General features: G+C 61.0%; 106 protein-coding genes, 2 tRNA genes and 1 pseudogene (2 of these 109 cut by a window edge). 70 read left to right on the forward strand and 39 right to left on the reverse strand.

Features of this window, described 5'->3' with window-relative positions:
• The 8 genes from Q7F16_RS20395 to Q7F16_RS20430 form a co-directional block, all read left to right on the forward strand.
• On the forward strand, positions 1-996 hold the 3' portion of the coding sequence (locus tag Q7F16_RS20395) for an AsmA family protein (RefSeq protein ID WP_409556882.1). The gene continues 1236 nt to the left of window position 1, outside the view; only the last 996 of its 2232 coding nucleotides appear in the window; its start codon lies off the left edge, out of view; the stop codon is at positions 994-996.
• On the forward strand, positions 993-2060 hold the full coding sequence (gene mutY / locus Q7F16_RS20400; protein ID WP_046064083.1) for an A/G-specific adenine glycosylase: 1068 nt from the start codon (positions 993-995) through the stop codon (positions 2058-2060). Before Q7F16_RS20395 ends, mutY begins: the two co-directional genes overlap by 4 nt.
• A complete protein-coding gene (locus Q7F16_RS20405) occupies positions 2057-2329 on the forward strand; it encodes an oxidative damage protection protein (RefSeq protein ID WP_003196814.1) in 273 nt (90 codons plus the stop codon). Before mutY ends, Q7F16_RS20405 begins: the two co-directional genes overlap by 4 nt.
• A 102-nt stretch (positions 2330-2431) precedes the next feature.
• Positions 2432-2507: transfer RNA gene (locus Q7F16_RS20410), tRNA-Phe, on the forward strand.
• Between the two features lie 116 nt (positions 2508-2623).
• Positions 2624-2953 carry a DHCW motif cupin fold protein gene (locus tag Q7F16_RS20415; protein WP_014336091.1) on the forward strand — a complete coding sequence of 110 codons (330 nt, stop codon included), beginning with the start codon at positions 2624-2626 and terminating at the stop codon, positions 2951-2953.
• Positions 2954-3014: 61 nt separating this feature from the next.
• Entirely contained in the window at positions 3015-3422 is a 408-nt protein-coding gene (locus Q7F16_RS20420) for a hypothetical protein (protein ID WP_014336090.1), read from the forward strand.
• Between the two features lie 201 nt (positions 3423-3623).
• Positions 3624-4670 carry a PDDEXK nuclease domain-containing protein gene (locus tag Q7F16_RS20425; protein WP_046064081.1) on the forward strand — a complete coding sequence of 349 codons (1047 nt, stop codon included), beginning with the start codon at positions 3624-3626 and terminating at the stop codon, positions 4668-4670.
• A 129-nt stretch (positions 4671-4799) separates the two neighbouring features.
• Positions 4800-5246, forward strand: coding sequence for a hypothetical protein (locus Q7F16_RS20430; protein WP_014336088.1), 447 nt, complete (start codon positions 4800-4802; stop codon positions 5244-5246).
• A 9-nt stretch (positions 5247-5255) separates the two neighbouring features.
• Here the strand turns inward: Q7F16_RS20430 and Q7F16_RS20435 are convergent, their stop codons facing one another.
• Positions 5256-5705: a carboxypeptidase regulatory-like domain-containing protein gene (locus Q7F16_RS20435; protein WP_409556881.1), complete on the reverse strand. Its 450-nt coding sequence runs from the start codon at positions 5703-5705 to the stop codon at positions 5256-5258.
• Between the two features lie 436 nt (positions 5706-6141).
• Between Q7F16_RS20435 and Q7F16_RS20440 the strand changes: the two genes are divergently transcribed.
• The 7 genes from Q7F16_RS20440 (at position 6142) to Q7F16_RS20470 (ending at position 11661) form a co-directional block, all read left to right on the forward strand.
• Positions 6142-6915: an ABC transporter ATP-binding protein gene (locus Q7F16_RS20440; RefSeq protein ID WP_079301527.1), complete on the forward strand. Its 774-nt coding sequence runs from the start codon at positions 6142-6144 to the stop codon at positions 6913-6915.
• A gap of 13 nt (positions 6916-6928) precedes the next feature.
• A complete protein-coding gene (locus tag Q7F16_RS20445) occupies positions 6929-7681 on the forward strand; it encodes an ABC transporter substrate-binding protein (RefSeq protein ID WP_014336085.1) in 753 nt (250 codons plus the stop codon).
• 78 nt (positions 7682-7759) lie between these two features.
• Entirely contained in the window at positions 7760-8455 is a 696-nt protein-coding gene (locus Q7F16_RS20450) for an ABC transporter permease (RefSeq protein ID WP_046064079.1), read from the forward strand.
• Positions 8452-9141, forward strand: coding sequence for an ABC transporter permease (locus tag Q7F16_RS20455; protein ID WP_046064078.1), 690 nt, complete (start codon positions 8452-8454; stop codon positions 9139-9141). Before Q7F16_RS20450 ends, Q7F16_RS20455 begins: the two co-directional genes overlap by 4 nt.
• Positions 9122-10354, forward strand: coding sequence for a methyltransferase (locus Q7F16_RS20460; RefSeq protein WP_409556880.1), 1233 nt, complete (start codon positions 9122-9124; stop codon positions 10352-10354). The genes Q7F16_RS20455 and Q7F16_RS20460 overlap by 20 nt, the downstream gene beginning before the upstream one ends.
• Before the next feature lie 331 nt (positions 10355-10685).
• The gene (locus Q7F16_RS20465; protein WP_079301524.1) at positions 10686-11510 is read left to right on the forward strand and encodes an FkbM family methyltransferase; all 825 of its coding nucleotides are present in this window, start codon (positions 10686-10688) and stop codon (positions 11508-11510) included.
• Positions 11511-11585: 75 nt separating this feature from the next.
• Positions 11586-11661: transfer RNA gene (locus tag Q7F16_RS20470), tRNA-Thr, on the forward strand.
• Between the two features lie 168 nt (positions 11662-11829).
• Here Q7F16_RS20470 and Q7F16_RS20475 read toward each other — a convergent pair.
• Positions 11830-12374: pseudogene (locus Q7F16_RS20475) on the reverse strand (BRCT domain-containing protein); the annotation flags it as partial.
• 131 nt (positions 12375-12505) lie between these two features.
• Here Q7F16_RS20475 and Q7F16_RS20480 point away from each other — a divergent pair.
• Both Q7F16_RS20480 and Q7F16_RS20485 read left to right on the forward strand, forming a co-directional pair.
• The gene (locus tag Q7F16_RS20480; RefSeq protein WP_063323384.1) at positions 12506-12856 is read left to right on the forward strand and encodes a hypothetical protein; all 351 of its coding nucleotides are present in this window, start codon (positions 12506-12508) and stop codon (positions 12854-12856) included.
• Positions 12853-13911, forward strand: a complete 1059-nt coding sequence (locus Q7F16_RS20485) for a hypothetical protein (protein WP_409556879.1) — start codon at positions 12853-12855, stop codon at positions 13909-13911. Before Q7F16_RS20480 ends, Q7F16_RS20485 begins: the two co-directional genes overlap by 4 nt.
• Positions 13912-14087: 176 nt before the next feature.
• Here the strand turns inward: Q7F16_RS20485 and Q7F16_RS20490 are convergent, their stop codons facing one another.
• Positions 14088-14297 carry a hypothetical protein gene (locus Q7F16_RS20490; protein ID WP_409556878.1) on the reverse strand — a complete coding sequence of 70 codons (210 nt, stop codon included), beginning with the start codon at positions 14295-14297 and terminating at the stop codon, positions 14088-14090.
• Positions 14298-14771: 474 nt separating this feature from the next.
• On the opposite strand from Q7F16_RS20490, the gene Q7F16_RS20495 reads away from it, so the two are divergent.
• From Q7F16_RS20495 to Q7F16_RS20505, 3 genes are all read left to right on the forward strand, one after another.
• A complete protein-coding gene (locus Q7F16_RS20495; protein ID WP_409556877.1) occupies positions 14772-15050 on the forward strand; it encodes a DUF3077 domain-containing protein in 279 nt (92 codons plus the stop codon).
• A gap of 265 nt (positions 15051-15315) precedes the next feature.
• Positions 15316-16923: a methyl-accepting chemotaxis protein gene (locus Q7F16_RS20500; RefSeq protein WP_409556876.1), complete on the forward strand. Its 1608-nt coding sequence runs from the start codon at positions 15316-15318 to the stop codon at positions 16921-16923.
• 167 nt (positions 16924-17090) lie between these two features.
• Entirely contained in the window at positions 17091-18248 is a 1158-nt protein-coding gene (locus Q7F16_RS20505) for an AAA family ATPase (RefSeq protein WP_095974099.1), read from the forward strand.
• A gap of 114 nt (positions 18249-18362) precedes the next feature.
• Here the strand turns inward: Q7F16_RS20505 and Q7F16_RS20510 are convergent, their stop codons facing one another.
• The 4 genes from Q7F16_RS20510 to Q7F16_RS20525 all read right to left on the reverse strand — a co-directional run bounded on the left by Q7F16_RS20510 (position 18363) and on the right by Q7F16_RS20525 (position 20117).
• Positions 18363-19040, reverse strand: a complete 678-nt coding sequence (locus tag Q7F16_RS20510; RefSeq protein WP_018606363.1) for an RES family NAD+ phosphorylase — start codon at positions 19038-19040, stop codon at positions 18363-18365.
• The gene (locus Q7F16_RS20515) at positions 19040-19450 is read right to left on the reverse strand and encodes an MbcA/ParS/Xre antitoxin family protein (protein WP_003196771.1); all 411 of its coding nucleotides are present in this window, start codon (positions 19448-19450) and stop codon (positions 19040-19042) included. The genes Q7F16_RS20510 and Q7F16_RS20515 overlap by 1 nt, the downstream gene beginning before the upstream one ends.
• Before the next feature lie 96 nt (positions 19451-19546).
• Positions 19547-19861, reverse strand: coding sequence for a type II toxin-antitoxin system YafQ family toxin (locus Q7F16_RS20520; RefSeq protein WP_041475662.1), 315 nt, complete (start codon positions 19859-19861; stop codon positions 19547-19549).
• Positions 19827-20117 carry a type II toxin-antitoxin system RelB/DinJ family antitoxin gene (locus Q7F16_RS20525; RefSeq protein ID WP_041475661.1) on the reverse strand — a complete coding sequence of 97 codons (291 nt, stop codon included), beginning with the start codon at positions 20115-20117 and terminating at the stop codon, positions 19827-19829. Before Q7F16_RS20525 ends, Q7F16_RS20520 begins: the two co-directional genes overlap by 35 nt.
• Positions 20118-20568: 451 nt before the next feature.
• On the opposite strand from Q7F16_RS20525, the gene Q7F16_RS20530 reads away from it, so the two are divergent.
• A complete protein-coding gene (locus tag Q7F16_RS20530; RefSeq protein WP_046064064.1) occupies positions 20569-21495 on the forward strand; it encodes a LysR family transcriptional regulator in 927 nt (308 codons plus the stop codon).
• On the opposite strand, the gene Q7F16_RS20535 is transcribed toward Q7F16_RS20530, so the two are convergent.
• The 9 genes from Q7F16_RS20535 to Q7F16_RS20575 all read right to left on the reverse strand — a co-directional run bounded on the left by Q7F16_RS20535 (position 21412) and on the right by Q7F16_RS20575 (position 31139).
• On the reverse strand, positions 21412-21729 hold the full coding sequence (locus tag Q7F16_RS20535; protein ID WP_018606370.1) for an AzlD domain-containing protein: 318 nt from the start codon (positions 21727-21729) through the stop codon (positions 21412-21414). The genes Q7F16_RS20530 and Q7F16_RS20535 overlap by 84 nt on opposite strands.
• Positions 21708-22421, reverse strand: coding sequence for an AzlC family ABC transporter permease (locus Q7F16_RS20540; RefSeq protein WP_003196767.1), 714 nt, complete (start codon positions 22419-22421; stop codon positions 21708-21710). Before Q7F16_RS20540 ends, Q7F16_RS20535 begins: the two co-directional genes overlap by 22 nt.
• Positions 22418-22855: a GNAT family N-acetyltransferase gene (locus Q7F16_RS20545; RefSeq protein WP_200899358.1), complete on the reverse strand. Its 438-nt coding sequence runs from the start codon at positions 22853-22855 to the stop codon at positions 22418-22420. The genes Q7F16_RS20540 and Q7F16_RS20545 overlap by 4 nt, the downstream gene beginning before the upstream one ends.
• Before the next feature lie 13 nt (positions 22856-22868).
• Positions 22869-23615, reverse strand: coding sequence for a 2OG-Fe dioxygenase family protein (locus tag Q7F16_RS20550; RefSeq protein WP_014336066.1), 747 nt, complete (start codon positions 23613-23615; stop codon positions 22869-22871).
• A 293-nt stretch (positions 23616-23908) separates the two neighbouring features.
• Positions 23909-25195, reverse strand: a complete 1287-nt coding sequence (locus Q7F16_RS20555) for an OprD family porin (RefSeq protein ID WP_046064063.1) — start codon at positions 25193-25195, stop codon at positions 23909-23911.
• A 250-nt stretch (positions 25196-25445) separates the two neighbouring features.
• Positions 25446-26117 (reverse strand): DsbA family protein, encoded by a 672-nt coding sequence (locus Q7F16_RS20560; protein ID WP_409556875.1) that lies wholly within the window; start codon positions 26115-26117, stop codon positions 25446-25448.
• A 303-nt stretch (positions 26118-26420) separates the two neighbouring features.
• The gene (locus Q7F16_RS20565; protein ID WP_041475659.1) at positions 26421-26621 is read right to left on the reverse strand and encodes a hypothetical protein; all 201 of its coding nucleotides are present in this window, start codon (positions 26619-26621) and stop codon (positions 26421-26423) included.
• A 242-nt stretch (positions 26622-26863) separates the two neighbouring features.
• On the reverse strand, positions 26864-27970 hold the full coding sequence (aguA, locus tag Q7F16_RS20570) for an agmatine deiminase (RefSeq protein ID WP_095962992.1): 1107 nt from the start codon (positions 27968-27970) through the stop codon (positions 26864-26866).
• 256 nt (positions 27971-28226) lie between these two features.
• Entirely contained in the window at positions 28227-31139 is a 2913-nt protein-coding gene (locus tag Q7F16_RS20575) for an aminotransferase (RefSeq protein ID WP_409556874.1), read from the reverse strand.
• 210 nt (positions 31140-31349) lie between these two features.
• Here Q7F16_RS20575 and rfbB point away from each other — a divergent pair, with 210 nt between their 5' ends.
• The 7 genes from rfbB to Q7F16_RS20610 all read left to right on the forward strand — a co-directional run bounded on the left by rfbB (position 31350) and on the right by Q7F16_RS20610 (position 38485).
• Positions 31350-32432, forward strand: coding sequence for a dTDP-glucose 4,6-dehydratase (gene rfbB / locus Q7F16_RS20580; protein ID WP_046064059.1), 1083 nt, complete (start codon positions 31350-31352; stop codon positions 32430-32432).
• Positions 32429-33304, forward strand: coding sequence for a glucose-1-phosphate thymidylyltransferase RfbA (rfbA, locus tag Q7F16_RS20585; RefSeq protein ID WP_046064058.1), 876 nt, complete (start codon positions 32429-32431; stop codon positions 33302-33304). Before rfbB ends, rfbA begins: the two co-directional genes overlap by 4 nt.
• Positions 33301-33846: a dTDP-4-dehydrorhamnose 3,5-epimerase gene (gene rfbC, locus Q7F16_RS20590; protein ID WP_014336058.1), complete on the forward strand. Its 546-nt coding sequence runs from the start codon at positions 33301-33303 to the stop codon at positions 33844-33846. The genes rfbA and rfbC overlap by 4 nt, the downstream gene beginning before the upstream one ends.
• Positions 33843-34727, forward strand: a complete 885-nt coding sequence (gene rfbD / locus Q7F16_RS20595; RefSeq protein ID WP_409556873.1) for a dTDP-4-dehydrorhamnose reductase — start codon at positions 33843-33845, stop codon at positions 34725-34727. Before rfbC ends, rfbD begins: the two co-directional genes overlap by 4 nt.
• 68 nt (positions 34728-34795) lie before the next feature.
• Positions 34796-36604, forward strand: a complete 1809-nt coding sequence (locus Q7F16_RS20600; RefSeq protein WP_014336056.1) for a sensor histidine kinase — start codon at positions 34796-34798, stop codon at positions 36602-36604.
• Positions 36601-37992 (forward strand): sigma-54-dependent transcriptional regulator, encoded by a 1392-nt coding sequence (locus Q7F16_RS20605; RefSeq protein ID WP_014336055.1) that lies wholly within the window; start codon positions 36601-36603, stop codon positions 37990-37992. Before Q7F16_RS20600 ends, Q7F16_RS20605 begins: the two co-directional genes overlap by 4 nt.
• A 37-nt stretch (positions 37993-38029) precedes the next feature.
• A complete protein-coding gene (locus Q7F16_RS20610) occupies positions 38030-38485 on the forward strand; it encodes a YiiD C-terminal domain-containing protein (protein ID WP_046064056.1) in 456 nt (151 codons plus the stop codon).
• 153 nt (positions 38486-38638) lie between these two features.
• Here the strand turns inward: Q7F16_RS20610 and cysQ are convergent, their stop codons facing one another.
• Both cysQ and nudE read right to left on the reverse strand, forming a co-directional pair.
• Positions 38639-39466: a 3'(2'),5'-bisphosphate nucleotidase CysQ gene (cysQ, locus tag Q7F16_RS20615; RefSeq protein WP_409556872.1), complete on the reverse strand. Its 828-nt coding sequence runs from the start codon at positions 39464-39466 to the stop codon at positions 38639-38641.
• Positions 39463-40029 (reverse strand): ADP compounds hydrolase NudE, encoded by a 567-nt coding sequence (gene nudE / locus Q7F16_RS20620; RefSeq protein ID WP_003196729.1) that lies wholly within the window; start codon positions 40027-40029, stop codon positions 39463-39465. The genes cysQ and nudE overlap by 4 nt, the downstream gene beginning before the upstream one ends.
• An 88-nt stretch (positions 40030-40117) precedes the next feature.
• Here nudE and yrfG point away from each other — a divergent pair, with 88 nt between their 5' ends.
• Positions 40118-40780 carry a GMP/IMP nucleotidase gene (yrfG, locus tag Q7F16_RS20625; protein ID WP_046064054.1) on the forward strand — a complete coding sequence of 221 codons (663 nt, stop codon included), beginning with the start codon at positions 40118-40120 and terminating at the stop codon, positions 40778-40780.
• A gap of 576 nt (positions 40781-41356) precedes the next feature.
• Here yrfG and lysM read toward each other — a convergent pair.
• Positions 41357-41797, reverse strand: coding sequence for a peptidoglycan-binding protein LysM (gene lysM / locus Q7F16_RS20630; RefSeq protein ID WP_046064053.1), 441 nt, complete (start codon positions 41795-41797; stop codon positions 41357-41359).
• A 133-nt stretch (positions 41798-41930) separates the two neighbouring features.
• On the opposite strand from lysM, the gene Q7F16_RS20635 reads away from it, so the two are divergent.
• The 4 genes from Q7F16_RS20635 (at position 41931) to Q7F16_RS20650 (ending at position 46837) form a co-directional block, all read left to right on the forward strand.
• A complete protein-coding gene (locus tag Q7F16_RS20635) occupies positions 41931-42818 on the forward strand; it encodes a LysR family transcriptional regulator (RefSeq protein WP_014336050.1) in 888 nt (295 codons plus the stop codon).
• Between the two features lie 93 nt (positions 42819-42911).
• Positions 42912-43751: a formate dehydrogenase accessory sulfurtransferase FdhD gene (fdhD, locus tag Q7F16_RS20640; protein ID WP_079301464.1), complete on the forward strand. Its 840-nt coding sequence runs from the start codon at positions 42912-42914 to the stop codon at positions 43749-43751.
• Positions 43748-46096, forward strand: coding sequence for an FdhF/YdeP family oxidoreductase (locus Q7F16_RS20645; RefSeq protein WP_409556871.1), 2349 nt, complete (start codon positions 43748-43750; stop codon positions 46094-46096). Before fdhD ends, Q7F16_RS20645 begins: the two co-directional genes overlap by 4 nt.
• Before the next feature lie 261 nt (positions 46097-46357).
• On the forward strand, positions 46358-46837 hold the full coding sequence (locus Q7F16_RS20650) for a glycine zipper domain-containing protein (protein ID WP_046064050.1): 480 nt from the start codon (positions 46358-46360) through the stop codon (positions 46835-46837).
• Between the two features lie 78 nt (positions 46838-46915).
• On the opposite strand, the gene Q7F16_RS20655 is transcribed toward Q7F16_RS20650, so the two are convergent.
• From Q7F16_RS20655 to Q7F16_RS20665, 3 genes are all read right to left on the reverse strand, one after another.
• A complete protein-coding gene (locus Q7F16_RS20655) occupies positions 46916-47335 on the reverse strand; it encodes an acyl-CoA thioesterase (protein ID WP_046064049.1) in 420 nt (139 codons plus the stop codon).
• A gap of 45 nt (positions 47336-47380) precedes the next feature.
• A complete protein-coding gene (locus Q7F16_RS20660) occupies positions 47381-48607 on the reverse strand; it encodes a 3-hydroxyacyl-CoA dehydrogenase (protein WP_409556870.1) in 1227 nt (408 codons plus the stop codon).
• Between the two features lie 107 nt (positions 48608-48714).
• The gene (locus Q7F16_RS20665; protein ID WP_409556869.1) at positions 48715-50643 is read right to left on the reverse strand and encodes a RecQ family ATP-dependent DNA helicase; all 1929 of its coding nucleotides are present in this window, start codon (positions 50641-50643) and stop codon (positions 48715-48717) included.
• 252 nt (positions 50644-50895) lie between these two features.
• Between Q7F16_RS20665 and Q7F16_RS20670 the strand changes: the two genes are divergently transcribed.
• Complete coding sequence (locus Q7F16_RS20670) at positions 50896-51249, forward strand: DUF1493 family protein (protein ID WP_046064046.1); 354 nt, start codon at positions 50896-50898, stop codon at positions 51247-51249.
• 231 nt (positions 51250-51480) lie between these two features.
• Here Q7F16_RS20670 and Q7F16_RS20675 read toward each other — a convergent pair whose 3' ends face one another.
• The 3 genes from Q7F16_RS20675 to Q7F16_RS20685 all read right to left on the reverse strand — a co-directional run bounded on the left by Q7F16_RS20675 (position 51481) and on the right by Q7F16_RS20685 (position 54756).
• Positions 51481-53025, reverse strand: coding sequence for a phosphoenolpyruvate carboxykinase (locus tag Q7F16_RS20675; protein ID WP_014336039.1), 1545 nt, complete (start codon positions 53023-53025; stop codon positions 51481-51483).
• A 178-nt stretch (positions 53026-53203) separates the two neighbouring features.
• Positions 53204-54106: an Hsp33 family molecular chaperone HslO gene (gene hslO / locus Q7F16_RS20680; protein WP_014336038.1), complete on the reverse strand. Its 903-nt coding sequence runs from the start codon at positions 54104-54106 to the stop codon at positions 53204-53206.
• Positions 54107-54351: 245 nt separating this feature from the next.
• On the reverse strand, positions 54352-54756 hold the full coding sequence (locus Q7F16_RS20685; protein ID WP_014336037.1) for an RNA-binding S4 domain-containing protein: 405 nt from the start codon (positions 54754-54756) through the stop codon (positions 54352-54354).
• A 236-nt stretch (positions 54757-54992) separates the two neighbouring features.
• Between Q7F16_RS20685 and rimB the strand changes: the two genes are divergently transcribed.
• Positions 54993-55475, forward strand: coding sequence for a retropepsin-like aspartic endopeptidase RimB (gene rimB / locus Q7F16_RS20690; RefSeq protein ID WP_018608792.1), 483 nt, complete (start codon positions 54993-54995; stop codon positions 55473-55475).
• The gene (rimK, locus tag Q7F16_RS20695) at positions 55472-56377 is read left to right on the forward strand and encodes a 30S ribosomal protein S6--L-glutamate ligase (protein ID WP_003196697.1); all 906 of its coding nucleotides are present in this window, start codon (positions 55472-55474) and stop codon (positions 56375-56377) included. The genes rimB and rimK overlap by 4 nt, the downstream gene beginning before the upstream one ends.
• Before the next feature lie 89 nt (positions 56378-56466).
• Here the strand turns inward: rimK and Q7F16_RS20700 are convergent, their stop codons facing one another.
• Together Q7F16_RS20700 and ompR are read right to left on the reverse strand one after the other, a co-directional pair.
• A complete protein-coding gene (locus Q7F16_RS20700; protein ID WP_003196694.1) occupies positions 56467-57780 on the reverse strand; it encodes an ATP-binding protein in 1314 nt (437 codons plus the stop codon).
• Between the two features lie 114 nt (positions 57781-57894).
• On the reverse strand, positions 57895-58635 hold the full coding sequence (gene ompR, locus Q7F16_RS20705; protein ID WP_003196691.1) for an osmolarity response regulator transcription factor OmpR: 741 nt from the start codon (positions 58633-58635) through the stop codon (positions 57895-57897).
• A gap of 357 nt (positions 58636-58992) precedes the next feature.
• Here ompR and Q7F16_RS20710 point away from each other — a divergent pair, with 357 nt between their 5' ends.
• From Q7F16_RS20710 to tauD, 7 genes are all read left to right on the forward strand, one after another.
• Positions 58993-61317 carry a Tex family protein gene (locus Q7F16_RS20710; RefSeq protein ID WP_409556868.1) on the forward strand — a complete coding sequence of 775 codons (2325 nt, stop codon included), beginning with the start codon at positions 58993-58995 and terminating at the stop codon, positions 61315-61317.
• Positions 61317-61700, forward strand: coding sequence for a PaaI family thioesterase (locus Q7F16_RS20715; protein WP_014336033.1), 384 nt, complete (start codon positions 61317-61319; stop codon positions 61698-61700). Before Q7F16_RS20710 ends, Q7F16_RS20715 begins: the two co-directional genes overlap by 1 nt.
• Positions 61701-61972: 272 nt before the next feature.
• On the forward strand, positions 61973-63556 hold the full coding sequence (gshA, locus tag Q7F16_RS20720; RefSeq protein ID WP_409556867.1) for a glutamate--cysteine ligase: 1584 nt from the start codon (positions 61973-61975) through the stop codon (positions 63554-63556).
• A 248-nt stretch (positions 63557-63804) separates the two neighbouring features.
• A complete protein-coding gene (gene tauA, locus Q7F16_RS20725) occupies positions 63805-64782 on the forward strand; it encodes a taurine ABC transporter substrate-binding protein (protein ID WP_214510989.1) in 978 nt (325 codons plus the stop codon).
• Positions 64783-64803: 21 nt separating this feature from the next.
• The gene (gene tauB, locus Q7F16_RS20730) at positions 64804-65598 is read left to right on the forward strand and encodes a taurine ABC transporter ATP-binding subunit (RefSeq protein ID WP_095963000.1); all 795 of its coding nucleotides are present in this window, start codon (positions 64804-64806) and stop codon (positions 65596-65598) included.
• A complete protein-coding gene (gene tauC / locus Q7F16_RS20735; RefSeq protein ID WP_046065265.1) occupies positions 65595-66434 on the forward strand; it encodes a taurine ABC transporter permease TauC in 840 nt (279 codons plus the stop codon). The genes tauB and tauC overlap by 4 nt, the downstream gene beginning before the upstream one ends.
• A gap of 50 nt (positions 66435-66484) precedes the next feature.
• A complete protein-coding gene (gene tauD, locus Q7F16_RS20740) occupies positions 66485-67327 on the forward strand; it encodes a taurine dioxygenase (protein ID WP_046065264.1) in 843 nt (280 codons plus the stop codon).
• A 93-nt stretch (positions 67328-67420) separates the two neighbouring features.
• Here tauD and mgrA read toward each other — a convergent pair whose 3' ends face one another.
• On the reverse strand, positions 67421-68458 hold the full coding sequence (mgrA, locus tag Q7F16_RS20745) for an L-glyceraldehyde 3-phosphate reductase (protein WP_014336027.1): 1038 nt from the start codon (positions 68456-68458) through the stop codon (positions 67421-67423).
• Between the two features lie 196 nt (positions 68459-68654).
• The gene (locus Q7F16_RS20750) at positions 68655-69545 is read right to left on the reverse strand and encodes a LysR family transcriptional regulator (RefSeq protein ID WP_046065262.1); all 891 of its coding nucleotides are present in this window, start codon (positions 69543-69545) and stop codon (positions 68655-68657) included.
• Positions 69546-69661: 116 nt separating this feature from the next.
• Here Q7F16_RS20750 and Q7F16_RS20755 point away from each other — a divergent pair, with 116 nt between their 5' ends.
• Positions 69662-70402, forward strand: a complete 741-nt coding sequence (locus Q7F16_RS20755) for an SDR family oxidoreductase (protein WP_046065261.1) — start codon at positions 69662-69664, stop codon at positions 70400-70402.
• A 166-nt stretch (positions 70403-70568) separates the two neighbouring features.
• Here the strand turns inward: Q7F16_RS20755 and betT are convergent, their stop codons facing one another.
• Complete coding sequence (betT, locus tag Q7F16_RS20760; protein ID WP_162843731.1) at positions 70569-72530, reverse strand: choline transporter BetT; 1962 nt, start codon at positions 72528-72530, stop codon at positions 70569-70571.
• A 427-nt stretch (positions 72531-72957) separates the two neighbouring features.
• Here betT and Q7F16_RS20765 point away from each other — a divergent pair, with 427 nt between their 5' ends.
• From Q7F16_RS20765 to Q7F16_RS20820, 12 genes are all read left to right on the forward strand, one after another.
• Positions 72958-73956: a D-cysteine desulfhydrase gene (locus tag Q7F16_RS20765; RefSeq protein WP_046065269.1), complete on the forward strand. Its 999-nt coding sequence runs from the start codon at positions 72958-72960 to the stop codon at positions 73954-73956.
• Between the two features lie 314 nt (positions 73957-74270).
• Positions 74271-75071: a cystine ABC transporter substrate-binding protein gene (tcyJ, locus tag Q7F16_RS20770; protein WP_046065260.1), complete on the forward strand. Its 801-nt coding sequence runs from the start codon at positions 74271-74273 to the stop codon at positions 75069-75071.
• The gene (gene tcyL / locus Q7F16_RS20775) at positions 75071-75736 is read left to right on the forward strand and encodes a cystine ABC transporter permease (RefSeq protein ID WP_014336021.1); all 666 of its coding nucleotides are present in this window, start codon (positions 75071-75073) and stop codon (positions 75734-75736) included. The genes tcyJ and tcyL overlap by 1 nt, the downstream gene beginning before the upstream one ends.
• Before the next feature lie 3 nt (positions 75737-75739).
• The gene (gene tcyN / locus Q7F16_RS20780; RefSeq protein WP_046065259.1) at positions 75740-76501 is read left to right on the forward strand and encodes an L-cystine ABC transporter ATP-binding protein TcyN; all 762 of its coding nucleotides are present in this window, start codon (positions 75740-75742) and stop codon (positions 76499-76501) included.
• Between the two features lie 535 nt (positions 76502-77036).
• Positions 77037-77807, forward strand: coding sequence for a hypothetical protein (locus tag Q7F16_RS20785; protein WP_409556866.1), 771 nt, complete (start codon positions 77037-77039; stop codon positions 77805-77807).
• A gap of 377 nt (positions 77808-78184) precedes the next feature.
• Positions 78185-79426: an SfnB family sulfur acquisition oxidoreductase gene (locus Q7F16_RS20790; protein ID WP_046065257.1), complete on the forward strand. Its 1242-nt coding sequence runs from the start codon at positions 78185-78187 to the stop codon at positions 79424-79426.
• A gap of 23 nt (positions 79427-79449) precedes the next feature.
• On the forward strand, positions 79450-80643 hold the full coding sequence (locus Q7F16_RS20795; protein ID WP_079301480.1) for an SfnB family sulfur acquisition oxidoreductase: 1194 nt from the start codon (positions 79450-79452) through the stop codon (positions 80641-80643).
• Positions 80643-82001 (forward strand): LLM class flavin-dependent oxidoreductase, encoded by a 1359-nt coding sequence (locus tag Q7F16_RS20800; protein WP_409556865.1) that lies wholly within the window; start codon positions 80643-80645, stop codon positions 81999-82001. Before Q7F16_RS20795 ends, Q7F16_RS20800 begins: the two co-directional genes overlap by 1 nt.
• Before the next feature lie 37 nt (positions 82002-82038).
• Complete coding sequence (locus Q7F16_RS20805) at positions 82039-82848, forward strand: MetQ/NlpA family ABC transporter substrate-binding protein (protein WP_046065254.1); 810 nt, start codon at positions 82039-82041, stop codon at positions 82846-82848.
• A gap of 1 nt (position 82849) precedes the next feature.
• Positions 82850-83974: a methionine ABC transporter ATP-binding protein gene (locus Q7F16_RS20810; RefSeq protein WP_409556864.1), complete on the forward strand. Its 1125-nt coding sequence runs from the start codon at positions 82850-82852 to the stop codon at positions 83972-83974.
• A complete protein-coding gene (locus Q7F16_RS20815; protein WP_046065252.1) occupies positions 83964-84608 on the forward strand; it encodes a methionine ABC transporter permease in 645 nt (214 codons plus the stop codon). The genes Q7F16_RS20810 and Q7F16_RS20815 overlap by 11 nt, the downstream gene beginning before the upstream one ends.
• A gap of 102 nt (positions 84609-84710) precedes the next feature.
• Positions 84711-85340 carry a class I SAM-dependent methyltransferase gene (locus tag Q7F16_RS20820; RefSeq protein ID WP_409556863.1) on the forward strand — a complete coding sequence of 210 codons (630 nt, stop codon included), beginning with the start codon at positions 84711-84713 and terminating at the stop codon, positions 85338-85340.
• 161 nt (positions 85341-85501) lie between these two features.
• Here the strand turns inward: Q7F16_RS20820 and Q7F16_RS20825 are convergent, their stop codons facing one another.
• The gene (locus Q7F16_RS20825; RefSeq protein WP_046065250.1) at positions 85502-86068 is read right to left on the reverse strand and encodes a transporter substrate-binding domain-containing protein; all 567 of its coding nucleotides are present in this window, start codon (positions 86066-86068) and stop codon (positions 85502-85504) included.
• Positions 86069-86201: 133 nt separating this feature from the next.
• Between Q7F16_RS20825 and Q7F16_RS20830 the strand changes: the two genes are divergently transcribed.
• Positions 86202-86627, forward strand: a complete 426-nt coding sequence (locus Q7F16_RS20830) for a DUF4399 domain-containing protein (protein WP_409556862.1) — start codon at positions 86202-86204, stop codon at positions 86625-86627.
• A 138-nt stretch (positions 86628-86765) separates the two neighbouring features.
• Here Q7F16_RS20830 and serA read toward each other — a convergent pair whose 3' ends face one another.
• Positions 86766-87995, reverse strand: a complete 1230-nt coding sequence (gene serA, locus Q7F16_RS20835) for a phosphoglycerate dehydrogenase (RefSeq protein WP_003186856.1) — start codon at positions 87993-87995, stop codon at positions 86766-86768.
• Positions 87996-88200: 205 nt separating this feature from the next.
• On the opposite strand from serA, the gene Q7F16_RS20840 reads away from it, so the two are divergent.
• The 4 genes from Q7F16_RS20840 (at position 88201) to Q7F16_RS20855 (ending at position 92506) form a co-directional block, all read left to right on the forward strand.
• Entirely contained in the window at positions 88201-89595 is a 1395-nt protein-coding gene (locus Q7F16_RS20840) for an FAD-binding oxidoreductase (protein WP_041475654.1), read from the forward strand.
• Positions 89596-89637: 42 nt separating this feature from the next.
• Positions 89638-90303: a fumarylacetoacetate hydrolase family protein gene (locus tag Q7F16_RS20845; RefSeq protein ID WP_014336008.1), complete on the forward strand. Its 666-nt coding sequence runs from the start codon at positions 89638-89640 to the stop codon at positions 90301-90303.
• Between the two features lie 234 nt (positions 90304-90537).
• Positions 90538-91470 carry an SdiA-regulated domain-containing protein gene (locus Q7F16_RS20850; RefSeq protein ID WP_046065249.1) on the forward strand — a complete coding sequence of 311 codons (933 nt, stop codon included), beginning with the start codon at positions 90538-90540 and terminating at the stop codon, positions 91468-91470.
• A gap of 121 nt (positions 91471-91591) precedes the next feature.
• Positions 91592-92506, forward strand: a complete 915-nt coding sequence (locus tag Q7F16_RS20855) for an SdiA-regulated domain-containing protein (protein WP_046065248.1) — start codon at positions 91592-91594, stop codon at positions 92504-92506.
• A 141-nt stretch (positions 92507-92647) separates the two neighbouring features.
• Here the strand turns inward: Q7F16_RS20855 and rpiA are convergent, their stop codons facing one another.
• Entirely contained in the window at positions 92648-93322 is a 675-nt protein-coding gene (gene rpiA, locus Q7F16_RS20860; protein WP_014336005.1) for a ribose-5-phosphate isomerase RpiA, read from the reverse strand.
• A gap of 137 nt (positions 93323-93459) precedes the next feature.
• Here rpiA and ilvA point away from each other — a divergent pair, with 137 nt between their 5' ends.
• Positions 93460-94974 (forward strand): threonine ammonia-lyase, biosynthetic, encoded by a 1515-nt coding sequence (gene ilvA, locus Q7F16_RS20865; RefSeq protein WP_003196635.1) that lies wholly within the window; start codon positions 93460-93462, stop codon positions 94972-94974.
• 45 nt (positions 94975-95019) lie between these two features.
• Positions 95020-95445, forward strand: coding sequence for a DUF2269 family protein (locus Q7F16_RS20870; protein ID WP_046065247.1), 426 nt, complete (start codon positions 95020-95022; stop codon positions 95443-95445).
• Positions 95446-95564: 119 nt separating this feature from the next.
• Here Q7F16_RS20870 and Q7F16_RS20875 read toward each other — a convergent pair whose 3' ends face one another.
• Entirely contained in the window at positions 95565-96221 is a 657-nt protein-coding gene (locus Q7F16_RS20875) for an HAD family hydrolase (RefSeq protein ID WP_046065246.1), read from the reverse strand.
• Between the two features lie 143 nt (positions 96222-96364).
• Here Q7F16_RS20875 and Q7F16_RS20880 point away from each other — a divergent pair, with 143 nt between their 5' ends.
• Positions 96365-96844 (forward strand): RNA pyrophosphohydrolase, encoded by a 480-nt coding sequence (locus Q7F16_RS20880; RefSeq protein WP_003186867.1) that lies wholly within the window; start codon positions 96365-96367, stop codon positions 96842-96844.
• A gap of 22 nt (positions 96845-96866) precedes the next feature.
• Entirely contained in the window at positions 96867-99146 is a 2280-nt protein-coding gene (gene ptsP, locus Q7F16_RS20885; RefSeq protein WP_014336001.1) for a phosphoenolpyruvate--protein phosphotransferase, read from the forward strand.
• 125 nt (positions 99147-99271) lie between these two features.
• On the opposite strand, the gene Q7F16_RS20890 is transcribed toward ptsP, so the two are convergent.
• Positions 99272-100018 (reverse strand): NRDE family protein, encoded by a 747-nt coding sequence (locus Q7F16_RS20890; protein WP_409556861.1) that lies wholly within the window; start codon positions 100016-100018, stop codon positions 99272-99274.
• Positions 100019-100315: 297 nt separating this feature from the next.
• Between Q7F16_RS20890 and Q7F16_RS20895 the strand changes: the two genes are divergently transcribed.
• The 3 genes from Q7F16_RS20895 to Q7F16_RS20905 all read left to right on the forward strand — a co-directional run bounded on the left by Q7F16_RS20895 (position 100316) and on the right by Q7F16_RS20905 (position 102997).
• Complete coding sequence (locus tag Q7F16_RS20895; RefSeq protein WP_095974119.1) at positions 100316-101098, forward strand: sulfite exporter TauE/SafE family protein; 783 nt, start codon at positions 100316-100318, stop codon at positions 101096-101098.
• A gap of 68 nt (positions 101099-101166) precedes the next feature.
• Positions 101167-101976 (forward strand): prolipoprotein diacylglyceryl transferase, encoded by an 810-nt coding sequence (gene lgt / locus Q7F16_RS20900; RefSeq protein WP_014335998.1) that lies wholly within the window; start codon positions 101167-101169, stop codon positions 101974-101976.
• Between the two features lie 49 nt (positions 101977-102025).
• The gene (locus Q7F16_RS20905; RefSeq protein WP_409556860.1) at positions 102026-102997 is read left to right on the forward strand and encodes a thymidylate synthase; all 972 of its coding nucleotides are present in this window, start codon (positions 102026-102028) and stop codon (positions 102995-102997) included.
• Positions 102998-103190: 193 nt separating this feature from the next.
• On the opposite strand, the gene cadR is transcribed toward Q7F16_RS20905, so the two are convergent.
• Positions 103191-103637, reverse strand: a complete 447-nt coding sequence (gene cadR / locus Q7F16_RS20910) for a Cd(II)/Pb(II)-responsive transcriptional regulator (protein WP_003196623.1) — start codon at positions 103635-103637, stop codon at positions 103191-103193.
• 86 nt (positions 103638-103723) lie between these two features.
• Between cadR and Q7F16_RS20915 the strand changes: the two genes are divergently transcribed.
• On the forward strand, positions 103724-105943 hold the full coding sequence (locus Q7F16_RS20915; protein ID WP_409556859.1) for a heavy metal translocating P-type ATPase: 2220 nt from the start codon (positions 103724-103726) through the stop codon (positions 105941-105943).
• A 221-nt stretch (positions 105944-106164) separates the two neighbouring features.
• Here Q7F16_RS20915 and Q7F16_RS20920 read toward each other — a convergent pair whose 3' ends face one another.
• The 3 genes from Q7F16_RS20920 to Q7F16_RS20930 are packed head-to-tail and all read right to left on the reverse strand — an operon-like array spanning position 106165 to position 111373.
• Positions 106165-109212, reverse strand: coding sequence for an efflux RND transporter permease subunit (locus Q7F16_RS20920; RefSeq protein ID WP_409556858.1), 3048 nt, complete (start codon positions 109210-109212; stop codon positions 106165-106167).
• Positions 109209-110273, reverse strand: a complete 1065-nt coding sequence (locus Q7F16_RS20925; RefSeq protein ID WP_046065241.1) for an efflux RND transporter periplasmic adaptor subunit — start codon at positions 110271-110273, stop codon at positions 109209-109211. The genes Q7F16_RS20920 and Q7F16_RS20925 overlap by 4 nt, the downstream gene beginning before the upstream one ends.
• Positions 110270-111373: an efflux RND transporter periplasmic adaptor subunit gene (locus Q7F16_RS20930; protein WP_046065240.1), complete on the reverse strand. Its 1104-nt coding sequence runs from the start codon at positions 111371-111373 to the stop codon at positions 110270-110272. Before Q7F16_RS20930 ends, Q7F16_RS20925 begins: the two co-directional genes overlap by 4 nt.
• A 139-nt stretch (positions 111374-111512) precedes the next feature.
• On the opposite strand from Q7F16_RS20930, the gene Q7F16_RS20935 reads away from it, so the two are divergent.
• Positions 111513-112549, forward strand: partial view of an AAA family ATPase gene (locus Q7F16_RS20935; protein WP_046065239.1) — the 5' portion only. The gene runs 124 nt beyond the window's last position; only the first 1037 of its 1161 coding nucleotides appear in the window; it begins with the start codon at positions 111513-111515; the stop codon falls past the right edge of the window.

Raw genomic sequence — 112549 nt, forward strand, 5'->3', positions numbered from 1 at the left:
GCCCGCGAAGCCGAAGTCAGCAACACCGAAGCCAGCGCCATGGCCGGTGCCGGCAGTACACCGCTGCCAAGCGCTCCGACCCTGGGTGCCTGGAGTAACGATCGACTGTTTCCAGTGGAACGCCTGAGCAAGCTGGACCTCGATGCCGACCTGACCTTCGGGCAACTGACCCTCGATAAACTGCCGATCCAGAACGCTGCGCTCAAGGCCACCGGCCGGGGCGGCCTGCTGACCCTGGAGAACCTGCGAGGCGACCTGTACAGCGGCAACTTCGAAACCAAGGGCACCCTGGACGTGCGCCAGCCTACGCCACAGTTGAGCCTGCAAACGCGCATCAACCGGGTCCCTGCCGAGAAGATCATCGAAAGCCAAGGCAAGAATCCACCGGTCAAAGGCCTGGTCACCGTCAACAGCGCGATCACCGCCAGCGGTAATAGCCAGAAAGCCCTGATCGAGAGCCTCAACGGCACCGCCGGGTTCGTCATCAACGATGGCGTGCTGCTCAATGCCAACCTCGAACAGCAATTGTGCAAAGGCATCGCCACCCTCAATCGCCAGACCCTCAGCGGCGAACCCCGGGGCAAGGACACGCCGTTCCAGCAACTCAACGGCAATCTCACCTTCAACAATGGCGTTGCTCACAACCCGGACCTGAAAGTCCGCATCCCCGGCATGACCGTCAACGGCAACGGCGACATCGACCTGCGAGTATTGGGCATGGATTATCGCGTCGGCGTCATCGTCGAAGGCGACAAGAGCGACATGCCCGACCCGGCCTGCCAGGTCAACGAACGCTACGTCGACGTCGAATGGCCGTTGCGCTGCCGCGGTCCGCTGGAACTGGGCGCCAAGGCCTGCCGCCTGGACAACGAAGGGCTGGGCAAGGTCGCGGCGAAACTGGCCGGCGACCGTCTCGGCGACAAGATCGATGAGAAGCTCGGCGACAAGGTCAGCCCCGAACTCAAAGATGCGCTCAAGGGGCTGTTCAAGCGATGAGAGCCGAGCAGTTTTCCACCGCCGTACTGGACTGGTTCGACCGCCACGGGCGCCACGATTTGCCCTGGCAACAAGCCATCTCGCCCTATCGGGTGTGGGTCTCGGAAATCATGTTGCAGCAGACCCAGGTCAGTACCGTGCTCAACTACTTCGACCGGTTCATGGCCTCGCTGCCCACCGTCCAAGCCCTGGCCGCCGCACCGGAGGACGAAGTGCTGCACCTGTGGACCGGGTTGGGCTATTACACCCGTGCGCGCAACTTGCAGAAAACCGCGAAAATCGTCGTCGAACAGTACGACGGGGAGTTTCCCCGGGACGTGGAAAAACTCACTGAGTTGCCGGGGATCGGTCTCTCCACCGCTGGCGCCATTGCCAGCATCAGCATGGGCCTGCGGGCGCCGATCCTCGATGGCAACGTCAAACGCGTGCTGGCGCGTTTCACCGCCCAGGAAGGCTACCCAGGCGAACCCAAGGTTGCGAAACAGCTGTGGGCTACCGCCGAGCGCTTCACGCCACAAGACCGCGTCAACGCCTACACCCAGGCGATGATGGACCTGGGCGCCACGCTCTGCACCCGCAGCAAGCCCAGTTGCCTGCTCTGCCCGCTGAAGCAAGGCTGCGAGGCCCACATGCTGGGCCTGGAAACCCGCTACCCGATTCCCAAGCCTCGCAAGGAAGTGCCCAAGAAGCGCACCTTGATGCCGATGCTGGCGAACCACGAAGGCGCAATCCTGCTTTACCGTCGCCCTTCCACGGGGCTGTGGGGCGGGCTGTGGAGCCTGCCGGAACTCGACGACCTCGACGACCTGCAGCACCTGGCCCTGCAACACTCGCTGGAACTGGGCAGCCAACAGGAGATGCCAAGCCTGGTGCATACCTTCAGCCACTTCCAGTTGGCGATCGAACCCTGGCTGGTCCGGGTCCGGGAAACCGGCCATCACGTGGCCGAGGCCGACTGGCTCTGGTATAACCTCGCCACCCCGCCGCGCCTGGGCCTTGCCGCCCCGGTCAAAACCTTGCTCGAACGCGCGGCCGCCGTAATGAACGCAGGAGAGTTGCAATGACCCGCACCATCATGTGCCGCAAGTACAAAGAAGAACTCGAAGGCCTGGAACGTGCGCCGTTCCCGGGTGCCAAGGGCCAGGACATCTACGACCACGTCTCGGCCAAGGCCTGGGCCGACTGGCAGAAGCACCAGACCCTGCTGATCAACGAAAAACGCCTGAACATGATGAACGCCGAAGATCGCAAATACCTTCAGGGCGAGATGGACAAGTACTTTTCCGGCGAAGATTACGCCAAGGCCGAAGGCTACGTACCGCCATCCGAATAAGCTGTTCAACACGGGGGCGGATCGTAAGCGACGGTAATAGTTAAATATTTTTTGAAAACTTGCTTGACGCCCCCCTGAAAAACCCGTTTAATGCGCCCCGTTGCCCAGATAGCTCAGTCGGTAGAGCAGGGGATTGAAAATCCCCGTGTCGGCGGTTCGATTCCGTCTCTGGGCACCAAATACCGAAAACCCCGATCAAGCAATTGATCGGGGTTTTTTATTGCCCGGGATTTTCTTCCTCCGCCTTACCGACTCGGCTACATTCGTCCGCTCCCCCCCAGCAAGCGAGTCGACATGGACATCACCGGCATCCCCTTTGGCACCACCGACTGGTCAACCATCGAGCCCACCGAACACAAAGGTGTCACTGGAACCGCGTATTGGCGCACCCAGCAGTTCGGGAACATTCGCGTGCGGATGGTGGAATATACGCCGGGGTACCTGGCCGACCATTGGTGCACCAAGGGCCACATCCTGTTTTGCCTCAAGGGCGAGCTCAATACTGAACTCGAAGACGGTCGGCAATTTTTGCTCAAGCCCGGCATGAGCTACCAGGTCGCCGACCAGGCCGAACCCCATCGCTCCTCCACTTCATCGGGGGCTACGCTCTTCATCGTGGATTGAGATTCGAAGCGTGCGCGTTGAAGCTGTAGGATAGATGGCCTTATCCATCAGGAATCCGACCATGTCATCGGCGAACAAACAGCAGAAGCGCAGCCAGCGCGCCAAGGCGAAAGCCAAGCAGAACCGTACTAAGCGTGCTGCTGCGCCGAACGATTTCCTCGACCCGAACGACGAACGCATCGACCTGGAAACCGTGGACCTATCGGACATGTTCCGACTCATGGGCGCTGCCGAAAAGATCAGCCAGCAGGCCATGTGCATCGCCTTCCTGGGGCATCCACTGCTGGAGCTGGTGCTGGAGCAAGAAGGTGAGGAAGAAGCGACCGACTTCATCTTTACCGCATTGATCGAATACCGCCGCTTGACCACCGGTGTGGATGAGCAGACCGCGCTGGATTGGGTGGAAAGCAAACAATTCCAGGCCGATTATGTGGCTGCATCCCAGGCACTGGCGCAAGGCAAGGTCTGACTGTCACCCAAGGGGCCAGAGGGGATGACAGACTGCAGGGATAGTTCCTACAAACCAAGGTCAACCAACATGGGGCGGCGTCATACCCGTCCTGCGTAAACCAGTTATTTTTCCTCCCAAGCATTCAGCCCCGTCCGGCATCATCGAAACGTCGCCCGGAGCATCCTTGCGGTCCGCCCCTCTCAATGGCTGGACACTGCGATGACGCCAATGCTGCCTCAAGATGACCCACAGCTCGCCCCCTTGATCAACGAACTCGGCGAGCTGATTCGCCAGGCACGGCAGAAGGTTCTGCGTGCCGTCGATACGCTCCAGGTACAAACCTGCTGGCAGATCGGCCGGCACATCATTGAATTCGAACAAGGCGGCGCCGAACGGGCGGCCTATGGGACACGGCTGCTGCCGTCACTGGCGAAAGTGCTGACGGCGCGGTTCGGGAAGGGATTTGATGCCTCGAATCTGCGCTACATGCGACTTTTCTATCAGGCCTTTCCAATGTGTGACGCACTGCGTCACGAATTGAGTTGGCCCCACTACCGCTTGCTCCTGCGCATCGAAAATGACAATGCTCGTCATTGGTACATGAACGAAGCCGCAGTCCAAAACTGGTCCACCCGCGCCCTGGAACGCCAGATCGGCAGTTTCTATTACGAACGCTTGCTGGCCAGCCGCGACAGGCCTGCGGTGGAGCAGGAAGCCGGCACCCATATCAAGGAAATGAACCTCGGCCCCCGGGACATCGTCAGGGATCCGGTGGTTCTGGAATTCCTCGGCCTGCCCAACGCCGGCACGCTACTGGAAACGGACCTGGAGCAGGCCTTGATCGACCAGCTACAGGGTTTCCTGCTTGAGCTGGGGAAGGGCTTCGCCTTCATTGCCCGTCAGCAACGCATCAGCACCGAAAGCAAAGACTTCTACATCGACCTGGTCTTCTACAACTACCTGCTCAAGTGCTTTGTGATCGTCGATCTCAAACGTGGCGAGCTCAGCCACCAGGACATCGGCCAGATGGATATGTATGTACGTCTCTACGATGATCTCAAGCGCGGCCCTGACGACAAACCTACCGTGGGCATCATTCTCTGTGCGCGCAAAGACGACTCGGTGGTGCGTTATTCCGTGTTGCAAGGCCATGAACAATTGTTCGCCAGCCAATACCAATTGGTGCTGCCCACGGAAGAAGAGCTGCGCAACGAGCTGGATCGCGAACGGGCGCGCCTTGAAGACGTGACAGCCGACACCCAATAACCGCCTTTAGTGTGTTTTTTCAGCAGCGCCTACCCCAAGAACGCTATCCTGCACGTCACCGGCCGCATCCCATTGCTCTCCAATCCAGGTGTTGCGGACCTCCCCTAACGAATTGGAAACCGAAGCCCAATGGCCTCACTGAACAAACAGCAAAAACGCGCCAAGCGCGCCAAAGACAAAGCCAAGCAAATCCGCATGACCGGGCGCAAATCGATCCCGATGTATGGCGATCCGGCCCACGCCACCGCCCAGCCGCCGGTCTACGTGCTGGAACTGTTCGCCAAACTGCGCGAAGCCGAGGCCATCAGCCGCAGTGAAATGCTCGATACGCTGCTCGCATCCCTGAGCGTGATGATCAATGAGCGCCCAGGCCTGCTCGACCTGAAAAACGCCGAAAACGAAAGCATGGCGGCGACCAACCTGGCCGCCGACATGCTGGTGGACTACCGCATGTGGGTCGATGAAATGGACCGCGAGAGCGCCCAGCGCTGGCTCAGCACACCGGAGTTCATCAAGGACTTCAGCGAGGCGCTGGACCGCTACCGCCAGACCCTGGAAGAACCCGCCAGCGAATAAACCGGCCGGTTATTCGTCACCGTTCCAATGGAACACCAGGTTGCGCGCGGCCCCGCTGCCTACCTCAGCAGTGTCGCGCCGCGCCTCACCATTGCGCGTCGCCACCACGTTGTACTTGCCCGGCGGCAGTTGCACATAAACCAGCGGCCCAGCCTCATCCAGCGCCAGCAGCGTTTGCCCCGATGCGTTCTGCACGGTGACCTCCACATCCGGGATGTATTTGTTTTCCGGGCCAACCGCGAATGTCATGTGCAAGTTGTAACCCTGGGCCTGCCCGATGGCCCGGGCTTCATCCTCACCGATACCGCCCGACAGGTAAGTGATGCCGTTCTGCTGCATGGGTTGGACCTGCACGCCGGTGTTGTCTATGGGCGCGAGGTTGGTGGCATTGAGGGCGATGGGGAACAGCAGGATGCCGATGGCAACGAAAGGCCACAACAAATGGTGGAGGGATTTCATGATGGAAACTCCCGCTCTCTGGAAAAAACCAATTGAGGCTTCTTGTTTGATTATTAATCGTCCACATGGGTTTAGACCGATTGGAACTTGCCCACACTGCGGATTGGAATAGAGGAATTCAGATAATCCCCTCCCAGGACAATAAACAGGCACAACACGAACGCTCATCCGGTTAACCCTTCCAACCCCCGCCCAAAGCTGGCACCATCGCGCCTTTTTTTACGCGACTCCCCGGACTTTTCATCGGTAACCAGGTTCAAACGGCCGTTCGGTTGTTGATGGCGCGACAGTCTGCTGCGCCGATGCGACAACCTGCCGCACATCACCGGTTTACCGCCCGTAGCGCTGTTGGCTGCCATTCGGACGCATGCTAGCTTGGCCGCCTCGCCAAGGAAGGCAGCCAACAGCAAGGGAGCACATACCATGAGGACCGCACATGGCCCAGGCCACGCCCGCGCTTGAAATCCGCAACCTGCACAAACGCTACGGACAGCTGGAGGTGCTCAAAGGCGTCTCGCTGACCGCCCGCGACGGCGATGTGATCTCGATCCTCGGATCTTCCGGGTCCGGCAAGTCCACGTTCCTGCGCTGCATCAACCTGCTGGAAAACCCTAACCAGGGCCAGATCCTGGTGGCCGGCGAAGAGCTCAAGCTCAAGGCCGCAAAGAACGGTGAACTGGTGGCCGCGGACGGTAAACAGATCAACCGCCTGCGCAGCGAGATCGGTTTTGTCTTCCAGAACTTCAACCTTTGGCCGCACATGAGCGTGCTCGATAACATCATCGAAGCGCCGCGCCGGGTACTTGGCCAGAGCAAGGCCGAAGCCGTCGAAGTGGCCGAAGCGCTGCTGGCCAAGGTCGGTATCGCCGACAAGCGCCACGCCTACCCGGCCGAACTGTCTGGCGGCCAGCAACAACGCGCAGCCATCGCCCGCACACTGGCGATGCAGCCCAAGGTGATTCTGTTCGACGAACCCACCTCCGCCCTTGACCCGGAAATGGTTCAGGAAGTACTTAGTGTGATCCGCGCCCTGGCCGAAGAAGGACGCACCATGCTGCTGGTCACCCATGAAATGGGCTTCGCCCGTCAGGTTTCCAGCGAAATCGTGTTCCTTCATCAAGGCCTGGTCGAGGAGCAAGGATCGCCACAGCAGGTCTTCGAGAACCCGCTTTCGGCGCGCTGCAAACAATTCATGTCCAGCAACCGCTAACGGAGCAGTACACATGCAGACCTACAAGAAATTCCTCCTGGCCGCAGCGGCCAGCCTGGTCTTTTCGGCCAGCGCCATGGCGGCCGAAAAACTGAAGATGGGCATCGAAGCGGCCTATCCGCCGTTCAACAACAAGGACGCCAGCGGCCAGGTCGTGGGGTTCGATAAAGACATCGGCGACGCCCTGTGCGCCAAGATGAAAGTCGAGTGCGAAGTGGTCACTTCCGACTGGGACGGCATCATCCCGGCCCTGAACGCCAAGAAGTTCGACTTCCTGGTCTCGTCGCTGTCGATCACTGAAGAACGCAAGCAGGCCGTGGACTTCACCGACCCGTACTACTCCAACAAACTGCAATTCATCGCGCCAAAAAATGTCGACTTCAAAACCGATAAAGCCTCACTCAACGGCAAGGTCATCGGGGCACAACGCTCCACCCTCGCCGGCACCTGGCTGGAAGATGAAATGGGCAGCGACATCACCACCAAGCTTTACGACACCCAGGATAACGCCTACCTGGACCTGACCTCCGGCCGCGTCGATGCGATCCTGGCGGACAAATACGTGAACTACGACTGGCTGAAAACCGATGCTGGCCGTGCTTACGAATTCAAGGGCGACCCGGTGGTGGAAAGCGACAAGATCGGTATCGCCGTGCGCAAGGGTGACCCGCTGCGCGACAAGCTGAACGCTGCCTTGAAAGAAATCGTGGCCGACGGCACCTATAAAAAGATCAACGACAAGTACTTCCCGTTCAATATCTATTGATATTGACGTGCCTGGCCGGCGCAGCTCCCTGGCAGCGCCGGCCCTTAGCAAAGCCTGCCGCGATATGAATTCCTACCCATGATGATCGATCTCTACGGATTCGGCCCGGCGCTTGCCGCCGGCGCGCTGATGACCGTCAAGTTGGCGCTCACGGCCCTCTGCCTGGGGCTGGTGCTCGGCCTGCTCGGCGCCTTGGCCAAGACCTCGCCGCACAAGCCGCTGCAATGGCTGGGCGGCACCTATTCGACACTGGTTCGCGGCATCCCGGAATTACTCTGGGTGCTGCTGATCTATTTCGGCACCGTCAACCTGATGCGTGCCCTGGGTGAGTATTTCGGCAAACCCGACCTCGCCCTCGACGCCTTCGCTGCCGGGGTCATTGCCCTGGGCCTGTGCTTTGGCGCCTACGCCACTGAAGTGTTTCGCGGCGCGATCCTGGCGATCCCCAAAGGCCACCGTGAGGCCGGCGTCGCCCTCGGCCTGTCGAAGTGGCGGATCTTCACCCGGTTGATCATGCCGCAGATGTGGCGCATCGCCCTGCCTGGCCTGGGCAACCTGTTCATGATCCTGATGAAGGACACCGCGCTGGTCTCGGTGATCGGCCTGGAAGAAATCATGCGCCATGCGCAAATCGGCGTGACCGTATCCAAGCAACCGTTCACCTTCTATACAGTCGCAGCATTCATGTACCTGGGCCTGACGGTGCTCGCCATGATCGGCATGCACTTGCTGGAACGACGCGCCGCCCGTGGATTCACCAGGAGCACCCAATGAACTGGGACGTCATCATCAAGTGGCTGCCGAAGCTGGCCCAAGGCGCCACACTGACCCTGGAACTGGTGGCCATCGCCGTGATCGCCGGGCTGCTGCTGGCGATTCCACTGGGTATCGCCCGCTCTTCGCGCCTGTGGCAGGTGCGGGCGTTGCCCTACGCCTACATCTTCTTTTTCCGTGGCACGCCGCTACTGGTACAGCTGTTCTTGGTCTACTACGGCCTGGCGCAGTTCGATGCCGTGCGCAGCAGTGCGTTGTGGCCGTACCTGCGGGATCCGTTCTGGTGCGCCACGGCCACCATGACCCTGCACACCGCCGCCTACATCGCCGAAATCCTGCGCGGTGCGATCCAGGCCATCCCCCGTGGCGAGATCGAAGCCGCACGGGCCCTGGGCATGTCCCGGTCCAAGGCACTGCTTTACATCGTGCTGCCCCGCGCCGCGCGCATCGGCCTGCCGGCCTACAGCAACGAAGTAATCCTGATGCTCAAGGCCAGCGCCCTGGCGAGCACCGTGACCCTGCTGGAACTCACCGGCATGGCCCGCACCATCATTGCCCGGACCTACCTGCCGGTGGAGATATTCTTCGCGGCCGGCATGTTCTACCTGCTGATGTCCTTCCTGTTGGTGCAAGGCTTCAAGCAGTTGGAGCGCTGGTTGCGCGTCGATGCCTGCCAAGGGCGCTGACAGCGGCGTGCTGACGGGCGAGGCCCTGCTCGCCCGCTTCACGGCGCTGGACGTTTTTCTCACAGCGCACCAAGCACTGTGGAAACCGCGTCCGTTCACCCATCTGCAACTGCCTTGGGAAACGTCCCACCCGGAATTGGCCCAATGGCTACGCCAGCGTTCACTGGAAGCTGCGGAAAACGACCATCATCAGCCGTGGTTGATGGAAGACGCGCCAGCGCCATTCCCGGAATTGGCCGCTATCTCCCGCGCATTGAGCGCTGTAGCAGAATTGCCGGCCAGCACGCTAGCAGCACCAAGCCATCGTCTAAACGTCGACGTGCCCGGGCGCAAATGGCAGCAGATCGAAGCCTTCGCCAGCCGCCTGCACTTCACCGCCCAACCGACCCACTGGCTCGATTGGTGCGCCGGCAAAGGCCACCTCGGTCGACGCCTGCTGCACGGTGAGCAACAACTGACCTGCCTGGAGTACGACCCCGCACTGGTCGCCAGCGGCCAACAACTGAGCCAGCGCCATCACCTGCCCGCCACCCATCTGCAACAAGACGTGTTGGCGGCAGACGCAACCCAGGCGCTCCACGCCGAACACACCCCCGTGGCCCTGCACGCCTGCGGCGACCTGCATGTGCGCCTGATGCAACTGGCCAGCGCCGTGGGTTGTGCACAACTGGCAATCGCGCCGTGCTGTTACAACCGCATCAGCAGCGAGCGTTATCAAGCGCTGTCCGACGCCGCCAAGAACTCTGCCCTACAACTGTCGCTCGACGATCTCAGCCTGCCACAGACCGAAAGCGTCACCGCTGGCGCGCGCGTCAGAAGACAACGGGACCACTCCATGGCCTGGCGCCTGGGCTTCGACGTTCTGCAACGGCAAATCAGAGGGTGCGACGACTACCTGCCCACTCCCTCATTGCCCAGCGCCTGGCTGGAAAAATCCTTCGCCCAGTACTGCACCGACCTGGCGGCCCTGAAAGACTTATCCACAGTCTGCACGCCGGATTGGGTCGCCCTGGAAGCAGCAGGCCATCAGCGCCTGGCCGAAGTGCGCAACCTGGAGTTGCTGCGAGGCCTTTTCCGACGGCCGCTGGAGCTTTGGCTGGTACTGGATCGGGCGCTTTTCCTCAGTCAAAAAGGCTACCAGGTTCGCCTTGGCGCCTTCTGCGAAACACCGCTAACGCCACGCAATCTGCTGTTGCTGGCAGAGCGTTGCTGAGACGAAACAGCCTGTGGATAACTCTGTTGATGAAATAAACCTGGATCCAAGAAATCCGTAATTTCCTGACCAAAACCGTATTGGTCATTTTTTGTTCATATGGATAAAAAACCATGAAAACAGGCATTTGCGACGAAACGCGAAAGCGGTCACAAAATTGCAAGATGTCCCGCGCCTCATCCTGCCCGTTGTGCATAAGCGTCTAAGCAAAACGACATAACCGCCGAGTTCAGTGCTGCTCCGTGCCAGTAATTGCGTCCACCGTGCCCGTGCTATACAACAGCCCAACGTATCGCAATTGACACAATGCCGACACACTCAAGGACTGGCCGTGACGTTCATTTCCTACGCACAAAATTTCGAAGACATACGCCTGTGGCGCGCCCTTCAATCGGTGGAAAACGGCTTTTACCTCGACGTCGGCGCCAACCATCCGACAGATGATTCTGTCACCCGAGCGTTTTACGACCGCGGCTGGCACGGCATCAACATCGAACCGGTACCGGCCTACTACGACGCCCTCTGCCAACAACGCCCCGACGACATCAACCTGCAATGCGTGGCCGGCGAAAACGCCGAGAGCCTGACCTTCTACACCATCGCCGACACCGGCCTGTCCACGGTAGAAGCCAGCATCGCCCAACAACACCGCGACGCCGGCATGGACGTGCGCAACCAGACCGTCCAGTCCCGCACCCTGGCCTCCATCTGCGAGCAATACGCTCAGGACCGCCCCATCCACTTCCTGAAAATCGACGTCGAAGGCCACGAAGAAACCGTGCTACGCGGCATGGACTTCAGCCGCTGGCGCCCCTGGATCATCCTCATCGAAACCCCATGGGCCCGCGACCAGACCTGGGAAACCCTGGTGACCGACGCCGGCTACCAGTCCATCCTGTTCGACGGCATCAACACCTACTACCTCGCCGACGAACACCTGGCCCTCAAACCCGCCTTCGACATCCCACCGTGCAATCTCGACGGCTTCCAACTCTGCAAAGGCCACAAATTCAGCCACCCCATCGACGACGCAGACCAACAGCTCAGCGCCGCCCTGCAACGGGCTGAACAGGCCGAAGCCCAACTCCACGCCATGCAAAACAGCCGTGCGTGGCGAGCCTTGCAGAAAGTACGCGCCCTGCTGCGCCGCGCTTGAGCATGAGTCGTGCAAAAATAGTCAGAATTCAGGGGTTTACAGAACGCACCCAATCGCTATAATCGTCGCCCACACGCCGGTATAGCTCAGTTGGTAGAGCAACTGACTTGTAATCAGTAGGTCCCGGGTTCGACTCCTGGTGCCGGCACCATACAAAACGAAGCCCTCGCAGAAATGCGAGGGCTTTGTTGTTTCTGGGGTGTCCACTTTTTATCCACACCCTGAAAAACCTGTGGGAGCGAGCTTGCTCGCGATGAGGCCATCAAACCCACCGACAATATTTCGGCCCAAGACAACGGGCAGCCTTTCCTAGGCCGGCTCAACCAAACAACACCTTCTGCCAGTGATTCTCACCCATAATGGCAATCGAAGCCCCCGCCTCCCGCAGCTCCACTGCCTTCATGATCTTCGCTCCGTAAGTGCTGTGGCGCCACTGCTCATTACCCACGCTGCCGACCACCAGGTAATGCACTTTCTTACTCACCCCGCCCCCAATCAAACCGCCACGTTCCTCGACCAATGCCTGGCAATCTTTGCGCAGCCCAAAGGCCATGACGCCTGTAAATACAAACATTCGGCCATCCCATACCAAGTCAGGGGCTGGTGAATTGAAGGGAAGGTCTGTTGGAGCAACGGCCACAACTTCGCCCACCTGCGGTCTCTCAATGCCGATGCCAGAGAAACTTCGCAGGATGTGAAGCAACTCAAGAGACTCGTCCGGGTCCAGAGCATCGTCCTGCAGCATGGACGCCAGACGCGAATACAACAGATTGATCACCGGGTCATTTAGATGGGCGAGGTTGTTTTCCAACCATTGTTTTTTTAAAAAATCTCTTCGCTGGTCTTCATGACACCGTCCCGAGCACGAACGACTAACCAGCACCCGCATACCAAGCGCCACCGCAGGGCATCCGCCCTGACAGGTGCGAGCCACTAATTTGACAGCATGCAAACGAGCAGCTATAGATCAAAAGCCCGCTCAAAAAGGACTTGATATGCGCTTACTTCTCACTCTGTTGGGCTTGAGCTTGGGCTTATCTGGTTGTTCGTTTGTCTCGATCACTGGTGCCACAACAACCGAACGCTTTATCAACGTCGGTCCCGTGTTACTCAAAACCGATCAGCCCGCACGCGCGATAGTCACTTCTACGCTCGGCGTGGGCGCAACAAACTTTCAAGGCACCACCAACATCGGCTATGTCGACCAAGAAGTGGTTGTTATCCCCAATGCTGCCGGGTGTGAACTCATCCTCATAGTTAGAAATCACCAAGAGCTCGAACGAGCGAAACAGATCCTGGGGGATGCCCTCAAGCATGCCTGCACCAACGACAAGGAAGCACTATGAAGGCACTAAGGTTAACCTCACTGATCGTATCGGCAGCGCTGGTGACGGCCTGCGCAAACGAATCGCCCTTGCTTTTTGTCTCAAAATCCTCGGTGGGTCTTGATGTTTCAACACCCACTACGGGTAGTACCGAACTCAGCGTCAACTTTGGTTGGAAGTCCATCGACGCGGCGTACGTACCAGTTGTTGAGATCATTGATAAAGAAGGTAAGGTGCTGCATCAAATACTATCAGGCGACTCCGAAACGGCCAGACAACAAATCCCAGCCCCCACCCCTCTTGCCGAAAATTTCAAAGAGGAAGTAGATTTACTTGTTGAAAAATCCGAAACCCTCGCGAAGACCGGCAAAGCGAATGAGCCCGCAGCTGTTGCCGAATTAAAGCAACAGGGGAAAAAGGTTACTGATTTCTCCGAGCAATTTTTCAGTACAGAAAGCATTAAACCTGAACAACTATCTTCAGCGACACCAACCCTTTCCAAAGCATTCAAAGAACAAGTAAGACTACTGGTAAACAATGCTACTAATTTCAACAACATAACAAACCAACCAAAAGCTGCTGCTGATTTAGAAAAACAAAAAGAAATTGTTGCCGCCATGTCCGAAAAAATAGCCAGCACCGAGAACACCACAATTGAGCAACAACCTCCAATTGCATCAACCCTTGCTACCCAGCTTGTCAAAGCATCAGAGACTCTTAATCAAACGACGGAGTTATACGAAAAGGCAACTGATGCAGACAAACCTCAGTTAAAGAAACAAATGCAGGCGCAGCAAGAAGTCATGGCAACAATTTCCGAAGCATTAATCAAATCCATTGACCGTAAAGACGCGTTATCCGTGTTCTCCGTAATCGATACGAACTCAATTTTTCGGGAGTCAATCGGCGTAGGCAAAGTCTTCGCCACGGGCATGGCGGCGCAGAATGTGTCGCGTGACTTCAATGCCTCACGCGGCTGCGTCACCGCAATATCCAGCGCAGTAGCCAAGCTTGCAGCTTCCCCAGACGCCGCCGAGCAAGCAAAAGCCAAAGCACTCATCGAAGCTTGCAAGTAACCTCCGCTACGAACACCAATGCCCATCCAACAAAAAACCCGGCTCAATGGCCTAATGCTTTTCACTTAAGCATTTGAGTCCAAGTGGGGACTTCTAGAGAATCCGATGTCAGGCCCCGGCATCGGATTTTTATGTCCATTCAGCAGCAATAGCTCGATCTTGAGAGCTCTTCAGGGCTATAGATCATCCATTGAAATTTTAACCCGTTGTGGAGCGGCAAGCCGCTCTCGCGCCTTAAGGATCAGGGCTACATCATCCTCATTCATCAGGACCGAATTGGAGGGCCATTGGCTCTTGTGCACCACCACGTGCATGGCTTTCCCCGCTGTTATTTGATGTGCAGAGTCGAACAAGTCCTGCTGAAATTGCTCACATTCATCATCCATTGGATATTTCCTCCAATCGCTTATCTTCGCGCGTCGATAGCCGGCTCTTACGACAGCAAGGCAAATTATGGCCCATCCATAAAATCACCTAAACCTCCCCCGCCAGCATCGCGCCACGATTGCACCCTACCCAATCGCCCGCTACTCTCCAACCGTCGCTGCCAATTCAGCGACCGGGCCTGAGAACCCGAGTAAGATGCAGGCGCTACAGCGCCCGAACCACGTTTTGCGGCGTTTTTTTATGTCCGCATTCCGTGCAATGGCGGCTGTGCGTGGGAGACCTTCGGGTCTGCCGGGTTCCTGTATCTCCGGTTTCTCAGCCTGCGCACAGCTGCCACCCATTCGCCTGAGAACGAACGTGGCAGCTCTCACTTGATATGGGAGTTTATCGATGCATGCCATGGATCTGCTGCAGCCTCGCTTTACCACTTTGCTAGTCACCACCCGCCGCCAATTGGCAAGCGGAGGTGCGCAATGACCCATCCCAGAGACCTCAAAACCCCAGGCCTAACCCCCTTCTCCTACCACTCCGACCGCCCCCTATTCCGCGTCAACAGCGGCATACCCATCGGCGAAGCCCTGTCCCACGCTTCCGACCTGCTCCACGTCGCCAAAGTCCTGGCCGAGGACGCGGCGATGATTCGCAGCACGGATCGGTATGCCTGGGCATCGTGTTATTTGCAGGATATGAGCAAGGCCGTCATCGATGACGTGGTGAAGGTGCTGGAGGCGCCGGGGAGTAATCCTACTTAAGAGCCGCTGACGCAATGCTGCTCACGAGCGGGGCAGCATTGGATTTTATCTGCAGGAGCGGATTAAAGAAGGGCTGCTCCGCAGCCCAGCGGGAGCAAGCTCCCTCGCCACAGGTTCACCCTGTCCCTGGCCCAAACAATTTGCGGCGTATTCATCTAATCATTTCCCCCGCCGATAGACTCAGATAAGAGCATGGCCTGCCCCCAAGGCTCTGCTGGCGCTCGACTACACTTCCCAGAATTCCCCGCTCCAGGAGCAGTAAGCGATGAAGATCCGCACCAAGGTCATAGGCTCGGGGTTGGTCAGTCTTTCTTTTGCGTTGCTGCTCGGCGGTATCGGGCTGTGGGGTTATCACTCCATGACCGAGGCCCTGGTGCAGAACGAGACCAGTATTTCGGCCATGCGCAAGCACATGGAGGCGGACATGATGCACGACGCCATTCGTGCCGATGTGCTCGCCGCTCTGCTGGTGAAGCCGGGGGATGCCCAGGGGGCGAAGGAGGTGCTGGAGGCGTTCGATGAGCATACGCAGCGGATGCGCAAGGTCATCGCCGAAAATGCCGAGGCCAAGTTGCCGGGGGATGTCGCCAAGGCGATTGTCGAGCTCAAGCCACAGGTCGAAACCTACATCGATAAAGCCAAGCAAGTCATCGGCAAGGCCCTGAACGGTGCCCAGGATGGCCAGGCGTTGCGGGCTGAGTTCGACGGGGCGTTTTCGGCGTTGGAGGAGCGCAACGAGGCGGTGAGCGAACTGATCGAGAACCAGGCGCAGTCATCGCGCGAGCATCAGGACCGCAGCATTCACACCTCGGAGCGCTGGCTGATCGTGACGTTGCTGGCCACGTGTGTGGCGCTGGCGCTGTTGTCGTGGAGCCTGCTCAAGGCGGTGCTGACGCCGCTGAACAAGATCATCCTCAATACCCAGGCGATTTCCCAAGGGGATCTGCAGCGCTCGATGGGGGCTCAGAGCAAGGATGAGCTGGGTCAGTTGCAAGGTGTGATCGAGCAGATGCAGACCAATCTGCGGCAGATGATCGCTACGATCCGGGGCCAGAGCGATGAGTTGCACGGCACGTCCCGGAATTTGGGCGATACGGCGCGGCAGATTGTGTCCAGCGCCGACCAGCAGGCCCAGAGCGCGACCAGCATGGCGGCGAGCATGGAGCAGATGATGGCGAATATCAGCCAGATCCATCAGCACGCCGACAGCGCCCGGACGATTTCGGCGCAGTCCGAGCATTTGGCGAGCAGCGGTGGCCAGGTGATTCTCGGGGTGGTGGAAGGCATGAACCGGATCGCCGAGGTGGTCAACCAGTCGTCCAGCAAGATCACGGCGCTGGACGCGTCGTCCGAGGACATTCATTCCATCATCCAGGTGATCAAGAGCATCGCCGAGCAGACCAACTTGCTTGCCCTCAACGCCGCCATCGAAGCCGCCCGTGCCGGTGAGGCGGGGCGTGGTTTTGCGGTGGTGGCCGATGAGGTGCGCAACCTGGCGGCGCGCACCACCCAGTCCACCCAGGAAATCACTGCGATGATCGAGCGCATCCAGTCCAGCGCCCGAGACGCGGTGGCGAACATGCAGGCTTGCGTCAGCCGCGTGGACGAAGGCGTCAACCTGGCCCAACAGGCCGGGGTGTCCATCAGCGAAATCCGCACCGGTGCCCGGCATGCGGCCGAAGTGGTGGAGGAAATTTCCCACACCATTGCCGAGCAATCCAAAGCCAGTGATGAAATGGCCCAGCGGGTGGAGTCGATTGCCGAGCAGTCCCGCGAGAACACCCGCTCGATTCACACCCTGACGCAAACAGCGGATCAATTGAACAATGCGGCGGGGTCGATGCAGGCTTCGGTGCAGCAGTTCAAGATTTGATCAATCGGCGCTTTTTTGGCGAGAGAGCTTGCTCCCGCTGGGCTGCTCTGCAGCCCTTCAGTCCCCACGATTAGCAAGTAAACGTTTCGCTTTCAGCCTGCGCAAAATCTTATGCTAAATTATGGCTCAGCAATAATTATGGCTAATCCATAAAACAGGATAATTGCATGAGCAGCATTTTCCAGCGCCCTGAACTGGCTGAAAGCATGGCCAATCAGCTTCTCAATCCGGGGGTTCTTGACGAAGGCTTGCGCTCAGGTCTGTTTCTATCCGGGCTGCGCAGAACCGGCAAAACGACTTTTTTGCGGAGTGACCTGATCCCAGCCCTGGAAAAAGAGGGTGCGCTGGTCATTTACGTGGACCTCTGGAGCGATACCCTCGCCAACCCGGCCACCTTACTGCACGACGCCATTCGTAAAACGCTACAGGAGTTACAGACACCCACTTCTGGCCTGCTTGAAAAACTCAAGCGGGTCGGCGGCGTCGATGTCGGTGCGGCAGGATTCAAGTTCGGGTTCAAACTTGAAGGCGTCGGCGATGTTGGAGGCACGACGCTCGCGCAAGCGTTCACCGAAGTTGTCGATCAAGCCAAAACTGATTTAGTGCTTATCGTCGACGAGGTACAACACGCCATCGCCTCTGAAGACGGCAACCAGATGTTGCTCGCGTTGAAAGCCGCTCGTGACGCCATCAACCCTCGTCCCGATACCCCGGGCTACTTTCTGTTCATCGGCACCGGCTCTCAGCGCGCACAGATCAGCGAACTCACAGCAAAACGTAACCAGGCTTTTTCCGGCGCTACTTCCACGGCGTACCCCGTCTTGAAGGGCGATTATGTCGAGTACCTGCTGAACCGCCTGGCAATGACTGTCAGCCAGCACAAACTGCCGTCGCTTGAAGTCGCAACGGAAGCGTTCAATACACTTGGCAACCGCCCGGAAGAAATGCTTAAGGCCCTTAGGCAAGTCTTGCAACAAGAGGGTAATCCAGACCTGTTCTTGCCTGTCATCGCCAGTACGCTGCGCTCCGCCGCGGCCAACATAGAGCTCGAGAAGGTTGAGCAACTGGGCAGTCTGGCTCAAGCCATCTTCAATAAAATCGCCTCGACAGCAGGTGATGCTCGCGGCATTTTTTCCGTTGACGCGGCAGCAGAATACTCAAAAGCCGTGGGTCGCGATGTTCGTATAGAAGAAATTCAACCCGTGGTAATTGCCTTGGTGGCCGAAAATATCATCATGCGACGCGGACATGGGATCTACGCGATTACAGATCCGTTCGTTCAGGAAATATGGCTGGAAGAACAAGCGTTGATCGCGGCAAGTTGACTCACAAACGGGGGCTGCTGTGCAGCCCTGCGGGAGCAAGCACCCTCGCCACGAATTTATTTCACTCCCTGTAAGCAGTGTTGCTGATTCTGTCAGGTGCTTTTCTATTCCAACTCACACCTGAGTCACCTCGAACACAAACGAAATCTCCCGCTTCTGGGCACTCCAGACATACCGAATATGCTTGCCCTGCGTCGGTATCGAAACTGCCGGCGGGCGAAACGCGGCCACGCATTCGTGGCCGGGCAGGCGGACGCTGTTGTACAGCAGCCCCCACGACAAGGTTTCACGCAGTTGCCGGGCGAACACTTGGGATGGGCCGTAGGCGGTGGGGTCCGGGTTGTGGAGGTGGGGGTGGTCGTGGCGGATGTCGTGCAGGGGTTTGACGACCTTGTTGACGTAGGTGCGCATGGTCAACTCCAGGTCTGGCTCGTTGGTCGCGCCAAGGAATCGAGCCTGGTGGTAGCAGGTCTCGGCGATGGCGGCTTCCTGGCTGCTGGCCGCGTAGTAGACACCGAAGGTGCCGTCGCTGAAGCGGCTGCTTTTGCCGATGTGGGTAAACGCCGCCATCACCGGCGAGGAGCCGGGCCCGGAAATGCGGTCTTCGGGGCGTACCCGGGACAGCACGCCGGCTTGTTCCATCAGCCGATCGTTGGTCAGCGCTTCCAGGGCGTAGGCCGTGGGCAGGTCTTCCGGGTCGAGTACGTCTTCAAACAGCGAAATCGGCGGGAAGCTGCTGTTGACGATCCGATAGGCCCGTTTCCATTGCGGGTCCGCCAGTGGTGGCACCATCAACCGCGTACTCCGTCGAGGTATCGCCGCACATCGGCGATGTCCACCACCCGCCCCGTCAACATGTAGGACAGCGCCGACTGGCCGTTGAACGGTGCCGCGGTGTTCGGGCTGCTGACCCATTGATAAGCACGGTCCCGGCTGTTGCTGAAGATGATGCTCAGCGCCTTGTGGATACCCATGAGGTAGGAAATGCGCTCGAGCGTATCGCGAGGCAGCTTCACGTTTTCCGGCAACTGTTTGTATTTGTAGAAGGTCGTGTTCCCCACCTTGCCCAGCAATGTTCGCTGCTGCTCGACGCTGCAGCCCCAGAGCGCCATGAGGTTGAAGAAAAACTTCAACGCGACTCGACCCGCATCCGGGGAATCCAATTGTTGCTGTGCGTTGAGGGTAATGGAGGAAGTCGCCATGGGTTTGGGCTCCTTTGTCGCGGGGTGGTGCTTAGAGGATAGTACAGATATGGATTATTTTTAAGTTTTTATTCGTAAGTGGACTCAACAGATCCCCTATTTGAACAATTCGGCATGACTTCCCAAGTCAACAAACGTAACCAGGTCCGGGCGTGAATGCTCATAAATCAACAGAAAGTCACCGCCAATATGGCACTCTCGAAATCCAACCCAGTTACCAGTCAAGGCATGATCCATGTATTCGCTCGGTAGCTGCTCACCCAAAAAAAGCATGACCATCACATGACGCACTTCATTCATATCGCGCCGCCCTGCCCGTTTGTAACGCTCCCAGGACTTTTTGAATTCAGACGTATATGCACATTGCTTCGGCAATTCAGCGCGTTTTTGCTTTTCTCCCGGTTTCGCCATCAGCCTCTCTCAGCATGTCGTCTATCGAGTTGAATCGTTGACGGATATCCCGTGCCTCAATCATGGCCCGGGCGGTCTTGTCCGAAGGCACTCGTATCTCGAATGGAAGCCCCTGAGTCTCAACAACTTGGCGCAGGAAAAGACGCATCGCGTCGCTAACACTCAATCCGCAGGCGTTCAAAACCTCGGTGGCACGAGCCTTCAAGTCCTCATCAATGCGGCAACGCACGTCGGTGGTTTTTAATAATGCACCCATGAAATAAACCTCATCGCTAAATTTGTAGCTACATTGGCGCTACCTCAAAAACATTGTGGTGGGACTGCCGCCATGGGTCAACGTCAGGTGGATAAGCGGCCTTGCATGGATAACGGCAGGTTTGGCATCGCCTGTATTAAGGGGCGTATTTCAACCTGAGTTTCCAAGGACGGATATCAGAGCGATCAGCCATGATGTTGGGAGTGTTCCGAGACTCACGCAGGATTTTTCGCAAGACAGTCCACCTACGACCCTGCTAATTGATCCCGGCCAGCACCGACTGGGCAAAATCCCCAAATTCCGCATAAGCTCCAACCATCGCCTCCCAGCGTTTTTCGGCACAAAATCGCGACAATCGTGGCAAGGTGCATGATGATAGCCAGCATGCACTGCCTGGCCCGGACCAGGTGCACAACAATAGCGAGCCCACTTAAGCAGAGGGCATTACCTCATGGATAGCAGAACCCTACGCAACCTCATGCGTATCGTGCAGACCGGCTCGTTGTCGGCAGCGGCCGAGCACTCGTGCCTCACGGTGCAGGCGTTGGCGGCGCAGTTGAACAAGGTTGAGGAACAGTTCGGTTTCCGGTTGTTCCGGCGCTCGAACAAGGGCCTGACGTTGACGAGCCAAGGCTCGGAACTGACCCCTTTCATGGATCAGGTGTTGGTTGCCACCCGGCAGTTGGAGGAGAAAGTCGCGGCGCTCAAGACGCCGCGACAGCGCACCCTCAGAGTGGCACTCAATACCACCCTGCCGGCGGAATTCAACCGGCGGATGATCGACCGGTTGATCGCTGTGTTCCCCCAGTATCAGCTGGAATTCAGCTACGCCGAGTCGATGGAGAACCTGAGCAAGCTCAGGAACGAAGATTTCGACCTGGCGATCCTGATCGGGCAGCCGCAGGGCGGTTTTACCAGCATCACCATGCCGGATGTGCAGGTGCGGGTGGTCGGTGCCCATTGTGGCGACGCAGACGATTCCATTGGCATGCTCGGTGACAAGTTTCAGGTGCGTCCGGCAGAAGAATGTCCGTATTCCCACAGTTTCCTGCGCTTTCTCGATGCAGGCCTGGGCGAATATGGGTCGAGCCAGCGAATGGTGTATTCCTGCAGTGAAACGCTGACGTTGTCGTTGATCACGCAACTCGATGGCCTGGGGCTGGTATCCCGGGAAGCGGCGTTGCGCAACGGCCTGGCGATTTTCCCGGACTTCGAAGACTTCCTTGAGGTCCGCCTGGCGGTGAACAATTCGGAGCTGTCCGGCCAGGCGCTGCACGATGTGGTGGACCTGACGCTACAGGAACGAACCGAGCGCGATGTACGCCGCCGTGCCCACCGCCACACTGAGAAACAGGTTGCGGCTGAAATACGCACATAACAGCGTCGGTATCGCGGCATAGAATTCAGGGCGATCAAGTTGTATCTGCTGATCCTTGATCAGCAAGGGGGTCAGGCTGATGGCAGCGACGATCGCCACTGGCAGGTATTCCAAGGCACGGGCGACGAAGGGCGGCCAGTGTTCGGTATTGATCTGCAGCGGCAGGGCGCGCGGCAGGAAGGTCACGGCCATCATCAGGGCCACGACCAGGATCAGGAACGTTTGGTCAGGCATACGCCCACCCCGCAGCCAACGAACGTGGCAATGAACACATTGAATGGCGAGCTGCCCAGCAGGCTCAGCCCGCCCATGCAGACGACAGCCGCCAGGGCCGCGATCAGTTTGTTGCGGGTGTTGCACAACGAAACCAGCACATAGAGCATCATCGCGGTCAGGGCATAGTCGAGCTGGTATTTGATGAGGTGCGCCGCGTATTGCGCGCACACGGCGCCGAGCAAGCCACCGAGCACCCAGGATGTGTGGCAGAACAGGTTGAAGCCGACCAGGTAGCGCACGCTCACCGGCGCCCCGCTGCCGAGCTTGACGCTGTGGAACGCGAACGACTCGTCCGTCAGCCCCGCCGCGTAGCACCAGCGCTCGAAACGGCTGAGCCCCAGCGCACGCAGGGCCTTGGCCATGTAGACCGACATCAGCATGTGCCGGGCATTGATCAGGAACGTGGTGAGCACGATGGTGGTCAGCGACGCACCGCTGGAAATCAACGCCAGCGCGGCGAATTGCGAAGCGCCCGCGTAAACGAACAGGCACATCGCCACCGGCAACCACAGGGGCAGCCCGGCGTTGACCGCCATCAGACCGAACACAAACGAAACCGTGAAATAACCCGCTACCACCGGACTGGCTTCAGCAAAGGTACGCGAGGCTTGTGGTTCGACCGCCAGCGGCTGGCTGGAAGTCTTGTTCATAAATCCCTCTCGAAGGTGATTTCACCCCGGGGTTCACAGAACCCCTGGGCGGCCCAGAAACGCTTGCCGGCCAGATTAGCATCGTCGACGAAAAGGAACATGCGCAGCACGCCGACCCGTTTCATGTCAGCCGATGCGGCTTCGACCAGGCGCTGGCCCAGGCCTTTGGTGCGATGCTGCGGGCTGACCGCCAAGTGATTGATCGTGCCACGGGTACCGAGCATGCCACCCATCACCGCGCCCACCACTTCACCGCTCGCATCGATGGCCAGGTACGCGGTGGTGGTTTCCTGCAACAACACACCGCGCAAGAATCGGGCGTCCTGCCATTCGCAGAACGACACTTCGTCGAAACCGCGAAAGAACCGCTCCAGTCGCTCGGCGTCCCGGACCATGGTCCGGCGCAACAGGACCTGCTGCGTCGGGTCGTCCATGGGTTCGAGCCGTTCAGCGAACAATGTCGAAAGCGGTCCCGGGCCGCGAGAAGGAAATGGCCAGGATCTGCCGGTACGCCATGTCATGGCTATGGGTGTTGCGCGCCGGGGTCACGTAGTGGCGCATGTCGCGATCCAGGAAAAACGTCGTGTCGAGGATGTCCTCGTAGGTCGTCGCCGCCAGCTGTTCTTCCTGGGCGCTGTACAAGCGGCTTTCCGCACCTGCCACATTCTGACGGCCCCAGAAGTGCACGCCGCTGAACGGATAGCCGTCGCAGTGAATCCCTTCCGGAGTGATTTCCAGTTGTTTGCCCGGCTTGATCTCGATGCGGATCTGATGGATCTGGCACTGCCAGATTTCATCGTGCAATTCCTGCGGCAGGACGTTCTTGTAAACCTCGAAGTCCGTGTCGATCAGGCTGCGCATCACCGGCGAATTGATCACTTCGTTGGAAAAGTCCTCGAAGTGCCGCTCCAGTCCGCCAACATAGCTATTGTTGGCCTTGGACTGAACGTAGGCCCGGTGTTCGAGCTGCGTGAGCTCACGGGTCGTAGGGTTGTATTCGAAGTCGCTGTAGCGACGAAAACGCATGCCTGACTCGGCCTGGCCGTAGTAGCTGTCGGGCTCCATGTTTTCCCAGCTTTTGGTCAGCCGGACAAAATCGCCGAAATGACCGTAGAGGTTGAAGTCCCCACCGCGAACGTTGACGTATTTGTCACGTCTTAGCGCTTCGCCCACTTCCCTGTTCAGAACGATCATTTTTCATAGGTCTCCGCTGCGTTGAGCGGCCTAATCTAGTAGGTGCAGGATTTACGTCCATGAGAAAGTATTTGAGGCATTTCAAGCGGCGCTTGAAACGGTGGGTAAAGTTGCATTAGTACGACTTTTACTCGGGAATACAGGCGGTTACAGCGGTGTTTTTTTGCGCAGTAAGCCAAAAGGCCCCGAGTCTGGCGTCGCAACGCTATTCACTTCAGGCAGGCATGAATCAATCGTGGCGAGGGAGCAAGTTCCCTCGCCACGATTTTATAGACTTACAACCTGATCAGGCATCAGAAGACGTTGATCGGGTAATCCACGAACACCCGCAGCTCATTGCCGCTGACGTTGTACTCGCTGGACTTCTGCGACACCCGCAGTACGGAGCTGCGCAACCTTACGCTCAAGTCCTTGGCCGGGCCGCTCTGGACCACGTACTTGAACTGGTTGAAGATCTCGCGCTCGGTACCGCCTTCGCTGGTGGACGTGGTGATGTTATCGCCACGCACATAAGCGACGTTATAGGTCAGGCCCGGTACCCCGAAGGTGGTGAAGTCCAGGCCATAGCCCAACTGCCAGCTGCGTTCATCTTCAGCGTTGAAGTCGGACCAGTAGGAGTTGGCCAGGTAGATCGTGTTACCGCCATCACCCACCCGATTCTGCTCGCGCTGATAGCCGCCGTAGGCATAACCCAGGTTGCTGTCGCCGGTGCTGCGCTGGTGGGCGAGCGTGAAGCTGTGCGGCCCTGTGGCGAAGGTGGCAGCCAGGCTCCAGATCTTGTTGTCGTCGCCGGTGACGTTGTTTTCACGAACGTAGCTGTTGTCCAGCTTGGTGCGATAGCCGTTGAAGTCCAGGGTCAGGGACTGATCCTTGGCCAGCGGGAACACGTAGTTGGCGTTCACGTATTGCTTCTTCAATACGTCCTCGACATCCGAGGCGTAGAGCGAGGCCTTGAACTGCTCGGTGAACTGATAGCTGCCGCCCAAGACGTTGATCGACTTCAGGCCACCGCTGTCGCGGCCTTCGGCGCTCTTGCGCGATTCGGCGGTGAAACGGCCAGCATTGAGTTCCAGGCCCTTGATCTCCTTGGAGGTGATCAGCGTGCCGGTGTAGCTTTCCGGCAGCAGGCGCGAGTTGTCATAGCTGAGCACCGGCAGGGCCGGCATCTGGTCACCGTAGGCCAGCACGGTATTGGAGACGCGGAACTTGACCGCAGCACCGAACTTGGACAGGTCATCGGCGGCGTTGCCGCTGTCGCCCTGCTTGAAGAAGTCGATGCCGCCCGCCCCGCTGCGGCCTTTACCGCCGTCCAGGCGCAGCGCGTACAGACCGAACGCATCCACACCTACACCCACGGTGCCCTGGGTGAAACCGGACGAGAAGGTAGCGATGGCCGCCTGGCCCCACTCGGCCTTGTCTTCGTTGCCATCTTTGTAATCGCGGTTGATATAAGCGTTGCGCAACAGCACTTTCAAGCTGCTGTCTTCAACGAACCCTTTGGACTCAGCCTGGTCGTTGGCCATGGCGTGTGTCGTGCTCAAGATCCCCAGTGCGATCAAACTAATGCGCTTGTTCAACATGATTATTTTCCTTGTACGGGTTGATACGCACTGCGGCGGGCAACCGAAATGGCGCTTTTGCGCTCTTTTTCGGACTCTTGCTCCTGAAAATAATGAAAAGGCCCGCCCACGAGTGATCGTGTCGGGCCTTTTTATTATTTAAGAGTCATGGCTGTTAGCCACAGGCGTAGGACGAATCCTAGTCGCGCCCTCAACGGTGTGTCAATTTCGTGAATCGTCTGTAATTAGGCGAAAAACATCTAAGAATCGATCAAAACGAACAACCGTCCAGACCGCAGGCCACCGAGGGTGCAGAGGCCTGCTCCGGCAGGGCTTGGCTCAGCCATTGGGCGAATGCCTCGGGCTTGCCGAACCAGGGGCCGATGTCGATCAGCGTGAACTGGCCATCCTGCTCCAAGGCCAAGGTTGGGAAACCCTGGCCGCCGAGCTGGGCCAGCAAGGTGCGACTCGCCTTGATATGCCCTTGCACATCAACCGTGCTCAATGCCGCCAGGAACGCCTGGGCCGGCAGGCCGATGGTTTGGGCGAGCTCCAGCAGGACGGTTTCGTCAGCGATGCGCCGGCCTTCGACGTAGTGTGCGGTTTGCAGGCGCCCGAGCAACTCCAGGCCGTGGCCGCCGAGCTGTTCGGCAGCGAGGATGGCGGCGGTCGGCGGCGCAGAATCGAACACGGCGCTGTGGTCGCGCAGCAGACCTTCGAAATAGACCTCGCCAAATGGTTGCCCGCAATGCTCGGCAATGCGTCGGTCGTGGGGCATCACGTAATTGCGCAACTGCGGCGAGACCTGCTGGCGATTGGCACCGGTCATCATGCCGCCGCCATGGGCAATGACCGGTAAAACGGTCCGGGCGGCCTGCACCAACGGCTTGGCGCCGTAACACCAGCCGCACAGCGGATCGTAAATATAATGAAGAGTGGTCATGGGGACTCCGCTAGCCACGAGGATTCGATGGCGGCAGGGTAGTCTCTGGAGCGCTGCGGAAAAACGCTGGAATGGCTTTCAATCTGTTTCGCGGATCGGTCGAATGCCCACTGAATTTGAACGCCACCCCCTGTGGGAGCGAGCTTGCTCGCGATGGCAGTGTGTCAGTCAACAGCGGTGTTGTTGATCCACCGCTATCGCGAGCAAGCTCGCTCCCACAGGGATATGTGTGAATTCGAAAGCCAGCGGACACAAAAAAAGCGCTGCCATCCCGGCCAGCGCTTTTTATCAATCCGTCGAATTCTATCCTTGCATCACATCCCACAGCGCTTCCAGCTCCGCCTCGCTGAACAGGCCAGCGGGGTAACGCTCAACGATCATCCGGCGCGGATCAGGTTCTCTGATCTGACGCGTTCCGTTGGACTTCAACCACTGCGCCAAGGCTTGAAGCGACTCACCATTAACGGCCAAGGGATGGCATGTGCGCTCGCTTATCATATTCATTCCAGCGCCCTCTCCTGGTTGATGAGCGGCCAATTTATCCAAGGTTTATGACAAAACAACTCAGTTCTCTCCCCAGAACTGCCGCAGTACAGATACAAGAGCTATGCCAATGTATCCGTCACGCCAATAAACAGGCACAAAAAAACCCGCGCCCCCATCGGGCCGCGGGCTTGCCGGGATGGATCCAAAACCGCCGACCTAGAGCCGGCGCGGTCGATATCACCCAGCTGTTACATCGCCACTCATTTTGCCCGCGGCGCAGGTTGCTGTTGTGTAAGGCAATGGATATTCCCACCCCCCAGTAACAGTTCGCGCCCCGGTACCATGACCACTTCGTGCTGCGGGAACAGGTTCTGCAGGATGTCCCTGGCCGGCGTGTCCAGCGGATCGTCAAAGCTTGGCGCAATGATGCCGCCGTTGACGATCAGGAAATTCACGTAGGAACCGGCCAGCCGTACCGACGGGTTACGCTCCTGGGAACCCTCCACCGCATCCACGCCGGCACACTCTTGCTCGGTGGCATACAACGGCCCCGGAATCGGCATTTTATGCACTGTGAACGGGCGTCCCTTGGCGTCAGTGCTGTTTTGCAGCACGTTCATCGCTGCGTGGCAGCGGGTGTAGTTCGGGTCTTGCGGGTCGTCGGTCCAGGCAAGCAGGACTTCACCCGGCCGCACGTAGCAGCAAAAGTTATCCACATGGCCGTCGGTCTCGTCATTGAACAGACCATCAGGCAGCCAGATGATCTTGTCCACCGCCAACTGCGCGCTGAGCACCGCCTCGATCTCTTCACGGCTCAAGTGCGGGTTGCGATTGCGGTTGAGCAGGCACTCTTCGGTGGTGATCAGGGTGCCTTCGCCGTCCACGTGGATCGAGCCGCCCTCGAGCACAAAACCTTCGGTGCGATAACGCGGGCTGCGCTCGATCTCGAGGATCTTGCCGGCCACTTGCGCATCACGGCTCCACGGCGCATACAGGCCACCGTCAAAACCGCCCCAGGCGTTGAAATCCCAATCGACACCGCGCACTTCACCGTTGTCATTGATGACAAACGTCGGCCCTGTGTCGCGGACCCAGGCGTCGTCACTGGACATTTCCACCAGGCGGATATTCGGCACGTCGAGACGCGCCCGGGCATTTTCGTATTGGGCCGCAGACACCGCCACAGTCACCGGTTCAAAACGGGCGATGGCCTTGGCGACCGCTACGTGGGCGGCCTGCGCGGGCTTGCCACCCAAGCGCCAATTGTCCGGACGCTCGGGCCAGATCATCCAGACCTGGGTCTGGGTCGCCCACTCGGCAGGCATGTGGAAACCATCCGCGCGGGGAGTGCTGTGCAACGTTGTCATGGGGTCATCTCCTGGGCGATGGGCTGTGGAAACTTTATAAACGATAAATATCGACTAATAAAGTCAGAAAAACTAACACCCATCAAAAAATAGCGCCAAACACCGACAAAAATCGATTTTATGCAATTTGTGCCAAACCCTGTGGGAGCGGGCCTGCTCGCGATAGCGGTGAGTCAGCCAAATCAATATTGGCTTGGACACCGTCATCGCGAGCAAGCTCGCTCTCATAGGGGAACAGCTTGGCGTTCCAGATTAGTTACAGCCCCTCGTCCAAGACCTTCACCAGCATATCGACGAAGAAATCCACGCTCTGGCGCGTGGTGACCATCGGCGGTTTGATCTTGAGGATGTTCAGGTAATCGCCGGTCGGTTGCATGAAGATCCCCAACGCTCGCAGGCGGTTGCACAACGCAGTGGTTTCTTCAGTGGCCGGCTCCAGGGTGTCGCGGTCGCGGATCAGTTCCACGCCCAGGTAGAACCCGGAGCCATGTACCGCGCCGACCAATGGATAGCGGTCGATCAAGGCCTCCAGCCGAGCCTTGAAATGCCCGCCCACTACCCGGGCGTTTTCCCAGAGATTGTCTTCTTCCATGACATCCAGCACCGCCATGCCGATCTGGCAGCTGACCGGGCTGCCACCGGCCGATGAGAAGAAATACCCCTCGGCTTCCAGCGCCTCGGCGATTTCCCGGCGGGTGATGACCGCGCCCAGCGGCTGGCCGTTGCCCATGCCCTTGGCCATGGTGATGATGTCCGGCACTACGCCTTGCTCTTCGAAACCCCAGAAAAACTCGCCCATGCGCCCGTAACCGACCTGTACTTCGTCGGCGATGCAGACCCCACCGCGCTCGCGCACCATCGCGTAGACCTGTTTGAGGTAACCGGGCGGCAGCGCGATCCCACCGGCGTTGCCGTACACCGGTTCGCAGATGAAACCGGCGAGCTGGCGTTTGCTCGCGGCGATTTTCGCCAGGTTGTGTTCGACGCTGCGCACGTAGTCCGGCGCAGTGTCGGGGCCACGGAATTCGCCGCGATAGGTGTTCGGCGCGGTCACCGGGTGCACCCAGTCCGGGCGGCTGCTCAGGGCCTGGGGATTGTCAGCGATGGAGGTCGAGACCGCATCGGCCGCCACCGACCAGCCGTGGTAGGCCTCCAATACGCTGAGCATGTCCCGTCCGCCGCTGTAGGCCCAGGCCAGGCGGATCGCCAGGTCGTTGGCCTCGGTGCCGCTATTGACCAGGAACACCCGATCCATGTTGGAGGGCGACAGCGCCAGCAGGCGCTCGGAAAATTCGGCAATCGCCGCATAGTGAAAACGCGAGTTGGTATTGAGCAGCGACCATTGCCGGGCAGCCACTGCCGCCATGCGTGGATGGCCGTGGCCCAGCACCGCGACATTGTTGAGCATGTCCAAGTAGGAGCGGCCCTGCATGTCGATAAGGTGATTGCGCCAGCCGCGCTCGATACGCGGCGGATCGACGTAATAGTGCTTCTGCGAACGGGCAAAGCTCGCATCGCGCCGGGCCAGCAGCGCCTCGGGATCGATCTCCGGCTCGGCATCACAAGCCAGCCCCAGCAGCACCGCCGGCGAAGGGCAAAGCGCCTGCCAGGCCAATGCCCTGGAAGGTGTGCAGAACAGCGGTGGATCCACCTGGGCGCCCCGGCACAACTGGACCCGCAACGGTCCCGTCACTTCGCCCAGCACCTGCCCCTTGACCAGTGCCGCGCCGGAATGCAGCGGCGACGTCACGCCCCACAGCCGCACGCTCAACTGCGCGCTGTCCAGCTGCAACAGGCCGTCGGCCGTCTTGTGCACGACCCCAGCGAACGGGGATTCGAGCGGCGTCCCCCGAGGAACGCTCAACTCCACGTGCACTGGATAAGTATCGGGCTCGACGGCGCTGTCCGGCCGGGTGCGGGATAACCGGTACTGCCCGTAGCGGCTGGCGGCCAGGCCGTGAACGCCAGCGGCTTCACTCAGCAGGCGCTGGTCGATCCCCGGTTGCTCCCAATTGCCGGCCTCGAAATGCGGGCTCAGTACACCCAGGTCAATCAGCGCGAACTCACGCCCCACCAGGGTCGGCAACAGCGGCGCAAAGCCTTCGCTGGCAATGGCCGGCAGGCTGTGGCCGACGGCGGTGAGAATCGCCGCTTCCATCAGTTCGAGGGGCACCGAATGGGCGACCCGGAAAATCTCCCACTCATGGGCCAGGTTGTCGCGGCTGTATTGGTTGTCCGGGTCGATGGAAACCTGCTGCTCACCGCTGAGCACCAGTACCGCGGCGCGTGCCACGACCAGTGGCCATAGCGCCAGCAGCTCTTCACGTTGCAAGGGATTGACCGCGTGGTAGGCCTTGATCGCCGGCAAGATAAAGAACGGATCGCCGTCGGCGTGGTGCAGCAGGGCGGCGCAGGTCACCGACAAGTCGGTGATGCGCCAAGTGCGGATCAGGTCGCCGAAATCGATGACGCCCTGCAATTGCCACTGGCGGTGGGCATCGCGCTGCCAGACCACATTGTCATCGGTGATGTCCATGTGGATCGCCTGCACCGGCAGGCTGGCCTTGAGCGGCTGCAAGCGCCGCTCGGCCTGTTGCGCGACCTCGGCGATCAGTTGGCGCCGCTGATCGTCGTCGATGACAGGCAACAGGTGATCGATCAGGGCGGGGGCGTGGCGCGCGTCCCATTGCAGGGTGCGCTCCAGGCCTGGGTGGTCGAATGTCGCCAGGGCCAGGTCCATTTCCGCGCACAGGCGGCCCAGGCCGGTCACCAGCTCGGGCGTCAGGTGTTTGAGCTGCGTGAGGGACTGCCCGTCAATGTACTCCAGCAGTCGCATATGAACCGCTTGCCCGTCGACATCCAATGTCAGCAGGTCCTGGCCGTTGCTGGCGGTAATCACCCGCGGCACCTTCACCGCGCCGTGCCCGGCCAACTGCTTGAGGGCAGCGTGTTGGGCCTGGAATTCCTGGACAGCGTAGTCGCCGTGGCAAATTTTCAACACAAAACGCCCGAGCTCGCTGTCGACTCGGTAATTGAGGTCCTGGTTGCTGCCAAGGGGTCGCAGGTCGCCGCTGAGTCCGTAATTCAAGCGCAACAGCACCAGCGCTTGCTCGGCGCTGATCTGTGGGCTTGGCAAACTGGCACGGTGAACCAACGTAGCGAGTGGCATACAACGACCCCTGAGGTGGTTTTGTTCGGATGCCTATCACGCCACTGAGTCGAGGGATAAGCAACCCCTCCTGTTCAAAAATATGCACAGCTCTCCTGAACGGCTATATGGGGAGGACGTGTCCATGGGATATTCGCTTGCACCGCCCCCGCCATGCCGACAAGCTATGCTCCCAAAGCTCTGTCGTCTTACGAAAAAAGGCTTACCCGGATGCGCATTCTCATCACTGGCGGTGCCGGCTTCATCGGCTCGGCGCTCATACGGCACTTGATTCTTGATACCGGACACCAGGTCCTGAACCTCGATAAGCTGACGTACGCCGGCAATCTTGAATCGCTGAGTAGCATCGATCACGACAGCCGGTACGAATTCGTCCAGGCCGACATCATCGATCAACCGACCGTCAGTGCGGTGCTGGCGCGATTCAAGCCTGACGCCATCATGCATCTGGCGGCCGAGTCCCACGTAGATCGTTCCATTGATGGCCCGGCGGACTTCATCCAGACCAATATCGTGGGCACCTACAGCCTGCTGGAAGCCACTCGAGCTTATTGGCAGACCCTGCCCGAGCCGCAGAAGCGCTCATTTCGCTTCCATCATATTTCCACTGACGAAGTGTATGGCGACTTGCACGGTGTGGATGACCTGTTCACCGAGACCACCGCCTATGCCCCAAGCTCACCGTATTCGGCGAGCAAGGCGGCGTCCGACCACTTGGTCCGTGCCTGGCAACGCACCTATGGCTTGCCCGTGCTGTTGACCAACTGCTCGAACAACTACGGGCCGTTTCACTTCCCCGAGAAGCTGATTCCACTGGTGATTCTCAATGCGCTGGCCGGCAAGCCATTACCGGTCTACGGCAACGGCCAGCAAGTGCGCGACTGGCTGTTCGTCGAAGACCATGCCCGTGCGCTGCTCAAGGTCGTCACAGAAGGCGCGGTCGGCGAGACTTACAACATTGGTGGCCACAACGAGCAGAAAAACATCGACGTGGTGCGCAGCATCTGCGCGTTGCTCGAAGAACTGGCGCCACGCAAACCCGAAGGGGTCGAGCACTATGCCGACCTGATCAGCTTCGTCCAGGATCGCCCCGGCCACGATCTGCGCTACGCCATCGATGCCGGCAAGATCGAGCGGGAACTGGGCTGGACACCCCGGGAAACCTTCGAGACCGGGCTGCGCAAGACCGTGCAGTGGTACCTCGAAAACCTGCTGTGGTGCCAACGCGTCCAGGACGGCAGCTACCAGGGCGAGCGCCTGGGCTCGCTCGACAACAAGGATGCAATTGCATGATGAAGGGCATTGTTCTGGCCGGCGGCTCCGGCACCCGCCTGCACCCGATTACCCTCGGGGTTTCCAAACAGTTATTACCCATCTATGACAAACCGATGATTTATTACCCGATCTCGGTGCTGATGCTCGCCGGCATCAAAGACATCCTGGTGATTTCCACCCCCCAGGATCTGCCGCAATACCGCAACCTGTTGGGCGACGGCCAGCAGTTTGGCGTGCAGTTCAGCTACGCCGAGCAGCCGACGCCCGATGGCCTGGCCCAGGCGTTCCTGATCGGCGAGCAGTTCATTGGCAGCGACTCGGTTTGCCTGATCCTGGGCGACAACATTTTCCACGGCCAGCATTTCGGCGAACAATTGCAGACCGCCGTCAACCGGCAGAGTGGCGCGACAGTGTTCGGCTACTGGGTCAAGGACCCTGAACGTTTTGGCGTGATCGATTTCGATGCAGAAGGACGGGCGATGTCCATCGAAGAAAAGCCCACCGCGCCCAAATCCAGCTACGCGGTGACCGGCCTGTATTTCTACGATAACGACGTGATCGAGATCGCCAAGGCCATCAAACCGTCCAAGCGCGGCGAACTGGAAATCACCGACGTCAACAATGCTTACCTGCAACGCGGCGACCTGCACGTCGAGCGCTTCGGCCGTGGTTTCGCCTGGCTGGACACCGGCACCCACGATAGCCTGCTGGAAGCCTCGCAATACGTGCAGACAATCGAACATCGCCAGGGCCTGAAAGTCGCGTGTCTGGAAGAAATTGCCTACCAGCAAGGCTGGGTCAGCCGCGAGCACGTCCTTGAACGCGCCCAGTATTTTGGCAAGACCGGCTACGGCCAGTACCTGTTCAAGATCGCCGGAGAGACACGTTGAACGTCATCGCCACCCGCTTGCCGGACGTCCTGGTCATCGAACCGAAAGTCTTCGGCGACGACCGGGGTTTTTTCTACGAAAGCTTCAATGCCCGGGCGTTTGCCGAAGCAACCGGCAGCCCCCTGCAGTTCGTCCAGGACAATCATTCACGCTCCACCAGGGGCGTGTTGCGGGGCCTGCACTATCAGATCGAACAGGCCCAGGGAAAACTCGTGCGCGTCACGGCGGGGGAAGTGCTGGATGTCGCGGTGGACATTCGTCGCAGCTCGCCGACCTTCGGCCAGTGGGCCAGCGTACGCCTGTCGGCGCAGAACCATCGGCAACTGTGGGTGCCGCCAGGGTTTGCCCACGGCTTCGTCGTACTGAGCGAATCAGCAGACTTCCTCTACAAGACCACCGACTACTACGCGCCATCGGCCGAACGCTGCATTCGCTGGGACGACCCGCAGCTGGCCATCGATTGGGAGCTCGACGGCACGCCGATCCTTTCGGCCAAGGACCAGAACGGCAAGGCCCTGCACGAGGCCGACCTGTTCCCATGAGTGCCCCCTTGCGTATCCTGATCATCGGCCGGAATGGCCAGGTTTCCCGGGCGCTCCAATCGCGCCTGAGCGGCCTGGGCGAGTTGATCGTGCGCGGCAGCGACCAGCTCGATCTGGCGCAACCGGACGCCCTGCGCGCGCCCATCGAGGCGCTGAGGCCTGGCCTGATCATCAACGCTGCCGCCCACACGGCCGTCGACCAGGCCGAAAGTGAACCGGAGCAGGCGTTCGCCATCAATGCCACGGCACCTGGCATCCTGGCCCAGGCAGCGGTTGCACTGGGCGTCCCGCTGATTCACTACTCCACCGACTACGTCTTCGATGGCCTCAAGCCCGTTCCCTACATCGAGGAGGACACGCCCAACCCGCTGAGCGTCTACGGACGCAGCAAACTGGCCGGCGAGAATGCCATCCGCCAGGCTGGTGTTCAGCACCTGATCCTGCGCACCAGTTGGGTGTACTCCACCGAGGGCCGCAACTTCCTGTTGACCATGCAGCGCCTGTTGCAGGAAAAACCGCAGCTGCGGGTGGTGGCCGATCAGATCGGTGCACCGACCTGGGCCGGTACCATTGCCGACAGTACGGCGCAACTGATCGAACGCTGGCAGGCCGGCCACCCCGGCGCCTGGGGTACCTATCACCTGACGGCCCAAGGTGAGACGTCCTGGTTCGGTTTCGCCCAGGCCATCGGCGAAAACCTGCTCGAGCGACACAAACCGTGTGCGCAGCTGGAGCCCATTGCGTCTAGCGCTTACCCGACGCTGGCCCCTCGGCCGCTGAACTCGCGCCTGGATTGCACCCGCCTGCGCAAGGAATGGAGGGTGAGCCAACCGGACTGGAGAAGCGCACTGCAGCAGTGCCTTGCCGGACAAGCCTGGTAAGGCCTTACAAATAGTATTTGCGAGGCAACTAGGCATAATACGCCTGTCACCACAGGCGCCCGAGGCTCATGAATTCCACCCTTCCCCGCAGACCCCGTTGGCGCAGCCTGGCCTTGCTCGCGCTGTGCCTGGCGCCGTTACTGTGGCCATTGGAGCACCTGGCAGAACGTTATTACCGCAGCGAACTGGCCGGGCAGAACCGCCAGACCCTGGACCTCTACGTCGCCAACCTGTTGGGCACGCTGCATCGCTATGAGGTGCTGCCACAGATTCTCGGCGAGCTACCGGCCTTGCGCGCCGCCTTGTCGGCCCCGGACGATGGCGTGACCCAAGGCAACGCCAACCGGCTGCTGAAAAACATCAGCGCCCAGACCGGCGCCGAAGTCATGTACCTGATGGACCCTTCCGGCAAGACCCTGGCCGCTTCGAACTGGGACAAACACGACAGTTTCGTCGGACGCAATTTCGCCTTCCGACCGTACTTCATCGAAGCCATGGCCGGACGCCTGGGCCGCTTCTTCGGCTTGGGTACGACGTCGGCCAAGCGCGGTTACTTCTTTGCCGCCGCCGTGCACGACCGCGAAAAAGTCATCGGCGTGCTGGTGGTCAAGGTCGACCTCGACCACACCGAAAGCCTGTGGGGCAAGACCCCCGAACAATTGCTGGTGACCGACCACAACGGCGTGGTCATCCTTACGTCGCGACAGGAATGGCGATTTCGCGCGACACGGCCCTTGAATGACGATGAGCGCAAGGCCATCAGCGCGGTACAACCGTATCCGACCCGTGATCCCAAGCCGCTGAACCTGGACGCCAACGCCTGGCTGACCCAGACCCAGTCCATCGAGGAAACTGGCTGGAGCGTGAGCATTCTCGCCCCGCGCACGCTGATTGATCGTCCGGTGCGCACCGTCGTCGCCATCGGTGGCGCGGCGTTGCTGGTCTTGATGCTGTTGCTCGGGTTGATGATGCAACGCAGGCGCCATTACCTGGATCGGATCGCCTTCGAAGCCAAGGCCCGCCAAGAGCTGGAGGGCCGGGTGGCCGAGCGTACCAGTGACCTGGAAGGGCTGAACCGACGGTTGAAGCAGGAAGTGCTGGAGCGCGAACAGGCCCAGCAGGAGTTGGTCCGCGCCCAGGATGACCTGGTGCAGGCCGGCAAGCTGTCGGCCCTGGGCACCATGTCGGCGAGCATCAGCCACGAACTCAACCAGCCGCTGGCCGCGATTCGCAGCTACGCGGAAAACGCCGAGATTTTGCTCGATCACCAACGCACCGACGACGCCCGGGGCAACCTCAAGCTGATCAGCGAACTGACCGGGCGCATGGCGTCGATCATCGCCCACCTGCGCGCCTTCGCCCGCCGCGACCGCCATGCCCCGGAAAGCGTCGCCCTGCAGCCGGCACTGGACGATGCCTTGGCCCTGCTCGCCAAACGCCGACGCAGCATGGAAGTGGAACTGATTCGCGACTTGCCGGCCGCCACGCTGTGGGTCGAGGCCGGCGAAACCCGCTTGCGCCAGGTGCTCGGCAACCTGCTGGCCAACGCCCTCGATGCCCTCACCGAGAAAGGCCCGCCGCGCAAACTCTGGCTCAGTGCCCAGGCCACCGAAACCGGCGTCAACCTGTACATCCGCGATAACGGCCCGGGGTTTTGCATGGAAGCCCTGGGCCGCGCCGGCGAACCCTTCTACACCACCAAGACGCGCACCCAGGGCCTTGGCCTGGGGCTGGCGATCTGCGACACCCTGATGCGCGCCTTTGGCGGCGAACTGTCGTTCGCCAACCACAAGGAAGGCGGCGCCCTGATTACCCTGAAACTGCGCGCTGGCGCCCCCGGGGTGAGCCTGCAACCGTCCGAGGACCGAAGTGTATGACCATCGACAACCGGATTGAGGTGGTGTTGATCGACGACGATCCCCATTTGCGTCAGGCCTTGAGCCAGACCCTCGACCTGGCCGGCCTGAAAATCCTGCCCCTGGCCGAAGCCAAGGGCGTGGCCGCGCAACTGCCCCGTGACTGGCCGGGAGTGGTGGTCAGTGATATTCGCATGCCGGGCATGGACGGCCTCGAATTGCTGAGCGAACTCCACGCCCAGGACTCAGAGCTGCCGGTGCTGCTGATCACCGGCCACGGCGACGTGCCGCTGGCGGTGCAGGCGATGCGCGCCGGGGCCTATGACTTTTTGGAAAAGCCTTTCGCCAGTGATCACCTGCTCGACAGCGTACGCCGGGCCCTGGCCTTGCGCCGATTGGTGCTGGACAACCGCAGCCTGCGCCTGGCCCTGAGCGATCGCCATGAACTCAGCGCCCGCCTGGTCGGCCAGTCGACACCGATGTTGCGCCTGCGCGAGCAGATCGGTGCATTGGCCGCCACCCGCGCCGACGTGTTGATCCTCGGTGAAACCGGCGCCGGCAAGGAAGTGGTCGCCCGTGCATTGCATGACCTTTCGGGCCGACGCAACGGCCCCTTCGTGGCGATCAACGCCGGGGCCCTGGCCGAGTCGGTGGTGGAAAGCGAGCTGTTCGGCCACGAACCCGGCGCGTTTACCGGCGCGCAGAAACGCCGCATCGGCAAGTTCGAGTTCGCCAATGGCGGCACACTGTTTCTGGATGAAATCGAAAGCATGAGCCTGGATGTCCAGGTCAAGCTGCTGCGTCTGCTGCAAGAGCGCATGGTGGAGCGGCTGGGGGGCAATCAACAGATCCCGCTGGATATCCGCGTGATCGCCGCGACCAAGGAAGACCTGCGCCAGGCCGCCGACCAGGGGCGTTTTCGCGCCGACCTGTATTACCGCCTGAACGTCGCCCCGCTACGCATACCGCCATTGCGCGAACGGGGAGAGGATGCGCTGATGCTGTTCCAGCACTTCGCCGACGAAGCCAGCGCTCGCCACGGCCTGCCGCCCCATCAATTGCAACCGGCGCAACGGGCGTTGCTGCTGCGCCACAGTTGGCCGGGCAATGTGCGAGAGTTGCAGAACGCCGCCGAACGTTTTGCCCTGGGCCTGGAACTGGCCCTGGACAACGCCGCGCCAGACGGCAGCCCCGGCGCACCGGTGGAAGTGGTCAGTGGCGGCTTGAGCGAGCAGGTGGAAAACTTCGAGAAAACCCTGATCGCTGCCGAACTGGCCCGCCCCCACAGCTCGGTGCGCAGCCTGGCCGAAGCCTTGGGCATTCCACGCAAGACCTTGCACGACAAATTACGCAAACATGGGCTGAACTTCGGCGACAGCAGCCACGGTTCGGCCGATGAGTCCGATTGAGTTATCGTCATTTCCCGTTCAAGCAAAGGGCCCCGCAATGAACCGCGACAGTCGTTACCTGGAATCGATCCTGCACCACGACATCCCCTTGACCCGGGACATGGGCCTCAAGGTGCTCGATTGGCAGGCCCGGAAACTGCGCCTGTCTTTGCCCCTTGCGGCCAACGTCAATCACAAGAGCACCATGTTCGGTGGCAGCCTGTATTGCGGCGCGGTGCTCGGTGGCTGGGGCTGGTTGCACCTGGCCCTGCGCGAGGAAGGCATCGAAGACGGGCATATCGTGATTCAGGAAGGACAGATCAGCTATCCACTGCCGGTGACCCGCGATGCGACGGTCGTGTGCGAAGCGCCCGAGGAAAAGATCTGGAAGCGCTTCCTGGCCACCTACCGGCGTTACGGACGGGCCCGGCTGGCGTTGCAGACGCGGGTGATGAATACCGGCAGCGAGGACGTGGCGGTGCAGTTTGAGGGGCAGTACGTGTTGCACCGTTGAAACAGCGCATGACCCACTGGGACCCTTGTGGCGAGGGAGCTTGCTCCCGCTGGGCTGCGCAGCAGCCCCTGCCTTTGGCGGTTGCTACGCAACCGAGCGGGAGCAAGCTCCCTCGCCACAAAAAGCTTTCTTGTCACAAGAATCAGATAGGGTTCAGGAACGAGCAAGCTCCAGCAATTTTTCACGCCAAGCCGCTTTCGCCGGCAACGCCAGGAACGACGTATTCAGCAGCGACTCACGCGGTGGATAGCAGAACGGTTCGCCGCTCAAGTCCAACACCTCGCCACCCGCACCTTCCAATACACCCTGGGCGGCGGCGGTGTCCCATTGGGAGGTCGGCGCCAGCCGTGGATAACAATCCGCCGCACCTTCAGCCACCAGGCAAAACTTCAACGAACTGCCAATACTGGTCAGTTGCAGCTCACCCAGGCTCCCGCTCAGGCCATCCAGCAGGCGCTCCTGCTCCGGGCTGGTGTGCCGACGGCTGGCGACCACGGTAAAAGCTTCACCCGGGGCCAGGACGTCACGAACCACGATAGGCAAAGGCACGCCGCCCTTGTCGCCACGCCAGGCACCCAGCCCTGCGCCGCCGACGTAAAAGCGCCCATTGGTGGGCATCGACACCACCCCGAACACCACACGGCCCTGCTCCACCAACGCGATGTTGACGGTGAACTCCTCGCTGCCGGAAATGAATTCCTTGGTGCCATCCAACGGGTCAACCAACCACCAGCGATGCCAGCCGGCGCGCACGCTTTGGGCAATATCGGCGTCTTCTTCGGAGAGGATCGGAATATCCGGGGCCAGTGCCGTCAACCCGGCCACGATCACATCATGAGCGGCCATGTCTGCGGCAGTCACCGGCGACTCGTCAGCCTTGTGGTTGACCTGCACGTTGGCGCGCCAGAACGGCAGGATTGCCTCGCCGGCCTTGAGCGCCAGCTCGACCACCGGGGCCATCAGCGAATGAGGAAATGTCATGACAGGAATGCTCCACGCTGGGTTAGCAGGTCACGGGCCAGGTACAGCGCCGCCAAGGCCCGGCCCTCCGTGAACTGCGGGTTCTGTGCCAGGGCCGACAGCTCACGCAGGTTGACCTTGTCCACGCGCATCGGCTCGGGCTCGTCACCCTCCAGCCGTTCTTCATACAGATCGGTCGCCAGCACCACCTGGATCTTCTGGCTCATGTAGCCGGGGGACAACGACAGCTCGGTCAGGTGTTCCAACTGGCGCGCACCGAAACCAGCCTCTTCCTTGAGCTCCCGTTCGGCCGCCGCCAGCACGTCTTCGCCTGGCTCGATCAAGCCCTTGGGCAGGGACAGTTCGTAGGCGTCGGTGCCACCGCAATACTCTTCCACCAGCACCGCGTGGTCGGCATCGAGCATCGCCACGATCATCACCGCGCCGTAGCCCGCCCCCTTGCTCGCCAGACGTTCATAGGTGCGCTCAACACCGTTGGAAAACCGCAATTTCAGTTCTTCCACGCAAAACAGGCGGCTGGTAGCGACGATCTGGCGATCGAGTATGGTGGGTTTCTGGCGCATAAACGGCTCCCTGGGCGATAGCGGGCTACTATACCCGGCCTATTCTGATTGTTTGTGTCGGATATCCGATTACCGCTGGAGAAGTTTTATGGCTTTGCTGCCCTGGCATGAGATCGATACGGTTCTGCTGGACATGGACGGCACCCTGCTGGACCTGCATTACGACAACCATTTCTGGCTCGAACACCTGCCCCAGCGCTACGCCGAACTGCATGGCGTGAGCCGGGCGATGGCCGAGATGGAGCTGCAACCGCTGTTCGAGCGCAACGCTGGCCAGTTGCAATGGTATTGCCTGGATTTCTGGAGCACCGAGCTGAAACTGCCGGTGCGCGAACTGAAGTTGGAAACCGCGCACCTGATCGCCTTGCGCCCGGACGCCGATACCTTCCTGGCGGCGATCCAGCGGGCCGGCAAACGCGTGGTGATGATCACCAACGCCCATCGCGATTCATTGTCCTTGAAGCTGGAACGCATCGAACTGGCCCCTTACTTCGACCGCTTGATCAGTTCCCATGACTACGGCTTCCCCAAGGAAAACCCGCAATTCTGGGATGCGCTGCAAGCCGACTTGAATTTCGACCCGGCCCGCAGCCTGTTCATCGACGACACCCTGCCGGTGCTGCGCAGCGCCCGGGACTTCGGCGTGGCGCACTTGCTGGCCGTGAGCGAGCCGGATAGCCGCAAAGGGCCGAAGGACACGGGGGAGTTTGAGGCGTTGGGGGATTATCGGGACTTGATTGCCGGGCTTTGAACCGTGTCGTACTCATCGCGAGCAAGCTCGCTCCCACAGTTGGATCGGGGCACGGCCGGAGAAATAGGCCGGCTGTCAGGCCGCCTCGCGAGCAAGCTTTGCTCCCACAGGTCCTGCCCAAAAAGATCTGACGGGTGTACGGCCGGGAGAGTCAGGTCGGCTCTAAGGCCGCCTCGCTAGCAAGCTTTGCTCCCACAGGTCCTGCTCAAACAGATCTGAGGGGTGTACGACCGGGAGAACCAGGTCGGCTACTAGGCCGCCTCGTGGTGGACGTTGATCTCGGCGCCCCGTTAACCACGATGGCCGAACGCAGGTATTGCGCAGTGGGCACCTCGGCATGGATGCCGAGGTAGCCGCGCTGGGCCATGGATGGCCCTTCGCGGCGGGCCCACGGAGCAATGCCGGAGTGAGGGCACACCGAGCCTAGGCGAGGTGCCGAGTGGTGGGGCAAGAGCGTTTTGGTTACTTTTGCGCTCTTCAAAAGTGACCCGCTGTAAGAGCGGAACCATAAGCCGCCGTTACCGCAGCAATGGATATGCACTCGATCGACAACATCCGGGCTGTCAGGCCTGAAGGTTACTCGGGAATACGCAACACCTGCCCCGGATAGATCTTGTCCGGGTGCGACAGCATCGGTTTGTTGGCCTCGAAAATTTTCTGGTACTTATTCGCATCACCATAAACACGCTTGGAAATGGCACTCAAGGTGTCACCTTTTTCGACTGTCACAAACTTGGCCTCTTTAGCCACCGGACCAGTCACCGTAATCTGGTCGTCGACACTGCCGACACCTGCGATATTGCCCACCGCCAACAGGATCTTTTCCTTCTCTTCCTGGCTCGCTACTTCACCGGTGACGATGACTTTGTCGCCGTCGATGGTCGCCTGGACATTCGGATTACCCAGGCCGACCTTTTCAATATGCTCTTTCAGTTGTTCGCTGGCATTGGCATTGCCGGGGGTCAGCAGGTCGATCAGCTTTTCACCGGCTTCCTTCACAAAGCTAAAGATACTCATGGCACACGCTCCTTGATTTAAGTGTCCAGACGCAAAGACTAGACCAGGCGAAACGAACCCGGTTCCCAACCGACCAATGACCCCGCCACGCGCAAGCGCTAGAATCCGAACCTTCCCGCGCCCTGGAGCGAAGATGGACATCAAGCAGCTGAAATTTCTCATCGCGCTCGACGAAACCCGCCACTTCGGCCAAGCCGCCGCACGCTGCCACATCACCCAGCCGACCCTGTCGATGCGCCTGCGCAGCCTTGAAGAAGAGCTCGACCTGCCGCTGGTCAACCGCGGCCAGCGCTTTGAAGGTTTCACCGCGCCGGGGGAACGGGTGCTGGCCTGGGCGCGCACGGTGTTGGCGGCCTATGACGGGCTGCAGGCCGAAGCGGCGGCCTGTCGCGGCAACCTGGTGGGTACGCTGCGCCTGGGCGTGGTGCCGCTGTCGGACTTCGACCCGATGGCAATGATGCAGCGCTTGCACGCCGAGCACCCAAGCCTGCGTTTCGAATTGTCGTCCCTGAGCTCCGAACGCATCCTTGAACAGTTGGCGAACAACCGTATCGACCTGGGTATTTCCTATCTGGAACGCCTGGACAACGAACGTTTCGAAGCCCTGCCCTTCAGCCACACCCGCATGGGCTTGCTCTACGACCAGCGCTTTTTCTTTTTCGGCGAACAACCGCTTAGCTGGGAAGCGCTGATCGAACTGCCCCTGGGCATGCTCACCAGTGGCATGCATTTTCGCCAATCCATCGATCACAACTTCCACAGCCGGGGCCTCACGCCTCAACCGCTGTTGCAAACCGACGCGGTGCACCAATTGTTACAAGCTGTGCACGGCGGGCTGTGTTGCGCGGTGATGCCCTTGGACAGCGGCCTGAATGTGCTGACCGAAGACTTGCGCATCCAGCCCATCGAAAGCGCGCAGACGTTAGTCCCGCTGGGCCTGATCATGCGACGCGGCGCCCCACGCTCGGCCTTGGCGGAGGCCTGTTTTGCCCTTTATCAGAAATCAGCGACGACTTCTTGATCGACGTCATCTATTGGAAGATCAGTAATAGCGATTAGACGTGGCAGATTGCCGCATTTAGTCTTAACACTATTCCTACTTTCAGTGATGCCTATGAACGACAAGCCTCCGGTCAGTCCAGCGCCTGCGATGGAAACATCCGCGCCGGCCGCCAGCCAGAGCTATCGCTACTGCAACCTGGACCACTCCCAATCGGACAGCACCGCGCTGGCCGAGGAAGTGGCGCTGGCGATTGCCTATAACGGCATCAGCCAGGCGGTCATGCTGGTCACCCCCACCGACCTTGAAGACTTCATCGTCGGCTTCAGCCTCGGCAGCGGCATCATTGAAGACTCATCGGACATCTATGACCTGCAACTGAGCGGTACGGGTGCTGCGCACCATGCCGAGGTGACCATCGCCAACCGTGCCTTCTGGAACCTCAAGCAGCAACGCCGGCAATTGACGGGCACCAGTGGCTGCGGCTTGTGCGGCGTGGAAGCAGTGGAACAGGCATTGCCAAACCTCAAGGTGCTGCCCGGTGCACCGCTGCCACCGGCCCAGTGGCTCGATGGCCTGCGTGACCGTATCAGCCAGTTCCAGCCCTTGGGCCAGTACTGCGGCGCAGTCCACGCCGCGCTGTTCATGAACGCCCAGGGCGAATTGCTGCTGGGTCGCGAAGACATTGGCCGACACAACGCCCTCGACAAGCTGATCGGCGCATTGATCCGGCAGCAGATCCCGGTGGCCGGCGGCGTGGCGATCGTCACCAGCCGTTGCAGCCTCGAACTGATCCAGAAAGTCCTGCGGGCCGGCATACAGACCCTGGTCAGCCTGTCGTCACCCACGGGCCTTGCGGTGCAGTGGGCCCGCCAACACAACCTCAACCTCATCCACCTGCCGCAAAAAAGTGCGCCGCGGGTCTACAGCCCTGCGATGGAGAAACAAGCGTGAGCAATCATCAACAAGCCGACCAGAAACCCGTACCGCGCTACAAGCCCTACAAGGGCCCGGCCGGTGGCTGGGGAGCGCTGATCAGCGTCGCTCAGGCCTGGTTGACCAGCGACAACGCGCTGAAGAATATCCGCATGATGCTCAAGACCAACCAGAATGGCGGTTTTGACTGCCCAGGTTGTGCCTGGGGTGATTCGCCGGAAAGCGGCGTGGTCAAGTTCTGCGAGAACGGCGCCAAGGCCGTGAACTGGGAAGCCACCAAGCGCCGCGTCGATGGTGCATTTTTCGCCAAGCACAGCGTGAGCTCGCTGCTGGAGCAGAGCGACTACTGGCTCGAGTACCAGGGTCGCCTGACCGAGCCAATGCGCTACGACGCCGAAACCGACCGCTACAAGCCCATCAGCTGGGAAGCGGCGTTCGCCCTGGTCGGCAAGCACCTGCAAGGGCTGTCCAGCCCGAACCAGGCCGAGTTCTACACCTCGGGCCGAGCCAGTAACGAAGCGGCCTACTTGTATCAACTGTTCGTGCGCGCCTATGGCACCAACAACTTCCCCGACTGCTCGAACATGTGTCACGAGGCCAGCGGCGTAGCGCTGTCCCAGAGCGTGGGCGTGGGCAAGGGCACGGTGACCTTCGACGATTTCGAGCACGCCGACGCGATTTTCGTCTGGGGCCAGAACCCCGGCACCAACCATCCGCGGATGCTCGAACCGCTGCGCGAGGCGGTGAAACGCGGCGCCCAAGTGGTCTGCATCAACCCGCTCAAGGAGCGTGGCCTGGAGCGCTTCCAGCATCCGCAGAGCCCGATCGAAATGCTCACCAACGGCAATAAGCCGACCAACACCGCCTATTTCCGCCCGGCCCTGGGTGGCGACATGGCGATCTTGCGCGGCATGGCGAAGTTCCTGCTGCAGTGGGAGCGCGAAGCGCAGAACACTGGCGCTGCGGCAGTGTTCGACCACGCGTTCCTCAACGAACACAGCACCAACGTGCTGGACTACCTGGCTGCGGTCGACGATACGCCGTGGGAACAGATCGTCGAGCAATCGGGCATGACCCTGGTCGACATCGAGCAAGCGGCGCGCATGTACGCCAAAAGCGAGAACGTGATCATGTGCTGGGCGATGGGTATTACCCAGCACCGTCATTCGGTGGCGACCATCCAGGAAATCGCCAACGTGATGATGCTGCGCGGCAACATCGGCCGGCCAGGCGCAGGCCTGTGTCCGGTACGCGGCCACAGCAACGTTCAGGGCGACCGGACCATGGGCATCAACGAGCGTCCGCCAGTGGCGTTCCTCGACTCGCTGGAGCGGCGCTTCCAATTCAAGGTGCCGCGTGAAAACGGCCACAACGTAGTCGAGGCGATCCACGCCATGGCCGACGGCCAGGCGAAGGTGTTCATCGCCCTGGGCGGAAACTTTGCCCAAGCCACACCGGACAGCCATCGCACGTTCCAGGCCTTGGCCAATTGCGACCTGACGGTGCAGATCAGCACCAAGCTCAACCGCAGCCATCTGGCTCACGGCAAGGAGGCGCTGATCCTGCCGTGCCTGGGTCGCACCGACATCGACCTGCAAACCGAAGGTGCGCAAGCGGTGACCGTGGAAGACTCCTTCAGCATGGTGCATGCCTCCAGGGGCCAGTTGCAGCCGCTGTCGAACCAGATGCGCTCTGAACCGTGGATCATCGCCGGCATTGCCGCCGCCACGCTGGGTAGCCGCCCGGTGGACTGGAACTGGCTGGTGGCCGACTACAGTCGCATCCGCGATCTGATCGCCGAGACCGTACCCGGCTTCAAGGACTTCAACGAAAAGCTGAAGAACCCCGGCGGATTCTATCTGGGCAACAGCGCCGGCTCGCGGCGCTGGAACACCCCGTCGGGCCGCGCCAACTTCAAGCCCAACCGGTTGCCGACCGACCTTGTGCATGAACGCACTCGGGCCACCGGCCAGTTGCCCGACCTGATCATGCAGTCCATGCGTTCCCACGATCAGTACAACACCACCATTTATGGCCTGGATGACCGCTATCGCGGTGTGAAGGGCCAGCGTGACGTGTTGTTTGCCAACGAAGCGGACATCATTCGCCTGGGCTTCAAGCCGGGACAGAAAGCCGACATCGTCTCGCTCTGGGATGACGGGCGTGAACGCCGGGTCAAGGGCTTTACCCTGCTGGCGTTCGACATACCCGCCGGGCAGGCAGCGGCCTACTACCCTGAAGTGAACCCGCTGGTGCCACTGGAAAGCACGGGCGACGGCAGCCATACCCCAACGTCGAAATTCGTCGCGATCCGCCTGGAAGCGGCGAGTGAGGATGGACTGATCCTGGCCAAGTCGGCCTGATATAACGTGCGAGTAGATTAGGTTGTGTGGGAGCAAGCTTTGCTCCCCCACTCACATCGTTTCGAACGCCCACAAAAAAGGCCGTTTTCCATAGAAAACGGCCTGTCCGAAGTAGCTAAAGACCGGCCAATTCATCTTAAGTTCCCACTAAAAAACAATAACTTAGAGAATTGTGCACAAGTCGTGTTACTCGTCGGATTTCTATTGTAACCAAGCGAAGCCAGCCTCAGGATCGCGCCGTCATCCCTTTGAGGCTCCTCTATGAAGTTCTCCTCCATTCTCTTGTTGTCCCTTAGCCTGACCAGTGGCATCGCTTCTGCCGGTGGCACTGCCGAAGCAGGCGTGGGCGGCGCATTGGGCGGGGTTTTGGGTTCGGTCGTCGGCCAGTCCCTGGGCGGCAACACCGGTTCCACTATCGGCGCGGCGCTGGGCGGTGCGGGCGGCAGTGCAGTCGGTGCAGACAGACACAGCCGCGGCGAAGCAGCGATCGGCGGTGCGCTGGGCGCAGCCGGCGGTAACGTGGTCGGCCGTAGCGTCGGCGGCACCACTGGCAGCCTGATCGGTGCGGCGGCGGGCGGCGGCGCTGGTGGCGCACTGGGTAACTACATGGGCAAGGACGATGACGATGATCGTCGTTATGACGGTCGCCGTGGTGACCGCCGCTACTACCGTGACGGCCACCCAGGTCGCGGCCATGCCTACGGGCATCGCAAAAAACATCATCGCCACTACCGCGACTAACGGCTGACTGATATCCGCCGTTGAAGATCGCAGCCTCCGGCAGCTCCCAGAGCTGGCAGGAGGCTGCGATTTTTTGTTTCAGACCACCAACTGTTCCAAAGCCCCACGCAGCCGATCCGGAATCGCCACTGGCCGATTCGACGCCCGGTCCACGAATACGTGAACAAAACGTCCCGCCGCGCAAGCCTCCTCCTCGCCCGCCTTGAACACCGCCAGCTCGTATTGCACCGAACTGCTGCCCAGCTTGCCGACCCGCAGGCCAATTTCAATCCGGTCCGGAAAGGCAATCGAGGCAAAGTAGTCGCAGGCTGAACTCACCACGAACCCCACCACCTCTCCGTCATGGATATCCAGGCCGCCAACTTCGATCAGGTAGGTATTCACTGCGCTATCGAAAAAGCTGTAGTAGGTGACGTTATTGACGTGACCGTACACATCGTTGTCGTGCCAGCGCGTGGTGATGGCTTGCAAGTATGGGTATTCGTTGCGTTGGGGCATCAGGTGTCCGTCATGGTTGTTCAATGATCCTGGCGTTGCACGGCCTCAGGCCTGCGCGACCCCCTTGCCCTGCGCTGCCAGCTCACCGATCAGGCGCGCGGGCTTCCACTGGTCGCCCTGCTTCGTTTCGAGCTCCAGCAGGCGTGTGTGGATATTCTCCAGCCCCTGCCCGTCGGCCCAAGCCATCGGCCCGCCCTTGTCCACTGGGAAGCCGTAACCGTTCAGGTAGACCAGGTCGATATCGTGGGCCGACTCGGCAATGCCTTCCTGCAGGATCTTTGCCCCCTCGTTGACCAGCGCCAGCAAGCACCGCTCGAGGATTTCTTCCGGGCCGATCTCGCGCCGCTGGAAACCCAGCGCTTCACTGACCCCTAGTACCAGCGCATCCACCTCGACATCATGCTCGGCCTGTCGACTGCCCGGCTCGTAGTGATAGTACCCATTGCCGCTTTTCTGGCCGAACCGCCCCAGCTCGCACAAACGGTTGTCCACTTGCACCTCGGGCGCGTCCTGGCCCTTGCCCGCCAGCTCACGGGCGCGCCACTCCAGATCGATGCCAACCACGTCGTACATACGAAACGGTCCCATGGCGAAGCCAAAGCCTTGCAACGCCGCATCCACCTGATGGGGGAATGCCCCCTCCAGCAGCATCTTGCGCGCTTCCAGCACATAAGGATGAAGCATTCGGTTGCCAATGAATCCATGGCAATTGCCCGATACAACGCTGACCTTGCCCATGCGCTTGCCCAGCACCAACGCCGCGTCCAGCACCGTTTTGGAGGTTTGTGCGCCGCGGACGATTTCCAGCAGCTTCATGATGTGCGCCGGGCTGAAGAAATGCAGGCCCAGGACCTGGATTGGCCGGCGGGTGACAGCGGCGATGGCATCGATGTCCAGCGCCGAGGTGTTGCTCGCCAGGATGGCTTCGGGCTTGAGCAGGCCGTCCAGCTCACGAAAGATTTTCTGTTTGAGCTCAAGGTTTTCGTAAACCGCTTCGATCACCAGGTCCACATTGCGGATTGCCGCGTAATCCTGCGCCCGTGTCACCCGGGCGATCCGCGCATCGGCCTCACCCTGGTCGATACGGCCCTGGCGCACGCCATGGGCATAGGTCTCGGCCACGGCGACCAGGGCCTGCTCGAGCATCTGTGGATTGTTGTCGACCCACTGCACCGCCACGCCAGCGTTGGCCAGGCACATCACGATGCCCCTGCCCATGGTGCCTGCTCCGACCACCGCGGCACGCTGAATATCGAAAGGTGTCTGGTTCATGTTGGCTCTCTTGTTGGCGATCCGAAGACAGCCTTCACCTTAGTCAGCCGCCGAATATTTTTGAAATTTATTCGTGTGATGAAGGGCATTCAGCGGATGGATGCAGCTCACAGGTGCGCTTGGATCCACTGGCGAACTTCAGCGTATGGATACGCTTCCAGTGCGGCATAGCCGTGGATCTTCCGCGCCTTCAATCGGGTGAACAGCGGCACGCTGATTGCGCACAGGAAGCGGGTGAGGCGCTCGGCAGACGGCACGCTGCCGCTATGCTGCTCGTGCTTGTGGATAAAGTCACCACACAGCGCCTCGAAGTTTTTATCCACAAGCGCCGGCAACACAGGCGGCTCCGGCAGGCGAGCGACATGCCCATGGCACACCGAACAATGGCCGCACTGGCGTGGCGCATTGTCATCGCCGAAATATTGCGCCAGGCGGTAACCCAGGCAATGGTCGGTGGCGAACAACTCGAGCATGGCGTGGATCCGCGCGATTTCGCTGTGTTCGTGCCGGGTGAAATAGGCATGCAGCTCGGCACTCAAGACCTGCACGTCCAGGTCCACGTCCAACACGCTGTACACCTCGGTCATCTGTTTGCTTTCCAGCTCGATCCAGCCCTTTTCCTGGAAATAATCCAGCGCCTTGACCACGCGATTACGCTCAGCGTGATACTGCTGGTACATCCCGTCGAAATTCACCGTGGCCCAGGCCCGGGCGCGACTGGAGGTCTGGATGATGGCCGAGACGAAGTCCCTTCGCTCGCCTTCGAAGCGCTCCAGCAGTTCTTGCGGCTCCGTCAGGAACTTGAAGCGGTACTCCGCGAAATAGGCATAGCGTGGCGCGATCAGCCGGCGCAGCTCCAACTGGACCAGCAGCGTCTTGAGCGGCAGTTGCCGGATGTTGCTCTGGTCCGCCAATGGTCCCAGCAAGAACTCCCATTGCCCATCGGGGCCGGCGGCCTTGAGTTCATCGAGCACGCAACGAATGCCTGCAAGTTCCGGCGTATCGCCATACACAAAGTTTTCCAGCACGTTGAGACTGTCGCGGTTGGCCAGCACCAGGCAATCGGACGGCTGACCATCCCGCCCGGCCCGGCCGATTTCCTGGCTGTAGTTCTCGATGGATTTGGGCAGGTCGAAATGCACGACATTGCGGATATCGCTCTTGTCGATGCCCATGCCGAAAGCGATGGTCGCGACGATGCAATTGGATTGCCCGCCCATGAACCGCCGCTGGATATCTTCGCGTTGTTCATGGGGCAAACCGGCGTGATAAGCCTCGGCCACGATACCGTGCTGGCCCAGGTGTTCGGCGATCTGCTCGGCGGTTCGCTGCAAGGTGACGTAGACAATGCTCGGTTGCCCGGCCCGCTCGCCCAGCCATTGCACCAGCCGTGCGCGCTTGTCGGCACCCAGCACGGGCTCGACCAGCAGATTGAGGTTCGACCGGTAGAAACCGGTCGTCACCACATCCGTGGCAGAGATGGCGAATTTCGCCTGCATATCGGCGATGACCTTGGGTGTAGCGGTGGCTGTCAGCAGCAAAACCAGGGGAATGTTGAACTGGTGCTGGTAATCGGGAAGCTTGAGGTAGTCAGGTCGGAAGTTATGCCCCCATTCGGAAATACAGTGGGCCTCGTCCACCACCAGCAACGAGATCGGCACCTGCTGCAGGAAATTGCGAAAGCGCTCGTTCTTCAGGCGCTCCACGGAGATCATCAGGATCTTCAACTCGCCCGAACGGGCCCGCGCCATGGCATCGTTGGTTTCGTCACGGCCCTGGGCCGAATCGATACTCGCCGCCGCGATGCCGTGGCGCTTGAGGAACGCCAACTGGTCCTGCATCAGCGCCAGCAACGGTGAGACCACCAGGGTCAGGTGCGGCAAGAGCAGGGCCGACAATTGATAACACAGGGACTTGCCCGAGCCGGTGGGGAAAATGGCCGCCGCCGACCGACCGGCCAGCACGGCGCCGATGGCCGCCTCCTGACCGGGACGAAACTGTGGATAACCGAAAACCTGTTCCAGGGTGCTGTGCATGCGCGGTCGCTCCTTTGACTGCTGCGATGCCCAAAGCCTAGCGGGACAATGCAGCGAGTCGAGAAAAGGTCGGGGTCGAATCGATACGGGATGATACAGCCTGGCGCTCAAGACTTTGTTCATGAAACGGAACCATGCCACATCCGTTTTCGCCGCTATATGTGAGACGTTTCTTCTTTTTCCAACGGGCAACGATTTCACCCTAAGCTTTCCATCCATACAGACGCGCCCCAACACCCCGGAAACCTCGCCATGTACCTCGCCCCAGACTTCCCCGACGATCACACCATGCGCCAGCTCATGGAGCTGCTGCACGAAGAAATCGGCCTGCCTGAACGCAAGACGATTCGCCTGGACACCGCGATCAATCTCGACCTGGGTTGCGATGGCGCGGACGCCCGGCATCTGATGGAGGCACTGGAGGAGCGCTTCGCCATCGAGCTCATCGACTACGATGCCTACCGCTATTTTCAGCCTGAAGGATTTGATGTGTTTCAAAAGCGCAGGGCCAAGGGCCGTGGGAACAAGACGCCACTGACCATCGGCATGCTCTACAAGGCAATCAAGGCGCAACGATGGGATACGCGGGAAGTGGAAGGGGGCTAGTCAACCTGCACGGCTTAAGTGGCATTATTCTGGCTGTATTCCTCTATTTCAGGTGGAATAATGGCAGTTACTTTAGGTCGACGTTCATAAGCCTCGCAGGAATCGCAGCCTTTTCATTTTCCCCAAGCCAGCGCAGCGAGCCTCCAAACTAAGTGCATTCCAGCTTTCACACAAATAGCCGCCCATAAAAAACCGCCCATAAAGGGCGGTTTTTTATTCACCAACCAAGCCTTACAGCTGTGGACCTGCCGCCTTGATCGCGTCGCTCACGTCGAACTTCTTGAAGTTCTCGGTGAACAGACCGGCCAATGCCTTGGCCGCTTCGTCGTAGGCAGCTTTGTCGGCCCAGGTGTTGCGTGGGTTCAACAGGACAGTCTCGACGCCTGGGACAGCCAGCGGCACGTCCAGATTGATGATGTCCAGGTGCTCGGTTTCAGCACCGATCAGCGCGCCGCTCTGGATCGCCGCGATCACCGCACGGGTGGTCGGGATGTTGAAGCGCTTGCCGACGCCGTAGCCGCCGCCGGTCCAGCCGGTGTTGACCAGGTAGACCTTGGAGCCGAAACCACGGATGCGCTTGATCAGCAGCTCAGCGTATTCACCAGCCGGACGCGGGAAGAACGGGGCGCCGAAGCAGGTGGAGAAGGTCGACTTGATGCCGCTGCCCGAACCCATTTCGGTCGAACCCACCAGCGCGGTGTAGCCGGACAGGAAGTGGTAGGCGGCTTGTTCTTCGCTGAGGATCGACACTGGCGGCAGTACACCGGTCAGGTCGCAGGTCAGGAAGATCACGGCGTTTGGCTCGCCACCGAGGTTTTTCGGTGCGCGTTTTTCGATCAGCTCACGCGGGTAGGCGGCGCGGCTGTTCTGGGTCAGGCTGTCGTCGGCGTAGTCGGCTTTCTTGGTGACCGGGTCGAGGACGACGTTTTCCAGTACGGCGCCGTGCTGGATGGCTTTCCAGATAACCGGCTCGTTCTTCTCGGACAGGTCGATGCACTTGGCATAGCAGCCGCCTTCGATGTTGAAGACCACGCCCACGCCCCAGCCGTGCTCGTCGTCACCGATCAGGTAACGGCTTTCATCGGCGGACAGGGTGGTCTTGCCAGTGCCCGACAGGCCGAAGAACAGGGTCACATCGCCTTCTTCGCCCATGTTCGCGGCGCAGTGCATCGGCAGCACGTCAACGGCCGGCAGCAGGAAGTTCTGCACGGAGAACAGGGCTTTCTTCATTTCACCGGCGTAGCGCATGCCGGCGATCAGCACTTTCTTGGCCGCGAAGTTGATGATCACGGTGCCGTCGGAGTTGGTGCCGTCACGCTCAGGCTCGCAAACGAAATTCGGCGCGTTGAGGATCTGCCACTCATCCTTGCCGCCGGCGTTGTATTGCTCGGGGTTGATGAACAGGCAACGGCCAAACAGATTGTGCCACGCGGTCTCGGTGGTCATCTTGACTGGCAGGTAGTGCGCAGGATCGGAGCCTACATGCACGTGGGAGACGAAACGCTCGCGCTCGCCCAGGTAGGCTTCGACGCGGCTCCACAGGGCATCGAACTTGTCGGCCGGGAACTTGCGGTTGATCGGGCCCCAGGCGATGGCGTCCTGGGTGGTTGGCTCTTCCACGATGAAACGGTCGACTGGCGAGCGACCGGTACGATGACCGGTACGAACAACCAGCGCGCCAGTATCGGCAAGCTCGCCTTCACCGCGATTCAGGGCTTCTTTGACCAGATCATCGACACTCAGATCGGTGTACACGGCGTTATTGGCTTGCGTCATGAGATTCCCCGTCGGCCCGTGGCCGAGTGCTCCAAACGTTTTGTAGTAGGAAGTCGCGCACTACTACCCGAAAAAAGTGGGCCGGATTATGCCAGAAAACCCCAAAAAGAGTAGGGCCCTCCCGTCAGTACGGCGTAAATCCGGCGTTTGCCAGGAGATTTACCTGCGCTGAAACGTTTTAGTGACGAGTATCTGACGGTGTGTCGACACCCGCACCAGCGAACAATTGAGCGATGTCCGCCGCGTCGAACAGGTAGCGCTCGTTGCAAAACTGGCAATCGACCTCGATGGCACCGCCATGCTCGATCACCAGTTGCTGCGCATCTTCCAGACCCAGACTGACCAGCGCATTGGCGGAACGTTCACGAGAGCAACTGCATTGGAAGCGCAACGGCTGGCCGTCGAACAAGCGTACCTGCTCCTCGTGATAGAGGCGATGCAGCACGGTTTCGTTGTCCAGGCTCAACAGCTCATCGGCGCTCAGGGTGCTGGCCAGAGCGGTGATGTGCTGCCAACTGGCGTCACGTTCTTCCGGGTCGCGCAGACGGTCGGCAGGCAGTTGCTGCAGCAGTAAACCGCGAGCGCGCCGCCCGTCGGCGTAAAGCCAGAAGCGGGTATTGGTCTGCTGGGACATGACGAAGTAGTTGGTGAAGCAATCGGCCAGGGTTGCCCCGTCCAGATCGACAATTCCCTGGTAACGCTGGCCTTGGGTCGGATCGACCGTGAGGGCCAGCACGCCATTGGGCATCATATCGGCCAGCGTTGCGTCAGGCCCGATCTGCTCGGCGTCATAACGGGCCAGGCCACGGATTTCGCGCTCACTGGAGCACTCGATCATCAGCAACGGCACCGGACCATCGGAACGCGCCTGGAGAATCAGCAAGCCATCGAACTTCAAGGTGCCCACCAACAACGCCGCAGCCGCCATCAGCTCGCCGAGCATTTGTGCGACCGGCTCGGGGTAGGGGTGCTTGGCGAGGACTTCGGCGTAGCTACGCTCCAACGCCACCAGCTCGCCACGGGCGTCGCTGTCATCGAAGATGAAACGTTGGGTGTAGTCGGTATCCGGTAAATCAGTCATAGGGTCTGGTATCTGAGGTGATGACAAATGATGGCGGGCATTTTATGGGCATTCAGGGCGGGTTCCAAGCAAGGCTTGGGTTTGCCTGACGGGAAGGGGCTGACGCCTCATCTGAATGTGTAGGCTGACACATTGTGGCGAGGGAGCTTGCTCCCGCTGGGCTGCGCAGCGGCCCCAAAATCTTACGGTCGCTGCGCAACCGAGCGGTAGCAAGCTCCCTCGCCACGGGTGAAATGACCGGCGCTTTATTCGCTATTGCTGCCACGAAACTTGAACAGGTCCCGGCGCTGCTTCTTGCTCGGCTTGCCGTCGGTGCTGACACCCAGGGCGCCGGCCTTGCGTTGCGCGGCGGCGGTTTCACGCTTGGCGATACTGGCTTCGGTTTCGCGATACAGCGTCTGCGCTTCAGGTGCGCCGCGACGCACGATCGACAGGGCCTCGACTACCACGGTCTTTTCATCGAACCCGGTGCGGATGACAAATTCATCGCCAACGCGGGGCTCTTTGCCCGGTTTGCAACGCTCTCCCCGGTGATGGACCTTGCCGCTTTCGATGGCGGTCTTGGCCAGGGCCCGCGTCTTGTAGAATCGCGCCGCCCACAACCATTTATCGAGACGGACCTTGTCGTCCTCTTCCTTTTTTTGTGCCACTGCGTTTCCTCTTTTCTGCCAATAGCCGGAACTGTACTACCGTTTTTGTCGAGCGCACGAATCCGGCCCGACGGATAGAATGCCCGCCGAACCACCGTCACACACATGGCTTGGGTCGCAATCGGTTACAAGCACAAACAAGTGCGTAGATAACTGTCGCCATTTTGTGATTATTCTGCGTGAATACCGCGATTCGCGGAGTCCACGATCCGATGTACTGATCGCAGGTTTTTTTATTGAAGACTTTTGACCATTTGACCGTTGTCGGTCTGCGCGAGTGGGTGGCGCTCCCGGATCTGGGAGTCGTGGGCCTGCGGGCAAAAATCGACACCGGCGCCAGCACCTCCAGCCTGCATGCCACCGACATCGAGCCGTTCGAGCGCGATGGCGAAAAGTGGGTGCGCTTCACTGCGCACCTCGGCACGGTGGTGCAGTTGCGCCATCGCCGCTGCGAAGCGCCGCTGGTGGCCCGCAAGACCATAAAGAGTTCCAACGGCCACGCTCAGGTCCGCTACGTGATCAGCACCACGCTGGCGCTGGGTGACCGGGTCTGGCGGGTCGAGTTCACCCTTGCCTGCCGCAAATCCATGCGATATCGCCTGCTACTGGGTTCCAAAGCCTTGATCGACGGCCAACTGGTGGTCAATCCAGGTACCAAATACGTTCAAGACAAGCCGGCATTCCCGGTGTCCACTACCTCTGCCACAGGTGTTGCATGAAGATCGCTGTGCTGTCGCGTAATCCGCGTCTGTATTCCACTCGTCGCCTGGTTGAAGCCGGGACCGAACGAGGCCATGAAATGGTGGTGATCGATACCCTGCGCGCCTACATGAACATTGCCAGCCACAAGCCGCAGATCCATTACCGTGGCAAGCCGCTGGAAGGGTTCGATGCGGTGATCCCGCGCATCGGCGCATCGGTGACGTTCTATGGCTGCGCCGTGTTGCGTCAGTTCGAAATGATGGGAGTGTTTCCCCTCAACGAGTCGGTGGCCATCGCCCGCTCCCGGGACAAGTTGCGCTCGCTGCAGTTGCTGTCACGGCGCGGGATCGGCCTGCCCGTAACCGGTTTTGCCCACTCCCCCGACGACATTCCCGACCTGATTGCGATGGTCAATGGCGCACCGCTGGTGATCAAGGTGCTGGAAGGCACCCAGGGCATCGGAGTGGTCTTGTGTGAAACCGCAACGGCGGCGGAATCGGTGATCGAGGCGTTCATGGGCCTGAAGCAGAACATCATGGTCCAGGAGTACATCAAGGAAGCCGGTGGCGCGGACATCCGCTGCTTCGTCGTCGGCGACAAAGTGATTGCCTCGATGAAACGCCAGGCCAAGCCCGGAGAGTTTCGCTCCAACCTGCATCGCGGTGGTAGTGCCAGCCTGATCAAGATCACTCCGGAAGAACGCATGACCGCCCTGCGGGCCGCAAAAGTCATGGGCCTGGCCGTGGCGGGCGTGGACATCCTGCGCTCCAACCACGGACCGCTGGTGATGGAGGTCAACTCCTCGCCCGGCCTGGAAGGGATCGAGACCACCACGAGCAAGAACGTGGCAGGGATCATCATCGAGCATTTGGAAAAGAATGGCGGGCCGAACATGACCCGGACCAAGGGCAAGGGTTAACTCAACACAAACCCTGCGGGAGTGAGCCTTTGTGGGAGCCGAGCTTGCTCCCACAGGTTCTTCCACAGGCCTCAGCCAGACGAAGGCCGCTACACCGCATCCCGAGGCAGCATCAAGCCCAACGGCAAGCGCACCCGAGCTTCCAGCCCACCACCGACGCGGTTACGCAGCTCGACGTTGCCGCCGTGCATCGAGGCGATGCGCTTGACGATGGCCAGGCCCAGCCCCGTGCCCTTCCCGCCCCGGGCGCGATCACCGCGAGTGAAGGGGTTGAAAATGGCTTCCAGCTCAGAGGGATCGATGCCGGCGCCACGGTCCATGACGCTCAGCACCACGTAAGGCGCGCTGGTGTCACCGGAGACATAGGCCGCGACTTCGACACCGGTGCCCGCGTGGTTCAGCGCATTGCCGATCAGGTTGTTCAGCAAACGCTTCATCGACACGCGGCGCAACGGGAACGGCTGGATCGGCTCCAGGCGCAGGTGCACTTTCTCATCGTTCTGGTTATAGGGCGCGGCCACTTCCCGCACCAGTTCACTGAGGTCCACCTCTTCCACCGACTCGTCACGACCGTCGCGAATGAACGCCAGGAACTGGTCGAGAATCGCGTCCATGTCCTCGATGTCGCGGACCATCTCGTCGGTCAGGTCGGTGTGCTCGCCCATCAACTCCAGCGACAACCGCAGCCGGGTCAGCGGCGTGCGCAGGTCATGGGAGACGCCAGCGAGCATCAGTTCGCGTTCGCGCCCGGCCTGTTCGACATCCTCGGCCATCTGGTTGAAAGCACGGTAGACCTCGGTCATCTCGCTGGGCGTATCGCTGATGGGCAGCCGCACGCTGCGCCCCTGGCCCAGTTGGCGGGCGGCGTAGACCAGGCGTTTCAACGGTTGGTTGAGCTGGCTGACGAAAATCCACGCCGACGCCGTCGACAGCAGGCCGATGGCCAGGAACCAGCCGAGCACGTTCCAGATTTTCTGGCCGCGCAGCGGATGCGGGTACAACGGCACTTTCAGCCAGCCATCCCCCAGGCTCGGGGCCCGCACCCACAGCGCCGGCGGCGAGTGCATGCGCAATCGCACCTCGGTATCGGCGCCCAGTTCGGCCTGCATCTGGCGTTGATAGATCTCGCTGTAGGGCCAGTGCTGCTCGCCCTCTGGCACGCCGGCACCGACAACGCGGATCAGCGTCGCCGCCTCGGCAATTTTCGCTCGGTTGGTTTCGTCCGCCGCCCAATAGGCCCGCAGGGTCAAGGCAACGCCGTGGCTGTACTGCCGGTCCACGAGCACGTCTTCGTTCATCAGCAGGTACACCAGCGTCAGTGCCTTGGAGAAGAGCACGACGATCAGCACCAGCCAGAGGGTGCGGGAGAAGAAACTCTGGGGGAACCAAACGGGGGTTTTCATGAATAACCGCTACACACTTGCAGGAGCGAGCGATGCTCGCACAATGACAGACCGCGAGTCGCCTGGAAGAAGACATTTCAACCGGCCAGGCCACCCGCTCCTACAAATCGCCGATCACTTGCTGGCGGCACCATCCGGTACGAACACATAACCCACGCCCCAGACGGTCTGGATATACCGCGGCTTGGAAGGATCGGGTTCGATCATCCGGCGCAGGCGGGAAATCTGCACGTCGATGGAGCGCTCCAGCGCATCCCATTCACGACCACGGGCCAGGTTCATCAACTTGTCGCGGGTCAGCGGCTGGCGGGCGTTCATCACCAGGGCCTTGAGCACGGCGAACTCACCGGTGGTGAGCATGTGGACCTCATCGCCGCGCTTGAGCTCGCGAGTGGCCAGGGACAGCTCATAGTCGCCGAAGGTCACGCTCTCATCTTCGCTGCCTGGCGCGCCAGGTACCGGCGCCGACTGGCGACGCAGCACCGCCTTGACGCGGGCCATCAGCTCGTCGGGGTTGAACGGCTTGGCCAGGTAATCGTCGGCGCCCAGTTCAAGACCCTTGATACGGCTCAGCTCGTCGCCCTTGGCGGTGAGCATGATGATCGGGATCTGGTTGTTGGCACCGCGCAGGCGGCGGCAGGCTGTCAGGCCGTCCTCACCGGGCAGCATCAGGTCGAGCACCACCAGGTTGAAAACTTCACGGGCCAGCAGTCGGTCCATTTGCTCGGTGTTCGGTACGGTGCGGGCGCGGTAGCCCTTGCTGACGAAAAAGCGTTCCAGCAAGCTGCTCAGCCCCGGATCGTCGTCAACAATAAGAATTTTTTCGCCTTCAGCAGTTTGTGCAGTGCTGCTCATAGGAAGCTCCTTTGATCTCGGCGCGCATTATGGCCTAGCTGCCGTTATACGCACCGTGTGCATTGTTAGCAGATTTTTCCTCTATCTCCACAAATCCGGGCATCAAGCCTACAGACCATGTCCCCCCCTCAGGACGGAACGCTGGTTATAATGCGCGGCCTTTTGTGCCAGGGAATGCCGGATCGTGACCCGGCGTGCCATTTTTTTCCCCTTGGCCAGGCAGCACTTTTTGAATTTCGCGGGTCAACAGGCTGCCTTTTGACCCAGGCAGCGGCGCATGCCAGGCCGCTCAACCAGTCTCGCCGAGCCCTGCTTCTGCGGCGGCGAGCCTGATTTCACAATTTGTCAGGTGGTTTTATGGACAGCATCAACAGCCGCATCGCCGAGGAACTCGGTGTACGCCCACAACAGGTCGAAGCGGCCGTCGCGCTACTCGATGAAGGCTCCACGGTGCCTTTCATCGCCCGTTACCGGAAAGAAGTGACCGGCAGCCTCGATGACACCCAATTGCGGCATCTGGAAGAACGCCTGCGCTACCTGCGAGAACTCGACGAACGGCGTATCAGCATCCTGGCCAGCATCCAGGAGCAGGGCAAGCTGACCCCGCAACTGGAGCGCGACATCAAGCTGGCCGACACCAAGACCCGCCTCGAAGACTTGTACCTGCCCTACAAGCAAAAGCGCCGCACCAAGGGCCAGATCGCCCTGGAAGCCGGCCTCGGCGAGCTGGCCGACGGCTTGTTCAACGACCCGACCCTGGCCCCGGAAACCGAAGCCGCGCGCTTCGTCGACACCGAAAAAGGCGTGGCGGACGTGAAAGCGGCGCTGGAAGGCGCCAAGTACATCCTCATGGAGCGTTTCGCCGAAGACGCCAACCTGCTGGAAAAACTGCGCAGCTACCTCAAGCAGGAAGCCACCCTCAGCGCCCGGGTGATCGCCGGCAAGGAAGAGGAAGGCGCGAAGTTCCGCGACTACTTCGAACACGACGAACCGCTCAAGAGCATGCCGTCCCACCGTGCCCTGGCGATTTTCCGTGGTCGCAACGAAGGCATTCTCAGCTCCGCACTGAAAGTCGGTGAAGAATTGCCAGGCACCATGCACCCGTGCGAAGGCATGATCGGCCAGCAGTTCGGCATCCAGAACCAGAATCGCGCCGCCGACAAATGGCTGGCCGAGGTGGTGCGCTGGACCTGGAAGGTCAAGCTCTACACCCACCTGGAAACCGACCTGCTGGGCGAGTTGCGCGATAACGCCGAGACCGAGGCGATCAACGTGTTCGCCCACAACCTGCACGACCTGCTGCTGGCCGCACCGGCCGGCCCACGCGCCACCCTGGGCCTGGACCCGGGCCTGCGCACCGGTTGCAAGGTGGCGGTGGTGGATTCCACCGGCAAACTGCTGGACCACGCCACGGTCTACCCGCACGTGCCGCACAACAAGTGGGACCAGACCCTCGCCGTGCTCGCCGCCCTGTGCGCCAAGCATTCAGTGGACCTGATCGCCATCGGCAACGGCACCGCCAGCCGCGAGACCGATAAGCTGGCCGCCGAACTGATCAAGAAATACCCAGCCATGAAGATGACCAAGGTCATGGTCTCCGAGGCCGGCGCTTCGGTTTACTCGGCATCGGAACTGGCCTCCAAGGAATTCCCGGACCTGGACGTGTCGATCCGTGGCGCGGTGTCCATCGCCCGTCGCCTGCAGGACCCGTTGGCGGAACTGGTGAAGATCGACCCGAAATCCATCGGCGTCGGCCAGTACCAGCACGACGTTTCCCAACTGAAACTGGCCCGCGGCCTGGACGCGGTGGTGGAGGATTGCGTGAACGCCGTGGGCGTGGACGTGAACACCGCTTCGGTGGCGCTGTTGGCGCGCATCTCTGGCCTGAATGCCACGCTGGCGCAGAACATCGTCACCCACCGTGACGAACACGGCGCGTTCAAGACCCGCGCCGCGTTGAAGAAAGTCCCGCGCCTGGGTGAAAAGACCTTCGAACAGGCCGCCGGCTTCCTGCGGGTGATGAACGGCGATAACCCGCTGGACTCCTCCGCTGTCCACCCTGAAGCCTACCCGCTGGTGCAACGCATTGCCGCCCAGACCGACCGCGACATTCGTTCGCTGATCGGTGACGCCGGGTTCCTCAAGCGCCTGGATCCGAAGAAATTCACCGACGAAACCTTCGGCCTGCCCACCGTCACCGACATCCTCCAGGAACTGGAGAAACCGGGCCGAGACCCGCGCCCCGAGTTCAAGACCGCCGAGTTCCAGGACGGCGTCGAAGACCTCAAGGACCTGCAACCGGGCATGATCCTCGAAGGCGTGGTGACCAACGTCACCAACTTCGGTGCCTTCGTCGACATCGGCGTGCACCAGGACGGCCTGGTGCACATCTCGGCCTTGTCCGAGAAGTTCATCAAGGACCCGCGCGAAGCGGTGAAAGCCGGTGATGTGGTGAAAGTGAAGGTCATGGAAGTCGACATCCCGCGCAAACGCGTCGGCCTGTCGATGCGCATGAGCGACACGCCGGGCGAGAAAGTCGACGGTGCCCGTGGTGCACGTCCTGGCTCGACGCCACGCCAGTCGCAGAACACCGCGCCACGCAAGGAGACCACCACCGCGGCTCCGTCCAACAACGCCATGGCCTCGTTGTTCGCCAACGCCAAGCAGTTGAAGAAACGCTGATGGACGTGCCAGCCGGGTTGGTGGAGAGCGCGTTCTTCAAGCTGCTCGGCTGCCGTCTGCACAGCCTTGGGGACGGGGTGGCGCAAGTCGCCCTGAGCCTTGAGCCGCCGCTGCGCAATCGCGGCGGCAAGCTGCACGGCGGCGCGCTGTTCAGCCTGGTGGACATCGCCATGGGACTGGCCTGCTCCAGTGTCCATGGCTTTGACCAGCAGAGCGCGACCATCGAATGCAAGATCAACTACATTCGCGCCGTGTCCGACGGCGACGTGTTGTGCACCGCCCGGGTCATCCACCCGGGCCGGCGCACGCTGGTGGTCGAGGCCGAGGTGATGCAAGGCGACAAACTGGTCGCAAAAGCGCAAGGCACGTTCGCTGTCCTATAGCTCCCTGTCATCGATTTGAGTTAATTTCGACGCCATGAATGCGGTGTCGGGCTTTCCTGTGGGAGCGAGCTTGCTCGCGATAGCGGTGGATCAGCAGCGCTGATGCTGACTGACCATCCGCCATCGCGAGCAAGCTCGCTCCCACAGGGGGGTTGCGGCGATTAGCCTTAGGCCGCACAAAAACCAGGCGAAAACGCCAGTTTCAACTTCACCCTTGTAGACCGTCTTGCCCACCCCCATATTGGGGCGACTGACGCGTGAAGGAATTCAACTTGAGCGATCTTTTAAACCGCCGCCTGGCCCTGCTCGGCGAGCGCGCCAACCTCTCCCTGCTCGAACAGTGCCTGCATGGCATCGAGCGTGAATGCCTGCGCGTCACCGGCGATGGGCACCTGGCGCAGACCCCACACCCCAAGGCCCTGGGTTCGGCGTTGACCAACGAACAGATCACTACCGACTATTCCGAGTCGCTGCTGGAGTTCATCACGCCGGCCCTGGCCAACCCGGCCGATACCCTGCGCAGCCTCGACAAGATCCACCGGTTTGCCTACAGCAAACTTGGCGACGAGTACCTGTGGAGCCCTTCGATGCCGTGCCCGCTGCCGGCGGAAGAGGACATCCCGATCGCGTATTACGGCACCTCGAACATCGGTCGGCTCAAGTACGTCTATCGCCAGGGCCTGGCCCTGCGCTACGGCAAGACCATGCAATGCATTGCCGGGATCCACTACAACTTTTCCCTGCCGGAAAAGCTCTGGCCCCTGCTCCGGCAGGCCGAAGGCGTCGAGGCCAGCGACCGTGACTTCCAGTCGTCGGCCTACATCGCGCTGATCCGCAATTTCCGCCGCTACAGCTGGTTGCTGATGTACCTGTTCGGTGCCTCGCCGGCCCTGGACGCCGGTTTCCTGCGGGGTCGCCCGCACCAGTTGGAGCAACTGGACCCGGACACCTTGTACCTGCCCTACGCCACCAGCCTGCGCATGAGCGACCTGGGTTACCAGAGCAACGCCCAGGCCGGCCTCACGCCTTGCTACAACGACCTGGCCAGTTACACCGACAGCCTGCGCAAAGCGGTGGCGACGCCTTATGCACCGTACGTCGAAGTCGGCACTCACCAGAACGGCGAGTGGGTGCAGCTCAACACCAACATCCTGCAGATCGAAAACGAGTACTACTCCAACATCCGCCCCAAACGCGTGACCTACACCGGCGAGCGGCCGATCCAGGCCTTGATGGCCCGGGGTATCCAGTACGTCGAAGTGCGTTGCCTGGACATCAACCCGTTCCTGCCGATGGGCATCGACCTCACCGAGTCGCGATTCCTCGATGCGTTCCTACTGTATTGCGGCCTCAATGACAGCCCGCAGTTGGAAAACAACGAATGCGGCAACGCCACGAGCAACTTCCTGACCGTGGTCAAGGAAGGCCGCAAGCCTGGCCTGCAATTGCAGCGCCAGGGTCAGTCGGTGGACATGCAGACCTGGGCCGTCGAATTGCTGGAAAAAATCGCCCCGCTGGCCTCGCTGCTCGACCAGAGCCAAGGTGGCGATGCCCACCGCCAGGCACTGGACGCGCAATTGGCGAAAGTCCGCGATCCGTCCCTGACGCCCTCCGCCCAAGTGCTGGCCGCCATGGCCGAGCATCAGGAAAGCTTCGCCCAGTTCTCCCTGCGTCAAAGCAAGGCCCACGCCGAATTCTTCCGCGCCGAGCCCTTGCCTGCCCAGGAACAGGCTGCATTCGAAGAAACCGCCAGTGCATCCCTGGTTCGGCAAACTGAGCTGGAGCAGAACGAGGTGGGGGATTTCGACGTGTTCGTGGGTTCGTATCAGGCAAGCATCCTGGCGATCAGCAACTGAATCCCTGCGTGCGAGAACGCTTTTTGTGGCGAGGGAGCTTGCTCCCGCTCGGCTGCGCAGCAGTCGTAAAAATGGGCCTGCTGCGCAGTCCAGCGGGAGCAAGCTCCCTCGCCACAAGGGTTTCCAGTCGAGTTTTATAGATTTTTTCGAAAATAAGCTCATTCGAAAAAGTTATTTATTTTCCATTTATTAGATCAATTAGTCTCCTCCAACGCCGAACATCCGGCGGCCTGTTGAGGAGCTTTCCCATGTCTTTGAGTTTCCCCCTTCGCCTTCTCGCGGCCGCCTCCCTGGCTGCAACGAGTCTGTTTGCCCAGGCGGCCGACCTGACCGTCGCTTACCAGACCACCGTCGACCCGGCCAAAGTCGCCCAGGCCGACGGCGCCTATGAAAAAGCCACCCAAACCAAGATCGACTGGCGCAAGTTCGACAACGGCGCCGATGTCATCACCGCCATCGCCTCGGGCGACGTGCAGATCGGCTACCTCGGTTCCAGCCCGTTGACGGCGGCCATCACCCGCAAGGTCCCGGTGGAAACCTTCCTCATCGCCACCCAGATCGGCGCCGCCGAAGCCTTGGTGGTTCGTGACGGTTCGGGCATCAACTCTCCACAGGACCTGATCGGCAAGAAAATCGCCGTGCCCTTCGTGTCCACCGGGCACTACAGCCTGCTCGCCGCGTTGAAACACTGGAACATCGATCCGTCGAAAGTCACCGTACTCAACCTGGCGCCACCGGCCATCATCGCCGCCTGGAAGCGCGGCGACATCGACGCCACCTACGTCTGGGACCCGGCCCTGGGCGTGGCCAAGGAAAACGGCAAGGTCCTGATCACCTCCGCGGAACTGGCCAAGTTCGGCGCCCCGACCTTCGACGCCTGGATCGTGCGCAAGGACTTCGCCCAGAAACATCCTGAAATTGTCACAGCCTTCGCCAAAGTGACCCTGGATGCCTACGCCCAATACCGCAAGGACCCACAAGCCTGGCTGGCCGATGCGTCCAACGTCGACAAACTGGTGAAGCTCTCCGGCGCCAAGGCCAGCGATATCCCGCTGTTGCTGCAAGGCAACGTCTTTCCCCTGGCGGCCGATCAGGTCGTGAGCCTCGGCGCACCGACCACCCAAGCCATCACCGACACCGCAGCCTTCCTCAAGGAGCAAGGCAAGGTCGAAGCCGTGCTGCCGGACTACGCGCCTTACGTCAGCGCCAAATACATCACTCGTTGAGCGAAAAAAGGGAGACACGCGATGGCCTTGCTACAGCTGGAGCGCATCAGCGCACAGTACCCCGGCGCGGCGGAACCGGTGCTGGCGGATATTTCACTGACCCTGGGGCCCCAGCAATTGCTGGTTGCCCTCGGCCCGTCCGGCAGTGGCAAGACATCGCTGTTGAACCTGATTGCCGGGTTCGTCGAGCCCAGCGCCGGGCAGATCACCCTCGACGGCACGCCCGTCAAGGGCCCGAGCGCCGAGCGCGGCGTGGTGTTCCAGGACGATGCACTGCTGCCTTGGCAGGACGTGCTGGCCAACGTTGGGTTCGGCCTGGAACTGGCTGGGGTCGGCAAGCAAAAGCGCGAAGCCCGGGCCCGGGAAATGCTTGCCCTGGTGGACCTGGCCGGTTTCGAGCAACGCCGTGTCTGGCAGCTCTCCGGCGGCCAGAAGCAACGCGTCGGCCTGGCCCGGGCACTGGCAGCCGACCCGCGCGTGCTGTTGATGGACGAACCTTTCGGGGCGCTGGACGCCTTCACCCGCGAGCAGATGCAGGAACTGTTGCTGCAGGTCTGGCAGCGCACCGCCAAGCCGGTGTTCCTGATCACCCATGACATTGAAGAAGCCGTGTTCCTCGCCACTGACTTGATTCTGTTGGCACCGAACCCAGGGCAGATCGTCGAGCGCCTGAGCCTGGATTTCGGCCAGCGCTACGGGGCCGGGGAATCGGCGCGGTCGATCAAGTCCGACCCGCGCTTTATCGAAACCCGCGAGCATGTGCTCGCCAAGGTGTTCTCTCAACGCAGCGCCACTCGGCCACAGGAGCGCGCATGAGCAGCTACGAAATTCCAGCCGCTGTCAGTGAAACGACGAGCAAGCGCCCGGCCGGCGGCTTGAGGCCCAGCCTGAGTACGCGCTGGATCAGCGGCTTGACCCTGATCGCACTGCTGGCGGTCTGGTGGGCCGTCACCGCCAGCGGCCTGATCGAACCGCTGTTCCTGCCCTCGCCGTCTGCCGTACTGCAAAAAGGTTGGCTGCTGGCGACCAGCGGCTACATGGACTCGACCCTCTGGCAGCACCTGGCCGCCAGCCTTGAACGCATCGGCCTGGGCCTGTTGTTCGCGGTGCTGACGGCGGTGCCGGTGGGCATCGCCATTGGCGCCAACCGCATCGCGCGCGGCGTGCTCGACCCGTTGATCGAGTTCTACCGGCCGATTCCGCCGTTGGCGTACTTGCCGTTGATCGTGATCTGGTGCGGCATCGGCGAGTTGTCGAAGGTGCTGTTGATCTACCTGGCGATCTTCGCCCCGATTGCCATTGCCACCGCCACCGGTGTGCGCACCGTCGACCGGGCCAAGCTACGCGCTGCGCAATCGTTGGGCGCCACCCGGGCCCAGTTGATTCGCCATGTGATCGTGCCCGGTGCCCTGCCGGACATTCTCACCGGCATTCGCATCGGCCTGGGCGTGGGTTGGTCGACGCTGGTGGCCGCCGAGTTGATCGCCGCCACCAGTGGCCTGGGGTTCATGGTGCAGTCAGCGGCGCAGTTCCTGGTCACCGACGTGGTGGTACTGGGGATCCTGGTGATCGCACTGATCGCCTTCGCCATGGAAATGGGCCTGCGCGCCCTGCAACGCAAACTGGTGCCATGGCACGGCCAGGCCCATTGATAGCCAATGACCACGCCGACCATTCGGCGCCCCAATCCGAGAACACGACGATGAACCGCCCGACCATTACTCCCTTGAGCACAGCCCTCGGCGCGCAGATCAGTGGGATCGATATCAGCCAGCCGCTGAACCCGGAACATCGCGAGGCCATCGAGCAGGCCTTGCTCAAGCATCAGGTGTTGTTCTTTCGCGACCAGCCGATCGACCCGACGCAACAAGCGCGTTTCGCCGCGTATTTTGGCGACCTGCACATTCACCCGATCTACCCCAACGTACCGGAGCAGCCCGAAGTACTGGTGCTCGACACCGCCGTCACCGATGTCCGCGACAACGCCGTGTGGCACACCGACGTGACTTTTTTACCGACGCCAGCCCTGGGCGCGGTGCTCAGCGCCAAGCTACTGCCGGCGTTTGGCGGCGACACGTTGTGGGCCAGCGGCATCGCGGCCTACGAAGCGCTGTCAGCCCCTTTGAAACGCTTGCTGGAAGGCCTGACAGCGACCCACGATTTCACCCGGTCCTTTCCATTGGAACGGTTTGGCAACACCGCCGAAGACCTGGCGCGCTGGGAAGAGGCACGGCGGAAAAACCCGCCACTGTCCCATCCGGTGATCCGCACTCATCCGGTGAGCGGGCGACGGTCGCTGTTCGTCAATGAAGGCTTCACGACACGGATCAACGAGCTGTCGGAAACCGAAAGCGAGGTGATCCTGAAACTGCTCTTCGCCCACGCTACCCGCCCGGAGTTCACCCTGCGCTGGCGCTGGCAGGTCAACGACATGGCGTTCTGGGACAACCGCGTCACCCAGCACTTTGCCGTCGATGACTACCGCCCCGCCCGCCGGGTGATGCACCGGGCGACGGTGTTGGGGGATGTGCCGTTTTTCAGGTGAGGCACTGAATCTGAATTGCTCTTGTGGCGAGGGGATTTATCCCCTCGCCACAGGATTGTGTATTCAGCTGATCATTGCAGATCAGCCGATTCGTTACTCAGCCGACGAAGGCTTCTCCCAAAGATTGATCCCGCCTTCCTGGGCAAACCGGTCGATCTCGGCCAGCTCTTCAGCGCTGAAGCTCAAGTTCTTCAGCGCCCCGACGTTCTCGATAATCTGCTCCGGCCGACTGGCACCAATCAGCGCGCTGGTCACGCGGGGATCGCGCAGGGTCCAGGCCAGGGCCATTTGCGCCAGGCTTTGGCCACGCCGCTGGGCGATCTCATTGAGGGCGCGTACATGGGCGATGTTTTCCTCCGACAGGTGCGAAGCCTGCAAAGAGCCGCCGCCCGGACGGTTCACCCGCGCATCGGCCGGAATACCCTTGAGGTACTTGTCGGTCAACAGGCCCTGGGCCAGTGGCGTGAAAGCGATCACACCGGTACCCAGTTCGTCGGTGGCGTCCAGCAGGTCCTTTTCCACCCAGCGGTTGAGCAGGTTGTAGGCCGGCTGGTGAATCAGCAGCGGGACTTTCCACTCTTTGAGCAGCGCCGCCATTTCCCGGGTCTTCACCCCGGAATACGAGGAAATGCCGATGTACAACGCCTTGCCCTGCTGTACGGCAGTGGCCAGTGCGCTGGCGGTTTCTTCCAGTGGGGTGTCGGGGTCGAAGCGGTGGGAATAGAAGATATCCACATAGTCCAGCCCCAGGCGTTGCAGGCTTTGGTCGAGGCTGGCGAGCACGTATTTGCGCGAGCCACCACCCTGGCCGTATGGGCCCGGCCACATGTCCCAACCGGCCTTGCTGGAGATGATCAACTCATCGCGGTACTGCTTGAAATCTTCGCGCAGCAACCGGCCGAAATTGATCTCGGCGCTGCCGTAGGGCGGGCCGTAGTTGTTTGCCAGATCGAAGTGGTTGATGCCCAGGTCAAACGCCGTGCGCAGCAAGGCACGCTGGGTATCGATGGGCGTACTGTCGCCAAAGTTGTGCCACAACCCCAGCGACAGCGCCGGCAGCACCAGCCCGCTGCGACCGACGCGGCGGTAAGGAATGGACTCGTAGCGGTTTTGCGCAGCGGTGTAGGTCATCGAAAGGCTCTCTGTTCGGACGCTGGTGGCAGAAGCTAACACTTCACAGACGCATAGGTCAGGCTGAAAGTTCGCAAATAGAGTGGGAGCGAGCTTGCTCGCGATAGCGGTGGATCAGCCAATGAAAATATCGCTTGGCAAGGCCTCATCGCGAGCAAGCTCGCTCCCACAAGGACAACGATAACTACGGGGCCCACTAACGCGCCTGCGCAAACACCTCCGCCACCCAATCCACGAATACACGAACCCGCGGCGACATGAGTCGGTTGTGCGGATAGAGCACCGACACCGGCATGGACGGTGGTGGGGTGGCGGTGAGGACTTCCTGCATCAGGCCTTGCCGGATCGGCTCTTCCATCCGGTAATGCGGGCATTGGATCAGACCCAGGCCGGCGATGGCCGAGGCGGCATAGATTTCGGCGCCGGACACCGACAGCGAGCCTCCGATCGGTACCTCCCTGAGTTCGCCATCGACCATGAACTCAAACGGATAGAGTTTGGCGGTGGTCCGCGAGACGTAGTTCACCGCTCTGTGATGTTTCAAGTCATCGAGGCTTTTCGGCTCGCCGTACTGGCGCAAGTAACCGGGACTGGCACAGGTGATCTGCCGGAGATTGGCGACACGCCGACCGATCAATGACGAATCCGCCAGCTCACCGGAGCGCAGCACGCAATCGACGCCTTCGGCGATCAGATCGACGAAACGATCGGCCTCGCTGATGAACAGTTCTATTTCGGGATAGCGGGCCATGAATTGCGGCAACGCCGGAATCACGAAATACCGTGCCTGGGTTCCGTGCAAGTCCACCCTCAACTTGCCTTTGGGCGCCACGCCGCGAAACGCCAGTTCGGCTTCTTCAAGTTCCGCCAGCAATTGCACGCAGCGTGGGTAATAGGCTTCGCCATCGAGGGTCGGGCGCACCTTGCGAGTGCTGCGCTCCAACAAGCGAACGCCCAGCCAGGCTTCGAATTGATTGAGGGTGTGGGTCAGCGTGGCCCGTGGCATGTTCAAGTCTTCAGCGGCCAGGGTGAAGCTGCTTCGCTCGTAGATGCGCACGAACACCTTCATCGCTTTGACTTGATCCATCTGAATCCGGCGCCTTTATTGTTAGTGATTGTTGAATAGTCAAGGCAACTTTCGGGCATTTATCGCCGAGAGTAAACATGTGAACCTGACTTCACCCACTTCAAGAGGACTCAAACATGCCGACTCAAACGTCCAAAGTTGCCATCGTTACCGGTGCTTCCCGCGGCATCGGCGCCGAAATCGCCAAGCAACTGGCCAGCGAGGGTTTCGCCGTCGTCATCAACTACGCCAACAGCGCCAGCGAGGCGTCCAAGTTGGTGGTGCAATTGCGCCAGGCCGGCCACCAAGCCATAGCGGTGAAGGCAGACGTGTCCTCTGCCACCGATGTTCGTCGGATGTTCGATGAAACAGAAGCGCAACTGGGCAAGGTCGATGTGTTGATCAACAACGCCGGCATCCTCCAGGTGATGCCCCTGGCGCAGCACAGCGACGAGCTGTTCGACCAGACGTTCGCCATCAACACCCGTGGCACCTTCAATACCCTGCGCGAGGCCGCGACCCGTTTGAATGACGGGGGCCGGATCGTGAATTTTTCCAGCAGCACCGTGGGCCTGAACCTGCCCGGCTACTCGGTGTACATCGCCAGCAAGGCCGCGGTGGAATCCCTGACCCAGGTGTTTGCCAAGGAATTGCGCGGTCGGCAGATCACGGTCAATGCCGTGGCCCCCGGCCCCGTCGCCACCGAACTGTTCATGCACGGAAAGAGTGAGGAACAGGTGCAGCACTACGCCAAGATGCCGCCCCTGGAACGACTCGGCCAGCCGCAAGACATTGCCAGCATCATCGCGTTCCTGGTGAGCCCGGCCGCTGGCTGGGTGAATGGACAGATCCTGCGGGCCAATGGCGGGCTGGTCTGAGGTTTTTTTCTGCGTCGCCAGTCAAGCCGCTATCGTCGGATCGCCGCCCGGAGCAGGCTCGCTCCCACAAGGAAATCACTAACCTTACAGGAGGGAACCACCTAACCCTGTGGAAGCGAGCTTGCTCGCGATGAGGCCAGTGACAATGAAAGGCCTAGCGCCTCGATCAGCGCACCAAATGCAGAAACTGCAGGTGGCGCTCGTACTGGTCGAGGATGTCGTTGATGATTTGTTCCTTGGTGTAGCCCACCAGGTCGTAATCCTGGCTGCCTTCGCTCAAGTGCACCTCGGCACGGTAGTAACGACGGTTGTTGAGTTCCTTCGAGCCCATGCCGCCGCGGGCGAAGGACGGCGTGAAGTAGCCGCGCATCTGCACCTGATAGATGAACGGATGCTGCTCGCCGTGGCCGATCTCCAGGCTGACGTTGTCGTTGGCCGGGTCGGGCTGGGTCACCACCGTCAGGCCCTTTTCGACGAACACCGCGGTCACCTCTTCAATGGCCGGACGCACCGTGGTGTCGAGGAAACGGTACACCTCATCACGGGACGGAAAATGCACCGCCTGGCTCAAGCGTTGGCGCCAGCCGCCCGTGCCCCGACGTGAACCCGATACCGGGGCCAGGGAGTGCAATTGCGCGATCTGCTTCTGGGACTCCAGGTAGAACGCCTTGTGCAGGCCCCACATCATCAGCAGCAGAATCAACGAGAACGGCAAGGACGTCAGCACCACCGCCGACTTCAAGGCATCGATGCTGCCGGAGAACAGCAACGCACTGGTCACCAGGGCCGTCATCGCGCCCCAGAACACCCGCAGCCATTTCGGCCCGTCCTCATCGGGGTTGCCGCCCTTGGCCGACAACGTCGACAGCACCACGGTGCCGGAGTCGGCGGATGTGACGAAGAACACAAAACTGATGAACACCGTGACCGCGATGACGGTCTTGCTCCAAGGGTAGGTTTCCAGCAGCAGATAAAGGCTCATCGATGGGTTTTCCAGGGCGGACATGCCCAGGGCACTCATGCCGTGGTTCAGCACCTGGTCGATGGCGCTGTTGCCGAAGATCGACATCCACGCCAGGGTGAAACCCAGCGGAATCAGCAGCACGCCAAACACGAATTCACGGATGGTGCGGCCACGGGAAATCCGTGCGATGAACAGCCCCACGAACGGCGACCACGCGATCCACCAGGCCCAGTAGAACACCGTCCAGCCGCCCAGCCAGTCACTGGGTTCGTTGTAGGCGTACAGGTCAAAGCTCTTCATCGGCAGGGCGCCGAGGTAATCGCCGATGTTCTGGATCAAGGTGTTGAGCAAATGCTGGGTGGGCCCGGCGAACAACACGAACAGCAACAGCGCACAGGCCAGCAACATGTTGATGTCGGACATGACTCGCACGCCCTTGTCGACACCGGCCACCGCCACAATGATCGCCGCGCCCATCATCAGCACGATCAGGCCGACCTGAATCCACTGGGTGTGGGCGATGCCGAACAGATAGTCGAGCCCGGAATTGAGGTGCAGCACACCAAAGCCCATGTCCGCGCCGAGGCCGAACACCGTGGCGATAATGCCGAAGCCGTCCACGGCGTAGCCGATGGGACCGTTGATGCGCTTGCCGATCAGCGGGTACAGCGCCGAACGCAGGGCCAGCGGTAAATTGTGCCGGTAGGCGAAGTACGCCAGGGCCATGCCGACGAACGCGAAAACGCCCCAGCCGTGCAGACCCCAGTGCAAGAACAGGATCTGCATGGCCTGCCGTGCCGCTTGCGCGTTGCCAGCCTCGCCCTGGGGCGGCTGGACCATGTGGGTCAGCGGCTCGGAAACACAGAAGAAAAACAGCGTGATGCTGATGCCGGCGGCGAACAACATGCCGGCCCAGGACAGATAACTGAATTCGGGTTCGTCGTGGTCGGCACCGAGCTTGATCTTGCCGTAGCCGGACAAGGCGGTGACCACCACGAAGACCAGATACAGCGTCATCGCCAGCATGTAGTACCAGCCGACCGTATTGGCCGCCCAGTTCTGGGCCGCCAGCAGCCAGGCGCCGGCCTGCGCGGGCATGGCAATCACCACCAGGCCGAACAGCAGGATGAAGGTCGCGGCGAAGTAAAAGACCGGCGGGTTCATGCGGACCAGGCCGCTGGGTGGAAGGGACGAGGCACTCATGAAACAAGCTCCTCGGGAAAAAGAATCGGGGTGGTCGAAAACGGACTCGGCAAAGGCAAGCCTCCTGTTGTGAGCGGGCAGCAAACCGACGGTTTAACTTGAATGAGCGTTCAAGTTAAACATGAATAGGTAGCTAAGGACTAATCGCAGGGCTCGACGGCACGCTTCCTACACTAGCCCACGAGAGGGTATGACGTTGCCTGGAGGGCATTCGTTCACTGGCGCCAAGCCCCTGTGGGAGCGAGCTTGCTCGCGATAGCGGTGTAGCAGTCAATGAAGATGTTGAATGTCAGGCCGCTATCGCGAGCAAGCTCGCTCCCACATGCCGGTTGCCCATGAATATCGGCGTGCCTATAGTCCAGGCATCGCCTACAACCAGTACGGACCCATGATCAAACAACAGCTGTCTCGCTTTAACCGTCTCGACCTGCTCGGCCATCCGACACCGCTGGAAAAACTCGACCGCCTCTCCACCTGGCTCGGCCGGGACATCTATATCAAGCGTGACGACTTGACGCCCCTGGCCTTGGGCGGCAACAAACTGCGCAAGCTCGAATACCTGGCCGCCGATGCCATCGCCCAAGGCGCCGATACCCTCATCACCGCCGGGGCGATCCAGTCCAACCATGTACGCCAGACCGCCGCCCTCGCCGCGAAGCTGGGCCTGGGTTGCGTGGCCTTGCTGGAAAACCCCATCGGCACCGAAGACAGCAATTACCTGGGCAACGGCAACCGGTTGCTGCTGGAGCTGTTCGACGCCAAGGTCGAACTGGTGGACAACCTGGACAACGCTGATGAGCAGCTACAGGCCCTGGCCGGTCGCCTGCGCAGCAACGGGAAAAAACCCTACCTGGTGCCGATTGGTGGTTCGAACGCCTTGGGCGCGCTGGGTTATGTGCGCGCCGGCCTGGAACTGGCCGAGCAGATCAAGGACACCGGGATTGAATTCGCCGCAGTGGTACTGGCCTCGGGCAGTGCCGGCACCCACAGCGGCCTGGCGCTGGCGCTGAGCGAAGCCCTGCCGGCGCTGCCTGTCATCGGTGTCACGGTTTCGCGCAGCGAGGAGGACCAGTTTCCGAAGGTCCAGGGCCTGGCCGAGCGCACGGCAGCGTTGCTCGAAGTCGCCCTTCCAGAAGCGTTCAAAGTGAACCTGTGGGACGAATATTTCGCCCCCCGCTACGGTGAACCCAACGCCGGGACACTGGCGGCGGTCAAGCTGCTGGCCAGCCAGGAAGGGCTGCTGCTCGATCCGGTCTACACCGGCAAGGCCATGGCCGGCCTGCTCGACGGCATGGGTCGCGACCGTTTCGACGAAGGCCCGATCATCTTCCTGCACACCGGTGGCGCGCCGGCGTTGTTTGCCTACAGCGCGGCGTTCCAGGCTTAGTGAATACTTCGGTGGAAGGCTTTTGTGGGAGCGAGCTTGCTCGCGATAGCGGCATGTCAGTTGCGTAAATTTCAGCTGATCCACCGCGATCGCGAGCAAGCTCGCTCCCACAAGCAGTCATTCCAAATAGACATATGCGCTTGATTTAATATTATTTTCCAATCTATAAAAGCCATCCTATAGTCTCGCCGCAGGCGCATTTGCCGCGAGACGCCCAAGCTGCTTTAAGGCAGGATGTGGCAATCTTTTCAGATCGCGGCTACGCCTTATCTCAGCCAAAATAACCTCTTCATAAGAAAACACAGGGGCTTGTCATGAATTTTTCCGCATTACGTCGCAACCTGTTGGTAGGTTCGCTGAGCCTGGCATTGAGCGCCGGCTTGTTGGGGCAAGCGGTTGCCGGTGAGCAACTGCAGAAGATCAAGGACGCCGGCGAAATCAAGATCGGCTTGGAAGGCACTTATCCACCGTTCAGTTTCGTTGATGAGAGCGGCAAACTGACCGGCTTCGAAGTGGAGTTCTCCGAAGCCCTGGCCAAGGAGCTGGGTGTGAAGGTCAAGCTGCAGACGACCCCATGGGCCGGCATCCTCGCGGCTTTGGAATCCAAGCGTCTGGACGCAGTGGTGAACCAGGTGACCATCTCCGAGGAGCGTAAGAAAAAGTACGATTTCTCCGAGCCGTACACCGTTTCCGGGATTCAAGCGCTGGTGCTGACCAAGAAAGCCGACGAATTGAACATCAAGAAGGCCGCCGACCTGGACGGTAAAAAAGTCGGCGTGGGCCTGGGCACCAACTACGAACAGTGGGTCAAGGCAGAAGTACCGGGCGCCCAAGTCAAAACCTACGATGACGACCCTACCAAGTTCCAGGACCTGCGCGTCGGTCGTATCGACACCATCCTGATCGACCGCCTGGCCGCTCTGGAATACGCCAAGAAAGCCAAGGACACCACCGTCACCAGCGAAGCCTTTTCGCGCCAGGAGTCCGGTATTGCCCTGCGCAAAGGCGAGCCTGAGCTGTTGGCAGCCGTGAACAAGGCCATCGAAAAACTGCGCGCCGACGGTACGCTGAAAAAGCTTTCGGAAAAATACTTCAGCGCTGACGTTACCCAATAATGGAAGCAGCTCTTCAACTCGCACTGGACTCCGCGCCCTTCCTGCTCAAGGGCGCGTATTACACGGTCATCCTCAGCCTGGGCGGCATGTTTTTCGGCTTGCTGCTGGGGTTCGGCCTGGCGCTGATGCGCCTGTCGCGCTTCAAACTGGTGAACTGGATCGCCCGCATCTACGTGTCGTTCTTTCGCGGCACGCCGTTGCTGGTGCAGTTGTTCGTGATCTATTACGGGTTGCCACAACTGGGCATCGAGCTGGATCCACTACCGGCGGCCCTGATCGGTTTCTCGCTGAACATGGCCGCCTACGCGTGTGAAATCCTGCGGGCCGCCATCAGTTCCATCGAGCGTGGCCAGTGGGAAGCGGCGGCAAGCATCGGCATGACCCGCGCCCAGACCCTGCGCCGGGCCATCCTGCCGCAAGCCGCACGCACGGCCCTGCCACCGTTGGGCAACAGCTTCATTTCCCTGGTCAAGGACACCGCGCTGGCGGCGACCATCCAGGTACCGGAGCTGTTCCGCCAAGCGCAGTTGATCACCGCGCGAACCTTCGAAATCTTCACCATGTACCTTGCCGCCGCGCTGATCTATTGGGTTCTGGCCAGCGTGCTCTCGCACCTGCAGAACGTCCTGGAAGCCCGGGTCAATCGGCATGACCAGGAGTCCTGACCCATGATTGTCGTGGAAAAACTGACAAAGCAGTTCAAGGGTCAGGTGGTGCTCAACGGCATCGACTTGAAGATCGAAGAAGGCGAAGTGGTTGCGATCATCGGCCCCAGCGGCTCGGGCAAGACCACTTTCCTGCGCTGCTTGAACTTCCTCGAAGAACCTACCAGTGGCCGGATCAAGGTCGGCGATATCGAAATCGATGGCAGTCGCCCGCTGAACCAGCAACAGGGCCTGGTGCGCCGTTTGCGCCAGCAGGTGGGCTTCGTGTTCCAGAACTTCAACCTGTTTCCCCATCGCACCGCATTGGAAAATGTCACTGAAGGCCCGCAGGTGGTGAAGAAAATTCCTCGTGCCGAAGCCGAAGCCCTAGGGCGCAAGCTCTTGGCCAAGGTCGGCTTGGCCGGCAAGGAAGACGCCTATCCACGGCGCCTTTCCGGCGGCCAGCAACAGCGCGTGGCGATTGCCCGGGCGTTGGCGATGGAACCGGCGGTGATCCTGTTCGACGAGCCGACCTCGGCCCTCGATCCGGAACTGGTGGGCGAGGTGCTGGCAACCATTCGTGGCTTGGCCGAAGAAAAACGCACCATGGTCATCGTGACCCACGAAATGGGCTTCGCCCGGGATGTGGCCAACCGCGTGGTGTTTTTCGACAAAGGCGTGATCGTCGAACAAGGCGAAGCCAAGGCCTTGTTTGCAGCGCCCAAGGAAGAACGCACGCGACAGTTCCTCAGCAAGATCCTCTCGGCCGGACACGGCGCCCAGTAAGTTATGGTGAGCGTCATCACTTCCAGGGATGGAAGTGGGACCGCTGCCACACACTCAACACCACACTGCCATCAACTTGGCTAGAACGAAACAACTTGAAACTTGCGCCCCACTCAACATCCGCGAGCGTTTTATGTGCGGCATGGACATACCCTCGCAACACTTCCCTGCGGCCCAAGCCCCCCTCCTCTTTAGTATAAAGACGCTCTTTCGAGCCTTTTAATAAACCGGCGAGCTTAGGAAAAGGGCCTGTGACGCCGGGCATTCTTAACATGCATGCGTAGGACGTTTCTGAAGCATTTCACAATGAATTATTAAGCAAGTGCCTCTATTGACACTGAAACTATTGAGCCCTTATCTAGTGCCCTGTATCACAAATACTAGTGCCCAACAGGCGATGCACAGTATTTATGTTCTGCACAGTGACCAAGCGCGGCCAACCTATATGGCTGCACACATAAAAGTATGTCGCGATCAGCCATCGCCGTTGATCTTTCCGAAACGGACTTAGTTTTCAAGCATCAAGGAGAACACCATGACATGTAAGTCGAAGAGTCCTGAACTGGCCGCCCCCACCCTGGCCAATGCACACCCTACCGGCATCAATATCGCCAACGCCGCTCACCTGGAGGTTGCCATTGCGCCCTACCCGGGCATGGACGCAGGTGACCTGATCGAACTGTTCTGGGACAACTGCTACGTCGGCTCGCGCTTGCTGTTGCAGACCGATGTGCAAGACAGCATCATCCTGCGGGTCCCGGAGAGTTTCATCGCCGATGGAGCCTCGCACATTCACTATCGGGTGATGCAAGTCGGACGTGGGCCGGCGCTATCCGCCAAGCAACGGGTACACGCGAAGCTCGATTGCCCCGGCGGGCAGCCGTCGGCCCTGAGCGGCGATGAAAACCAGGGCCTGGCGCCAGTGCGCATCCCCGGCACTATCCGACGCCAAGGGGTGAACCCCAACCAGATCAAGCGCGGCGTACCGCTGACCATCGAACCCTACCTGAACATGGCCGCTGGCGATGCCGTGACCCTGCGTTGGGGTGATGTGCGCATGGACTTGCCGGCGGTCACCGCCAGCGAGGTCGGCCAACCAATCAATATCTGGGTCCCGCCGCAGATCATCCTGGAGGCAGGAGAAGACCTGCGCCTGGAAGTGACCTACTGCATCATCGACCGCGTGGGCAACAACTCCCACTGGGCACCGCCACGGACGTTGAAGATCGGTTGCGCCAATCCGTACCTGAACACTGCACCGAAACAGCCGCTCATGGCCGCCGAAACGCGCCGCCGAGAGCCCTGATGCAAATACTCATGCGGCAAGCATGCTTTTGTGGCGAGGGAGCTTGCTCCCGCTTGGGTGCCTAGCACCCACTGGCAAACAAAGAAGGGTCGCTGCGCAACCCAGCGGGAGCAAGCTCCCTCGCCACAAAAGCTGCTTCGCTCCTAAGCGAGCATACGGCCCTCAATTTAAAACCAACCTATATATATTCCTAAAAGTTAGTTCAAAAATAATTTATACACGCTTAGGGTATATACACCGGACCACCGGACATTCTTGATTTTCGCTCGCCGCCATTCATCGCGGCGTTTCTTGAGATGTGAGGTGGGTATGGAACGGAACACAATCATCCCGGTGCAGTATGCCAAGGCACTGCCTGCAGCCACGGAGTGGCTGTAATGTCGGATCTGGCGCAAGCAAAGGTCCAGAGCGACCTGGATATCGCACCGCTGTTGTTGCCTGCACAGGTGTTGCGCAACGATGCCGAGGCCATCAAAGCTGCCCATGAACTGGCGCAGGTCGCCCGTCAGCAGGCCGCGCGTCGTGATCAGCAACGCAAGCTGCCCTGGGCAGAAATCGAGCAATTTACCCGCAGCGGACTGGGCAGCATCGCCATTCCCCGGGCATACGGCGGCCCACAGGTTTCGTTCGTCACCCTGGCCGACGTGTTCGCGATCATCTCCGCCGCTGACCCGGCCCTCGGGCAGATCCCGCAAAACCAGTTCGGCGTGCTCCAACTGATTCTCGGCACCGGCACCGAACGGCAGAAAAAAATCCTCTTGCAGAGCGTGCTCGAAGGCTGGCGCATCGGCAACGCCGGGCCGGAACGCGGCACTCGCAATACCCTTGAACTCAAGGCTCGGATTACCGCTGACGGTGACGGGTTTGTCATCAATGGTCAGAAGTTCTACTCCACCGGCGCGCTGTTTGCTCATTGGGTCGCGGTCAAGGCGCTGAATGACGAAGGCCGCCAGGTGCTGGCGTTCGTGCGGCGCGGCACCCCGGGCCTGCGGATCGTCGACGACTGGTCGGGGTTCGGCCAGCGCACCACCGCCAGCGGCACCGTGCTGCTGAACAATGTGCGGGTGGATGCCGACTTGGTCCTGGATAACTGGCGCATCAACGAAACGCCCGGTGTGCAAGGCGCGATCTCCCAACTGATCCAGGCCGCCATCGATGCGGGGATCGCCCGTGGTGCCATCGACGACGCCATCACCTTCGTTCGCGAGCGGGCCCGACCCTGGATCGATGCCAAGGTCGACCGAGCCAGTGACGACCTCTACGTGATCGCCGACATTGGCAAACTGAAAATCGAACTGCACGCCGCCGAAGCTTTGCTGCGCAAGGCCGGACAGGTGTTGGACCAGGTCAGTGCCGCCCCCATCACGGCGCAATCGGCCGCCCGCGCCTCGATTGCCGTGGCCGAGGCCAAGGTGCTCACCACCGAGATCGCCCTGCAAGCCAGCGAAAAACTCTTCGAGCTGGCTGGCAGCCGCGCCACCCTCGCCGAATTCAACCTCGACCGTCACTGGCGCAACGCACGGGTCCACACCCTGCACGACCCGGTGCGCTGGAAGTATCACGCGGTAGGCGCCTACCACCTGAACGGCACCTTGCCAGCCCGCCATTCCTGGATCTGACGACCCGACCTCTGGAGCAGTACATGACGTTTTCTCAACACGTCGCGGTGATCACCAGCGATGAACAAGCCCTGATCGTGGCCAGCGACCTGGCCGATGACTTCAAGCGCGACAGCGCCCTGCGCGACCGCGAGCGCCGCTTGCCGTACCCGGAACTGGAGGCCTTCTCCCGCTCGGGCCTGTGGGGCATCAGCGTGCCCAAGGCCTATGGCGGCGCCGGTGTTTCCAACGTCACCCTGGCCAAGGTCATCGCGCTGATTTCTCAGGCCGACGGCTCGCTGGGGCAGATCCCACAAAATCATTTCTACGCCCTGGAAGTACTGCGGGTAAACGGCAGCGAAGCGCAAAAACAACGCCTGTATGCCGAAGTCCTGGCCGGCCAACGTTTTGGCAATGCGTTGGCGGAGCTCGGCACCAAGACTGCCCATGACCGCATCACCCAACTGCGCCGCGAGGGCGAGGGCTATCGCATCAACGGTCGCAAGTTCTACGCCACGGGTGCGATCTACGCCCAGCGCATCCCTACATCGGTGGTGGACGAAAACGGCGTGCAACAACTGGCGTTCGTCCCTCGCAACAGCCAAGGCCTGTCAGTGATCGACGACTGGAGCGGTTTCGGCCAGCGCACCACGGGCAGTGGTTCGGTGGTGTTCGAAGACGTCTATGTCGACGCTGACGACATCGTGCCCTTCCAGAGCGCCTTCGAACGCCCGACGCCGGTCGGGCCGCTGGCGCAGATTCTTCACGCCGCCATCGACACCGGCATCGCCCGCGCCGCCTACGAAGACGCCCTGCATTTTGTCCGCAATAAAACCCGCCCCTGGATCGACGCCACCAGCGACGTCGCCACCGACGACCCACACACCCTCAAGAGTTTCGGCCAACTGAGCATCCGCCTGCATGCCGCCGAAGCCCTGTTGGAACGCGCCGGTGAGTTTCTCGACCGGGCCCAGGCCGACACTCAGGCCGACACAGTCGCCGCCGCCTCGATTGCCGTGGCCGAAGCCCGTGCCATCAGCACCGAAATTTCCCTGGCCGCCAGCAGCACGCTGTTCGAATTGGCCGGCAGCCAGGCGACCCTGGCCGAACATGGCCTTGACCGCCATTGGCGCAACGCCCGGGTGCACACCCTGCATGACCCGGTGCGCTGGAAATACCACGCGGTGGGCAACTTCTACCTCAACGATGAAAAACCGCCGCTGCGGGGGACTATCTGATGGCGGCCGGCAAGAAAAAGATCCTGCTCAACGCGTTCAACATGAACTGCATCGGGCACATCAATCACGGCCTGTGGACCCACCCTCAGGACACGTCGACCCAGTTCAATACGATCGAATACTGGACCGCCCTGGCGCAATTGCTTGAGCGCGGATTGTTCGACGGGTTGTTCATCGCCGACATCGTCGGCGTCTACGACGTCTATCAACAATCAGTGGACGTCACGCTCAAGGAGTCGATCCAGCTACCAGTCAACGACCCGTTGCTGCTGGTGTCCGCGATGGCTGCCGTGACGAAAAACCTCGGCTTCGGCCTCACCGCCAACCTGACCTACGAACCGCCCTACCTGTTCGCCCGACGCATGAGCACCCTCGACCACCTGAGTCGTGGTCGGGTCGGCTGGAACATCGTCACCGGCTACCTGGACAGTGCCGCCAAGGCCATGGGCCTGACGGCGCAGGTCGAGCATGACCGCCGCTACGACCAGGCCGACGAATACCTGCAAGTGCTCTACAAACTGTGGGAGAGCAGTTGGGAAAACGACGCGGTGCTCAACGACCGCGAGCAGCGGATCTATGCCCGGCCAGAGAAAGTGCACAAGGTCCGGCACCAGGGCGAGTTCTACCAGGTCGAGGGCTATCACCTCTGCGAACCCTCGCCCCAGCGCACGCCAGTGCTGTTCCAGGCCGGCAGTTCCGAGCGCGGCCTGCTGTTCGCCGGGCGGCATGCCGAGTGCGTATTCATCAGCGGCCAGAACAAACCGGCGACCAAGGCTCAGGTGGACAAGGTCCGCGCCAGCGCCCTAGAGGCCGGGCGCAACCCCGAGGACATCAAGGTGTTCATGGGCCTGAACGTGATTGTCGGCGAGACCGAAGCGGCCGCCTGGGCCAAGCATGCCGAGTACCTGGGCTACGCCAGCGCCGAGGCCGGGGTGGCGCATTTTTCCGCGTCGACGGGGATCGATTTTTCCCAGTACGAACTGGACGAACCGATCCAGTACGTGAAGAGCAACGCCATCCAGTCCGCCACCAAGACCTTGCAGAACAACGACTGGACCCGGCGCAAATTGCTGGAGCAACACGCCCTGGGCGGTCGCTACATCACGGTGGTGGGTTCACCCGAGCAAGTGGCCGACGAGCTGGAGTCCTGGATCGTCGAAACCGGCCTCGATGGCTTCAACCTGACCCGCATCGTCACGCCGCAAAGCTACGTGGACTTCATCGACCTGGTGATCCCCGAGTTGCAGCGACGCGGCTCGTACAAGACCGAATACGACAACGGCACCCTGCGCGAAAAGCTGTTTCACGCAGAGGCTCACCTACCCGAACAACACACTGGCTCGACCTACCGGCACTGACCCTGTGACTCATCCATCAATGACTGGAATACCCGACATGACCAAGCACTTCCTGACCCTGCCAGTCAAAACCCTGGCCCTGGCCCTCGGCCTGTTCAGCTCGGCGCTGTTTGCCGCCGATGCACCGTTGAAAATCGGCACCACCGCCGCGTTCGCCATTCCCCTGGAGGCGGCCGTCGAAGAAGCCGGCAAGCAAGGCTTGAAGGTCGAGTTGGTGGAGTTCAGCGACTGGATCGCGCCCAACGTCAGCCTGGCCTCCGGCGATATCGACGTGAATTACTTCCAGCACATCCCGTTCCTGGAAAATGCCAAGGCCGCCGCCGGGTTCGATCTGGTGCCCTTTGCGCCGGGGATCATCAACAACGTCGGCCTCTATTCGAAAAAATACAAAAGCTTCGACGAACTGCCAGAAGGCGCCAGCGTCGCCATTGCCAACGACCCGATCAACAGCGGTCGCGGCCTGCAACTGTTGGCCAAGGCCGGGCTGATCAGCCTCAAGCCGGGCGTCGGCTACAAGGCCACCGAAGACGACATCGTCGCCAACCCGAAGAAACTCAAGATCCTGCAGGTCGAAGCCGTGCAGTTGGTGCGCGCTTATGAAGACGCCGACCTGGTGCAGGGTTATCCCGCCTACATCCGCCTGGCCAAGACCTTCGATGCCAGCTCTGCCTTGCTGTTCGACGGCCTCGATCACAAGGAATACGTGATTCAGTTCGTGATCCAGCCCAAGAGCAAGAACGATCCTCGATTGATCAAGTTCGTCGACATCTACCAACACTCGCCAGCCGTGCGCGCCGCCCTGGACAAGGCCCACGGCAAGCTCTACCAAGCCGGCTGGGAGAGTTGACATGAACGCCGTCAACGCTCGACTTAGACAAGAAGCCCCCACGCCCCGAAGCGCCGAACACACCGAACTGCATCCGGAGCTCAACCGTGCCCATGTGCGCTTCATCGGCCTGGGCAAGACCTTCAACGGCGCCCAGGGTCCGGTCGCCGCGCTGCAAGGCATCGACCTGGCGATCCAGCGCGGCGAGGTGTTCGGCATCATCGGCCGCAGCGGCGCCGGCAAGTCGTCGCTGATCCGCACCATCAACCGCCTCGAACAACCCACCAGTGGCCGGGTGTTGATCGATCAGATAGACATCGGCGAGTTCGATGAAGAGCGCCTGGTGGAACTGCGTCGGCGCATCGGCATGATCTTCCAGCACTTCAACCTGATGTCGGCCAAGACCGTGTGGCAGAACGTCGAGCTGCCGCTGAAAGTCGCCGGCGTGCCCAAGGAGCAACGCCAGCGCAAAGTTCGCGAGCTGCTGGAACTGGTCGGTCTGCAAGGCAAGCACAAGGTCTATCCGGCGCAACTTTCGGGTGGGCAGAAACAGCGGGTAGGGATTGCCCGGGCGCTGGTGCATGACCCGCAGATTTTGTTGTGCGATGAAGCCACTTCGGCCCTGGACCCGGAGACCACTCAATCGATCCTCGGTTTGCTGCGTGAGATCAATCAGCGACTGGGCCTGACCATCGTGTTGATCACCCATGAAATGGCGGTGATTCGCGAAGTCTGCGACCGGGTGGTGGTGCTCGAACAGGGGCGGATCGTCGAACAGGGGCCGGTCTGGGAAGTGTTTGGCAATCCGCAACACGAGGTCAGTCGAACGCTGTTGGCACCGTTGCAACACGCGATACCGGAAGAACTGCAAAACCGCTTGCAGGTGCAGCCGGCATCGGCGGATGCCGCCACTGTGCTACGCCTGCAATTCACCGGCATCGATCGTGAAGAGCCGGATCTCGCCGCCTTGTTCAGCGCCCTCGGTGGACGGGTGCGGCTGCTGCACGGCGGCATCGAGCGAATTCAAGGCCACGGGCTGGGGCAATTGCTGCTGGCCGTGAGCGGTTCGTCGTGGGGCGCCGAGGAACTGCGGCAACGGGCGGGCAATTGGGCGCAACGGGTAGAGGTGCTGGGTTATGTGGTTTGATCGGTTGTTGCAGGGTTTCATCGACACGTTCCTGATGGTCGGCGTGTCGTCGCTGATCGCGCTGTTGGCGGGCATCCCGCTGGCGGTGATCCTGGTGACCAGCGGCAAGGGCGGGATCTATGAAGCGCCGGCCTTGAACCGGGCCCTGGGCGCGTTCGTGAACCTGTTTCGCTCGATACCGTTCCTGATTCTGATGGTGGCGTTGATCCCGTTCACCCGGCTCATCGTCGGCACCACCTATGGCGTGTGGGCAGCGGTAGTACCGCTGACCATCGCCGCCACACCGTTCTTTGCCCGCATCGCCGAAGTCAGCCTGCGGGAGGTCGACCATGGCCTGATCGAAGCGGCCCAGGCCATGGGTTGCCGGCGCGGGCACATTGTCTGGCATGTGCTGCTGCCCGAAGCCCTGCCGGGCATCGTCGGCGGTTTTACCATCACCTTGGTGACCATGATCAACTCTTCGGCCATGGCCGGCGCGATCGGCGCCGGCGGCCTGGGCGACATCGCCTACCGGTACGGCTACCAGCGATTCGACAGCCAGATCATGCTCACGGTGATCGTGTTGCTGGTGGCGTTGGTGGCGGTGATCCAGTTGGGCGGCGACCGCTTGTCACGCGGCTTGAACAAGCGCTGACCGGGGAGAGCAGTTGACCTGTGGGAGCAAAGCTTGCTCCCACAGGTAGACCAATGATCTTGCGGTATAGTCGGCTGACGCTCCCCACTCAAGCCCCCAATCATGAAACACACCACCGAAGACCTGCACGCCATCACCGCCACGACCCTGGGCCATTACAACGCCGTGGCAGAAAGCTTTCGCGAAGGCACCCGCGATCACGATGTGAGCCAGAACATCGACGCCTTGCTGCGCCATATCCAGGGCCAGGCACCGTTGCACATCCTGGATTTCGGCTGCGGCCCGGGGCGCGACTTGCGCACGTTTACCGGCCTGGGCCACGTGGCGGTCGGCCTCGACGGATCAGAAGAGTTTGCCCGGATGGCGCGCCAGGACAGCCGCTGCGAGGTGTGGCAACAGGACTTCCTGGAACTCGACCTGCCGGCCGAGCGTTTTGACGGGATTTTCGCCAACGCGGTGCTGTTTCATGTGCCCGTCCAGGAACTGCCTCGGGTGCTCAAGCAACTGCACGCCACCCTCAAGCCCGGCGGCGTGTTGTTCAGCTCAAACCCACGGGGCGAAAACCAGGAGGGCTGGAACGGCCAGCGCTTCGGCGCTTACCACGACCTCGCGGCGTGGCGCACGCTGCTTGGCGACGCAGGCTTCGTGGAACTGGAACATTACTACCGACCAGCGGGCTTGCCGCGGGAGCAACAGCCTTGGTTGGCGAGTGTCTGGCGTAAACCTGCTTAGCATTTGAAGACGCCATCGCGAGCAAGCTCGCTCCCACACTCGATCAGCGGTGGACTCATGATCTGTGAGCAACCGCAGATCCAATGTGGGAGCGAGCTTGCTCGCGATGGCGGTCTATCGGTCAATGAAGATTGATGTCAGGCCTCATCACCTGAACGGCTTCACTCCTGCTTGCCCAACCACTTCTGCGATAACTTCTCCAACCGCCCGTCATCCTTGATACGCGTCAGGGCGTTGTCCAGGCTGGCCTTGAACGCCGGATTGCCCTTCTGGAACGGAATCACCAGGCTCGGCGGCGGGCCGCTCTTTTTTTCCGGCTGGAACGACTGCGCCATGACCAACGGGCGTGGCGTCTCATCCTTGCTCGCCAGCAGTTGTGCATCCGGTTGGCTGTAAGCCGCACTGAGGTCGAAACGTTCCGCCAGTTCCGGGGTCATTGCTATGTGGTTGATGGCAACGTCGTACTTGCCGCTCTCCACGCCAGGCAGCAGATCCGCGGCATCGGTGACCACGAAGTCGGGGCGTACATCGAGCTCACCGGCAAGCATTTCGCCCAATTCCACTTCGAAACCGGTGAGTTTGCCGTCTTCCTTGAAGTTGAAGGGCGCGGTGTTGGCCTCGAGGGCAATGCGCAGTTCGCCACGGTCATTGATGTCATCGATCAGTTCGGCATGAGCCAGGGGGCTCAAAAGGGGTAGCAGGCAAATCAGGCCAGGCAGAAAGCGCATGGTCACTCCTTTGTATTTTTACAAGCGACGCTCGTTTCAGGCTCGCTTTGCTATGGTTGTTGCAGGCTTCGACAACGATTGGTCATGAAGTTGTCATGGCCAGGCGGATTTCATGGAAAAACTGGAGAAAAAAATGAAAAGCTTTATGTCTCGTGCTGCGTTGGCCGGCCTGTTGCTGGGCGCTTCGATGCTGGCAAGCGCCGCGACCCCGGCGCCCAAAGGTGCAGAAGTGTTCATCGTTTCCCCGGCAGACGGCGCCACCGTCGCCCAAGAGTTCAAGGTCAAGTTCGGCGTCAAGAACATCGCCCTGGCTCCGGCGGGCGATGTGACCAAGAATACTGGCCATCACCATTTGCTCATCGATGTCGACGAACTGCCTGCCGCCGGCACGCCGATTCCGACCGACGCGCAGCACATGCATTTCGGCAAGGCACAAACCGAAGCCACCATCAAACTGGCCCCAGGCAAGCACACCCTGCAATTGATCCTGGGCGACAGCGGCCATATGCCGTTCGATCCGTCGATCGTGTCCGAGAAAATCACGGTGGATGTGAAGTAACCGCACCGGCTGATACAACACAGACACCTGTGGGAGCAAGCTTTGCTCCCACAGGGTTTCATGTTGCCCCCAGTGTCAGGCAATAAAAAACGGGAGCCCCTTGCGAGGCTCCCGTTTTTTATTGCAAGCCAGGCCTGCTTAGAACAACACGCGGCAACGAATAGTGCCGTTGATGTGCTGCAGCTTCTCTTGCGCCAGGTCCGAGTATTCGGCGTCGACGTCGATCACGACGTAGCCGACTTTCTCGTTGGTCTGCAGGAACTGACCGGAAATGTTGATGCCGTTTTCCGCGAAGACCTTGTTGATCTCGCTCATCACACCCGGGATGTTTTCGTGGATGTGCAGCAAACGGTGCTTGCCAGGGTGTGCCGGCAGGGCCACTTCCGGGAAGTTCACGGACGATACCGAAGTACCGTTGTCGCTGTACTTGACCAGTTTTTCCGCCACTTCCAGACCGATGTTGGCCTGGGCTTCAGCGGTGGAACCACCGATATGCGGAGTCAGGATCACGTTGTCCAGGCCACGCAGCGGGCTTTCGAAGATATCGTCGTTGGAGCGTGGCTCCACCGGGAACACGTCGATGGCGGCGCCGATCAGGTGCTTGTCCTTGATCGCGTCGGCCAGGGCGTCGAGCTTGACCACGGTGCCGCGAGCGGCGTTGATCAGGATCCCGCCCTTCTTGATGGCGCGGATTTCCTTCTCGCCGATCATCCACTGGGTGGCAGCGGTTTCCGGCACGTGCAGGGTCACGATGTCGGACATGCCCAGCAACTCGTGCAGGTTGTTGACCTGGGTGGCGTTGCCCAGGGGCAGCTTGGTCACGGTGTCGTAGAAGAACACCTGCATACCAAGGCCTTCAGCCAGTACCGACAACTGAGTGCCGATCGAGCCGTAGCCGACGATACCCAGCTTCTTGCCACGGATTTCGAAGGAGTTGGCAGCGCTCTTGATCCAGCCGCCACGGTGGCAGGAAGCGTTTTTCTCGGGGATGCCGCGCAGCAGCAGGATCGCTTCGGCCAGCACCAGTTCAGCAACAGAACGGGTGTTGGAGTATGGCGCGTTGAACACCGCGATACCGCGCTCGCGCGCCGCGTTGAGGTCAACCTGGTTGGTGCCGATGCAGAAGCAGCCGACCGCCACCAGTTTCTTGGCGTGGTCGAAGATCTCTTCGGTCAATTGAGTACGGGAGCGAATGCCGATGAAGTGAGCATCGGCGATCTTTTCCTTGAGCTGGGCTTCCGGCAGAGAACTGGTGATGTACTCGATGCTGGTGTAGCCCGCCGACTTGAGGACGTCGACAGCCGATTGGTGGACGCCTTCGAGAAGAAGGAACTTGATCTTGCTCTTATCGAGAGAAGTCTTGCTCATCTGCGTAAACCTGTGTCCCGGAGAAAAATGGCAGGGAATCGGACAGCGCATGCTGGCCCGACCGGCGTGACAGCCGTCGCCGCAGAACAGCCGTTGGGCACTACGCTGCGGGGTCGGTATGCTAGCATATGCACCCCGCTAAACACTCATTCCTGCGACGTGAAGCGTTCTCAGGATGACCATGAATTGTTCGAGAGTTCTGTCGATGACCAATCCTGCCGTGATAGATGAGCTGAAGACCCTGGTTGAGCCTGGCAAGGTCTTGACCGATGCCGACTCCCTGAACGCTTACGGCAAGGATTGGACCAAGCATTTTGCCCCTGCGCCTTCGGCCATCGTCTTTCCCAAGACCACCGAACAGGTCCAGGCCATCGTGCGCTGGGCCAACGCGCACAAAATCGCGCTGGTGCCATCGGGCGGACGTACCGGGCTTTCCGCCGCGGCCGTGGCGGCCAACGGCGAAGTGGTCGTGTCGTTCGACTACATGAACCAGGTGCTCGACGTGAACCTCACCGACCGCACCGCGGTCTGCCAGCCTGGCGTGGTCACCGAACAACTGCAGAACAAGGCCGAAGAACATGGCCTGTATTACCCGGTAGACTTCGCTTCGGCAGGTTCAAGTCAGATTGGCGGCAATATCGGCACCAATGCCGGCGGGATCAAGGTCATTCGCTACGGCATGACCCGCAACTGGGTGGCGGGCATGAAGGTCGTCACCGGCAAGGGTGACCTGCTGGAGTTGAACAAGGACCTGATCAAGAACGCCACCGGCTACGACTTGCGGCAGCTGTTCATCGGCGCCGAAGGCACTTTGGGCTTCGTGGTCGAGGCCACCATGCGCCTGGACCGCGCACCGAAAAACCTCACCGCCATGGTGCTCGGCACGCCGGACTTCGACTCGATCATGCCGGTGCTGCACGCCTTCCAGGGCAAACTGGACCTGACCGCCTTCGAATTTTTCTCCGACAAAGCCCTGGCCAAGGTCCTCGGTCGCGGCGACGTGCCAGCACCGTTTGAAACCGAGTGCCCGTTCTACGCCCTGCTGGAATTCGAAGCCACCACCGAAGAAGTCGCCAACCACGCCCTGGAAACCTTCGAGCATTGCGTGGAGCAAGGCTGGGTGCTGGACGGCGTGATGAGCCAGAGCGAAACCCAACTGCAGAACCTGTGGAAGCTGCGCGAATACATCTCCGAAACCATCTCCCACTGGACGCCTTACAAGAACGACATCTCGGTGACCGTCTCCAAGGTTCCGGGTTTCTTGCGGGAAATCGACGCGATCGTCGGCGAGCACTACCCGGATTTCGAAATCGTCTGGTTCGGCCACATCGGCGACGGCAACCTGCACCTGAACATCCTCAAGCCGGAAAACCTGAGCAAGGATGAGTTCTTCGCCAAGTGCGCGACCGTGAACAAATGGGTCTTTGAAACCGTCGAGAAATACAACGGCTCGATTTCCGCCGAACACGGCGTGGGCATGACCAAGCGCGACTACCTGACCTATAGTCGTTCGCCAGTGGAAATCGAGTACATGAAAGCCGTGAAGGCGGTATTCGACCCGAACGGCATCATGAACCCGGGCAAGATTTTCGCGGTTTGACGCCTAAAAACACCTGATGAATCCCAGAAGCAGGAGTCGGTAATGAGCTATCAGCACCAGTATGTCGACGGTACACGTATTCATTTCCCGGTCGGGAAAGTGGTGTGCATTGGCCGCAACTACGCCGAACATGCAAAGGAACTGGATAACCCGGTACCCACCGAACCCTTGCTGTTCATCAAGCCGGGCAGTTGCGTAGTGCCGCTGGAAGGCGGTTTCAGTATTCCGGCCGACCGCGGCTCGGTGCACTACGAGGCGGAAATCGCCGTACTGATCGGCAAGCCGCTGTCGCCCCGCCCGAGCGTCGAAGAAGTGCTGGACGCCATCTCCGGTTTCGCCCCGGCCCTGGACCTGACCTTGCGGGACAAACAGGCCGAGCTCAAGGCCAAGGGCCTGCCGTGGGAGGTTGCCAAGTCCTTTGACGGCGCGGCGGTGATCGCACCGTTCGTGTCGAGCGGCACCTTCGCCGACCTGACCGACATCCCTGTTCGCCTGACCATCAACGGTGAAGTGCGCCAGGACGGCAACAGCAGCCTGATGCTCAACCCCATCGTACCGATGATCCAGTACATGGCCGGCTGCTTCTCGCTGCAGGCCGGCGACGTGATCCTCACCGGCACCCCGGCAGGCGTTGGGCCGTTGAATGCCGGCGATGAGCTGGTACTGGAGTTGCCGGGGGCGAGCCGCTTCGAAAGCAGCGTTCGTTAACGGCTAAACCTGTGCTCCCCTGTGGGAGCGAGCTTGCTCGCGATGAGGCCATCACATCCAACATTGATGTTGGCTGACACATCGCTATCGCGAGCAAGCTCGCTCCCACAGGGGACGGATGGAGGCCTGTCCCGCCATTTACCGTTTTTTTCACATGCCATCCGGATAATTCCGGGGAATGCGGCATCTGAGCCAGCCACTCCCCTAGCCGAATTTTCTGGAACGCATTCCCCGATGGCCAAAACCCAAGCACTGCCCTCCGCCAAACCTGCCCGCCGTTCCCGCTTCGCCCTGCCCTGGTATGCCTGGTCGCTGCTGACGGCGGCCGCTGCCTATGGCCTGGCGTTTGCGATGCATTGGGACGACCGCGGCCTGCTTTGGCTATCGGAACACTTCCAGAGCCCGGCTCAGCGCCAGGAGAGCATCTGGTTGCCGGACTACCACGCTGTAATCGACGCCAAGCCGCTACCGGGCATGGAGAAGGACGAAGCGTCCGATGTGACCTACAACCCGCAGACCAAGACCCTGTTTGCCGTCATGGGCAAGCACCCGTTCCTGGTGGAACTGACCCTGCAAGGCGACGTGCTGCGCAAAATGCCCTTGGTGGGTTGGAGCAACCCCGAGGGCGTGGCCTATATGACTAATGGCCTGCTGGCGATTACCGACGAGCGCAGTCACACGCTGTCGATCGTCCAAGTGGATGCCAACACCCGCGAGCTCAACAGCACCGACTTCCCTCAGTACGACCTGGGTGCGTCAGAGAACCAGAACAAAGGCTTCGAAGCGATCGCCTGGGACCCGCGCAACCAGCAACTGGTGCTCGGTGAGGAACGTCCGCCGGCGCTGTTCACCTGGAAAAGCGATGGCAGCCAGTTGCTCAAGGGCGACAAGCAGATCCATGTCAGCAATGAACTGGACCTGCGTAACCTCTCTGCATTGGCGATCGACCCTCGCACCGGCCATACGCTGGTGCTTTCGGCAGACTCCCACCTGCTGCTGGAACTGGACGAAGAAGGCGAGCAGGTCAGCTTCATGACCTTGTTGGGCGGCTTCAACGGCCTGAAAGACACCATCCCTCGTGCCGAAGGCGTCACGGTCGATGAGGTCGGCAACCTGTATATGGTCAGTGAGCCGAACCTGTTCTATCGTTTCGAAAAACAGCGCTGACAGCACTAACTCTGTAGGATAAGTCTTCCTTCGCTGTAGGGTGTGGCACACAGCCATTAAGTTTCAGTTCAGGCAGCCGTGGTATTTCCACTCACCTGTTCTCATCCGAGCCCACCCCAACATGCGTCGACTCGCCCGCCCCAAACCCTTGATCCTGATACTGCTGACGCTGGTGCTGATTCTCTTGATCGCAGCCGGCCAGCACCTGCGCCTGTTCGAGCGCGCCTGGTTCAACCTCAACACCTATTGGCAACCCATCAGCGAAGAAACCATCGCCCTGGATCAATACCGGGTCACGCTCGAAGCGCAGGTGATCGAGGGCCTGGACGATGATGTTTCAGCGCTGACGTTCGATCCGATCCGCAAGAGCCTGTTCACCGTCACCAATCAAAATGCCGAAATGATCGAGTTGTCGCTGGACGGCAAGATCTTGCGGCGCATCGCCCTGATCGGCTTTGGCGATCCGGAGGCGGTGGAATTCATCAGCGAAGACACTTATGTCATCACTGACGAGCGCCAGCATCGCCTGATCAAGATTCACCTGGAGGCCGACACTCGATTCCTCGACGCAGCCGACGCCGAGCAAATGACCCTCGGCGTGCACATGAGCGGCAACAAGGGATTCGAAGGGCTGGCCTACGACTCAGTGGGCAAACGCCTGTTCGTGGCGAAGGAACGCGACCCGATGCTGATTTATGAAGTGCATGGGTTTCCCCACCACAATCCAGAAAAGTCCTACGCGGTCCATGTGATCAACAACCCCAAGCGCGATGCCGGGCTGTTCGTGCGCGACCTTTCAAGCCTGCAATACGATGAGCGCAGCGGCCATTTGCTGGCGCTATCCGATGAGTCGCGGTTGATTATCGAACTGGATATCAACGGCCGGCCGTTGAGCACGCTGTCGTTGAGCAAAGGCGGCCAGGGCCTGCAAAAAACCGTGCCCCAGGCCGAAGGCCTGGCCATGGACGACGATGGCAACCTGTATCTGGTGAGCGAGCCGAACCTGTTCTACGTGTTCAAGAAGCCGCAGCCTTGATTCACTCGCCCTGAACTACAAACCAATGTGGGAGCGAGCTTGCTCGCGATAGCGGTAAGCCGGCCAACATTAATGCGCCGGATAGACCTCTATCGCGAGCAAGCTCGCTCCCACAAGGGTTACTTCACTCAAAAGAGCAGGTTATTCAGCCCGCAGGGTCTTCACCCCTTCAGGGGTCCCCAGCAACAGCACATCCGCAGGACGCGCAGCGAACAAACCGTTGGTGACCACGCCAACAATGGCGTTGATCTGGCTTTCCAGTTCCACCGGGTTGGTGATCTGCAGGTTGTGCACGTCCAGGATGATGTTGCCGTTATCGGTCAACACGCCTTCGCGATACACCGGGTCGCCGCCCAGCTTCACCAATTGGCGGGCCACATGGCTGCGGGCCATGGGAATGACTTCAACCGGCAGCGGGAACGCGCCAAGCACCGGCACCAGCTTGCTGGCATCGGCGATGCAGATGAAGGTCTTGGCCACGGCCGCAACGATCTTCTCGCGAGTCAGGGCCGCGCCGCCGCCCTTGATCAGGTTCAGGTGCGCGTCGCTTTCGTCGGCACCGTCAATGTAGAACTCCAGGTCGCTCACGGTGTTGAGCTCGTACACCGGGATCCCGTGGCCCTTGAGGCGCGCAGCGGTCGCTTCGGAGCTGGCGACCGCGCCGTCGAACGCACCCTTGTGTTGCGCCAGCGCGTCGATGAAGCAATTGGCCGTGGAGCCGGTGCCAACCCCGACGACGCTCTTGTCATCCAGCTTCGGGAGGATGAGGTCGACGGCGGCCTGGGCCACGGCCTGTTTGAGTTGATCCTGGGTCATGCGGGCTCCGAAAGCGGGCAGGAAGTAAAGAGGGGCGCGAGTATAACCCAACAAAACCTTGGGATTCGTGTGGTCGCCCAGCTAAAAGCCGGGTTAGACTCCTTGGCCCTGCCCAACCCGCTCAGTGATGCTTTCCGATGCTTGAACAGTACGTCAAAAAGATCCTCACCTCGCGCGTTTACGACGTTGCCGTAGAAACCCCGCTGCAGACCGCTCGCCAGCTCTCCGAGCGGCTGGGCAACAGCATTTTGCTCAAGCGCGAAGACTTGCAGCCGGTGTTCTCGTTCAAGATTCGCGGGGCCTACAACAAGCTGACCCAGCTCAGCGACGAAGAGCGCGCACGCGGCGTGGTCACGGCTTCGGCGGGCAACCACGCCCAGGGCCTGGCCCTGGCGGCCAAGGTGCTGGGCGTCAAGGCCACCATCGTGATGCCCAAGACCACCCCGGAAATCAAGGTCGAAGGCGTGCGTTCGCGCGGTGGCAAAGTGGTGCTGCACGGTGACTCGTTCCCCGAAGCCCTGGCCTATTCGCTGAAACTGGTCGACGAAAAAGGCTACGTCTACATCCACCCGTATGACGATCCCCACACCATTGCCGGGCAGGGCACCGTGGCGATGGAAATCCTGCGCCAGCACCCGGGGCGCCTGGATGCGATCTTCGTCCCGGTGGGCGGTGGCGGGCTGATTGCCGGGATCGCGGCCTACGTGAAATATCTGCGCCCGGACATCAAGATCATCGGCGTCGAGCCGGACGATTCCAATTGCCTGCAAGCGGCCATGGCCGCTGGCGAGCGCGTGGTATTGCCGACCGTGGGGCTGTTCGCCGACGGCGTCGCCGTGGCGCAGATCGGCCAGCACACCTTTGATATCTGCAAGCATTACGTGGACGAAGTGATCACCGTCAGCACCGACGAGATCTGCGCCGCGATCAAGGACATCTACGACGATACCCGCTCGATCACCGAACCTGCCGGCGCCCTGGGCGTGGCCGGGATCAAGAAGTACGTCGAGTCACGGGGCATCAGCGGCCAGACCCTGGTGGCCATCGACTCTGGCGCCAACGTCAACTTCGACCGCTTGCGCCACGTTGCCGAACGCGCCGAACTGGGCGAAGGCCGCGAAGCGATCATCGCCGTGACCATCCCCGAGAAGCCGGGCAGCTTCAAGGCGTTCTGCGAAGCCGTCGGCAAGCGCCAGATCACCGAATTCAACTATCGCTACAACACCGGCAGCGAAGCGCACATCTTCGTTGGCGTGCAGACCCACCCGGAAAACGACCCGCGCAGCGCGCTGATCGCCAGCCTGACCGAACAAGGCTTCCCGGTGCTGGACCTGACCGACAATGAACTGGCCAAGTTGCACATTCGCCACATGGTCGGCGGGCATGCGGCCCATGTCATCGACGAAGTGGTGCTGCGCTTCGAGTTCCCGGAACGCCCGGGGGCGCTGTTCAACTTCCTCAACAAGCTGGGTGGGCGCTGGAATATCTCGATGTTCCACTACCGCAACCATGGCGCGGCCGATGGCCGCGTGGTCGCCGGACTGCAAGTGCCTCACGATGAGCGCCATCTGGTGCCGGCCGCGCTGGAAGAAATCGGCTACCCATACTGGGATGAAAGCGATAACCCGGCCTATCAACTGTTCCTGGGTTGATAAAGCCGGGCTAGGCTGTGAGCAAGACTTAAGGAAAATCCAACAATGGAAACATTGACTGCGCTGAAGATCGCTCACGTCGTCGCCACCGTACTGCTGCTGGCAGGCGCCCTGGGGCTGGCCGTCTGGGTCTGGCGCACGCGCCGCAATGGCGATGCCACGGCGGCGGCGCGCACGCTGCAACGTCCGCGGATGTTCATCTGGCTGGTGATGATCCTGGCTCTTGCGAGCCTGCCCTTCACGGGCTGGTGGATGGTGCATCAGGTTGGCTGGTCGCTGGGGCAGACCTGGTTGCTGGCTTCCAGCGTGCTCTACACCGTGGCGACACTGGCGGGGTTCTGGCTGCTGGTGCGACTGAACAAATTGCGCAAGGCGCCGGGAGGTAGCGGGAAGTTTACCTTTGCCCTGGCGCTGTTCAGCGTTGTCTGCTTTATCGCCATTGCGGGGTTGATGGGGGCCAAGCCGGTTTAAAACACAGTCTGTGGGAGCAAAGCTTGCTCGCGATTCTGTGGGAGCAAGGCTTGCCCGCGATTGGCTTTACGCGATGCGAAGGTACGTGTGCCAATCGCGAGCAAGCTTTGCTCCCACAGTCAATTGCGCAACGAAATCACCGGCCAACCCCGCTTCTGGGCCTCGGCCCGAAGATTCGGATCCGGATCCACCGCCACCGGATGCGTCACCACCTCCAGCAGCGCCAGGTCATTCATCGAGTCGCTGTAGAAATAGCTGCCGTCGAGCGAATGCCCGGTCTCTTCCAGCCAACGGTTCAGCCGGGTCACCTTGCCCTCGCGAAAGCACGGGACATCCGTGCTGCGCCCGCTGTAGCGCCCATCGATCATCTCGCACTCGGTGGCGATCAGGGTCTCGACCCCCAGGCGCTCGGCAATCGGCCCGGTGACAAAGCGGTTGGTGGCGGTGATGATCACCAGCTTGTCGCCAGCGTCACGGTGCTTTTCCAGCAATTCGATGGCCTGGGGCAACACGATCGGCTCGATGCAGTCGCGCATGTAGTCCAGGTGCCACTGGGCCAGCACGTGCATTTCGGTGCGGCCGAGGATTTCCAGGCAAAAGTTCAGGTACTCGGCGTTGTCGAGCTTGCCGGCCAGGTAATCCTGGTAGAACTCGTCGTTGCGTGCCTTGTACGTGACAGCGTCGAGGAAACCGCGCTCGCACAGGTAATCGCCCCACGCGTGGTCACTGTCGCCGCCCAGCAATGTGTTGTCCAAGTCGAATAAAGCCAGCCGCATTGCAGTTACTCGCTGAAAAATCTGAAGAAAGGCGTCCAGAATACGGACTTTTCACAAGAGTGCACATAAGCTAGGGACGCTCGTTGCTGCTTTCACAACCTTTGTGGAACAATGCGGCGACATGCGTTTGCGAGGTTGTTGCCGTGATCGATCCCGATGGTTTCCGTCCCAATGTGGGGATCATTCTTACGAATGATGCTGGGCAGGTGCTATGGGCTCGCCGTATCAATCAAGACGCCTGGCAGTTTCCCCAGGGCGGGATCAACCCCCAGGAGACGCCGGAAGAGGCCTTGTACCGCGAGTTGAATGAAGAAGTGGGGCTTGAGCGAGAGGATGTCGAAATACTCGCCTGCACCCGCGGCTGGTTGCGCTATCGTTTGCCGCAACGCCTGGTCAGGACGCACAGCCAACCGCTGTGCATCGGCCAGAAGCAGAAATGGTTTCTCCTGCGCCTGATCTCCAACGAGCAGCGGGTGCGGATGGATTTGACCGGTAAACCGGAGTTCGATGGCTGGCGCTGGGTCAGCTATTGGTATCCGTTGGGCCAGGTGGTGACATTCAAGCGCGAAGTGTACCGACGCGCTCTCAAAGAGCTTGCCCCGCGCCTGCTGACGCGCGACTGACGACGGAGTTCGACCCCGAGCCATGCTCAATACGCTGCGCAAGATCGTCCAGGAAGTTAACTCCGCCAAGGATCTCAAGGCGGCGTTGGGGATTATTGTATTGCGTGTCAAAGAGGCCATGGGCAGCCAGGTCTGCTCGGTCTACCTGCTGGACCCCGAGACCAACCGTTTCGTGCTGATGGCCACAGAGGGCTTGAACAAGCGCTCCATCGGCAAGGTCAGCATGGCCCCCAATGAAGGCCTGGTCGGTCTGGTCGGCACACGCGAAGAACCCCTGAACCTCGAAAACGCCGCGGATCACCCGCGCTACCGCTACTTTGCCGAAACCGGCGAAGAACGCTACGCCTCGTTCCTCGGGGCACCGATCATCCACCACCGCCGCGTCGTCGGCGTGTTGGTCATCCAGCAAAAAGAGCGCCGCCAGTTCGACGAGGGTGAAGAAGCCTTCCTCGTGACCATGAGCGCGCAACTGGCCGGGGTTATCGCCCACGCCGAGGCCACCGGTTCGATCAGCGGTCTGGGTCGCCAGGGCAAGGGCATCCAGGAAGCCAAGTTCGTCGGCGTACCGGGCTCACCGGGCGCGGCAGTGGGCACGGCGGTGGTCATGTTGCCGCCCGCCGACCTCGACGTGGTGCCGGACAAGGCCATCGCCGACATCGAGGCCGAGCTGGGTTTGTTCAAGACCGCCATCGAAGGCGTACGCGCCGACATGCGGGCCCTGTCGGCCAAGCTGGCGACACAGCTGCGCCCTGAAGAGCGCGCACTGTTCGACGTTTACCTGATGATGCTCGACGATGCCTCCCTGGGCAGTGAAGTGACCACCGTCATCAAGACCGGCCAGTGGGCCCAGGGCGCGCTGCGCCAAGTGGTGACTGACCACGTCAACCGTTTCGAACTGATGGACGACGCCTACCTGCGCGAGCGAGCCTCGGACGTCAAGGACCTTGGCCGTCGGTTGCTGGCGTACCTGCAGCAGGAACGCCAGCAGACCCTGGTCTACCCCGACAACACCATCCTGGTCAGCGAAGAGTTGACCCCGGCCATGCTCGGCGAAGTGCCCGAAGGCAAGCTGGCGGGGCTGGTCTCGGTATTGGGCTCGGGCAACTCCCACGTGGCGATCCTGGCCCGGGCAATGGGCATCCCGACGGTGATGGGCCTGGTGGACCTGCCGTACTCCAAGGTAGACGGCATCCAGATGATCGTCGATGGCTACCACGGCGAGGTCTACACCAACCCCAGCGACGTGCTGCGCAAGCAGTTTGCCGATGTGGTCGAGGAAGAAAAGCAACTGTCCCTGGGCCTGGATGCGCTGCGGGACCTGCCGTGCGTGACGCTCGACGGCCACCGCATGCCGCTGTGGGTCAACACCGGCCTGCTGGCCGACGTGGCCCGGGCGCAGAAACGTGGCGCCGAAGGTGTAGGCCTGTACCGCACCGAAGTGCCGTTCATGATCAACCAGCGCTTCCCCAGTGAAAAGGAACAGCTGGCGATCTACCGCGAACAACTGGCCGCGTTCCACCCGCAACCGGTGACCATGCGCAGCCTGGACATCGGCGGCGACAAGTCCCTGTCCTACTTCCCGATCAAGGAAGACAACCCGTTCCTCGGCTGGCGCGGTATTCGCGTGACGCTCGACCACCCGGAAATCTTCCTGGTCCAGGCCCGCGCCATGCTCAAGGCCAGCGAAGGCCTGAACAACCTGCGCATCCTGTTGCCGATGATCTCCGGCACCCATGAACTGGAAGAAGCCCTGCACCTGATCCACCGGGCCTGGGGCGAAGTACGCGACGAAGGTACCGACGTGCCGATGCCGCCGGTCGGGGTGATGATCGAGATTCCGGCCGCGGTGTACCAGACCAAGGAACTCGCGCGGCAGGTGGACTTCCTGTCGGTGGGCTCCAACGACCTGACCCAGTACCTGCTGGCCGTGGACCGCAACAACCCGCGGGTCGCGGACCTGTATGACTACCTGCACCCGGCGGTGCTGCAAGCCTTGCAGAACGTGGTGCGTGACGCCCATGCCGAAGGCAAGCCGGTGAGCATCTGCGGCGAAATGGCTGGCGACCCCGCGGCCGCAGTACTGCTGATGGCGATGGGGTTCGACAGCTTGTCGATGAACGCCACCAACCTGCCGAAAGTGAAATGGATGCTGCGCCAGATCAACCTCAGCAAGGCCCAGGAATTGCTCGCGGAGGTGATGACCATCGACAACCCGCAAGTGATCCACAGCTCCTTGCAACTGGCGCTGAAGAACCTTGGGTTGGCGCGGATGATCAATCCGGCTTCGAACAAAACCCTCTAGACAGTTCAACGAGCATTTGTGGCGAGGGAGCTTGCTCCCGCTGGGCTACGAAGTAGCCCCAAAGCCTTTTTGGGCGGGCTTCGCCCACCAGCGGGAGCAAGCTCCCTCGCCACAAGTAATCTTCTTCAAATGTACAGCGCCACCTCCCCCAAATGCCCCCCATGCGGCCCGAAACTGCGCTCGACCATCTGCCGCGTCCCATCGGCATGGACAATCAGCGCCGTACTCGCCCGCGTCCCGTAGGCCGGGCTGGCGATGAACACACTCGATAACAGCGTCTCGGTCGCCACGCCCACCCCCGTATCAGGCAGCTCAGCCACCGGAGCAGGTTGCGGGTCGTTCAGCAGCGCCAGCAATGCCTGGGGCTGCGGATCGTCCAGCACCTCGCCCAGCGCCGCCCGAGCCTTGAGCAACTTGGGCCAGGGCGTGTTCAACCCTGCGTTCGACAAGCCATAGAGCCCCTTGCCCAACCGCTGCGGCTGGGTATCGCGGGCGTTGTGGTGCCACAGCTCGACGCCATCGCCGAGCAGCAGGTTGAAGCCACCGTACTCGCTGGCGCGGGGCACGACTTCGCTCAGGTAGTCGGCAATCGACAGATTCCCGGTCAGGAACCGCGCCACCAGCTCACCGCGCGACTTGAAGGCCGGCAATTGGCCTGGGTCACGGATGTTGGTCAGCGCCGCAAAACGCCCCTCGGCGCCAATGCCGAGCCAGGTGCCACCGGCCTCCAGGTCGCGACCGGCATGCACATGGGGCGCGTCAGGCCACTGGGCCAGGGGCAAGGTCGGCCGGGCATAGAACTCGTCGCGGTTGGCCGCCACGATCAGCGGCTGGGCATGGCCGGGTCGCCAGGCAAATACGATCAGGCACATCAGGTTATCCTGTTTGAAAATGAAGCTGAACGACACTGCTTTTGTGGCGAGGGGATTTATCCCCGCTGGGCTACGAAGTAGCCCCAGAACTTTCAACTCGATAAACCTGGTACACCGAGTTGCCAGGTTTTAGGGCTGCTGCACAGCCCAGCGGGGATAAATCCCCTCGCCACAGGGACAGCGATCATCAGCCACTCTACTCACACATCGCCCCGGCATCCATCGCCTTCAGTAGAGCCCAAGCCCCTCGATCCGTTACCATGCCGCTCTTATTTCGGGGATGGGCGGGAGACGCTGGTGGAATTTGTGCTCTATCTGCTGCTCGGCGCCTGCGCCGGTGTGCTGGCCGGGTTGTTCGGTGTGGGGGGCGGGATCATCATCGTCCCGGTGCTGGTGTTCAGTTTCACCCTGCAGGGTTTCGACCCGCAGGTGTTGACGCATCTGGCCGTCGGCACCTCACTGGCATCAATCATCTTCACCTCGGTCAATGCCGTGCGCGAGCATCAGCGCAAAGGCGCGGTGCGCTGGCCGGTGTTCGCCTGGATGACCGTCGGCATCCTGATCGGTGCCGGATTCGGTGCGATCACCGCCGAAGCGATTTCCGGCCCGCACCTGCAAAAGATCATCGGCGTGTTCGCCCTGATCGTTGCCGTGCAACTGGCCCTGGACTTCAAGCCCAACGCCAGTCGCAACGTACCGGGCAAGGCCGGACTGACCCTGGCCGGCACGGTGATTGGCTGGGCCTCGGCGATTTTCGGCATCGGTGGCGGTTCACTGACCGTGCCGTTCCTGACCTGGCGCAGCGTACCGATGCAGCAAGCGGTCGCGACGTCATCGGCCTGCGGACTGCCCATCGCCGTGGTCAGCGCATTAAGTTTCATGATTCTGGGCTGGCACGATCCGTTGCTGCCGGCCCATAGTCTCGGTTTTGTGTATTTGCCAGCGCTGCTGGGCATCGCCTTGACCAGCATGGTCTTCGCCCGTTTCGGCGCGCGGCTGGCCCATCGCCTGTCACCGCGCTTGCTCAAGCGGTTGTTTGCCGCCCTGCTATTCTGCGTGGGCTTGAGTTTTCTGTTCTGACGCAATCCTGGCTTAATCCCGAGGTGGCAGCGTCGCCCGGGTATTTTTGACGTTTACGAGGAATATCAATGCTGCCTTACCCGCAGATCGATCCGGTAGCCCTGGCCATCGGCCCGCTGAAAATCCACTGGTACGGTCTGATGTACCTGATCGGCATCGGCGGCGCCTGGTTGCTGGCGTCGCGCCGGCTCAACCGTTTCGACCCGACCTGGAACAAGGAAAAACTTTCCGACCTGGTGTTCTGGCTGTCCATGGGGGTGATCGTCGGCGGACGCCTGGGCTACGTGCTGTTCTACGACCTGAGCGCCTATCTGGCCAACCCGACGCTGATCTTCGAAGTCTGGAAGGGCGGCATGTCGTTCCACGGTGGGTTCATCGGCGTGATGCTGGCGGCGTTGTGGTTCGGCAAGCGCAACAACAAGTCGTTTTTCGAGCTGATGGACTTCGTCGCGCCGATGGTGCCGATCGGCCTGGGCGCGGGGCGCATCGGCAACTTCATCAATGCCGAGTTGTGGGGCAAGCCGACCGACGTGCCGTGGGCGATGATCTTCCCGCCGTTCAGCGACCCGGCGCAGTTGCCGCGCCACCCGTCGCAGCTTTATCAATTCGCCCTCGAAGGCGTGGCACTGTTCCTGATTCTCTGGCTGTTCTCGCGCAAGCCTCGGCCAACCATGGCGGTGTCGGGCATGTTCGCGCTGTTCTACGGAATCTTCCGTTTCATCGTTGAATTCGTCCGCGTACCGGACGCCCAGCTCGGCTATCTGGCGTGGAACTGGCTGACCATGGGCCAGGTGCTGTGCCTGCCGATGATCATCGGCGGCCTGGTGCTGATCTGGCTGGCTTATCATCGTGCGCCGGCTGCGGCGGCCAAGGTTTAAAATTCGAACCCCGGGGCGTTGGTCCCGGGTTCAAGGACACAGGTAATCCATGAAGCAATATCTCGATCTGGTGGCCCACGTCATCAAGAACGGTACCAAGCAAGCCAACCGCACCGGTGTGAACACCATCAGCTTCCCCGGCGCCATGCTGCGCTATGACTTGAAAGACGGTTTCCCGGCCATCACCACCCGCAAAATGGCATTCAAATCGGCCATCGGCGAGATGTGCGGCTTCCTGCGCGGCGTGAACAACGCCGCCGAATTCCGTGCCCTGGGCTGCAAGGTCTGGGACCAGAACGCCAACGAAAACGCCCAGTGGCTGGCCAACCCGTTCCGCCAGGGCGAAGACGACCTGGGCGAGATCTACGGCGTGCAATGGCGCAAATGGCCGGCCTACAAACAGATCCCCTTGAGCAACCCGGCCGCCATCGAGCAGACACTGGCCCAGGGTTACCGGCAGATCGCCGAGGGCGAAGAAAACGGCCAAGCCTACGTGGTGCTGTACAAGGCCATCGACCAGGTTCGCCAGTGCGTCGACACCATCATCAAGGACCCGGGCAGCCGGCGCATCCTGTTCCACGGCTGGAACTGCGCCCAGCTCGATGAAATGGCCCTGCCGCCGTGCCATCTGCTCTACCAGTTCCACCCGAATGTCGAGACCAAGGAGATCTCCCTGACCCTCTACATCCGCTCCAACGACCTAGGGTTGGGCACGCCGTTCAACCTCACCGAAGGCGCCGCGCTGCTGAGCCTGATCGGTCGCCTGACCGGCTACACGCCGCGCTGGTTCACCTATTTCATCGGCGATGCACACGTCTACGAAAACCACTTGGACATGCTCAACGAACAGCTCACGCGCGAGCCGTTCCCGATGCCCAAGCTGGTGATTTCCGAGCGTGTGCCGGAGTTTGCCAAGACCGGTGTGTACCAGCCCGAGTGGCTGGAGTTGGTGGAGCCGGGCGACTTCTCCCTCGAAGGCTACCAGCACCACGCACCGATGACCGCGCCGATGGCGGTCTAAAAGAATCCCACCATCCCCCTGTGTGCGGGCCTGTGGGAGCAAAGCTTGCTCGCGATGGAAACGCCTCGATCCGTCAGAAGATCGCGTTTTCGTTCATCGCGAGCAAGCTTTGCTCCCACAGGATCGCGCCAAGCTTTGCTCCCACAGGCTCGCTCATAGGCGGCTCTGTGTATTCGAATTGGTGGGCAAGGGCTCAATGCCCATGACTGCGCCCCACATGGGAATGCTCCACCTCCGGCGCCACCGCCCCGCTCACTTCCAACCGCTGCAAGATCCCGCATTGATCCAGGTCCGGCCCTTCGCCACAACGATGGCGCAGGTCGATCAGTTGCGTCTGCAGGGCCAGCAGGCCGTCGATGCGGGCCTTGACGTGTTGGATGTGTTCGTCGATCAGCGCGTTGACGCTTTCGCACTGGTCCTGGGGGCTGTCGCGCAGGGCCAGGAGGCTGCGGATTTCTTCCAGGGTCATGTCCAGGGTGCGGCAGTTGCGGATGAACGTCAGCCGCTCGGCATGGGCCTGGGTGTAGACGCGGTAATTGCCGTCGCTACGGGCCGGCTCCGGCAGCAAGCCTTCGCGCTCGTAGTAACGGATGGTTTCGACCTGGCAGTCGGTGATTTTCGCCAGTTCTCCGATCTTCATGCTATGCCCCCCCAAATAGGTGCTTGACCCTATAGTGGCTACAGGGTCTTTACTGCGCAACAGGCACTTTTCACGGACGTCACCCGATGAGCGATTCCCTTCACATCCACAAACCCGACCACGGCCATGACCACGGGCATTCCTGCTGCGCATCGAAAGCAGCCCCGTCGCAGGTCATCCTCGGCAAAACGCCGACGGACGGTGCGCGGCTGAGCAGTTTCCGCATCGAAGCCATGGACTGCCCCACCGAACAGACGCTGATCCAGAACAAGCTCGGCAAGCTCGAAGGCGTGCAGCAACTGGATTTCAACCTGATCAACCGCGTGCTGGGCGTGACCCACGATTTGCCTAGCGACGCGCCGATCATCAAGGCCATCGAATCCTTAGGGATGCAGGCCGAGCCGATGACCCCGGGCCAAGAGAAAGCCCCCCCTGACTTGCCCGCCCCGGCCAAGCCCTGGTGGCCGCTGGCGCTGTCCGGCGTGACGGCACTGGGTGCCGAGTTGATCCACTTCACCAACGCCGCGCCTAACTGGGTGGTCGCGCTGGTCGCGTTGGTGTCGATCCTCAGCGGCGGCCTGAGTACCTACAAGAAGGGCTGGATCGCCCTGAAAAACCGCAACTTGAACATCAACGCGCTGATGAGCATCGCCGTGACCGGCGCCGTGTTGATCGGCCAATGGCCGGAAGCGGCGATGGTGATGTTCCTGTTCACCGTGGCCGAGCTGATCGAAGCCAAATCCCTCGACCGCGCGCGCAACGCCATCAGCGGCCTGATGCAGATGGCCCCGCAACAGGCCACCGTGCAACAGGCCGATGGCAGCTGGCAGGTGCAAGACGTAAAAGTCATCGCCCTCGGTGCGCGGGTACGGGTTCGCCCGGGCGAAAGGGTTGGCCTGGACGGCGACGTGGTCGCCGGTCGTTCGACCATTGACCAGGCACCGATTACCGGCGAGAGCCTGCCGGTGGAAAAAACCATCGGCGACAAGGTGTTTGCCGGCACCATCAACCAGGCCGGCGAACTGGAATACACCGTGACCGCGGCGGCCGATCACTCCACCCTGGCGCGGATCATCCACGCCGTGGAACAGGCCCAGGGCTCCCGCGCGCCGACCCAGCGCTTCGTCGACCAGTTCTCGAAAATCTACACCCCGGCGGTGTTTGTCCTGGCCTTGGCCGTGGCCATCATCCCACCGCTGTTCATGGGCGCGGCGTGGTTCGACTGGATCTACCGAGCGCTGGTGCTGCTGGTGGTCGCTTGCCCGTGCGCACTGGTGATTTCCACCCCCGTGACCATCGTCAGCGGCCTCGCCGCCGCTGCGCGCAAAGGCATCCTGGTCAAGGGCGGCGTGTACCTGGAGGGAGGCTACAAGCTCGACTACCTGGCCCTGGACAAGACCGGCACGCTCACCCACGGCAAGCCGGTGCAAACCGACTATGTGGCGCTGGACCCGAGCGTGGAAACCACCGCTCCGGCCCTGGCCGCCAGCCTTGCCGCCCGCTCCGACCACCCGGTTTCCCGGGCGATTGCCAACGCGGCTGTGGATAAGCAACTGGCACAGCAGGTTGTGGATAACTTCGAGGCGCTTGCCGGGCGCGGTGTGCGCGGCGACATCGGCGGGCAGACTTATCACCTGGGCAATCACCGCCTCGTGGAAGACCTCGGCCTGTGCTCCCCCGAACTGGAAGAGAAACTCTTCGCCTTGGAAAAACAAGGCAAGTCCGTGGTGCTGCTGCTCGACGCTACAGGCCCCTTGGCGCTGTTTGCCGTGGCCGACACCGTGAAGGACTCCAGCCGCGAAGCCATCCGGCAACTGCATGACCTGGGCATCAAGACCTTGATGCTCACCGGCGACAACGCCCACACCGCCGACGCGATTGCTGCGCAGGTGGGCATGGACCAGGCCCGAGGCGACCTGTTGCCCGAAGACAAGCTGCAAGCCATCGAAGCGTTGTACGCCCAGGGTCACCGCGTCGGCATGGTCGGCGACGGCATCAACGACGCCCCGGCCCTGGCCCGTTCGGAAATCGGTTTCGCCATGGCGGCGGCCGGCACCGACACGGCCATCGAAACCGCCGATGTCGCCTTGATGGACGATGATCTGCGCAAGATCCCGGCCTTCATTCGCCTGTCGCGGCAGACTTCCAGCATCCTGAAACAGAACATTGCCTTGGCGTTGGTGATCAAGGCGATCTTTCTCGGGTTCACCTTCGCCGGGTTCGCCACCATGTGGATGGCGGTGTTCGCCGACATGGGGGTGAGTTTGCTGGTGGTGTTCAATGGGCTGCGGTTGTTGCGCAAGTAAAAGGCCAGGGTGACTGGACTGGCCTCATCGCGAGCAAGCTTTGCTCCCACAGGTCTTTGCGAATACAGAATCTGAATTCACTACGGATCTGCTGTGGGAGCAAAGCTTGCTCCCACAGTTGGATCTTTGTGAAGACAGAACTTGAATCACCACATATCTGCTGTGGGAGCAAAGCTTGCTCGCGATGGGCTGCACAGCAGCCCCCATGATTTAACGCCAACTCAATCACGCTTGGGCTCGCGGATCTTGTACCAGGCCACATACAGCGCCGGCAGGAACAGCAGCGTCAGCAGGGTGGCGATGATGATCCCGCCGATCATCGCGTAGGCCATCGGCCCCCAGAACACTTCCCGGGCAATCGGGATCATCCCCAGGCTCGCCGCGGCCGCCGTGAGCAGGATCGGGCGGCGCCGGTGTTCGGTAGCTTGCACCACCGCATCCCAGGGCTCGTAGCCGTCACGTTCGTACTCATCGATCTGGGTCACCAGGATCACCGAGTTACGGATGATGATGCCAATCAACGCGAGGATCCCGAGGATCGCCACGAAGCCCATGGGCGTGCCCGTCGGCACCAGCGCCAGCACCACGCCGATCAATCCGAGAGGCGCGACGCTCGCCACCAGGAACAGTTTCTGCACGCTGTGCAGCTGGATCATCAGGAAGGTCGCCATCAAGAACAGCATCAGCGGCACGACACTGGCAATCGGCCCTTGGGCCTTGCTGCTCTCTTCCACCGTACCGCCCGTGGCGACCTTGTAGCCCACTGGCAGGCCGGCGGCGAACTTGTCGATCTCCGGTTGCAGTTGCTTGACCAGGTCGGTGGGTTGGATCTCGTCGCGCACCGCGGCCTTGATGGTGATGGTCGGCTTGCGGTCACGACGCCACACCAATGGCTGTTCCAGTTCATAGCCCACCGTGGCAAACGCCAGCAACGGAATCGAGGTGCCGCCCGGGGTGACGATTTGCAGGTTCTGCAGGGTTTCCGGCGAACCACGCTCGGCATCTTCGGCACGGCCGACCACGTCGATCAGGTAAATATCGTCGTTGACCTGGGTCACGGGCGAGCCGCTGACGATGCTATTCATCAGCCTGGCCACATCATCGGAAGACAGGCCCAACTGCCGCGCCTTGTCCTGGGCGATGTCGATGCGCAGCACCTTGCCGGGTTCGTTCCAGTCGTAAATGATCTCGCCAATGTGCGAGTTCTTGTCCAGCTCGGTGGCCAGTTCGATCGCATGCTTGCGCACCTGGTCGATGTCCTTGCCGCTGACCCGGTACTGGATCGGCCTTCCCACCGGCGGGCCCATTTCCAAGGCCTGCACGTAGCTGCCAATCCCGACGAAATCCTCACGCAGACGCTTTTGCAGGCGCTCGGTGAGGGCCGTGCGCGACTCCAGGCCCTTGCTGACGATCACCAGTTGCGCGTAGTACGGGTTCTGCAGTTGCTGGTCCAGCGGCAGGTAAAAACGAATCGCGCCTTCGCCGATGTAGCTGCTCCAGCGCTCGATGTCCGGGTCGCCCTTGAGGGTCGCTTCCAGGCGATCAACCGCCCGGCGGGTCTCGTCCATCGAGGCGTTTTGCGGCAGGTTGAGGTCCACCAGGATTTCCGGCCGGTCCGAGGACGGGAAGAACTGGTTCTGCACGAAGCGCATGCAAAACACCGACAGCACGAACAGCAGCACGGTGATGCCAATGGCCCACCAGCGATTGCGCATCGCCCACAGCAGGCCGCCGTTGAATGCCCGGCCGATCCGCCCCGGCTCGGCGCTGTGGGGTTTCACGTTGGTGCTGAGGATGTGCACGCCGATCACCGGGGCAAACAACACCGCGACGATCCATGACACCAGCATCGCCACGGCGATGACCGCGAACAGGGTGAAAGTGTACTCACCGGCGGAACTGGCGTTCAGGCCGATGGGCACGAAACCGGCTACGGTTACCAGGGTCCCGGTGAGCATCGGGAACGCCGTCGAGGTGTAGGCGAACGTCGCAGCCTGGTCCTTGGTGTCACCTTTTTCCAGGCGCGTGACCATCATTTCCACGGTGATCATCGCGTCGTCCACCAGCAGGCCGAGGGCGATGATCAACGCGCCAAGGGAAATCCGCTGCATGGTGATGCCGCTGTACTCCATGAACAGGAAGACCATCGCCAGCACCAGTGGAATCGAGCAGGCCACCACCAGCCCGGCCCTGACGCCGAGGCTGACAAAGCTGACGACCAGGACGATGATCACCGCCTCGAACAAGGCGCTGGTAAAGCCGCCGACCGCCTCCTCCACCACTTCGGCCTGGTCCGACACGGTATGCACGCCAACGCCCACCGGCAGGTCGGCGGTCAGCTCGCTCATGCGCGCATGCAACGCCTTGCCGAAGTCCTGAATGTTGCCGCCCTTCTTCATTGCGATGGCAAGGCCGATGGCCGGTGTACCGTCGAAACGGAACATCGGCGTGGCAGGGTCAACGTAACCGCGGCTGATATCGGCGATGTCGGCCAGTCGATAGAACCGGTCATTGAGCCGCAGGTTGACGTTGGCCAGATCCTTTTCCGACTGGAACTGCCCGGACGTGCGCACGGAAATCCGCTCCGGCCCGGCGTCGATGACCCCGGCCGGGGTCACGGCGTTCTGGGTTTGCAGGCTTTGCACGACTTGGCGCTGGTCGATCCCCAGGGCGGCAAGTTTGCGCGTGGAGAAGTTCAGGTAGAGCACTTCGTCCTGCTCGCCCACCATCTCGACCTTGCCCAGGCCCGGTACGTCACGGATCTCGGCGCGCACCTGTTCCACGTAGTCGCGCAACTGGCGCATCGACAGACCGTCGCCGGTAAAGGCGTACACCGAACCGTAGACATCGCCGAACTCATCGTTGAAGCCAGGCCCTTGCAAGCCATCAGGAAAGTCGCCGCGAATGTCGTTGATCTTCTTGCGCACCTGGTACCAGATCTCAGGGATTTCCTTGGCCCCGGTGGTATCGCGCAGGTACACGAACACCGTCGACTCTCCTGGTCGGGTGTAGCTTTTGACGTAGTCGAGGGAATCGAGCTCTTCGAGTTTTTTCTCGATGCGATCGGTGACCTGCCTGAGGGTTTCCTCCTGGGTCGCGCCAGGCCAACGGGTCTGGATGACCATGGTCTTGATGGTGAACGATGGGTCTTCTTCGCGCCCCAGGTTCATGTACGAAAACACGCCCATCAGCAATGCCACGAACATCAGGTACCAGACGAACGACTGATGCCGCAGGGCCCATTCGGACAGATTGAAAGGCCCTTTCATCGTGCGTCCTCGTCGAGTTTCACTTTCTGCCCCGGCTGGAGACTGTTCACCCCAGCGCTGACCACGCGATCGCCGGCCTTGATGCCGTTGGCCACCAGCACCGAGTTGGCCGAACGTTCGAGAATCCGTACGTCACGGGGCGAGACGGTCTGGGTTTGCGGGTCGACCAGCCAGATGCGCGCCTTGCCGTCGATCTCCTGCAGCGCGCTCAGTGGCAGCTCGATGCGTGGTTCGATGGTCGAGCTCAGGGTCACGCTGATGGCCGTGCCCAGGCGAAAACCTGGCGGTGTGTCGGTCAGTGTCAGGCGCGCGCGGCGGGTGCGGGTCGCGCTCTGGGCCTGGGGTTCGATCTCGCGCACGATGGCGGTGGTGTGGATGTTCGGGTCCAATTGCGCGGCAACCTCGAACACCACGTCCGTGGGCAGGCGCTCGACCAGCCCGGCCGGCAGGTCGATCACTGCTTCCTTGATATCCGGGCGGGCCAGGGTCACCACTTGCTGGCCGGCGGTGACCACCTGCCCGGCTTCGGCACTCCAGGCGGTGACGACGGCGTCGTGGTCGGTGTGCAGCGCGCTGTAGTTGAGCTGGTCGCGGGACTGCTCCACCGAGGCCTTGGCCTGTTCGAGAGAGGCGCCAGTGGTTTTCAGGTCGGTCTGGGCGATGTCCAGTTGCGCCTGGGCGCCGACGCCACGGTCGAACAATTGCTGCTGGCGCCGGGCATTGGCCTGGGCATTGATGTACTGCGCCTCGATCCGCGCCAGATCGCCCTGGGCGGCGCGCAACTGGTTTTGCTGGTCGGTAGGGTCGAGCGTGGCGAGCAGGTCGCCCTTCTTCACTTGCGCACCGACATCGACATTGCGGCTGGCGATGCGTCCTGGCACGCGGAAACCCACATTGCTCTCATAGCGCGCCTGGATATTGCCAGCGAACCGCCCGAGTGCCTGCTGGTCGAGGGCCCGGACTTCAACGGACAACACCGGACGCACCGGTTCGGGCGGCGCTTCTTCCTTGGAGCAGGCAGCCAGCAAGAGGCCGGCCGAGACCATCCAAAAACGCTTCATGGTTGCCCCCCCTGCGTGGTTTTTCCAGCGGTGTTTTCAGCGATCTCGACGCGTACGCCGGGATGCAACAATTGCCCACCGGCGATGATGATTTTCTCACCACCCTTGAGCCCATCGCTAATGATGACCTTGCCGGTCAGGTAGCGGCCGACCGTCACCGTTTGCAACTGCGCCTTGCCCTCGCCGTCCACCAGCCAAACCGCCGGGTCACTGAGGTTCTTGGTCAGGGCCGACCAAGGCAGCTCGAAGGCGGTCTTGCCGGCGGACTTGGCCGTGGCACTGACCACCGAGCCCAGGCGCATGCCTTCGGGCAGATCATTGAGGGTGACCTTGACCTGCACGGTGCCGGTCTGGGCAGACACCGCCGGGGTGATTTCGCGCACCGTACCGGTGGTCTTGATCGCGGGGTTATCCAACAAACTGATGGTGATTGCAGGGTCCGAAGGCGGTTCGCTCAACAGCGATTCGTAGATATTGAACACGGCGTCGCGCTCGCCGTCCCGGGCCAGGCTGAAGATCGGTTCCGTGGCCTGCACCACCTGGCCGACTTCCGCCTGGCGCGCGGTGATGATGCCCGGGGCCTCGGCAATCAGTGCGGTGTAGCTCAGTTGTTCGCGGGCGTTGGCCAGTTGGGCCTGGGCGGCGCTCAATGCACTCTGGCTGCTGCGCAGTTGGGCCTGGGCCGTGTCGTATTCACTTTGGCTGGTGTAGCCCTTGGGCAGGAGTTTCTGCTGGCGCACGAACGCCGCCGCACTCTGCTTGACCCGCGCCTGCTCGGCGGCCACCTGGGCCTCGGCGGAGTCGACGTTGGTCTGCAGGTCCCGGGGGTCGAGCCGGGCCAGCACTTGCCGGGCCGAGACCCGGTCGCCGACATCGACCTTGCGCCCGATGATCTTGCCGCCCACGCGAAACGACAGGTCGGCCTGCACCCGCGCCTGGACATCGCCAGTCAGGGTCACCGAGGCGGCATATTCGCTGGGCACGGCTTGCTGCACAAAAACCCGTGGCAGGGCTTTTTCCGCAGGCTTGTCATCACCGCATCCGGCCAGCAGCACGCAGAGGCCCAGGCCTACTACCAGTTTGATTCGGGGACCAGCCATGCAGACTCCTTTGCGCTGTACGGACGTACCAGTGACGATACGACTGTGAGCTTAGAACAGGGTTCAACGAATACAACAGGAGCGCAAATCAGGCAAACTGATCGCCTCCTTATGGACCCCCAGCAGCAGGAGTCTGCTCATGCTCAAGACCCTGGCGGTGGCCAATTACCGCTCCATCAACAAGCTGGTAATCCCCCTGGGCCGGCTGAACCTGATCACCGGTCCCAACGGCAGCGGCAAGTCCAATCTGTACCGCGCCCTGCGCCTGTTGGCCGAGACAGCCCAGGGCGGGGTGGTCAACGCCCTGGCCCGCGAAGGCGGACTGGACTCGACCTTCTGGGCCGGGCCGGAAGAAATCAGCCGCCGCATGCGTAACGGCGAGGTGCCGGTCCAGGCGGTTGTGCGCCAGGGCACCAAGCGCCTGCGCCTGGGCTTCGCCGGTGAAGACTTCAGCTATTCGATCGCCCTGGGCTTGCCGGAACCCAGTCTTTCAGCGTTTTCACTGGACCCTGAAATCAAGCGCGAATGCATCTGGGCCGGCCCGGTGTTTCGGCCGGCCAGCCTGCTGGTGGACCGCAACGGGCCGATGATCCGTGCCCGCGAAGGCCGCTCCTGGGATGTACTGGCCCAGCACACGCCGACCTTCGACAGCCTGTTCGACCAGGTCGGCAGCCTGCGCACTTCGCCGGAGGTTTTGCAGATGCGCGAGTTCATTCGTCGCTGGCGTTTCTACGATCATTTTCGCAGCGATGCCGACGCCCCGGTGCGCCAACCGCAACTGGGTACCCGCACACCGGTGCTGCATCACGACGGACGCGACCTCGCCGCCGCGTTGCAGACCATCCTTGAAATCGGTGACGTCGAGGCGTTGCATACCGCCATCGGCGACGCGTTCCCCGGTGCCCACCTGCGCATCGAGAAACTGCAAGGCGGACGTTTCGCCATCGCGTTTCAACAGCACGGCTTGCTGCGGCCGCTGTCCGCCGCCGAACTGTCGGACGGGACCTTGCGCTATCTGTTGCTGGTGGCCGCCCTGCTCACACCACGACCGCCGTCGCTGATGGTGCTCAACGAACCGGAAACCAGCCTGCACCCGGATCTGTTGCCAGCCTTGGCGCGGCTGATCATCCGGGCTTCAGTCAATTGCCAGGTCTGGGTGGTATCCCACGCCACGCG

Origin of the sequence: Pseudomonas sp. Lb2C2, from assembly GCF_052112205.1 — a bacterium.
GTDB classification, from domain to species: Bacteria; Pseudomonadota; Gammaproteobacteria; order Pseudomonadales; family Pseudomonadaceae; genus Aquipseudomonas; species Aquipseudomonas kilonensis.

Excerpts from the sequence above, each read along its gene's own strand:
- tcyJ (WP_046065260.1), top strand. The coding sequence starts at position 74,271 with ATGAATTTTTCCGCATTACGTCGCAACCTGTTGGTAGGTTCGCTGAGC.
- serA (WP_003186856.1), bottom strand. The coding sequence starts at position 87,995 with ATGAGCAAGACTTCTCTCGATAAGAGCAAGATCAAGTTCCTTCTTCTC.
- lgt (WP_014335998.1), top strand. The coding sequence starts at position 101,167 with ATGCTGCCTTACCCGCAGATCGATCCGGTAGCCCTGGCCATCGGCCCG.
- Q7F16_RS20930 (WP_046065240.1), bottom strand. The coding sequence starts at position 111,373 with ATGGCTGGTCCCCGAATCAAACTGGTAGTAGGCCTGGGCCTCTGCGTG.
- Q7F16_RS20905 (WP_409556860.1), top strand. The coding sequence starts at position 102,026 with ATGAAGCAATATCTCGATCTGGTGGCCCACGTCATCAAGAACGGTACC.
- Q7F16_RS20805 (WP_046065254.1), top strand. The coding sequence starts at position 82,039 with ATGACCAAGCACTTCCTGACCCTGCCAGTCAAAACCCTGGCCCTGGCC.
- Q7F16_RS20495 (WP_409556877.1), top strand. The coding sequence starts at position 14,772 with ATGACCCATCCCAGAGACCTCAAAACCCCAGGCCTAACCCCCTTCTCC.
- cysQ (WP_409556872.1), bottom strand. The coding sequence starts at position 39,466 with ATGACATTTCCTCATTCGCTGATGGCCCCGGTGGTCGAGCTGGCGCTC.
- Q7F16_RS20915 (WP_409556859.1), top strand. The coding sequence starts at position 103,724 with ATGAGCGATTCCCTTCACATCCACAAACCCGACCACGGCCATGACCAC.
- Q7F16_RS20430 (WP_014336088.1), top strand. The coding sequence starts at position 4,800 with ATGGCCTCACTGAACAAACAGCAAAAACGCGCCAAGCGCGCCAAAGAC.
- Q7F16_RS20710 (WP_409556868.1), top strand. The coding sequence starts at position 58,993 with ATGGACAGCATCAACAGCCGCATCGCCGAGGAACTCGGTGTACGCCCA.
- Q7F16_RS20890 (WP_409556861.1), bottom strand. The coding sequence starts at position 100,018 with ATGTGCCTGATCGTATTTGCCTGGCGACCCGGCCATGCCCAGCCGCTG.
- Q7F16_RS20650 (WP_046064050.1), top strand. The coding sequence starts at position 46,358 with ATGAAGTTCTCCTCCATTCTCTTGTTGTCCCTTAGCCTGACCAGTGGC.
- rfbD (WP_409556873.1), top strand. The coding sequence starts at position 33,843 with ATGAGTGCCCCCTTGCGTATCCTGATCATCGGCCGGAATGGCCAGGTT.
- Q7F16_RS20420 (WP_014336090.1), top strand. The coding sequence starts at position 3,015 with ATGTCATCGGCGAACAAACAGCAGAAGCGCAGCCAGCGCGCCAAGGCG.
- Q7F16_RS20440 (WP_079301527.1), top strand. The coding sequence starts at position 6,142 with ATGGCCCAGGCCACGCCCGCGCTTGAAATCCGCAACCTGCACAAACGC.
- Q7F16_RS20605 (WP_014336055.1), top strand. The coding sequence starts at position 36,601 with ATGACCATCGACAACCGGATTGAGGTGGTGTTGATCGACGACGATCCC.
- Q7F16_RS20575 (WP_409556874.1), bottom strand. The coding sequence starts at position 31,139 with ATGCCACTCGCTACGTTGGTTCACCGTGCCAGTTTGCCAAGCCCACAG.
- mgrA (WP_014336027.1), bottom strand. The coding sequence starts at position 68,458 with ATGACCTACACCGCTGCGCAAAACCGCTACGAGTCCATTCCTTACCGC.
- aguA (WP_095962992.1), bottom strand. The coding sequence starts at position 27,970 with ATGACAACGTTGCACAGCACTCCCCGCGCGGATGGTTTCCACATGCCT.
- Q7F16_RS20485 (WP_409556879.1), top strand. The coding sequence starts at position 12,853 with ATGAAGGCACTAAGGTTAACCTCACTGATCGTATCGGCAGCGCTGGTG.
- tauB (WP_095963000.1), top strand. The coding sequence starts at position 64,804 with ATGGCCTTGCTACAGCTGGAGCGCATCAGCGCACAGTACCCCGGCGCG.
- Q7F16_RS20540 (WP_003196767.1), bottom strand. The coding sequence starts at position 22,421 with ATGAACAAGACTTCCAGCCAGCCGCTGGCGGTCGAACCACAAGCCTCG.
- Q7F16_RS20560 (WP_409556875.1), bottom strand. The coding sequence starts at position 26,117 with ATGACCACTCTTCATTATATTTACGATCCGCTGTGCGGCTGGTGTTAC.
- Q7F16_RS20790 (WP_046065257.1), top strand. The coding sequence starts at position 78,185 with ATGTCGGATCTGGCGCAAGCAAAGGTCCAGAGCGACCTGGATATCGCA.
- Q7F16_RS20415 (WP_014336091.1), top strand. The coding sequence starts at position 2,624 with ATGGACATCACCGGCATCCCCTTTGGCACCACCGACTGGTCAACCATC.
- Q7F16_RS20435 (WP_409556881.1), bottom strand. The coding sequence starts at position 5,705 with ATGAAATCCCTCCACCATTTGTTGTGGCCTTTCGTTGCCATCGGCATC.
- Q7F16_RS20920 (WP_409556858.1), bottom strand. The coding sequence starts at position 109,212 with ATGAAAGGGCCTTTCAATCTGTCCGAATGGGCCCTGCGGCATCAGTCG.
- Q7F16_RS20815 (WP_046065252.1), top strand. The coding sequence starts at position 83,964 with ATGTGGTTTGATCGGTTGTTGCAGGGTTTCATCGACACGTTCCTGATG.
- Q7F16_RS20765 (WP_046065269.1), top strand. The coding sequence starts at position 72,958 with ATGATCAAACAACAGCTGTCTCGCTTTAACCGTCTCGACCTGCTCGGC.
- Q7F16_RS20660 (WP_409556870.1), bottom strand. The coding sequence starts at position 48,607 with ATGAACCAGACACCTTTCGATATTCAGCGTGCCGCGGTGGTCGGAGCA.
- rimK (WP_003196697.1), top strand. The coding sequence starts at position 55,472 with ATGAAGATCGCTGTGCTGTCGCGTAATCCGCGTCTGTATTCCACTCGT.
- Q7F16_RS20450 (WP_046064079.1), top strand. The coding sequence starts at position 7,760 with ATGATGATCGATCTCTACGGATTCGGCCCGGCGCTTGCCGCCGGCGCG.
- Q7F16_RS20635 (WP_014336050.1), top strand. The coding sequence starts at position 41,931 with ATGGACATCAAGCAGCTGAAATTTCTCATCGCGCTCGACGAAACCCGC.
- rpiA (WP_014336005.1), bottom strand. The coding sequence starts at position 93,322 with ATGACCCAGGATCAACTCAAACAGGCCGTGGCCCAGGCCGCCGTCGAC.
- Q7F16_RS20795 (WP_079301480.1), top strand. The coding sequence starts at position 79,450 with ATGACGTTTTCTCAACACGTCGCGGTGATCACCAGCGATGAACAAGCC.
- cadR (WP_003196623.1), bottom strand. The coding sequence starts at position 103,637 with ATGAAGATCGGAGAACTGGCGAAAATCACCGACTGCCAGGTCGAAACC.
- Q7F16_RS20655 (WP_046064049.1), bottom strand. The coding sequence starts at position 47,335 with ATGCCCCAACGCAACGAATACCCATACTTGCAAGCCATCACCACGCGC.
- Q7F16_RS20850 (WP_046065249.1), top strand. The coding sequence starts at position 90,538 with ATGGCCAAAACCCAAGCACTGCCCTCCGCCAAACCTGCCCGCCGTTCC.
- tauD (WP_046065264.1), top strand. The coding sequence starts at position 66,485 with ATGAACCGCCCGACCATTACTCCCTTGAGCACAGCCCTCGGCGCGCAG.
- Q7F16_RS20425 (WP_046064081.1), top strand. The coding sequence starts at position 3,624 with ATGACGCCAATGCTGCCTCAAGATGACCCACAGCTCGCCCCCTTGATC.
- Q7F16_RS20825 (WP_046065250.1), bottom strand. The coding sequence starts at position 86,068 with ATGCGCTTTCTGCCTGGCCTGATTTGCCTGCTACCCCTTTTGAGCCCC.
- Q7F16_RS20665 (WP_409556869.1), bottom strand. The coding sequence starts at position 50,643 with ATGCACAGCACCCTGGAACAGGTTTTCGGTTATCCACAGTTTCGTCCC.
- Q7F16_RS20700 (WP_003196694.1), bottom strand. The coding sequence starts at position 57,780 with ATGAAAACCCCCGTTTGGTTCCCCCAGAGTTTCTTCTCCCGCACCCTC.
- lysM (WP_046064053.1), bottom strand. The coding sequence starts at position 41,797 with ATGAGTATCTTTAGCTTTGTGAAGGAAGCCGGTGAAAAGCTGATCGAC.
- Q7F16_RS20715 (WP_014336033.1), top strand. The coding sequence starts at position 61,317 with ATGGACGTGCCAGCCGGGTTGGTGGAGAGCGCGTTCTTCAAGCTGCTC.
- Q7F16_RS20610 (WP_046064056.1), top strand. The coding sequence starts at position 38,030 with ATGAACCGCGACAGTCGTTACCTGGAATCGATCCTGCACCACGACATC.
- tcyN (WP_046065259.1), top strand. The coding sequence starts at position 75,740 with ATGATTGTCGTGGAAAAACTGACAAAGCAGTTCAAGGGTCAGGTGGTG.
- ilvA (WP_003196635.1), top strand. The coding sequence starts at position 93,460 with ATGCTTGAACAGTACGTCAAAAAGATCCTCACCTCGCGCGTTTACGAC.
- fdhD (WP_079301464.1), top strand. The coding sequence starts at position 42,912 with ATGAACGACAAGCCTCCGGTCAGTCCAGCGCCTGCGATGGAAACATCC.
- Q7F16_RS20565 (WP_041475659.1), bottom strand. The coding sequence starts at position 26,621 with ATGAATATGATAAGCGAGCGCACATGCCATCCCTTGGCCGTTAATGGT.
- Q7F16_RS20600 (WP_014336056.1), top strand. The coding sequence starts at position 34,796 with ATGAATTCCACCCTTCCCCGCAGACCCCGTTGGCGCAGCCTGGCCTTG.
- Q7F16_RS20480 (WP_063323384.1), top strand. The coding sequence starts at position 12,506 with ATGCGCTTACTTCTCACTCTGTTGGGCTTGAGCTTGGGCTTATCTGGT.
- Q7F16_RS20405 (WP_003196814.1), top strand. The coding sequence starts at position 2,057 with ATGACCCGCACCATCATGTGCCGCAAGTACAAAGAAGAACTCGAAGGC.
- tauC (WP_046065265.1), top strand. The coding sequence starts at position 65,595 with ATGAGCAGCTACGAAATTCCAGCCGCTGTCAGTGAAACGACGAGCAAG.
- Q7F16_RS20870 (WP_046065247.1), top strand. The coding sequence starts at position 95,020 with ATGGAAACATTGACTGCGCTGAAGATCGCTCACGTCGTCGCCACCGTA.
- Q7F16_RS20875 (WP_046065246.1), bottom strand. The coding sequence starts at position 96,221 with ATGCGGCTGGCTTTATTCGACTTGGACAACACATTGCTGGGCGGCGAC.
- Q7F16_RS20845 (WP_014336008.1), top strand. The coding sequence starts at position 89,638 with ATGAGCTATCAGCACCAGTATGTCGACGGTACACGTATTCATTTCCCG.
- tcyL (WP_014336021.1), top strand. The coding sequence starts at position 75,071 with ATGGAAGCAGCTCTTCAACTCGCACTGGACTCCGCGCCCTTCCTGCTC.
- tauA (WP_214510989.1), top strand. The coding sequence starts at position 63,805 with ATGTCTTTGAGTTTCCCCCTTCGCCTTCTCGCGGCCGCCTCCCTGGCT.
- Q7F16_RS20510 (WP_018606363.1), bottom strand. The coding sequence starts at position 19,040 with ATGGTGCCACCACTGGCGGACCCGCAATGGAAACGGGCCTATCGGATC.
- Q7F16_RS20820 (WP_409556863.1), top strand. The coding sequence starts at position 84,711 with ATGAAACACACCACCGAAGACCTGCACGCCATCACCGCCACGACCCTG.
- Q7F16_RS20520 (WP_041475662.1), bottom strand. The coding sequence starts at position 19,861 with ATGGCGAAACCGGGAGAAAAGCAAAAACGCGCTGAATTGCCGAAGCAA.
- Q7F16_RS20505 (WP_095974099.1), top strand. The coding sequence starts at position 17,091 with ATGAGCAGCATTTTCCAGCGCCCTGAACTGGCTGAAAGCATGGCCAAT.
- rfbB (WP_046064059.1), top strand. The coding sequence starts at position 31,350 with ATGCGCATTCTCATCACTGGCGGTGCCGGCTTCATCGGCTCGGCGCTC.
- rfbA (WP_046064058.1), top strand. The coding sequence starts at position 32,429 with ATGATGAAGGGCATTGTTCTGGCCGGCGGCTCCGGCACCCGCCTGCAC.
- Q7F16_RS20535 (WP_018606370.1), bottom strand. The coding sequence starts at position 21,729 with ATGCCTGACCAAACGTTCCTGATCCTGGTCGTGGCCCTGATGATGGCC.
- Q7F16_RS20810 (WP_409556864.1), top strand. The coding sequence starts at position 82,850 with ATGAACGCCGTCAACGCTCGACTTAGACAAGAAGCCCCCACGCCCCGA.
- Q7F16_RS20500 (WP_409556876.1), top strand. The coding sequence starts at position 15,316 with ATGAAGATCCGCACCAAGGTCATAGGCTCGGGGTTGGTCAGTCTTTCT.
- Q7F16_RS20525 (WP_041475661.1), bottom strand. The coding sequence starts at position 20,117 with ATGGGTGCATTATTAAAAACCACCGACGTGCGTTGCCGCATTGATGAG.
- Q7F16_RS20925 (WP_046065241.1), bottom strand. The coding sequence starts at position 110,273 with ATGAAGCGTTTTTGGATGGTCTCGGCCGGCCTCTTGCTGGCTGCCTGC.
- Q7F16_RS20750 (WP_046065262.1), bottom strand. The coding sequence starts at position 69,545 with ATGGATCAAGTCAAAGCGATGAAGGTGTTCGTGCGCATCTACGAGCGA.
- Q7F16_RS20455 (WP_046064078.1), top strand. The coding sequence starts at position 8,452 with ATGAACTGGGACGTCATCATCAAGTGGCTGCCGAAGCTGGCCCAAGGC.
- Q7F16_RS20830 (WP_409556862.1), top strand. The coding sequence starts at position 86,202 with ATGAAAAGCTTTATGTCTCGTGCTGCGTTGGCCGGCCTGTTGCTGGGC.
- Q7F16_RS20490 (WP_409556878.1), bottom strand. The coding sequence starts at position 14,297 with ATGGATGATGAATGTGAGCAATTTCAGCAGGACTTGTTCGACTCTGCA.
- Q7F16_RS20550 (WP_014336066.1), bottom strand. The coding sequence starts at position 23,615 with ATGATCGTTCTGAACAGGGAAGTGGGCGAAGCGCTAAGACGTGACAAA.
- Q7F16_RS20445 (WP_014336085.1), top strand. The coding sequence starts at position 6,929 with ATGCAGACCTACAAGAAATTCCTCCTGGCCGCAGCGGCCAGCCTGGTC.
- Q7F16_RS20555 (WP_046064063.1), bottom strand. The coding sequence starts at position 25,195 with ATGTTGAACAAGCGCATTAGTTTGATCGCACTGGGGATCTTGAGCACG.
- Q7F16_RS20855 (WP_046065248.1), top strand. The coding sequence starts at position 91,592 with ATGCGTCGACTCGCCCGCCCCAAACCCTTGATCCTGATACTGCTGACG.
- Q7F16_RS20840 (WP_041475654.1), top strand. The coding sequence starts at position 88,201 with ATGACCAATCCTGCCGTGATAGATGAGCTGAAGACCCTGGTTGAGCCT.
- yrfG (WP_046064054.1), top strand. The coding sequence starts at position 40,118 with ATGGCTTTGCTGCCCTGGCATGAGATCGATACGGTTCTGCTGGACATG.
- betT (WP_162843731.1), bottom strand. The coding sequence starts at position 72,530 with ATGAACCCGCCGGTCTTTTACTTCGCCGCGACCTTCATCCTGCTGTTC.
- Q7F16_RS20755 (WP_046065261.1), top strand. The coding sequence starts at position 69,662 with ATGCCGACTCAAACGTCCAAAGTTGCCATCGTTACCGGTGCTTCCCGC.
- Q7F16_RS20675 (WP_014336039.1), bottom strand. The coding sequence starts at position 53,025 with ATGACGCAAGCCAATAACGCCGTGTACACCGATCTGAGTGTCGATGAT.
- ompR (WP_003196691.1), bottom strand. The coding sequence starts at position 58,635 with ATGAGCAGCACTGCACAAACTGCTGAAGGCGAAAAAATTCTTATTGTT.
- Q7F16_RS20785 (WP_409556866.1), top strand. The coding sequence starts at position 77,037 with ATGACATGTAAGTCGAAGAGTCCTGAACTGGCCGCCCCCACCCTGGCC.
- Q7F16_RS20515 (WP_003196771.1), bottom strand. The coding sequence starts at position 19,450 with ATGGCGACTTCCTCCATTACCCTCAACGCACAGCAACAATTGGATTCC.
- hslO (WP_014336038.1), bottom strand. The coding sequence starts at position 54,106 with ATGACTGATTTACCGGATACCGACTACACCCAACGTTTCATCTTCGAT.
- Q7F16_RS20800 (WP_409556865.1), top strand. The coding sequence starts at position 80,643 with ATGGCGGCCGGCAAGAAAAAGATCCTGCTCAACGCGTTCAACATGAAC.
- mutY (WP_046064083.1), top strand. The coding sequence starts at position 993 with ATGAGAGCCGAGCAGTTTTCCACCGCCGTACTGGACTGGTTCGACCGC.
- Q7F16_RS20545 (WP_200899358.1), bottom strand. The coding sequence starts at position 22,855 with ATGGACGACCCGACGCAGCAGGTCCTGTTGCGCCGGACCATGGTCCGG.
- Q7F16_RS20670 (WP_046064046.1), top strand. The coding sequence starts at position 50,896 with ATGTACCTCGCCCCAGACTTCCCCGACGATCACACCATGCGCCAGCTC.
- nudE (WP_003196729.1), bottom strand. The coding sequence starts at position 40,029 with ATGCGCCAGAAACCCACCATACTCGATCGCCAGATCGTCGCTACCAGC.
- Q7F16_RS20460 (WP_409556880.1), top strand. The coding sequence starts at position 9,122 with ATGCCTGCCAAGGGCGCTGACAGCGGCGTGCTGACGGGCGAGGCCCTG.
- ptsP (WP_014336001.1), top strand. The coding sequence starts at position 96,867 with ATGCTCAATACGCTGCGCAAGATCGTCCAGGAAGTTAACTCCGCCAAG.
- Q7F16_RS20530 (WP_046064064.1), top strand. The coding sequence starts at position 20,569 with ATGGATAGCAGAACCCTACGCAACCTCATGCGTATCGTGCAGACCGGC.